91 protein-coding genes and 1 riboswitch (2 of these 92 cut by a window edge) are annotated in these 115,343 nt (G+C 45.1%); of the genes, 49 read left to right on the top strand and 42 right to left on the bottom strand.

All coding sequences use genetic code 11. From position 1 onward, the window contains the following. Positions 1-141 carry the 5' end (the start) of a GlxA family transcriptional regulator gene (locus tag AV939_RS00500; RefSeq protein ID WP_061996767.1) on the bottom strand. 927 nt of this gene lie to the left of the window's left edge, so 141 of the gene's 1,068 nt are visible here — the first part of the coding sequence; it begins with the start codon at positions 139-141; the stop codon falls past the left edge of the window. A gap of 364 nt (positions 142-505) precedes the next feature. After that, a complete protein-coding gene (locus tag AV939_RS00505) occupies positions 506-1,783 on the bottom strand; it encodes an aromatic ring-hydroxylating oxygenase subunit alpha (RefSeq protein WP_061996769.1) in 1,278 nt (425 codons plus the stop codon). A gap of 340 nt (positions 1,784-2,123) precedes the next feature. Between AV939_RS00505 and AV939_RS00515 the strand changes: the two genes are divergently transcribed. The 7 genes from AV939_RS00515 to purU all read left to right on the top strand — a co-directional run bounded on the left by AV939_RS00515 (position 2,124) and on the right by purU (position 11,131). Further along, entirely contained in the window at positions 2,124-3,221 is a 1,098-nt protein-coding gene (locus AV939_RS00515) for a hybrid-cluster NAD(P)-dependent oxidoreductase (RefSeq protein ID WP_057794904.1), read from the top strand. A gap of 355 nt (positions 3,222-3,576) precedes the next feature. After that, positions 3,577-4,830, top strand: a complete 1,254-nt coding sequence (gene glyA / locus AV939_RS00520; protein WP_061996773.1) for a serine hydroxymethyltransferase — start codon at positions 3,577-3,579, stop codon at positions 4,828-4,830. A gap of 96 nt (positions 4,831-4,926) precedes the next feature. Beyond that, positions 4,927-6,177, top strand: a complete 1,251-nt coding sequence (locus tag AV939_RS00525) for a sarcosine oxidase subunit beta family protein (protein WP_057794900.1) — start codon at positions 4,927-4,929, stop codon at positions 6,175-6,177. 17 nt (positions 6,178-6,194) lie between these two features. After that, entirely contained in the window at positions 6,195-6,488 is a 294-nt protein-coding gene (locus AV939_RS00530; RefSeq protein WP_057794898.1) for a sarcosine oxidase subunit delta, read from the top strand. Continuing rightward, positions 6,485-9,610, top strand: a complete 3,126-nt coding sequence (locus AV939_RS00535; protein ID WP_061996775.1) for a sarcosine oxidase subunit alpha — start codon at positions 6,485-6,487, stop codon at positions 9,608-9,610. Before AV939_RS00530 ends, AV939_RS00535 begins: the two co-directional genes overlap by 4 nt. Continuing rightward, the gene (locus AV939_RS00540) at positions 9,603-10,202 is read left to right on the top strand and encodes a sarcosine oxidase subunit gamma (RefSeq protein ID WP_061996777.1); all 600 of its coding nucleotides are present in this window, start codon (positions 9,603-9,605) and stop codon (positions 10,200-10,202) included. Before AV939_RS00535 ends, AV939_RS00540 begins: the two co-directional genes overlap by 8 nt. 38 nt (positions 10,203-10,240) lie before the next feature. After that, entirely contained in the window at positions 10,241-11,131 is an 891-nt protein-coding gene (gene purU / locus AV939_RS00545) for a formyltetrahydrofolate deformylase (RefSeq protein WP_061996779.1), read from the top strand. 36 nt (positions 11,132-11,167) lie between these two features. On the opposite strand, the gene AV939_RS00550 is transcribed toward purU, so the two are convergent. Continuing rightward, positions 11,168-12,514 carry an MFS transporter gene (locus AV939_RS00550; RefSeq protein WP_082746011.1) on the bottom strand — a complete coding sequence of 449 codons (1,347 nt, stop codon included), beginning with the start codon at positions 12,512-12,514 and terminating at the stop codon, positions 11,168-11,170. Positions 12,515-12,589: 75 nt separating this feature from the next. Beyond that, a complete protein-coding gene (locus tag AV939_RS00555; RefSeq protein ID WP_082604998.1) occupies positions 12,590-14,290 on the bottom strand; it encodes a BCCT family transporter in 1,701 nt (566 codons plus the stop codon). Between the two features lie 616 nt (positions 14,291-14,906). Between AV939_RS00555 and AV939_RS00560 the strand changes: the two genes are divergently transcribed. Then, complete coding sequence (locus AV939_RS00560) at positions 14,907-16,280, top strand: L-serine ammonia-lyase (protein WP_061996781.1); 1,374 nt, start codon at positions 14,907-14,909, stop codon at positions 16,278-16,280. Positions 16,281-16,387: 107 nt separating this feature from the next. Here the strand turns inward: AV939_RS00560 and AV939_RS00565 are convergent, their stop codons facing one another. The 3 genes from AV939_RS00565 to AV939_RS00575 form a co-directional block, all read right to left on the bottom strand. After that, complete coding sequence (locus tag AV939_RS00565; RefSeq protein ID WP_057794887.1) at positions 16,388-17,284, bottom strand: LysR substrate-binding domain-containing protein; 897 nt, start codon at positions 17,282-17,284, stop codon at positions 16,388-16,390. Between the two features lie 242 nt (positions 17,285-17,526). Further along, entirely contained in the window at positions 17,527-18,492 is a 966-nt protein-coding gene (locus AV939_RS00570) for an NAD(P)-dependent oxidoreductase (RefSeq protein WP_061996783.1), read from the bottom strand. A gap of 312 nt (positions 18,493-18,804) precedes the next feature. Then, positions 18,805-19,569 (bottom strand): IclR family transcriptional regulator, encoded by a 765-nt coding sequence (locus AV939_RS00575; protein WP_061996785.1) that lies wholly within the window; start codon positions 19,567-19,569, stop codon positions 18,805-18,807. 363 nt (positions 19,570-19,932) lie between these two features. Here AV939_RS00575 and aldA point away from each other — a divergent pair, with 363 nt between their 5' ends. The 8 genes from aldA to AV939_RS00615 all read left to right on the top strand — a co-directional run bounded on the left by aldA (position 19,933) and on the right by AV939_RS00615 (position 36,151). Beyond that, entirely contained in the window at positions 19,933-21,357 is a 1,425-nt protein-coding gene (gene aldA, locus AV939_RS00580) for an aldehyde dehydrogenase (RefSeq protein ID WP_057794881.1), read from the top strand. Positions 21,358-21,506: 149 nt separating this feature from the next. Next, positions 21,507-22,730 carry a mandelate racemase/muconate lactonizing enzyme family protein gene (locus AV939_RS00585; RefSeq protein WP_061996787.1) on the top strand — a complete coding sequence of 408 codons (1,224 nt, stop codon included), beginning with the start codon at positions 21,507-21,509 and terminating at the stop codon, positions 22,728-22,730. A gap of 6 nt (positions 22,731-22,736) precedes the next feature. Further along, entirely contained in the window at positions 22,737-24,365 is a 1,629-nt protein-coding gene (locus tag AV939_RS00590) for a GMC family oxidoreductase (protein WP_061996789.1), read from the top strand. 345 nt (positions 24,366-24,710) lie between these two features. Beyond that, entirely contained in the window at positions 24,711-26,240 is a 1,530-nt protein-coding gene (locus tag AV939_RS00595) for an aldehyde dehydrogenase (RefSeq protein WP_082746013.1), read from the top strand. A gap of 152 nt (positions 26,241-26,392) precedes the next feature. Then, the gene (locus AV939_RS00600; protein WP_057794874.1) at positions 26,393-28,921 is read left to right on the top strand and encodes a TonB-dependent receptor; all 2,529 of its coding nucleotides are present in this window, start codon (positions 26,393-26,395) and stop codon (positions 28,919-28,921) included. Between the two features lie 180 nt (positions 28,922-29,101). Further along, positions 29,102-31,150 carry a tetratricopeptide repeat-containing sulfotransferase family protein gene (locus AV939_RS00605; RefSeq protein WP_231751147.1) on the top strand — a complete coding sequence of 683 codons (2,049 nt, stop codon included), beginning with the start codon at positions 29,102-29,104 and terminating at the stop codon, positions 31,148-31,150. 101 nt (positions 31,151-31,251) lie between these two features. Then, the gene (locus tag AV939_RS00610; protein ID WP_061996791.1) at positions 31,252-33,837 is read left to right on the top strand and encodes a hybrid sensor histidine kinase/response regulator; all 2,586 of its coding nucleotides are present in this window, start codon (positions 31,252-31,254) and stop codon (positions 33,835-33,837) included. A 220-nt stretch (positions 33,838-34,057) separates the two neighbouring features. Further along, positions 34,058-36,151 carry a TonB-dependent siderophore receptor gene (locus tag AV939_RS00615; protein WP_061996793.1) on the top strand — a complete coding sequence of 698 codons (2,094 nt, stop codon included), beginning with the start codon at positions 34,058-34,060 and terminating at the stop codon, positions 36,149-36,151. A gap of 110 nt (positions 36,152-36,261) precedes the next feature. Here AV939_RS00615 and AV939_RS00620 read toward each other — a convergent pair whose 3' ends face one another. Continuing rightward, positions 36,262-37,143, bottom strand: a complete 882-nt coding sequence (locus AV939_RS00620) for a LysR family transcriptional regulator (protein ID WP_057794868.1) — start codon at positions 37,141-37,143, stop codon at positions 36,262-36,264. A 127-nt stretch (positions 37,144-37,270) separates the two neighbouring features. Between AV939_RS00620 and AV939_RS00625 the strand changes: the two genes are divergently transcribed. From AV939_RS00625 to AV939_RS00650, 6 genes are all read left to right on the top strand, one after another. Next, positions 37,271-38,770, top strand: coding sequence for a CoA-acylating methylmalonate-semialdehyde dehydrogenase (locus AV939_RS00625; RefSeq protein ID WP_061996795.1), 1,500 nt, complete (start codon positions 37,271-37,273; stop codon positions 38,768-38,770). 33 nt (positions 38,771-38,803) lie between these two features. Next, positions 38,804-39,685, top strand: a complete 882-nt coding sequence (gene mmsB, locus AV939_RS00630; protein ID WP_061996797.1) for a 3-hydroxyisobutyrate dehydrogenase — start codon at positions 38,804-38,806, stop codon at positions 39,683-39,685. 371 nt (positions 39,686-40,056) lie between these two features. After that, on the top strand, positions 40,057-41,121 hold the full coding sequence (locus tag AV939_RS00635) for an HlyD family secretion protein (RefSeq protein WP_231751148.1): 1,065 nt from the start codon (positions 40,057-40,059) through the stop codon (positions 41,119-41,121). Continuing rightward, complete coding sequence (gene rbbA, locus AV939_RS00640; RefSeq protein ID WP_061996799.1) at positions 41,118-43,925, top strand: ribosome-associated ATPase/putative transporter RbbA; 2,808 nt, start codon at positions 41,118-41,120, stop codon at positions 43,923-43,925. The genes AV939_RS00635 and rbbA overlap by 4 nt, the downstream gene beginning before the upstream one ends. Before the next feature lie 3 nt (positions 43,926-43,928). Then, positions 43,929-45,050 (top strand): ABC transporter permease, encoded by a 1,122-nt coding sequence (locus AV939_RS00645; RefSeq protein ID WP_061996801.1) that lies wholly within the window; start codon positions 43,929-43,931, stop codon positions 45,048-45,050. Between the two features lie 121 nt (positions 45,051-45,171). Continuing rightward, on the top strand, positions 45,172-45,702 hold the full coding sequence (locus AV939_RS00650) for a hypothetical protein (RefSeq protein WP_231751149.1): 531 nt from the start codon (positions 45,172-45,174) through the stop codon (positions 45,700-45,702). A gap of 93 nt (positions 45,703-45,795) precedes the next feature. Here AV939_RS00650 and AV939_RS00655 read toward each other — a convergent pair whose 3' ends face one another. Further along, entirely contained in the window at positions 45,796-47,031 is a 1,236-nt protein-coding gene (locus AV939_RS00655) for an acyl-CoA dehydrogenase family protein (RefSeq protein ID WP_061996803.1), read from the bottom strand. A 262-nt stretch (positions 47,032-47,293) separates the two neighbouring features. Here AV939_RS00655 and AV939_RS00660 point away from each other — a divergent pair, with 262 nt between their 5' ends. Both AV939_RS00660 and AV939_RS00665 read left to right on the top strand, forming a co-directional pair. Then, the gene (locus AV939_RS00660) at positions 47,294-48,199 is read left to right on the top strand and encodes a LysR family transcriptional regulator (protein WP_061996805.1); all 906 of its coding nucleotides are present in this window, start codon (positions 47,294-47,296) and stop codon (positions 48,197-48,199) included. A 126-nt stretch (positions 48,200-48,325) separates the two neighbouring features. Next, positions 48,326-49,087: an MBL fold metallo-hydrolase gene (locus tag AV939_RS00665; RefSeq protein ID WP_061998140.1), complete on the top strand. Its 762-nt coding sequence runs from the start codon at positions 48,326-48,328 to the stop codon at positions 49,085-49,087. Between the two features lie 144 nt (positions 49,088-49,231). Here the strand turns inward: AV939_RS00665 and AV939_RS00670 are convergent, their stop codons facing one another. Beyond that, positions 49,232-49,576 carry a carboxymuconolactone decarboxylase family protein gene (locus tag AV939_RS00670; RefSeq protein WP_057794854.1) on the bottom strand — a complete coding sequence of 115 codons (345 nt, stop codon included), beginning with the start codon at positions 49,574-49,576 and terminating at the stop codon, positions 49,232-49,234. Positions 49,577-49,802: 226 nt separating this feature from the next. Between AV939_RS00670 and AV939_RS00675 the strand changes: the two genes are divergently transcribed. Next, entirely contained in the window at positions 49,803-51,197 is a 1,395-nt protein-coding gene (locus tag AV939_RS00675) for a YcjX family protein (RefSeq protein ID WP_061996807.1), read from the top strand. Next, positions 51,190-52,164: a YcjF family protein gene (locus AV939_RS00680; protein WP_057794850.1), complete on the top strand. Its 975-nt coding sequence runs from the start codon at positions 51,190-51,192 to the stop codon at positions 52,162-52,164. The genes AV939_RS00675 and AV939_RS00680 overlap by 8 nt, the downstream gene beginning before the upstream one ends. A gap of 106 nt (positions 52,165-52,270) precedes the next feature. On the opposite strand, the gene AV939_RS00685 is transcribed toward AV939_RS00680, so the two are convergent. The 18 genes from AV939_RS00685 to AV939_RS00770 all read right to left on the bottom strand — a co-directional run bounded on the left by AV939_RS00685 (position 52,271) and on the right by AV939_RS00770 (position 73,581). Then, positions 52,271-53,497, bottom strand: a complete 1,227-nt coding sequence (locus tag AV939_RS00685) for a threonine/serine ThrE exporter family protein (RefSeq protein WP_057794847.1) — start codon at positions 53,495-53,497, stop codon at positions 52,271-52,273. Positions 53,498-53,696: 199 nt separating this feature from the next. Then, on the bottom strand, positions 53,697-54,797 hold the full coding sequence (locus AV939_RS00690; protein WP_061998141.1) for a YHYH protein: 1,101 nt from the start codon (positions 54,795-54,797) through the stop codon (positions 53,697-53,699). Positions 54,798-54,990: 193 nt separating this feature from the next. Next, a complete protein-coding gene (gene thiH, locus AV939_RS00695; protein WP_061996809.1) occupies positions 54,991-56,115 on the bottom strand; it encodes a 2-iminoacetate synthase ThiH in 1,125 nt (374 codons plus the stop codon). 6 nt (positions 56,116-56,121) lie between these two features. Further along, the gene (locus AV939_RS00700; RefSeq protein ID WP_061996811.1) at positions 56,122-56,889 is read right to left on the bottom strand and encodes a thiazole synthase; all 768 of its coding nucleotides are present in this window, start codon (positions 56,887-56,889) and stop codon (positions 56,122-56,124) included. Beyond that, entirely contained in the window at positions 56,890-57,099 is a 210-nt protein-coding gene (thiS, locus tag AV939_RS00705; RefSeq protein ID WP_061996813.1) for a sulfur carrier protein ThiS, read from the bottom strand. Continuing rightward, complete coding sequence (locus AV939_RS00710; RefSeq protein WP_061996815.1) at positions 57,087-57,851, bottom strand: HesA/MoeB/ThiF family protein; 765 nt, start codon at positions 57,849-57,851, stop codon at positions 57,087-57,089. The genes thiS and AV939_RS00710 overlap by 13 nt, the downstream gene beginning before the upstream one ends. Beyond that, a complete protein-coding gene (thiE, locus tag AV939_RS00715) occupies positions 57,844-59,475 on the bottom strand; it encodes a thiamine phosphate synthase (protein WP_231751150.1) in 1,632 nt (543 codons plus the stop codon). The genes AV939_RS00710 and thiE overlap by 8 nt, the downstream gene beginning before the upstream one ends. Next, positions 59,472-61,364 (bottom strand): phosphomethylpyrimidine synthase ThiC, encoded by a 1,893-nt coding sequence (gene thiC / locus AV939_RS00720; protein WP_057794836.1) that lies wholly within the window; start codon positions 61,362-61,364, stop codon positions 59,472-59,474. Before thiC ends, thiE begins: the two co-directional genes overlap by 4 nt. Positions 61,365-61,521: 157 nt before the next feature. Next, positions 61,522-61,635, bottom strand: a riboswitch (TPP riboswitch). A 562-nt stretch (positions 61,636-62,197) separates the two neighbouring features. Next, positions 62,198-64,513, bottom strand: coding sequence for a TonB-dependent receptor (locus AV939_RS00725; RefSeq protein ID WP_057794834.1), 2,316 nt, complete (start codon positions 64,511-64,513; stop codon positions 62,198-62,200). 399 nt (positions 64,514-64,912) lie between these two features. Then, positions 64,913-65,914 (bottom strand): TIGR03842 family LLM class F420-dependent oxidoreductase, encoded by a 1,002-nt coding sequence (locus AV939_RS00730; protein WP_057794832.1) that lies wholly within the window; start codon positions 65,912-65,914, stop codon positions 64,913-64,915. Between the two features lie 103 nt (positions 65,915-66,017). Then, positions 66,018-66,698, bottom strand: a complete 681-nt coding sequence (npdG, locus tag AV939_RS00735; RefSeq protein ID WP_057794830.1) for an NADPH-dependent F420 reductase — start codon at positions 66,696-66,698, stop codon at positions 66,018-66,020. Further along, complete coding sequence (gene cofE, locus AV939_RS00740; RefSeq protein ID WP_061996817.1) at positions 66,695-67,477, bottom strand: coenzyme F420-0:L-glutamate ligase; 783 nt, start codon at positions 67,475-67,477, stop codon at positions 66,695-66,697. The genes npdG and cofE overlap by 4 nt, the downstream gene beginning before the upstream one ends. A gap of 10 nt (positions 67,478-67,487) precedes the next feature. Next, on the bottom strand, positions 67,488-68,099 hold the full coding sequence (cofC, locus tag AV939_RS00745) for a 2-phospho-L-lactate guanylyltransferase (protein WP_156454611.1): 612 nt from the start codon (positions 68,097-68,099) through the stop codon (positions 67,488-67,490). Further along, positions 68,092-69,048, bottom strand: coding sequence for a 2-phospho-L-lactate transferase (gene cofD, locus AV939_RS00750; protein ID WP_061996819.1), 957 nt, complete (start codon positions 69,046-69,048; stop codon positions 68,092-68,094). The genes cofC and cofD overlap by 8 nt, the downstream gene beginning before the upstream one ends. Next, the gene (gene cofH, locus AV939_RS00755; RefSeq protein ID WP_061996821.1) at positions 69,045-70,397 is read right to left on the bottom strand and encodes a 5-amino-6-(D-ribitylamino)uracil--L-tyrosine 4-hydroxyphenyl transferase CofH; all 1,353 of its coding nucleotides are present in this window, start codon (positions 70,395-70,397) and stop codon (positions 69,045-69,047) included. Before cofH ends, cofD begins: the two co-directional genes overlap by 4 nt. Next, positions 70,390-71,547: a 7,8-didemethyl-8-hydroxy-5-deazariboflavin synthase CofG gene (gene cofG, locus AV939_RS00760; RefSeq protein WP_061996823.1), complete on the bottom strand. Its 1,158-nt coding sequence runs from the start codon at positions 71,545-71,547 to the stop codon at positions 70,390-70,392. Before cofG ends, cofH begins: the two co-directional genes overlap by 8 nt. A 329-nt stretch (positions 71,548-71,876) precedes the next feature. Further along, a complete protein-coding gene (locus AV939_RS00765) occupies positions 71,877-72,506 on the bottom strand; it encodes a TetR family transcriptional regulator C-terminal domain-containing protein (protein ID WP_061996825.1) in 630 nt (209 codons plus the stop codon). A gap of 145 nt (positions 72,507-72,651) precedes the next feature. Next, on the bottom strand, positions 72,652-73,581 hold the full coding sequence (locus tag AV939_RS00770) for a LysR family transcriptional regulator (protein WP_057794817.1): 930 nt from the start codon (positions 73,579-73,581) through the stop codon (positions 72,652-72,654). A 102-nt stretch (positions 73,582-73,683) separates the two neighbouring features. Between AV939_RS00770 and AV939_RS00775 the strand changes: the two genes are divergently transcribed. The 5 genes from AV939_RS00775 (at position 73,684) to hydA (ending at position 81,190) form a co-directional block, all read left to right on the top strand. Further along, complete coding sequence (locus AV939_RS00775) at positions 73,684-75,012, top strand: aspartate aminotransferase family protein (RefSeq protein ID WP_057794815.1); 1,329 nt, start codon at positions 73,684-73,686, stop codon at positions 75,010-75,012. Between the two features lie 45 nt (positions 75,013-75,057). Continuing rightward, complete coding sequence (locus tag AV939_RS00780) at positions 75,058-76,557, top strand: CoA-acylating methylmalonate-semialdehyde dehydrogenase (RefSeq protein ID WP_061996827.1); 1,500 nt, start codon at positions 75,058-75,060, stop codon at positions 76,555-76,557. Positions 76,558-76,953: 396 nt separating this feature from the next. Continuing rightward, positions 76,954-78,228 carry a Zn-dependent hydrolase gene (locus AV939_RS00785; RefSeq protein WP_061996829.1) on the top strand — a complete coding sequence of 425 codons (1,275 nt, stop codon included), beginning with the start codon at positions 76,954-76,956 and terminating at the stop codon, positions 78,226-78,228. Further along, positions 78,225-79,700, top strand: a complete 1,476-nt coding sequence (locus tag AV939_RS00790) for an NCS1 family nucleobase:cation symporter-1 (protein WP_061996831.1) — start codon at positions 78,225-78,227, stop codon at positions 79,698-79,700. Before AV939_RS00785 ends, AV939_RS00790 begins: the two co-directional genes overlap by 4 nt. Positions 79,701-79,723: 23 nt before the next feature. Then, on the top strand, positions 79,724-81,190 hold the full coding sequence (gene hydA, locus AV939_RS00795; RefSeq protein WP_057794807.1) for a dihydropyrimidinase: 1,467 nt from the start codon (positions 79,724-79,726) through the stop codon (positions 81,188-81,190). A gap of 101 nt (positions 81,191-81,291) precedes the next feature. On the opposite strand, the gene AV939_RS00800 is transcribed toward hydA, so the two are convergent. From AV939_RS00800 to hemC, 4 genes are read right to left on the bottom strand one after another with little or no spacing between them, the layout of a single operon-like run. Further along, entirely contained in the window at positions 81,292-82,464 is a 1,173-nt protein-coding gene (locus AV939_RS00800) for a heme biosynthesis HemY N-terminal domain-containing protein (RefSeq protein WP_061996833.1), read from the bottom strand. After that, a complete protein-coding gene (locus AV939_RS00805) occupies positions 82,461-83,666 on the bottom strand; it encodes a uroporphyrinogen-III C-methyltransferase (protein ID WP_061996835.1) in 1,206 nt (401 codons plus the stop codon). The genes AV939_RS00800 and AV939_RS00805 overlap by 4 nt, the downstream gene beginning before the upstream one ends. Next, positions 83,667-84,398, bottom strand: coding sequence for a uroporphyrinogen-III synthase (locus AV939_RS00810; RefSeq protein WP_061996837.1), 732 nt, complete (start codon positions 84,396-84,398; stop codon positions 83,667-83,669). A gap of 35 nt (positions 84,399-84,433) precedes the next feature. Next, positions 84,434-85,369 carry a hydroxymethylbilane synthase gene (gene hemC / locus AV939_RS00815; RefSeq protein ID WP_061996839.1) on the bottom strand — a complete coding sequence of 312 codons (936 nt, stop codon included), beginning with the start codon at positions 85,367-85,369 and terminating at the stop codon, positions 84,434-84,436. A 197-nt stretch (positions 85,370-85,566) separates the two neighbouring features. Between hemC and AV939_RS00820 the strand changes: the two genes are divergently transcribed. Continuing rightward, complete coding sequence (locus AV939_RS00820; protein WP_061996841.1) at positions 85,567-86,625, top strand: GGDEF domain-containing protein; 1,059 nt, start codon at positions 85,567-85,569, stop codon at positions 86,623-86,625. A gap of 112 nt (positions 86,626-86,737) precedes the next feature. Here AV939_RS00820 and AV939_RS00825 read toward each other — a convergent pair whose 3' ends face one another. After that, on the bottom strand, positions 86,738-87,409 hold the full coding sequence (locus tag AV939_RS00825; protein WP_061996843.1) for an alpha/beta hydrolase: 672 nt from the start codon (positions 87,407-87,409) through the stop codon (positions 86,738-86,740). Between the two features lie 195 nt (positions 87,410-87,604). Here AV939_RS00825 and gmk point away from each other — a divergent pair, with 195 nt between their 5' ends. The 13 genes from gmk (at position 87,605) to AV939_RS00895 (ending at position 101,716) form a co-directional block, all read left to right on the top strand. Then, positions 87,605-88,246 carry a guanylate kinase gene (gene gmk / locus AV939_RS00830; protein ID WP_057794793.1) on the top strand — a complete coding sequence of 214 codons (642 nt, stop codon included), beginning with the start codon at positions 87,605-87,607 and terminating at the stop codon, positions 88,244-88,246. Between the two features lie 107 nt (positions 88,247-88,353). Continuing rightward, on the top strand, positions 88,354-88,626 hold the full coding sequence (gene rpoZ, locus AV939_RS00835; RefSeq protein ID WP_057794791.1) for a DNA-directed RNA polymerase subunit omega: 273 nt from the start codon (positions 88,354-88,356) through the stop codon (positions 88,624-88,626). Positions 88,627-88,768: 142 nt separating this feature from the next. Beyond that, positions 88,769-90,877, top strand: coding sequence for a bifunctional GTP diphosphokinase/guanosine-3',5'-bis pyrophosphate 3'-pyrophosphohydrolase (gene spoT, locus AV939_RS00840; protein WP_061996845.1), 2,109 nt, complete (start codon positions 88,769-88,771; stop codon positions 90,875-90,877). Positions 90,878-90,903: 26 nt separating this feature from the next. Beyond that, positions 90,904-91,290 carry a RidA family protein gene (locus AV939_RS00845; RefSeq protein ID WP_057794787.1) on the top strand — a complete coding sequence of 129 codons (387 nt, stop codon included), beginning with the start codon at positions 90,904-90,906 and terminating at the stop codon, positions 91,288-91,290. 3 nt (positions 91,291-91,293) lie between these two features. Further along, the gene (gene trmH / locus AV939_RS00850; RefSeq protein WP_061996847.1) at positions 91,294-92,025 is read left to right on the top strand and encodes a tRNA (guanosine(18)-2'-O)-methyltransferase TrmH; all 732 of its coding nucleotides are present in this window, start codon (positions 91,294-91,296) and stop codon (positions 92,023-92,025) included. 145 nt (positions 92,026-92,170) lie between these two features. Then, entirely contained in the window at positions 92,171-94,243 is a 2,073-nt protein-coding gene (gene recG / locus AV939_RS00855) for an ATP-dependent DNA helicase RecG (protein ID WP_061996849.1), read from the top strand. Continuing rightward, positions 94,236-95,060, top strand: coding sequence for a class I SAM-dependent methyltransferase (locus tag AV939_RS00860; RefSeq protein ID WP_061998143.1), 825 nt, complete (start codon positions 94,236-94,238; stop codon positions 95,058-95,060). Before recG ends, AV939_RS00860 begins: the two co-directional genes overlap by 8 nt. Positions 95,061-95,069: 9 nt before the next feature. Further along, entirely contained in the window at positions 95,070-95,543 is a 474-nt protein-coding gene (locus AV939_RS00865) for a peroxiredoxin (protein WP_057794783.1), read from the top strand. Between the two features lie 405 nt (positions 95,544-95,948). Further along, positions 95,949-96,758 carry a hypothetical protein gene (locus tag AV939_RS00875; RefSeq protein ID WP_061996851.1) on the top strand — a complete coding sequence of 270 codons (810 nt, stop codon included), beginning with the start codon at positions 95,949-95,951 and terminating at the stop codon, positions 96,756-96,758. Positions 96,759-96,774: 16 nt separating this feature from the next. Continuing rightward, positions 96,775-97,809, top strand: a complete 1,035-nt coding sequence (locus AV939_RS00880; RefSeq protein WP_057794778.1) for an extracellular solute-binding protein — start codon at positions 96,775-96,777, stop codon at positions 97,807-97,809. Next, positions 97,806-99,326: an ABC transporter permease gene (locus AV939_RS00885; protein ID WP_082604994.1), complete on the top strand. Its 1,521-nt coding sequence runs from the start codon at positions 97,806-97,808 to the stop codon at positions 99,324-99,326. The genes AV939_RS00880 and AV939_RS00885 overlap by 4 nt, the downstream gene beginning before the upstream one ends. Further along, the gene (locus tag AV939_RS00890) at positions 99,326-100,339 is read left to right on the top strand and encodes an ABC transporter ATP-binding protein (protein ID WP_057794776.1); all 1,014 of its coding nucleotides are present in this window, start codon (positions 99,326-99,328) and stop codon (positions 100,337-100,339) included. The genes AV939_RS00885 and AV939_RS00890 overlap by 1 nt, the downstream gene beginning before the upstream one ends. A gap of 195 nt (positions 100,340-100,534) precedes the next feature. Continuing rightward, a complete protein-coding gene (locus AV939_RS00895; protein ID WP_061996853.1) occupies positions 100,535-101,716 on the top strand; it encodes an NAD(P)/FAD-dependent oxidoreductase in 1,182 nt (393 codons plus the stop codon). A 142-nt stretch (positions 101,717-101,858) separates the two neighbouring features. On the opposite strand, the gene AV939_RS00900 is transcribed toward AV939_RS00895, so the two are convergent. The 8 genes from AV939_RS00900 to AV939_RS00935 all read right to left on the bottom strand — a co-directional run bounded on the left by AV939_RS00900 (position 101,859) and on the right by AV939_RS00935 (position 110,982). Continuing rightward, positions 101,859-102,692: a mechanosensitive ion channel family protein gene (locus AV939_RS00900; RefSeq protein WP_057794772.1), complete on the bottom strand. Its 834-nt coding sequence runs from the start codon at positions 102,690-102,692 to the stop codon at positions 101,859-101,861. Positions 102,693-102,875: 183 nt separating this feature from the next. Then, the gene (locus tag AV939_RS00905; protein ID WP_061996855.1) at positions 102,876-103,475 is read right to left on the bottom strand and encodes a hypothetical protein; all 600 of its coding nucleotides are present in this window, start codon (positions 103,473-103,475) and stop codon (positions 102,876-102,878) included. 203 nt (positions 103,476-103,678) lie between these two features. Next, complete coding sequence (locus tag AV939_RS00910) at positions 103,679-105,799, bottom strand: TonB-dependent receptor (RefSeq protein ID WP_057794768.1); 2,121 nt, start codon at positions 105,797-105,799, stop codon at positions 103,679-103,681. Between the two features lie 129 nt (positions 105,800-105,928). Then, complete coding sequence (locus tag AV939_RS00915; RefSeq protein ID WP_231751151.1) at positions 105,929-106,336, bottom strand: group I truncated hemoglobin; 408 nt, start codon at positions 106,334-106,336, stop codon at positions 105,929-105,931. 70 nt (positions 106,337-106,406) lie between these two features. Continuing rightward, positions 106,407-107,360: a DUF3034 family protein gene (locus AV939_RS00920; protein WP_057794763.1), complete on the bottom strand. Its 954-nt coding sequence runs from the start codon at positions 107,358-107,360 to the stop codon at positions 106,407-106,409. 73 nt (positions 107,361-107,433) lie between these two features. Next, positions 107,434-109,365 (bottom strand): diguanylate cyclase, encoded by a 1,932-nt coding sequence (locus AV939_RS00925; RefSeq protein WP_138118153.1) that lies wholly within the window; start codon positions 109,363-109,365, stop codon positions 107,434-107,436. Between the two features lie 139 nt (positions 109,366-109,504). After that, positions 109,505-110,098 (bottom strand): class I SAM-dependent methyltransferase, encoded by a 594-nt coding sequence (locus AV939_RS00930; protein ID WP_057794758.1) that lies wholly within the window; start codon positions 110,096-110,098, stop codon positions 109,505-109,507. Continuing rightward, positions 110,095-110,982: an ArgP/LysG family DNA-binding transcriptional regulator gene (locus tag AV939_RS00935; protein ID WP_057794757.1), complete on the bottom strand. Its 888-nt coding sequence runs from the start codon at positions 110,980-110,982 to the stop codon at positions 110,095-110,097. Before AV939_RS00935 ends, AV939_RS00930 begins: the two co-directional genes overlap by 4 nt. Positions 110,983-111,131: 149 nt before the next feature. On the opposite strand from AV939_RS00935, the gene AV939_RS00940 reads away from it, so the two are divergent. Then, complete coding sequence (locus AV939_RS00940; RefSeq protein ID WP_057794755.1) at positions 111,132-111,734, top strand: LysE/ArgO family amino acid transporter; 603 nt, start codon at positions 111,132-111,134, stop codon at positions 111,732-111,734. Positions 111,735-111,789: 55 nt separating this feature from the next. Continuing rightward, the gene (locus AV939_RS00945) at positions 111,790-112,107 is read left to right on the top strand and encodes a DMT family transporter (RefSeq protein ID WP_057794753.1); all 318 of its coding nucleotides are present in this window, start codon (positions 111,790-111,792) and stop codon (positions 112,105-112,107) included. A gap of 97 nt (positions 112,108-112,204) precedes the next feature. Here the strand turns inward: AV939_RS00945 and AV939_RS00950 are convergent, their stop codons facing one another. Beyond that, complete coding sequence (locus AV939_RS00950) at positions 112,205-112,921, bottom strand: DUF1499 domain-containing protein (protein ID WP_057794751.1); 717 nt, start codon at positions 112,919-112,921, stop codon at positions 112,205-112,207. Between the two features lie 217 nt (positions 112,922-113,138). Here AV939_RS00950 and AV939_RS00955 point away from each other — a divergent pair, with 217 nt between their 5' ends. Together AV939_RS00955 and AV939_RS00960 are read left to right on the top strand one after the other, a co-directional pair. Next, a complete protein-coding gene (locus tag AV939_RS00955) occupies positions 113,139-113,822 on the top strand; it encodes a DNA-J related domain-containing protein (RefSeq protein WP_231701263.1) in 684 nt (227 codons plus the stop codon). A 429-nt stretch (positions 113,823-114,251) separates the two neighbouring features. Continuing rightward, positions 114,252-115,343, top strand: partial view of an efflux RND transporter periplasmic adaptor subunit gene (locus tag AV939_RS00960; RefSeq protein WP_057794747.1) — the 5' portion only. It continues 51 nt past the right edge of the window; only the first 1,092 of its 1,143 coding nucleotides appear in the window; it begins with the start codon at positions 114,252-114,254; the stop codon falls past the right edge of the window.

Raw genomic sequence — 115,343 nt, forward strand, 5'->3', positions numbered from 1 at the left:
TTTACCTGAAAGATGGTTTGCCATGCGCAAGGGTTCAATGGCAGACGTTAATGCCATCATGGTAAAATTGGGTAGTAATAAAAAGCCTATATGGCGAACACGTTCGCCTTTGCCTTCGTACTTTGTCTCTATCGGTCTCATTGCATTAGCCTCTAGCTTGCCATGTTTTTATTATTTTTAATGGGTCTATTTTTTGATTAAATTTTGATTCAAATAACCGTTTTATTAGCGATGAGGCTAGGTGACGATTATTGAATCACTACAGGCAAATGCAGTATAAAAATAACGACTTTATCTATTCTAATTGCGTCATTTTTATTCAAAAAACAAAGTTATTGATGTTTTATTACACATAACGAAAGTTTTTTCTACAACGAATGTGCACTCTCGTTAGTTTGTGTGTACAGGTTGATAAAATTAGTGTGGTGAAAGCTGGTTGATTTAGGCCTCTTAGCTTAACCCTCTTATTTTATATCTTTCAGTTGAGGCCTTTTGGTTAAAGCCCTTAACTGCGAGTTGTCGACGCCGCAATATTCACTTGCATGGTGTAACTAAACCAGTCGATAAAGTTAATTACCCCAAACTCATAAGTGGCAGAATAAGGCCCTGGTTGATAGGCTATTGAATTAATACCACGTTGGTTGTTTTCTACCAAACGTCTATCTTGTTTATTGGTTTCATCCCATACATAGGTGAGTCTTTCAGGGTCGTAATCTACACCTTCAACCGCGTCTTTATGTACCACCCACTTTGTGGTTACTTCGGTTTTACGTGGTCCAAGGGGTTTAACTTGAAAGGCAACAATATGGTCACTTTGCGCATGGTTCCACGAATTCGGCAGGTGCAAAATTCGCATTGAACCTAACTCTGGGTTTTTAATCCTTCCCATTAGTTTCTTTACCGCTAATTGGCCATCTACTGTCATTGCTAGCGAGCCCTCTTTTAACGGCATACGAACAATGCGGTTGCGCTTGGCGTACCCGTGAGAAACGTGCTTGTGAGGAATTCCTTCTGCGTCCCATAACGCCTGCTTCGATGCTACTAGAAACTTAAACTCATCGCTGGCTCTTGGATCTTCGGTATCATCCCACTCCAGCAACGAGCCTAAAAGCTCTGGATGCGAGCCGCTACAGTGATAGCACTCACGGTTGTTTTCTATCACTAGCTTCCAATTTGCCTCTTCTACTATGGTCTTTTCAACGGCCACTTTTGCATTTTCTAAATCGTAGGGTTCAAGGTAGTGGGCAAGATCTTCAAAGTAATCGTCAATATTGGTTGGGTTGTCACTAAGCGAGATATAAATGTACCCGCCCGCATTTCGACAATGCACAGGGTGTAAGCCGAATTTTGATTTATCAAAATCGTCACCCATGTCGGTGCCAGCGTACAGTAAATTACCATCTAGTTCGTACGTCCATTGATGGTACGAACATACCAGCTTGGCCGTTTTACCTTTTTCGGTTAAACACAATTTCGAACCACGATGGCGGCAAACATTATGAAATGCGCGTACTTCGCCGTTTTGATCGCGCACTATTGTGATAGAGCTATTACCAATTTGCTGAGTCATGAAATTACCTTTCTTAGGAATTTCGCAGCTAAGCCCTACAAACAACCATTCTTTTTGAAAGATTTGCTCCATTTCAATATCAAAGTTGGCTTGCTCGGTGTAGAAGGGCTGAGGAAGCGACAACGAGATAGGGTGCGCTTTTAAGCTATCCGCTATCGCTTGCTCTTTGGTACAAGGTATTGTCGAACTCGGTATAATATTTAGGTTTGCCATTCTATGTGTTTCCTTGCCCTGTATGGTTTCCAGCGTTTTTATATGGTTAAGCTGGTGAAGTGTTGGTTTTACAGAGCCTTTGTATGTTCGACATGTGCTCTACCTGAATTTTTTGATTTTGCAGCGCCTGAGTGATTAAAGCATTTCCAAAAACGACAAAACTAGCGTGCAATTCCGACCTGTCGCGTTTTTTCTTAACCCGTTTAATTTGCGCAAGCGAGTTTGGATTTTTACTGTTGGTGTTATTGGTTATAGGCTTGTCGTTTTTGAATAAGTGGGGCATTTCTTACTAGTAGATATTGAGCGCATATCCCGTTTAGTTTTATGGAATGTGTTCGCAATGAGCGAGAATTTTTTAACCGATGTAAATACGCAAAGTTGGGCCAATGGGCGCCATGAAGTGCAGTGCGTTAACGTTATCTATGAAACCATGGATGTGCGCACATTTTGCTTTAAGGCAAGCTCACCGGTTATGCATTTTTTCAAGCCGGGGCAGTTTGTTACCTTTGAATTGCAAATAAACGGTGAGCAAGTATTTCGTAGCTACACTATTTCGTCGTCACCCTCTGTGCCCTACAGCTTTTCCGTTACCATAAAACGCATACCTGGCGGCCAAGTATCTAACTGGATGCACGACAATTTAAAGCTTGGTGATCTACTCACTATTCACGGCCCCGTTGGTGCATTTAATTGCTTTGATATTGTCAGCGACAAAGTCTTATTGCTATCTGGCGGGGTAGGTATTACGCCTATTATGTCAATGACACGCTGGTGGTACGACACCAATGCTAACGTAGATATCACCTTTGTTCACAGTGCCAGAACACCTAGAGACATTATTTATTATCGCGAACTGAAATTAATGGACTCGCGCATTGATAACTTCAATTTAAATATCGTGTGCGAGCGTTACGAAAATGGTGAAAGTTGGAATGGTTATTATGGGTTTGTCGATCAGCGCCAACTAGAAATTATTGCCCCTGATTTTATGCAGCGAACTATTTTTTGCTGCGGACCGCCAGCCTACATGGATGCTATTAAAAAGCTGCTCACGGTAGTGGGTTTCAACATGGAAAATTACCATGAAGAAAGCTTTGGCTTGCCGCCTACCGAAGCCCATGAAGATGCGCAGCAGCAAGCTGACGACAATGCGAATATCGATATTGATACCGACGATTTATTACAGGTTGAATTTAGTAACAGCGGTAAATCAATCAAAATTCAACCCGATCAAACCGTGCATACCGCCGCGGCATTGGTGGGGCTGCATATTCCCAAAGGTTGCGGGCTAGGCATGTGCGGTACTTGTATGGTGAAGAAAACAGCTGGCGAAGTTGAAATGTCACACAACGGCGGTATTACCGATGAAGATGTGGAAGATGGCTATATTCTAAGCTGTTGCAGCATACCGAAAGGCGATGTGTCGATAGAGTATTAAGCGCCCTCATTCATATTTCCATACTGATTACTTTCCTATTAAAAATTCCGGCTAGCCCGGAATTTTTCGTTTTTATAACCCTTTTTTTACAAGCCTTTTTGATAAGCCAAATGGGTGAATTAAACCAAGTTTTTACGCCATGAAAAAATGTCGCTAATGGTGGCAATTGTGGCGTTAGCAGAACTATTAGCCAGTAAAACGAGGGCTAATATGCTGCACAAGAAGTCGAACTAAACAGCGAAAAGATTCACTTTGAATCAGCTAGATACAAAGCGCCTTCGTCCAAAAGTTAGTGTTATTACATTCACATTTATTTACGACAATGTTCGCTGCTGTCGGTGCTGAGGAAAGAAAAATGTTTTGCAAAGATGATCAGATTGCCGAGTACGATAATGAAGTTTGGCAAGCTGTGCTTGAAGAAGAAAAACGCCAACAGGATCATGTGGAACTGATTGCGTCTGAAAATTATACCAGCGCCCGGGTGATGCAGGCGCAAGGCACTCAGCTAACGAATAAATATGCTGAAGGTTACCCTGGTAAACGTTACTACGGCGGTTGCGAACATGTTGACGTAGTAGAGCAATTGGCTATCGATAGAGCGAAAGCGTTGTTTTCAGCTGATTACGCAAACGTGCAACCCCATTCTGGATCGCAAGCTAACGCCGCTGTATTTATGGCATTGCTCGAGCCAGGCGATACGGTATTAGGCATGAGCTTAGCGCACGGTGGGCACCTAACCCACGGTTCAAAGGTTAGCTTTTCAGGCAAAATTTATCATTCTGTGCAATACGGTTTAAATGAAGCTACTGGCGAAATCGACTACGACCAAGTAGCGGCGTTGGCGCACGAACACAAACCTAAAATGATTATCGCCGGTTTTTCGGCTTATTCTCGCGTAGTAGATTGGCAGCGTTTTCGCGATATTGCCGATGAAGTTGGCGCATGGTTCTTCGTTGATATGGCCCATGTGGCAGGCTTAGTAGCGGCGGGGCAGTACCCTAACCCAGTACCCATTGCCGATGTGGTCACCACCACTACCCATAAAACCCTTCGCGGCCCTCGTGGTGGGCTTATTTTGAGCAAACACAATGAAGCTTTAGAAAAGAAATTTAACTCGGCGGTTTTCCCTGGCGGCCAAGGTGGCCCGCTAATGCATGTTATTGCAGCCAAAGCCATTTCGTTTAAAGAAGCGATGGAAGCAGACTTTGTTGAATACCAACAGCAGGTTATCGACAACGCCCGTGCCATGGCCGATGTATTTAAAAAACGTACCTATAAAGTGGTGTCGGGCGGTACCGATAACCATTTATTTTTGCTCGATTTAATTGATAAAAGCATGACCGGTAAAGATGCTGATGCCGCCCTTGGTAAGGCAAATATTACGGTAAATAAGAACTCAGTGCCTAACGACCCTCAATCACCTTTTGTGACCAGCGGGCTACGTATAGGTACGCCAGCTATCACCACTAGAGGGTTTGGCATTCAACAGGTGACTGACCTAACCCATTGGATTTGCGATGTGTTAGACGACATTCACAACGAAGACATGATAGCCACCGTACGCGCTAACGTGTTGGCGCTGTGTGAAGCTCACCCGGTCTATCGATAACATCTTAGCCATTTTTACTATGACTAGCAGCCTACAGAAGTAGGGTTGGCATTAATAAACAGATATTGCTGCGCGCAATGAATGAAAGGTAGAACCATGCAAAAATACTCTGGGTTCGGACTGCTAAAGCATTCCTTGAGTCACCACGAAAACTGGCAGCGAGTATGGCGAAACCCAACGCCTAAAAAGCACTACGATGCCATTATTGTTGGCGGTGGTGGTCATGGTTTGGCCACGGCCTATTACATGGCAAAAGAGCATGGCATGACCAATATTGCTGTGGTTGAAAAAGGCTACCTTGGCGGCGGCAATACGGCGCGTAATACCACCATTATTCGTTCCAATTATTTGTGGGATGAAGCGGCGCATTTGTATGAACATTCATTGAAATTGTGGGAAGGCTTGGCCCAAGATTTAAACTACAACTTAATGTTCAGTCAGCGAGGAGTGCTTAACTTAGGTCACACATTACAAGACATGCGTGACATTGAGCGAAGAGTAAGTGCTAACCGACTTAACGGTATCGACTCTCAATTACTTAATGGTCAAGAAGTACAAGACCTAGTGCCAATTCTTGATTGTTCTAAAAACGCACGTTACCCCGTTATGGGAGCATCGTGGCAACCCCGTGGCGGCACAGCCCGTCATGATGCCGTGGCATGGGGCTATGCCCGCGCCGCAGATGCCCTAGGCGTAGACTTATTACAGCAAACCGAAGTAACCGGAATTCGTCGTAAAGACGGTGCAGTTTGTGGTGTAGAAACCAATCGTGGCTTCATTTCTACCGATAAAGTTGCCTGCGTAGCCGCAGGTAACTCGGGTACGCTAGCCAAAATGGTTGGCATGGAGCTGCCATTGGAGTCTCATCCTTTACAAGCCATGGTGTCTGAACCCATTAAACCCATACTCGACACGGTTGTTATGTCTAACCATGTACATGGTTACGTAAGCCAATCGGATAAAGGCGACTTAGTCATAGGCGCGGGAATCGATGGCTACTTGGGTTATGGGCAACGTGGCTCGTTTAATATTCTTGAACATACTATTTCTGCCATTATCGAAATGTTCCCTATTTTTAGCCGAGTAAGGCTTAATCGCGCATGGGGCGGCATTGTTGATACGTGCCCTGATGCCTGCCCGATTATTTCGAAAACCCATATTAAGGGGCTGTACTTTAATTGCGGTTGGGGCACCGGTGGGTTCAAAGCTACGCCGGGGTCGGGCCATGTTTTTGCACACACAGTGGCAAAAGATGATCCACACCCACTTGCCAAAGCCTTCGATGTGAACCGTTTTACATCGGGCAAACTAATTGACGAACACGGCGCTGCCGGTGTTGCGCACTAAGCCAGGGAGATTAAAACATGTTACATATCTACTGCCCTTATTGCGAAGAATATCGCGAAGAAGAAGAGTTTCATCCCCATGGTCAGGCCCACATTGTGCGCCCTTTAGCGCCAGAATCGTTAACCGATGAAGAATGGTCTCAGTATCTGTTCTTCCGCAAAAACCCACGTGGTTTACACCATGAAATGTGGGTGCATGCAACTGGGTGTCGAAAGTTCTTCAATATGACCCGACACACCGTGACCTACAAAATACTCGAAACTTACAAAATGGGGCAGCAGCCCAGTATTACTGCTGAGGACACACAATGAGCCAAGTAAACCGTCTTGAACAAGGTGGCCGCATTAATCGGTTTAAAACCTTAAATTTCACGTTTAATAACAAAACCTATCAGGGCTTTGAGGGCGATACACTCGCCTCTGCATTATTAGCCAATGGCGTTGATGTAGTCGGCAGAAGTTTCAAATATAGCCGCCCCAGAGGGATTATTACCGCTGATGCTCAAGAGCCCAATGCTATCTTTCAAATAGGCTCGAACGACGCTTCTACTATTCCCAATCCGCGGGCAACCCAAACCGAGCTGTATCAAAACCTTGTGTGCAACGCCACCAACGGTTGGCCCAATGTAGATTTCGATTTAATGGAAACGGTAGGTAAAGTAGGTGGCGCAGCTATGCCTCCGGGTTTTTACTACAAAACCTTTATGTTTCCTCAGTCTATGTGGATGTCGTATGAAAAAATTATTCGCAAAGGCGCTGGTTTAGGCAGTAGCCCATTACAACCCGACCCAGATACCTACGACAAAATGCATCATCATTGTGATGTGATGGTAGTGGGTGCTGGCCCAGCTGGTTTATCTGCGGCATTAGCTGCAGCGCAAGCAGGCTGCCGCGTTATTATTGCCGATGAACAAAACGAAATGGGTGGCAGCTTACTGTGCTCTACCCAATTGCTTGATGGAATGAGTGCATCTGCTTGGGTGGCCAATACCCTAAGTGAGTTAGAGCAAAATGAAAACGTTACGCTACTTCCACGCAGCACCGTATTCGGTTATTTCGACCATAACTTTTTAGGTATTAACGAGCGCCGTAGCGATCATATTGGTGAAACTGATAGCAATGGCACGCGTCAGCGGGTGCATAAAGTACGGGCTAAACAAGTTATTCTGGCCACGGGCGCGCACGAACGGCCATTGGTGTTTGGTAATAATGATGTGCCGGGTTGTATGTTGGCGTCTGCGGTTTCTACCTATATTAATCGTTATGCGGTAGTACCTGGCAATACATTGGCCTTAATGACCACCAACGACAATGCCTATAAAGCAGCAATAGCTTGGCATGACGCTGGTAAACAGGTGGCCTTAATAGCAGATACACGGCCTACCCCAGAAGCTGGTACTGAAGGCGATTTGGTAAAACAAGCCATTGAGCTTGGCATTAAGGTTTTATTCGGACACGCCATTATTAACGTAAAGGGCAGTAAGCGGGTTAAATCGGTGGAAGTGGCACCTATTAGCAGCAATGGGGAAAAGGTTGAGGGTGAAGTGGTGAGCTACACCTGCGATACCGTCGCCAGTTCTGGCGGTTGGAGCCCTGTACTGCATTTATCGTCGCACACTGGCAGCAAACCAGTATGGCGAGATGATATTCAAGGTTTTGTGCCAGGTAAAACCGAGCAAGCTCAGCTTATCTGTGGCGGCGTTAATGGCATATATTCGTTAGCACAAGTGTTGAATGATGGTATGCAGTGCGGCACTAAAGCATCACAAGCGGCAAACGGTGAGTTGGTGCTAGAGCCCTCAGCGGATCAAGAGCCTTCAGCGGGTCAAGAGCCTTCAGCGGGTAAAAAACCTTCAGCTGAACCAGCTCCCAAATTAAAGCTAGTAGAGCCAAGCAGTGCACCTGTTATTAATGAGCCAGTTGAAGCACCCCCCATGGCACTATTTCATATTCCGCATGTGAAACCTACTAGTCGTGCTCCAAAACAGTTTGTCGACTACCAAAACGACGTGACCGCCGCAGGTATCGAGCTTGCGAACCGCGAGGGCTTTGAGTCTATCGAGCATGTTAAGCGTTACACCGCGCTGGGATTTGGTACCGATCAAGGCAAGCTAGGTAACATTAATGGCATGGCCATTACTGCCAAGTCATTAGGTAAAACTATTCCTGAAACAGGCACCACTATTTTTCGGCCTATGTATACGCCGGTTACCTTTGGGGCACTGTCGGGCAGTGATGTTAAGCATCTATTCGACCCCGCTCGCTTTACCGCTATGCACAGCTGGCATTTAGCCAATGGCGCAGAGTTTGAAGATGTAGGTCAATGGAAGCGCCCATGGTATTTCCCTAAACCAGGGGAAAGTATGGAGCAAGCACTGCAACGTGAATGCTTGGCCACTCGCAACAGCGTAGGTATTTTAGATGCTTCAACCCTTGGCAAAATAGACATTCAAGGCAAAGACGCTCGAGAATTTTTAAACCGTGTTTATACCAACCCATGGAGCCAGTTAGCCGTAGGGAAATGTCGCTACGGGGTAATGTGTAAAGAAGACGGTATGGTATTTGATGACGGGGTTACCTCGTGTATTAACGACAACCGCTTCTTAATGACCACCACCACAGGCGGCGCGCCTGCTGTTTTAAGCTGGCTAGAACTATGGCATCAAACTGAATGGCCTGAATTAGAAGTGTACTTCAGCACGGTTACCGATCATTGGTCTACCATGACCATTTCGGGCCCTAATAGCCGTAAGGTGTTGGAAAAACTCACTGATGCTGATGTGAGCAACGAGGCCTTTCCATACATGGGCTGGATTGCCACAGAAGTGGCTGGTGTGAAGGCGCGTATCTTCCGTATATCGTTCACTGGTGAACTGTCTTTTGAAATAAATGTGCAAGCCAACCATGGGCTTCATACATGGGAAGCAGTAATGGAAGCCGGAGCGGAGTTCGAAATAACCCCATACGGCACGGAAACCATGCACATATTACGGGCTGAAAAAGGGTTTATTATAGTGGGGCAAGATACCGATGGCTCGGTAACGCCGCAAGATTTAGACATGAACTGGGTGGTAGGGAAAAAGAAAGAATTCAGTTACCTAGGTAAACGCTCGTGGACCCGAGAAGATAACCAGCGCAGCGATCGTAAACAATTTGTAGGGTTAAAACCCAAAGATAAGCACTTCGTATTACCCGAAGGCGCGCAGCTTGTGTTCGACCCCAACGAAAGTATTCCTATGACTATGGTGGGCCATGTTACCTCTAGCTATTACAGTGCGTGCTTAGGTCACTCTTTTGCACTGGCTGTTGTGAAAGGAGGTCTTGAGCGCATGGGGCAGTCTGTATTTGTCCCTCTGGCCGATGGCACCACAGTGGAAGCCGAGATATGCAGTTCCGTATTTTATGATGCCAAAGGAGACCGTCAAAATGTCTAATATCGTTAATGTACAGTCACCTTTGTACCATGCAGATTTTGAGTCTTTAGCCAGTGTAACTAACGAAGGCGGCGTATCTCTTCGTGAAGCTAAATTACTGGGGCACCTTAATTTACGAGGTAATAGCGACAGTCCAGAATTTAAAAACGGTGTAGAAAAAGCACTGGGGTTAACCTTACCGCTAACCCCATGTACGTCGGTAGAAAACGATGACGCTACTATTATGTGGTTATCGCCCGATGAGTGGCTAATTATTATTGAAGGCGGGAAGGAGGAAGCAATAGAAGCAGCCCTAAGAGAAAGCATCACTGGGCACTTTGCGGTGTCTGATATTAGTGGCGGGCAAACTATTCTTGAGCTTAGTGGGCCTGATTGTATCAAGGTATTAAAAAAATCAACGGGCTACGATTTCCACCTTAAGCAGTTCCCTGTTGGTAAGGTTATCGGTACCGCATTCGCTAAATCGTCAACTCATATTCGCCGCACAGGTGATTACAGTTTTCAGCTTATTGTACGCCGCAGCTTTGCCGACTACTTTTGGTTGTGGTTACAGCAAAGCAGCAAAGAATACGGCTTGCGTGTAACCCTCTAATTGGGTCTACATCTTTATATTTCGTGAAAGGAACCGTAATGGCGCTGCCTAGAAATACTCAACAACAAAACGCGCAAGCACAAATTATTACCGCCAGCTGTTCAAGTAAGTTAGGTACGGTCGATGTGGTCACCCGTTATTTGTATCAAAACGGCTTCTACATTACCGAAATTCACTCGTTTGACGACACTGAAAACGAACAGTTCTTTATTCGCATTGAATTTCGGCCAGACAACGGCGCGAACTTCGACAGGCAAGCCTTCTTTGAAGGTTTTAGCCCGCAAGCCGATAAGTTTTCGATGCAATGGCAGTTGGTCGCAAAGGCGTATAAACCTAAAATTGTGATCATGGTGTCGAAGCAAGATCATTGCTTAAATGATTTATTATACCGTTGGCGGGTGGGCAGTTTAGCGGTAGATATACAAGCTATAGTGTCTAATCACCCCGACTGCGAAAGCCTAGCAAAATGGCACAATATTCCTTACTACCACTTTCCTATTAGCAGCGAAACTAAGGCTGAACAAGAAGCCTTGGTTTGGGGAGTTATTCAGCAATACGATACGGATTTAGTGGTACTTGCACGGTATATGCAAGTGTTGTCGAACGACATGTGCGTGAAGCTAAAAGGCCGCGCGATTAATATTCACCACTCGTTGCTACCTGGCTTTAAAGGAGCCAAGCCTTATCATCAGGCTTATGAAAAAGGCATTAAATTGGTAGGTGCTACTGCCCATTATGTTAGCGATGAACTTGATGAAGGGCCTATTATTAGTCAAGGCGTGGAAACGGTAGATCATGGTTTCTTGCCGCAAGACCTAGCTGCAAAAGGGCGTGACGTAGAGTGCTTAACTCTGGCTCGCGCGGTACAAAATCACATTGAAAACCGCATATTTCTTTATGGGCAAAAAACCGTGGTGTTCACTAAGTAACGCCACGGCAGTATACGCGCATTTCTATGGTTTAGCCTAAGCATCTGGTTTTGGTTCATGCTCACCATAAGCGGCTGACGTAGAGTCCTGTTCTAGTCCAAAAGCGGGCGCGTATTCTGGCTCTGGCTCTGAAACTGGCTCAACAACTGAAGCTTTTTCAGAATCAACAGGCTCTTCTTCATCAATACCCACTTCTATAACTTCATGGGTCGTTTTGCTTACACTTACGAAAGGCATGAAGTGCTCACGGTCTACCTTGTGGAATTTAATTCGGTATACCGTCCAGCAAGCCAAAATGAAGAAGGCGAGGGCGGATACAATAAACAAAGCATGTTGGGTGTATTTAATTAACGAAGACACCACTATTGGCCCAAATACACTGCCTAAGCTATTCATCATTAACACACCGCTCCCAATCTCAATCACCGATAGGTCGGTGTTATCATTTGCGTGGGCTAAGCACAGTGCATAAAGCGGAAAGACTAAACCGCCGAATAAAAACATGGTGATGAATATAAACGAGGGGCCTTCAAAAAAGGGCTGCACAGCAATAACACATATAATGAACCCAACAACAGCTAGACCAGCAATGACTAGGCGTCGGTCGATAAAGTCAGATAATCGACCTAATGGGTATTGCAACGCGGCCCCTCCTAACAGGGTAACGGCCATAAAAATACCCACTTGCCCTGCATCAAGGCCATTGCTATCTGCGGCCACAGGCCCTAATGCCCAAAAGCCGCCTGTCACAAAGCCGCCTAAGAAGGCTCCTACCATGGCAATTTGTGAAACCGACATAATACGTTTAAAACTAAATTTTATATCAGGAATAGGATTTGGTGCTGTTCGTGAGGTTAACCCAATAGGTAATATGCCTAGTACTAATAGTGCCGCGGCCAGCATGAATAGCCTTTCAAAGCCAATATCGAAGCCGACCAACACTTGCCCTACACAGATGGCGAATAACGTAATAACCGCATATATTGATAGAATACTGCCGCGATGATCAGAGCTAGTTTTCTCGTTAAGCCAGCTTTCAATTACCATGTAGATACCCGCCATCGACCATCCCATCAGCAATCGCGCTATCAACCAAGATTCAAAATGGTTCACCATGCCAATGAACAGCATAGAGGCAGTAGTCAGGGCAATTAACACAGTAAACACTCTGATATGACCTACCCTAGCTACAAGCTTTGGCACACTTAAACACCCAAATACAAAGCCAAGAAAATAGCTAGAACCGATATAGCCTATGGTAGAGGGCGCCCAATCTAGACTTACAGCATACAAAGGTACTAGGGTATATTGTAGACCGTGGCCTATCAGTAAAATGGCCGCAGAAAGCAGCAACGAAAACATAGATTGAAGTAAAACGCGCATAACTCTACTCAATGTAAGAGGCGCTAGTAGGGTAGTTTACTAACGCCATGCCTGTAACTGGTTAATTGGAAAAGGTTAAAAGCCTTCAGGGGGGTCTATATTCCTGTGGTTTTTTGCTGGCTTCGGTTCCAGCATATTGCCACGAGCTACGCGGTATATCAGCACAAATAATGAAGCGTTTACGCAAATAATGATAAACATGGCAGGCAGGCCGCCTAAATTCGACATCATTTTAATGCCGTCAATACTGGCAAAGCTCACCATTACCCATGCGATAACGCCAATACTAATACCCCACACGAATTTAAGCATTAACAATGAGCCCGAGTTTGCACTCGCATCTTCGGTGGTATCTGTGGCGCATTCAACACTAGCAGCTGTCTCTGGTTCATCGGAATCTGTAGAGCACAAGTTACTCATGGTGTCGGTGTTGGAGTCGGCGGCGGTAACGTAAGAAATAAACGTGATACAAATGAATATAGTCGCCACGATAGCGCTAATTGGCAGGTTATCAAATAGCGAGTAAATAGCGCCTTCAGCCCCGCTGGTATCCATAGCTTGGCGAATGCCGCCATTTAATTCTTGGTCAAAAAACAAGGTGCTGCCAGAAAACGTAGACATCCATATCATGGCGAATAAGGCAGGAAGTACTAAGTTCACCACAATGAACTGCCTAACGGTGTAACCACGGGCAATTCTTCCTAAAAATAACGCTACCACGGGGGCCCATGCGTACCAATTTGCCCAATAAAACACTATCCATAACTTCGGCCAGTCGTCGTTCGGTCCGGTGTAAGTATTTAGGCTTCGGGCAAAAAAGTTAGTGCCATAGTCAATTAACCCTTCAATACCTAACGAAAATACATAGCTGGTGGGGCCGAATAAAAGTACAAATATACAAGCAACGATAAAGATTTTAGCGTTCAGATTAGATAGCTTAGCAATACCTTTTTGTAACCCACTTACCGCAGATGCCACGAAGGTAATAACAATGGCGGCACACACTAATGCCATCACGGTTTTCGTATTGGGCAGCCCTAATACTGACTCTAACCCGCCGCTTAACATCAACACTCCTGTGCCTAACGAAGATGCCATACCGGCAACTAACGCAAACAGCGCAATCGCATCGATAACCTTGCCTGTCGCTGGGGTGATGAGCTTGCCTAAAAAAGGCCTTAGTGACGAGCCAAGAGAAAAGGGCATTTGTAAGTTGTAAAAACACAGGGCAAATACCAATGCTGGCAAGCAGTAAATAGCATAGGGGGTGAACGTCCAATGCATAAACATGGTGGCCATGGTAAATACCGCTGCGGCTTCACTTTGCGCTTCAATATTGAGTGACACGGGCGGTTCATAGAAATGGAACATGGGCTCTGCCGCACTCCAAAACAAAATGCCGGTGGCCAATGTGGTACATAAAGTAATAGAAAACCACTGCCATTTAGAGAGCAATGGAGTAGCACGGCTACCACCAATTCTAATTTTGCCTAACGGGGAGAAAAAAGTAGCGATAAGTGAGAGCAGCAAACACAGCGTAGAAAAGCTAAATAACCATGCGAAGGTATCTAATATCCAATCATTGATGTTGGTAACCACACGTAAGAAATGTGCTAAATCAATAAAACTGAAAACCATGGCGGCGAGAAGGAGCAAAAAGGGAGGCCAAAATACGCTGTGTTTAATATCGTTTTTAAAATCGAAGCGTAGCCATGCAGGGGGCTTTTTAGCTAGGGCTTTTTTTGCATTTAATGCTTTAGCTGCATTATGAGACATTTTTTACCTTCTTTTGCTTATTGTTTGCTGTACGAAGCAGCGTTTTAAATTTTTAAGGTAAAGCCAAGATTTGGTGAATGTAAATTGTAAATGACAATCACGGCGTGAATGTGTTTTTTTGCCCAGTTTTTGTTCTCACCAAACTTCTTGTCGATTGCGAAAAGTGAACAAACCTTGTTCGGTTATTGCTTATTAATGATGCCATTGTTGTAGTTAAAAAATGGCAGAGAGTATGTTCACTATTATTCTTGAATAGCGCTCTTCGTGCCAGATTAGCATTCAAGGGTGTTGATATTTTGATTATAACGACTCATAACTTTCTAAATACGTCGCTGCAAGTTTAAAAATTATTTCCTTTGATTATCTGGTTATAAAAATTAATTTTTAAGCTTGTAAATCATTTAGCATTTTTTAATTAGATCTGAGTTTTTCTCTGGCTTTACCAATTTTCACGTTTTTTTAGTTTGGAATTAATACAAACCAATTTTTAGTATATAGAAATAAAATTCGTATGTCTTATATGAACCGGTAAATGTCTTGATTGGAAAAGTGAAACATATCTACAGTGCTTTAATAGACGGCTATTCAGGGTAAAAATTAATTTAACGAGTAAGCCATGATCAGCGTCTTCGATATGTTCAGTATTGGTATAGGGCCGTCAAGTTCTCATACCGTTGGGCCCATGCGCGCTGGCATCGCCTTTTGTGAACAGCTGAAGTACCTTCAGTTGTTTGAGCTGGTTGATGAAGTGCGTGTAGAGTTGTTTGGATCGCTAGGGCAAACGGGTAAAGGGCATGGCACGGGAAAGGCGGTTATATTAGGCCTTCAAGGTTTTACCCCAGAGTCTATTGAGATAGAAAGTGTCGAGCGCAATTTGGCTGATGTTGCACATCAACAATGGCTAAAATTGCATGGCCAGCGACAGGTTATTTTTAAGCGTGAAAACGCTATTGTATTTCATCGCCGCAAAACACTGCCCCTTCATGCAAACGGTTTAACCTTCCATGGGCTTCAAGGGCAACGCATAGTCGCTAGCCAAAGTTACTATTCCATTGGTGGCGGGTTTATATTGCGGGATGAAGACTTCCATCAAGAAAAGGCAGCAGCGGTCCAACAAGACGATAAAAGCGTACCTTACCCTTTTTCCTCAGCGTCTGAATTACTGCGTTTATGTAAAGAGCACGGGTTATGTATTAGTTCTCTGATGTTGGCAAATGAAAGCGCAGTGTGTAGTAACGATGAAGTTAAACAGAAGCTATGGCATCTGTGGCAGGTTATGCAAACCTGTGTATCTAATGGTATTGCCAACGAGGGAATTCTACCAGGAGGCTTAAAAGTCACACGGCGTGCCCCTAAGTTATTCCGCCGACTTCAAAATGAACGTACCACCGATCCTATGCAGGCAATGGACTGGGTTAACTTATTTGCATTGGCTGTAAATGAAGAGAATGCGGCGGGCGGCCGAGTGGTTACTGCACCTACTAATGGTGCGGCAGGCATTATTCCTGCCGTACTGCATTACTATGAAAAGTTTGTTCGCCCGGTAGATGAAGATATTGCGGTACGGTACTTACTGACGGCAGCGGCGATTGGTATTTTATACAAGAAGAATGCGTCTATTTCTGGGGCTGAAGTAGGTTGCCAAGGTGAAGTGGGTGTGGCTTGCTCTATGGCCGCTGGGGCGTTAACCGAGATACTTGGGGGCACGGTAAGCGAAGTTGAGAATGCGGCTGAAATTGGCATGGAGCACAATTTAGGGCTAACGTGCGACCCTGTAGGTGGCTTAGTGCAAGTGCCTTGTATAGAAAGAAACGCGATGGGAGCGGTAAAAGCAATTAATGCCTCTCGACTGGCGCTTCGGGGCAACGGCGATCAAAAAGTCTCCCTCGATAAAGTGATTAAAACCATGCTTGAAACCGGCAACGATATGAAATCAAAATACAAGGAAACCGCTCGCGGAGGCTTAGCGGTCAATATTATAGAATGTTGATATAAATGCGTGGGTGATTGAGTTCACAAGCCTGTAATGCAAAAAGCATTGAAAAGCTGAAGAATGTTAGATAGTGCCCTCTGCAAATAAGACATTCAGGTCGTACACTATACTTGGGAGGTGATTTTTAGCATCCAGTCAAAGAAGTGTTTAACATCAGGTTTGTCTTTGTCTTCCTTGCGACAAATAATACCCCAGCTTCCAGAAAACGTGGTTTCATGCTCACAGGGCTTTACCAATCGACCCATGCGTAAATCATCGTCTATAAAGGGCCCATTCACCAACGCCACTCCTTCATTATTAATGGCCATTTCAAGGGCAACAGCTTTTGTATCTACCACCATATAAGGTGTAATAACATTGGGTGTAAGATTGGCGCTCTCAAACCACCGCTTCCAATAATCTACTTCGGTTTCTACAGACAGTAGAGGTAAATCTAATAAATCTTCGGGTGTTAATTTACCATCGTATTTTTCAAGCAAGGTTGGGCTACACACCGCGTATACACGGGAGTCGAAAATGGGCTCCCAATGATACCGGTCTGAAGGCGCGGTATCGCAATACACTATGCCTACATCTGAAGATTCTTCGTCGAATTCCCATTTCGAAGCATACGTATCAAGTTGAACATTTACCGTGGGGTGTTCATCGTGAAAAGCGGGTAATCGGCGAGCCAGCCAGCGTATAGATAGAGTGACATAAGTTTGTACTCGCAGTGGCGCGTGCTCTACCGCTTTTTTAACCGTTGCCACACCTAAAGCAAGTTGCTCAAGTGCTTCTAGAACATAGGGGTAAAACAACTTTCCTTCATCGCTAAGAATGACATTTCTGCCGTCGCGATTAAATAGTTTTACTCCTAAGTGCTCTTCTAAGTTTTTGATTTGATGGCTAATCGCTGGATGCGTTAAATTTAACTCTTCCGCCGCTGCGCGGTGGCTCAGCCTGCGTGCAGCGGCCTCAAAACCGCTTATGGTACTGAGTGGCGGAAGTAACCGACGTTCCATTTAGAGACCTTAATCATTGAAAAATTATCACAACATAACTACCAAACAATGGCGTAAAATCCAACTAATAACTACAGATAGACCCGCGAAAGTAGTTGTTTTCACATCTAAACGCATAAGCTTAAAGGCATTAACCTTAAGCCAATAAGATGAAGGCAACCCGTTCAGGTTGCCTTCTAGTAAAGATGCTGCCTAGTGCAATGTTTTCTTAGTTAAGCATGCGATAAATGGAAATAATGGCTTTAGTAATCGCCTCTTAGTGGCACCACAACTTCGTAGCCTTTTTCTTCTGGCTCGTCGTCAACCATAAACGCCGGAAAGCCTTTACCAAGTACTTTAACGTCGCAAGCATCTTCCATTCGGCGAATGATATTAGGCGAATATTCACGAGGGCCGTAGCGCTCTTCACCATCTTTAAATATATCTACCATTAAAGGTGCAAGCTCTAAAGGTATGCCTGCGCGCTTTGCCACTTCGTCAAACAGGCCAACATCTTTGGATACCAAATCCATAGTAAAGCCAATATCACGGCTACCGTTAAGTATTACCTGAGATTCAGTTTCGTGAACGAACGAATTACCCGATGACGCTTTAATGGCTTCATAGGCTACGTTCATGTCCATCCCCATCACTTTAGAAACCGTCAATGCCTCTGACAATGCAGCAAGGTGCACTGTGCAAAGGTAGTTAGTCACTACTTTTAGGGTTGATGCAGAACCAAGCGCGCCAGTGTGAAGCACACGTCTGCCCATAATGGTCAAAATAGGTAGAACGGTATCGAACGCTTCACGGTCGCAGCCTGCAAAAATAGAGATGTTGCCCGTATCGGCACGATGGCAACCCCCAGATACTGGGCAATCGACAGGCATGGCACCTTTTTCTTTTACCAAGGCGCCAATGCGGCGAACTTCAGCTTCATCGGTTGTACTCATTTCTAGCCAAATCTTACCAGGACTAATACCTGCCAACACGCCGTCTTCGGCTTCCATAACGTGAGAACATGCGGCTGGAGAAGGCAAGCATGTGAATATAACATCACACTTTTCAGCTATCTCTTTTGCTGAGTCGGCAGACTTGGCACCACGTGCAACAAAGTCTGCGACGAATTCTGGATTTAAATCTCTAACGGTAAGGTCGCAGCCGTTACGTATTAAGCTTCCTGCTAATTTGCCACCCACATTACCTAATCCGATGAATCCTATCTTCATGTGTTTACCTTTTTATTATATTGCGGTGTGCCATTGCAAAGCACAGCTGTTGGCCTGTTGAAGTTCGTATAACTTCAAGAAAACCGATAGTTATATAAAAATGGATTAGGTAAAAATGATTAATTTTGGGTGTATGGTTAATTTTTCTAACCAATCATATTTTGGTTATTCGAGGCCTTGCTGACCTGGAGTGAGGCAAAAGTGAGACAAGAGCAAAGCAAGATCTTAGCAAGGGCGAAATAGGAATAAAGCGGTATGCCTTTGCACCGTGACAATCTTAATGAATAGCCATTTAGGGGGACCGCTATCGCTCTAAACGATGTGGGCAGACAATTGACGAGCGGCTTGAACTAGATTTTTTGAATAGTCTCGAGCACTTTGTTTACTTAAAAAGTCAGCGCTTATCACTACACTTATTGCCGCAATAGGCTCGTTTCTTAAATTCAATACTGGCGCGGCAATGCAGCAATAATGGCTACCGTTTTCTCGCTGAGTCACCGCATACCCCAAGCGTTTAGCCCGTGCTAACTCCTCGTGTATCTTTGGCAACTGGTTGCTGATACTAGGGTCGTGCTTTTGCTCTACATCAAAGTAGTTTTTTTGTAGTACTGGAGATTGCATAGACAAGATGGCTACCCCAGATGCAGAGCAATGCATGGCAGTGGTTTGCCCTAAATGGAAGGTTAAAGGGCCGCTCAGTGAAGAGTCTACCTTTGCTACTGTTACCACCCGATTACCTACTGGGGAATACAAAAAGATAGATTTATGAATTTCGTTTTTTAAAATTTCAGCCACGGGATAGAAGAACGGGATGATGCTTTGTTTGTTGTAAATCGTAGAGGCAATTTGAAAGATTTTAGAGCCAATGCAGTAGGCTTTTTTACGATTTGGATCTAGGGCAATCATCTGATGCTCTAACAACGCGTTAATAATACGGTGCCCACTGGCCGGCGGCATGTCTAGCTGAGAGCAAATTTCAGAAAGGGTTAAGGGGTATGACGATGTAGCAATTAAATTCATCATTAAAATAGAGGCATCTACAGCCGGCGCTTTTGATTTTGCTTTTAACGTTTCCATCGACCATTTGCCGCTATTTTATATATAAAAAAATAATCTTACGTTATCTGGTGTAGTAAGGCCAGCAGGTAGGTAAGGCAAATCTAAGATTAGCTTAAGATAGAACTCGGCTAGATGTAAGTAAATAAAGCCCTCTAGGCCACAAAATTAGGTGGGGGCAATCAAAAGCAACGGCTAGTTGGCTATTTCAATGTATGAAATAAACAGAAGTTTAATACTTTATGCATTAATTTGACTTCAAAAAATAAAGAATACACCGCTAATTTTTCCATATATGGAATCAATATTCTAAATATAATAAAAGTTTGACTTGAAATTTTAACCCTGCTTACAATGGATTAACTAAGATTTAAGGCCTGCCCAATGAGAATCGAAAAGAACTTTATTAACAATGAATTTGTTAGCTCTACTCAAAATTCATTAATAGACGTTTATGATCCTGCAACTGAAGTGCTTATTGCTCAGGTTCCAGCGGCAAGCCCAGAAGAAGCTGCATCGGCAATTGAAAGTGCTACAGAAGCACAGCGCGCATGGCGAAAGCTTACCAGCATAGAACGTGGTGGTTACTTACAGAAGTTGGCTGACACCCTGGTATTACGCAAAGATGATATTGGTGCTGCGCTGGCTGAAGAGTCAGGAAAGAGCCTAGAAGACGCGACCAACGAAGCTGTGTATGCCGCTGATATAACTCGTTATCATGCTGAATGGGCGCGCCGTATCGAGGGTGAAATTATTCCCAGCGATACTCCAGATGAAAACCTGTTATTGCAACGAGAAGCTATTGGCGTTGTGGTGGCATTAATCCCGTTTAACTACCCTGTTTACACATTTCTTCGCAAAATTGCACCGGCTCTTATTACCGGAAATACGGTGGTAGTTAGGCCCAGTAACAACACGCCTTGTTCAGCATTTGCCATTGCCAAAGTTATTCAAGAAGCGGGCATTCCTAAGGGTGTAGTGAACGTACTTACCATGACCCACGCTACGGCGGAATTGGTGTGTACACACCCTAAAGTAGGCATGATTACCCTTACGGGAAGCGTTGGCGCTGGGCGCAAGGTTCTAGAGTACTCGCAAGTTAATATTGCTAAATCGTCGTTGGAACTAGGCGGAAAAACCCCCGCGATTGTTGAGCCAGATGCCGACTTAGAAAAAGCGGCAAGAGAAATCGTTGGTTCTAAAAATACCAACTGCGGCCAGCTTTGTACTGCGGTAGAGCGGGCTTACGTACACGAAGATATCTACGATGAATTTGTAGCCTTGCTGCATAAGAACATGAAAAGCCAACAGTTTGGTAGCCGTGTAGACAACCCTGGTTTCATGGGGCCATTAGTTAACGGCAATGCGCGATTGAACATTCATCAAATGGTGGAAAGAGCGATTGATGATGGGGCTAACCTAGAGCTTGGTGGTTTCATTCCTGAAGGCAAAGGCTATTTCTATCCGCCGACCTTACTGACTAATTGCCGCCAAGATATGGAAATCGTTCAAGAAGAGATATTTGGACCTGTATTACCTGTTTTGAAATATTCAAATGTAGATGAAGCACTGGCGTTAGCTAACGATCACCAGTTCGGTTTGGCGTCAGTGATTTACACCGAAAACTATCGTACCGCAATGAAAGTGGCGAACGAAATGGAAGCCGGTGAAGTGTACATCAACCGTACTCCTTCCGACCCTTATCAAGGCTTTCACGCCGGGTGGAAACGCTCAGGTTTAGGCGGCGATGATGGTAAGCATGGCATGCTGGAATACACGCAAACTCGCTTAGTTGTTCTTAAATACTAGTTTTGAATCAATAGTTTATTCAACCCAAATACGTTAGTGCTCGTTCGATAAAAGTTTGCGCTTATACATCAGTTTTGCTGGCAACAATGCCAAACTGCTACACAATTTAAAAACTCGCACCATGGTGCGGGTTAAAAAAAGGTAAAACCATGAAAGTTGTTTCTTGTGAATCTTATGTCGTTGCTACGCCGCCTCCTCACGTTGGGGGTATGTACTGGATTTTTGTTTCACTTAGAACCGACTGTGGTATTGAAGGTATTGGTGAGGTTTACGCCGCTACCTTTCACCCTAGTGTAATGACTCATGCAATTGAAGATGTGTTCGATCGCTACCTAAAAGGTTTCGACCCCCATCATGTAGAGCGCTTTTTTCGTGCAGCGTATTCTAGCGGCTTCACACAGCGCCCCGACTTAAGCATGATGGGCGTGGTCAGCGGGTTAGAAATGGCGTGCTGGGATATTATCGGTAAGGCAGCAGGCAAGCCTGTTTACGAACTTATTGGCGGAAAAATTCACGATAAACTTCGTACTTATACCTACCTTTACCCTGAAAATGAAGACGGCGATTACGATTACGACAATCTTGAGCTGGCGGTTGAATGTGCCGAAAAAAATATGGAGCAAGGTTTCACTGCATTGAAGTTTGACCCCGTAGGGCCTTATGGGAATTACTGTGGTCATCAACTGTCTTTAGAAGCTATTGATAAAGCCGCTACTTTCTGCGAGCGAATTCGCAAAACTGTGGGTAATAAGTGCGACTTACTGATGGGTACCCATGGTCAAATGACGCCAGCAGGGGCTATTCGTTTAGCCAAACGCCTCGAACCGTTCGATCCTTTGTGGTTTGAGGAGCCTGTTCCTCCTGGTCAAGCATCGGCCATGGCCGAAGTGGCCAAAAATACCAGCATTCCAGTGGCTACCGGCGAGCGCTTAACCACGAAATACGAGTTCTTCGATTTACTTAAGCATGGCGCTGCGTCTATTTTGCAAATGAATTTGGGCCGAGTAGGCGGCATTCTAGAGGCTAAGAAGATAGCCAGTATTGCAGAAGTACATTACGCCCAAATAGCCCCCCATTTATACAATGGCCCAGTTGGTGCGGCTGCTAGTGTGCAGCTTGCCACTGCTACGCCAAACTTCCTTATTCAAGAAAGCATTATGACGTGGGACGGTTTTCATGCCGACGTTCTACAACAAAAAATTGAATGGAAAGACGGCTACATAATTCCGTCTACCAAGCCTGGCTTGGGTGTTGAGTTAAATATGGATGTGGTGAAAGCACATTCGCCCTACACAGGCAAAGCACTACATTTATCCATGGATGCCAAGCCCTACGATGTGAAAGAACAGTCTAATCAAGACTGGAAACGGTAGGCGCATATGAGTATCTCTGAGTACGACTTTATCATTACCGGTGCAGGGTCAGCAGGATGTATTCTTGCTGATAGGCTCAGTGAGTCTGGTGACTATTCCGTACTCTTAATTGAAGCTGGGGGGAAAAACCGCTTACCTTGGATTAAGTTGCCTATTGGTTTTGCGAAAACCTATTATCACCCCACCTACAATTATATGTATTACAGTGAAGAAGAGCCGAACATGGCGGGGCGTAAAATGTATGCCCCACGTGGTAAAGGGCAAGGCGGCTCGGGCTCCATCAATGCAATGATATATGTACGGGGGCAAGCCTCAGACTTCGATGCGTGGGCACAAGCTGGCAACGAAGGCTGGTCGTATGCCGATGTATTACCTTATTTTAAAAAGCTAGAGCGACACCCCTTAGGCGACACCGAACACCATTCTGGCAGTGGAAAGGTGGGTATTACTCAAATGAAAAAAGGGGCACATCCTTTTTGTAGTCATTATTTGAAAGGCGCTGAACAGCTTGGCTTCACATTAAATGACGACTTTAATGGTGCCCAGTTTGAAGGGATAGGTATTTACGATGCCAATATCTACAAAGGCTTTCGCCATTGCAGTAACTCGGCGCACCTCAAGCCTGCACTAAAGCGCCCTAACTTGCATGTATTGCGCGATACGGTGGTCGAAAAAGTCTTATTCAATGAAGACAACCATGCTTATGGTGTACAAGTAAATACCGCGGGTGTTAAGCAAACCCTTAAGGCGAAAAGAGAAATTGTGCTGTCAGCTGGCGCAGTAGACTCGCCAAAATTACTTCAGCTTTCAGGGGTTGGAGATACTCGCTTACTCGATAAGTATGGTATTCCTGTTGTCACTCATTCTCCTGCTGTAGGCCAAAACCTTCAAGATCACTTATGTGTTAGTTACTACTTCAAAGCAAAAGTAAAAACATTGAACGACGATTTGGGGTCGTTGTTCGGGCAAGCTAAAGCGGCGTTACAGTATGTATTTACACGTAGCGGGCCTTTATCGATAAGCGTTAACCAAGGTGGAGGCTTTGTAAAAGGGTCAGATACCGAAACGCTGCCTAATCTTCAGTTGTACTTCAACCCCATGTCATATCAAATTCCGGCCGACCCTAATGCTAAGTTAGCGCCGGACCCTTATTCAGGGTTTTTAGTCGCGTTTAATTCTTGCCGACCAAGCAGTAAAGGCACGGTAGAGTTGTCATCGAACAATCCCAGCGATAAGCCATTTATCCGCCCCAATTATTTATCCACCGAGAAAGACATAGAAGAAGTGCGTCAAGGGAGCCGACTCATCAGGCGCTTAATGCAAGCTCCCGCGTTAAAAGCGGTTACCGCAGAAGAAGTAAAACCGGGTGATGCTGTTAATGATGACGATAGCATGCTGCAGTACTTTAGAGAGCAAGGCGGTTCGATTTACCACCTATGCGGAACCTGTGCCATGGGACCTGAGCAAAGTAATGCAGTCGTAGATGCAAGACTGAAAGTTCATGGTGTTACCGGCCTTCGTGTTGTAGATGCTTCCATTTTTCCAAATATCACGTCGGGCAACATCAACGCACCAGTAATGATGGTGGCTGAAAAAGGCGCCGATTTAATTTTAGAAGACCAAATAAATCACTAGTTTTGGCTTATTACATTTTTCATGAAAAGTAAATTTAAGCTTGGCTTAGTTTTCTATAAACGACCAAAAAGTGATTATTACGTCAAAGATATTTTAATTTCTAATTAGTGTTAACTTTTTCAATTTAATTCTATTCACTTGTTGTGTTGAAAATTAATAAAAATGGCAGTGATATTAAAGGTGGTCGCGTCAATATTTCCATTTATATGTGAAATTTTTTAACCGACTTGCGCATAGGTTAGAAATTTTAATGAATAATCAAATAATGCTCAATTGTGCCTTTGTCATATTTAGATTTATGATTGATGAATAAATGAGCAAAAAAGTATCAAGAGGTTTTTATACATGCCATCCACGTTGTTGAATAAATCAGATCCTGCGAACTTTTCACTCGAAGATTGGGTAAGTATTGCAGAAGATTTGGAAATACAATCTGACTTATTCATAAATGGTAATTATGTTTCTGCAAAAGGTGGCGAAACCTTTGATTCCATTAATCCGGCAAATGGCGAAGTTAACGCTAAGGTTGCATCAGCAAGTGATGCAGATGTCGATGCAGCCGTAAGTTCTTGTAAAGCGGCTTGGGATGATGGGCGCTGGAGACACATGCCTCCTCGTGAGCGGATGAATGTTCTTTTACGATTGGCTGACCTGGTAGATGAACATGCGGGCGAACTCGCATTACTAGACAGTTTAGACATGGGTAAGCCCATTACCGATTGCTTAACTATTGATATACCCGAAGTGTCAGTGTCACTACGATTCTTTGCTGAGTGTATTGATAAGGTAAGTGGTTCGGTCACCAACACCGAAAATAATGCATTGCATATGATTCAGCACGAACCACTAGGCATAGTGGGGGCCATTTCGGCATGGAATTACCCGTTACTGATGGCTATTTGGAAAGTGGCACCTGCGTTAGCTGCAGGTAACTGCGTTGTATTGAAGCCTTCAGAACAAGCTCCACTGAGTTGCACGCGATTAGCTCAACTGTTTATCGAAGCTGGCGGGCCTGTAGGCGTTTTTAATGTAGTCAATGGTTATGGCCATATTGCCGGTAAGGCATTAGCACTGCATATGGATGTAGCCAAAATAAGTTTTACAGGGTCTACCGCGGTTGGCAAAAAGCTAATGATGTACTCCGGTGAATCAAATTTGAAACGTGTGGCATTAGAAACGGGTGGTAAAAGCCCGCAAATATTCATGCCAGACCTCGCTGACTTAGATCAGGCTGTAGATATTGCCATCGCTGGCATCTACGACAACGTAGGCCAGGTATGTAACGCAGGCTCTCGATTACTGGTTCACAAAGACATTCACGATGCCTTTGTGGAAAAATTTATTGAGAAGAGCCGTGAAGTATACCAACCGGGTAATCCATTAGATCCAGCTACGAGTTTGGGCCCCATGGTTTCACTGCAGCAACGCCAAGGCGTATTAGAAAAAATTGAAGCAGGTAGTAAAGAAGGCGCAAAACTGGCGTTTGGCGGAGAAGTGCCTTCAGGCTTAGAGCATGGCGCCTATATACAGCCAGCACTATTTACCCAAGTTACGTCTGATATGTCTATTGCTCAAGAAGAAATTTTCGGCCCTGTTGTGGCGTTAATTCCCTTCGATGACGAAGCGCAAGCACTAAAGATTGCGAACGATTCTAAATATGGATTGGCGGCGGGCTTGTGGACTTCTGACTTAAATACCGCGCACAGAATGACAAAGTCGATTGAAGCCGGTGTGATTTGGGTGAACTGCTTTGGTGACGGAGACATGACACAGCCGTTTGGTGGTTATAAACAGTCGGGTAACTCTAGAGATAAGTCCCTTGAGTGTTTCACTGCCTACACCCAAAGTAAATCGACCTGGATAAACCTAGCTTAAAAGCAACCGTAAACTAATTCAAATAACCAAGAAGTAAGGCATTAAAGCCCAAGCATTAAAGCCCAAGCAGTAAAGCCCAAGCAGTAAAAAGGTACCCTAAGTAACAACATAACGAGCGTGTAAGAGAATTATAATAAAAATTGGAGATATTCATGAAAATGTTAAGAAAGACGAAAGTCAATTATGCAGTATGTATAGCGATGGCGGCTGCTGTAGATGTTCCTCTAGCGTTTGCGGATATTCAAGAAACACAGCAAGCAACTGAACAAGTTGCTGAGGAAACACAACCCACTAAAAAGCCCAAACGGGCAGCTATTGAGCTTATTGAAGTAACGGCAACCCGCCGGGCTCAAAGTATTCAAAGTGTACCTATTTCAGTTACCGCACTGAGTGAAAGGGCCCTTAAAGAAAACAACATTTCTAAGTTCGATGATTATATAGAAATGATCCCTAGCGCAAGCATGGGTGGACGTGGTCCGGGTCAGTCTGACGTTTATATTCGCGGATTAGCATTAGGCCATAATGGTATTACCGGTACTGAGTTTACCCCAGCACCAACAGTAGGCTTATACCTAGATGACATGCCAATTAGTGCAACAGGGCGTAACCTAGATGTTTACGTCACTGACGTTGAACGTTTGGAAGTTCTGGCTGGTCCACAGGGCACTTTATTCGGTGCGAGTGCGCAAGCAGGTGCATTGCGCATTATTACAAACAAGCCGGATTCTGGCGGCTTTGATGCAGGTTTCGAACTCGATTATTCACAAACCAAAGGCGGCGATGACAGCACTTCGATTGAAGGCTTTGTCAATATTCCTATCATTGAAGATGAGTTGGCGGTACGTATTACTGCATACAATGATAAGCAAGGTGGCTATATTGACAACGTCTACAGCACGTTCACGCTAGACCCAACTATAAACCCTAACGCAAACCCAGACTTTTTTAATAATGGTGATGTTGAGCAAGGCTTAAAAGACCAATGGGTAGACGCCACCTATACCGAAATAGATAACGAAGAGTTTGTTGAAGACGATTTCAACGACAGCGAATATATTGGGGTTCGTTTCGGCGTTAGCTGGGAACCAACAACTGATTTCAGTATCTTGTTACAACACACCCATCAAGACTTAGACGTTGATGGCGTATTTGATTACGATCCAACATTAGGCGAAATGAACGTTGCACGCTTCGATGATGACAGGCTGGAAGATAGCTTTGACTTAACCTCTTGGACTATCGAGAAGCAGTTAGAATACGTAGACATTGTTTATACCGGTGGTTATTTAGATCGTGATATCTATCAAACCGTTGACTACATTGGTTACAACAACAGTGGTGCATTTGCCGCCGATTATTACACCTGTACTTACACCGAAGTAAGACAGTGTTTAGATCCAAGCAAGCGCTTTGTAGGTCAGGTAACTAACGAACGTTTAACGCATGAAATTCGTTTCAGCTCGCCTTATGATAAGCCGGTGCGTGGTGTGCTTGGCTTGTTCTATGACGATCAAACTATTACCCACGATGGTGAGTATGATTACGCCGCTGCACCAGAGCTTGGTTTCTTCCAAAATAGACCAAACGTAGGCTCTACGGCGAACAACCCTGACTTTAGAGAACCAGGTGTTACCTTCATTAACGACTTAACACGTGAAGAACAGCAAACGGCTATTTTTGGTGAACTAGCGTGGGATATTACCGATAAACTTACCGCCACAGCTGGTTTACGTTATTACGAACTAGAAGCGACCTTCTTAGGTTCATCTGCCTTTGCCAACACTAGCGTGTTTGGCGCGACAGAAGACTTCCCTGACTACGGCCGTAACTATGATGTTAGCTTGGCTGATATCTCGCCGCTAAAACAAGATGGCACCATTACTAAATTCACGTTGGACTATCAGTTCAGTAAAGATATTTTGGTTTACGCTACGTACTCAGAAGGTTACCGCGCAGGTGGATTCAACCGACTGTCTGGCCCGGCAATTAACACCAATAACCTACCTGAGTTCGAAGACTTCGTGGTACCAGATACCTACGAAAGTGATGAAGTGGTTAACATGGAGCTGGGTTGGAAAACCACGTTTAACAACGGTAACCTGAAGATTAATGGTGCAATTTACAAAATTGATTGGGACAACATCCAAGTCGCCATTCTTGATAGTGCCAACATCTTACAGTTAACCTTTACTGACAACGTGGCTGACGCAGAAATTCTAGGTATAGAACTTGATGCAGCATGGACTGCAACCGACAACTTAACCCTATTCGCCGCTGTGTCTAACAACCATTCTGAAATTACCGATTTAGTCAGTGGTATTTCGTTTACATTGGCACCAGAGGGTAGCGAATTAGCATTGTCGCCCGAGCTTAACTACAGCTTGCGTGGACGATATGATTGGACGGTGAAAAACGTAGATGCTTACGGTCAAGTCACCCTTCAATATACTGACGAGAGCTATAGCTCCATGTATATTGATGCCCGTGAAAAGCAAGACAGCTACACATTAGTTAATGCTTCAGTAGGTGCAAACTTTGATGAGTGGGGAGTTGAACTATACGTTGATAACCTTACTGATGAAATTGCAGAAAAGTACATTAACACCATCGATGATATAAGACGGGTAACCACCAATCGCCCTCGTACCATTGGTATGCGTGTGTCTTATGCGTTTAACTAATGTAAATAGCTAGACAACACGTATCAAGAAGCGGCTTACCCATAGCCGCTTTTTGTTTATAAATGTAAGTCATGTATGCTAAATCTGTGTTTGTCTAAATAGGCAACTGCCAGTCTTTATAGGTAGCTTGGCATTTTAGTTAAGATTAGTGTAATAAGTGATTGAGCTGGAGTAACGTATATGGGTGTTTCTGAACCCACAAATTCTGAAGGTAAAACCAAGCAGTTTAGTAATGTTAGTAGCATGAGTGATAGCATCACTGAAGCCAAATTGTTGCTGCAAAAAAAGCAATTTTCAAACGCACTAGCCATTACCTCAAACCTACTCACTCGTTATCCAGACAACATTGAAGCGCTGTATTTAACGGCGGTATGTCAGCGTTACTTACAACAGCCCCAGCAAGCATTAGCTACACTGAATACACTTAAAAGCTACCATCCAAATTACGCGAGGGCCTATCAAGAAGAAGGCCACAACTACCGGCTGAGTAATAGCCAAGCCGCTATTAGTGCGTATGAAAAAGCAGTACAACTGAATGCCGCACTGATTGCGAGTTGGAAAAATTTAAACGAGCTATATCGCGCAGAGGGCCAAATATGGTCTGCGGATCATGCCCAAAATCAAGTGGATTATTGGTCTGGTATGCCACAAGCGTTGGTGAGCGTAAGTAGTTTAATCAACGAAGATAACGTGGTTAAAGCGGAAGAAATATGTCGCTTTTTCCTTAAAACACAGCCTAAACATACCGAAGCGATGCGCTTGCTTGCTGCTATTGGTGTGAAACATAAAGTGTTAGACGACGCCGAGTTTTTGCTTGAAAGCTGTTTGCACTTCGACCCTGAGTTTCATCAAGCACGATTAGATTACGTCAATGTTTTGCATAAAAGACAACGCTACGAAAAAGCCTTAGAGCAAGCACTACTTTTGCGCAGTAAGTCACCAAATGATGTGCGCTATCAAATGGCCGTAGCGAATGAAAGCCAAGCCGTAGGCGAGTTTAATCAAGCTATTCATATTTATCGTGAAATACTCAATCAGCTACCAGATAATTCAGGTGTACTCATTATGTTGGGGCACGCGTACAAAACGGTAGGGGAAACCGACAATGCCGTTGCCGCTTATCAAAAAGCGGGTGCGTGCCAAGAGAATTTTGGCGATGCATTTTGGAGCCTAGCGAATCTTAAAACATACAGCTTTAGCGCCGATGAAATTACGACTATGCAAGCTCGTGAGCAAGCGTCCGATACCCCCTTTGAAGATAGATTTCATTTAAGCTTTGCGTTAGGGAAAGCATTTGAAGATGCTGGCGATTACTCACAAGCCTTTTCCTATTATGCCAAAGGGAATGCGCTTAAAAAGCAGCAGTTGGGCTATCAAGCTGCGCGGGTAGATGCTGAATGTAAGGCACAGATAGAAGTATGTACGCCCGCGCTGTTTTCGCAACACGCACCTCCTTCGAACACGCCGAACCCCCCGAGCATACAAACGAGCCAGGCAACGCCAATTTTTATAGTGGGCCTGCCCCGTGCTGGTTCTACCTTGTTAGAACAAATATTGTCTTCCCATTCTATGGTTGATGGCACCATGGAATTGCCTAACATAATGTCACTTTCTCATCGATTAAATGGCCGTGGCGGTATTGATAAGCCAAAGCGTTACCCGCAAGTTCTCGCTGAACTTTCTGCAGAGCAGTTAGGCAAATTTGGCGAAGAATTTATTAGAGATACAGAAGTTTATCGCCAAGGAGCTCCTTTCTTTATAGATAAAATGCCAAATAACTTTAGGCATATAGGGCTTATTCATCTCATTTTACCGAATGCGATAATTATTGATGCGCGACGAGACCCTATGTCATGCGGGTTTAGTATCTTTAAGCAGTTGTTTGCGGAAGGACAGGAATTTAGCTACAACCTTGAAGATATTGGAAAGTACTACAATAATTATGTTGAGCTTATGGCGCACTGGAACACGACGCTACCAGGTAAAATTTTAAAGATGCAATATGAAGACATAGTCACCGATTTTGAAGAACAAGTACGTAAATTGCTTGATTTTTGCGGGCTACCCTTTGAAGAGAGTTGTTTAAATTTTTACAAAACCAAACGCTCAGTAAGAACCGCTAGTGCTGAGCAGGTTCGCCAGCCTATTTATCAAAGCGGAATGCAGCAATGGAAGCATTTTGAATCAGATTTAGGGCCATTAAGTACTTTGGTGTCAGCATTAACGTAGCCATTAATAGCCAAAGCTAGCTTATTTGCGGCACGGTACGACTTAGGTGTTATACTTTAGTATAATGCTATAGCCGTTGCAGTAACCCGAAAGGATGCATTGTGGTCAATAAAGTCTCCAAATCAGCACTCTTTATTTCTATTTTCTGCGTATTATTTATAGGTATCTTGGCGGTATTAGCCAATATCTTGTGGATAGAAACTAAGCGGTTTAGTCATGACGCTATCAGCCAACAATTCGATGTCCTGCATCAAAATTTTCAGAGCGAAATAAACCACGTCATATTGGATGCGCGTTCAATCGCTATTCAAGAAAGTAAAAGTACCCTTATTGTTGATTCACTCGTTGAAGGCGATGCTAAGCGGTACCTTACTGCACATTGGTCAGCACTGTTCGATGCGTACCCAAGTTTACAGCAAATTCGTTATATTGCGCTTGATGGTAATGAACAACTGCGCGCTGAAAAATCAGCCGAAAGCCTGATTTGGCGAGACACCAAAGACCTGCAAAACAAAGCTGATCGGTATTATTTTATTGAAGCCGTTGAGTCACCTAAAGACTATTACATATCGCCCTTAGATTTAAACAAGGAGCGGGGAATAATAGAGCTCCCTTATCGCCCAACTATCAGAAGTGTTGCTAAATACCGCGTTGATGGAGAAGTTTTAGGGTTAGTTGTATTGAATTTTGATTTGCGTGAATTGTTTTCACGCCTAAAAGCGCTGCAATCCACAAGCGCGCATTGGCTAATAAACCCTGATGGATTCTTTTTATCTTCACCGAATAACTCAGCGTGGGGCTGGCTGCTCGACAGGCCTAAAAACCAAGTAAGTATGCAGTTTCCAGGTTTTGAAAAACGCTTTAATGGCAGCGAAGATGATACCCCAGACGGCAATTTTACGAGCCGATTCAAACACGGCATTATTCCTATTGGTAAAAGAAATACTGACGATACAGACATTGAAGATGCTTACTACTGGTTAGTCATGGAAAAGCCCACTGAGGCCGTGGCGTATTTGGAGCGAACCAAGCACTTTTTTATTTTCGGCTTTGTTGCCGCAGCTTTGTTTTTAATAGGTTTGGCGTACTTATTGATACGACTGCTTAATCAATTGAGCTTGGAAAAAGAGCTTGCCATAAAGGCAAAAAATAAAGCCAATAATGCCGAGAAATCCAAAGCCGATTTTCTTGCCAGAATGTCACATGAAATTCGAACCCCTATGAATGGTGTATATGGCCTACTTCAAATCACGTTGGGTGAGCGTAACTACAAAAAAATCAACGATAATATAGAGCAAGCTATCACAAGCTTTTCTTTATTAAGCCGAATTATTGATGACGTGCTCGATTTTTCTAAAATTGAAGCTGGGAAACTCGATATGGTTGAGGCACCGTTTCGTTTAGATAGTTTGCTTAATCAAGTTGGCAAAATGATGGGCCGTGCTGCTTACGGTAAACACATTGAACTATGGATTGATGTTGATCCTAAATGCCCTAAACATGTTGTGGGCGATGCGGTTAGGCTCAATCAAATTATCAGTAACTTAATTAGCAACGCCATTAAGTTTACCTCTCGCGGGGAAGTAAACTTAAGCGTTGAACTATTAGGCGAAAACGAAGACACCGTTCAGTTAGGATTTGAGGTTCAAGATACGGGTATTGGCATGACTGAAAAGCAAGCCAATCAAGTATTTGGGGCGTTTACTCAAGCTAGCCGCGATACCAATACTAAGTTCGGCGGTACAGGGCTGGGGCTAAGTATAGCGAAGCAACTTGTTGAAATGATGCACGGAAAAATTGGTGTGGTGAGCCAGCAGGGTAAAGGCAGTAAATTCCATTTCAATGTGTTGCTTAAAAAAGCTTCGGCAGCGCAAGCAGAAAGCTTAAGTGAGCAAGATGTCGTGTCTTATCAGGCGATAGTGCTTACGCAAAATGTGAACGTAGAAACTGGCATTCAGCGCCAATGTTCTGTTCTTGGATGGCCGTCCTATGTCGCGAAAAGTGTTGAAGACTTAATGTCTCATAAAGTGTCGAATAGCCTACCTAGGGTAGTTATCATTGATGAAGCAATCTTGAGCGTTATAAGTAAAGAAGCATTGGCAGATTGGCAGCAAGAACAAAAAGAAATTACCCATTTAGTTGTGGTTTCACACAACACAGAAAGCTTTGATAAAAATAGCTTGGTGTTATTCGATGACCTCTTATACAAGCCATTCACGCCTTCTACGTTGTACGACACGGTTATTTCGTGTAATCAATCTACCGATGAATTAGCGCAAAAGCCTGTGGTTGAAGATGATGAAAAGCTGTTGGCTAAAAGGTTAGTGCTGGTGGTAGAGGATAACCCCATTAATCAGCAAGTTGCGGGCGCAATGCTTAAAAGCGCAGGGGCTATTGTTAAATTTGCCGAGAACGGACAAGAGTGTTTAGATCTTCTCCTAAGTGGGTTTAAACCTCACTTAATATTGATGGACATGCAAATGCCAATTATGGGCGGCGTAGAAGCCGCAGAGCACATTCGCGCAAATGCTACCTGGGACAATATACCTATTCTGGCTATGACAGCTAACGCCATGGAAGCTGACAGAAAGCGTTGTATCGATGCCGGTATGCAAGGGCATATTGTTAAGCCCGTGGTGAAACAAGATCTTATCACGCAGGTGAAGTTGAGGCTTACCGACAACTAGTATTTTCACTATCCAGCAAAGGCCGATGGCGCTAGCTTCTTCGGCCTACTCAATTACCTCATTTATATTTTGAATACGTCACAATGCCGATCATTTTTACTTAAAGATCGCGCATTGTGATAATTATGTAAATGCTAATAATTATCATTTGCGATCCATCTCTACTTACGTATAATCCTCTGCGACTAAAAACTAAACCAAAATCACTGTAGAGAACACAATGAAACTGACCACGCTCTTTGCGCTTACCCCCATCGCGCTTGCTTTTTCGATTAACGCTCAAGAAATTCAACCAGACACAGCAACTGTAGAAGAGTCTCAGGTAGAGAAAATTCACATTGTTGGTGTACGTCAAAACCGCGTAAGTCGCGGGGCAACTGGCTTGACAATGGAGCTAAGCGAAACGCCTCAGTCAATTAGCCTTATCTCTGAAGAGTTGATGCAGTCGTTTGGTGCCTACAATGTTAACGATGCACTTAAACTTGCGCCGGGTATTAACGTAGAAGAGTGGGAAACGAACCGAACGAACTACACCGCCCGTGGTTTTGAAATTAAAAATACGCAAATTGATGGCGTAGGTTTACCTAACGATTGGGGTATTGTAACGGGCGCACTTGAAGCTTACGGCTATGAAAAAATTGAAGTTATTCGTGGTGCGAACGGCTTACTAACCGGTGTTGGGAATGCATCTGGTACATTAAACTATGTACGCAAGCGCCCCACCAATGAAGAAGGCGGTGAAGTCACAGTGAGCGCAGGATCGTTTGATTTTAAACGCTTGCAGGCTGATTACTCTACTTTGCTAACCGAAGATGGCCGTTGGGCTGCACGTTTTGTAGGTGCTATAGAAGATAAAGAGTCTTACTTGGATGGCCTAGAGAACGATCGCACCTTTTTATATGGCGTAGTAGATGGGCAACTTACCGATAACGCCACCATTACCTTGGGCTACTCTTACCAAGACGCTAACACGGATGGAAACAATTGGGGCGGGTTAGTATTTAATTACACCGACGGCACACAAGCCGAGTGGGATGTTAGTGATACCACAGCGCAAGAGTGGGCAATGTGGGACACTGAAAACACCAACGCCTTCGTTGAATTCGATTATATTTTCGATAACGACTGGCAAGTAAAAGTAAGCTACAACTACCGTGGCTACGAAGAACAAGATAAGTTGTTTTACGCTTACGGTGCTATCGATAAAGACACGGGCTTAGGCTTAGTAGGCTGGCCGGGTCGTTATGATTCAGACATAGACTCAAACTTAATAGAAGCGCGTACTTTTGGTACTTTCGAGCTTTTCGGTCGCCAGCATGAAGTGAATGTTGGTGTAAGCCATGCCTCAAGCAGCGACACCATGTATCAGTACGGTTTCGACTATGCCAATACGCCTGCCTACGGCGCAACCCCAGCGTTCCCGTATGCATTTGATGCCATTGCTGAGCCTGACTGGTTTGACGCGGTACTTTATTCTGACATTGAACAAGATCTTACCCGCTACTTTGGCTCTACAAAAATTAGCCTAACCGATGAATTGTTCGTTATTGCGGGCTTCAATGCGATTGATTTTGAGCGCAGTGGTAACAATGCGGGCACCACTATCGACAACGGAGAAAGTGAAGCCAGCCCTTACATTGGGGCGACCTACGCGGTAACCGAAAACATCAATACCTATGTAAGCTATTCAGATGTGTATCAGCCGCAAGAGCAATATGATTTATCTGGCCAATACTTAGCACCCACTAAAGGTAAAAACTTTGAAGCTGGTGTTAAAGCTCAGTGGTTGGACGATACCTTAATGACCACATTTGCTTATTTCACTGCTGAACAAGATGACTTAGCCTCTTTTGCAGGAATTAACCCTGAAAATGGTCAGTACTACTATGAAGGAGTGTCGGTTGAGTCTGAAGGTTTTGAAGTAGAAGTCGTTGGACAAATTACCGATGCCTTACGTGTTCAAGCATCGTATACCGCAATTGATGTAGAAGATGAAGCAGGCAACGACGCAAACCTGTGGGCTCCACGTGATGTAGTGACATTCCAATTAGGTTACGAACTGCCGGCAGTACCAGAACTAACGGTTGGTTTAGGCGGAAGATGGCAGTCTGAAATCAGCAATACTGACTACAACGTAGAGCAAGACAGCTACTTCTTAGCAAATGCCTATGCGACCTACGCGGTAACCAACGACCTTACCTTGCGTGCAAACATCAATAATATCTTTGACGAAAAATACATTACCAGCCTACACACCATAGGCTTTTATGGTGCACCAGTGAATGGTTCAGTGAGCCTGACTTACGCATTCTAAAATGTATAAAATAAGACACTAAAAAGCGCCCAAGGGCGCTTTTTTTATATATGTTGACCCGCCCTAAATAACGTTGGCGTTAGCATTAGCTCGATAACCCTGTGACTAACTCAGAATATATCAGCGTGTTTTTGCACGGTATCGTTCAACCAATCTAAAAATACATTTACTCTGGCTAAGTGCCTTACATCGCGATGGGTTGCTAGCCAAAAGGTGCGGGTAATGTTTATTTTATCTTGCAGTACCGGTTGTAGCTCATGGGCATTTTTGGCAATAAAATGAGGCAGAATGCCTACACCCGCTTTGTTTCGTAGCATTTGAAATTGCGCATTAATACTGGTGCTTTTAAGGGCGTGAAGCGGCGAAAGTAGCGATTCTTCAATGAAGTTAAGTTGGGGTGCATAAATTAAATCGGGCACATAACTGACCAAATTGAAGGGGCTTAGCTGCTCGATAGAACTAGGGGCGCCATGCTCTGCTACCAGGTCTTCGTGCATGTACAAATTTAAACGGTAGTCGGTAAGTCTTTTAGTGTACAACAGGCCTTTCGTGGGTTTTTCTAGCAAAATGGCAATATCGGCTTCCCGTTTATTGATATTTAAAAAGCCACTGTTTGCCACTAACTCCACACAAATAGCGGGGTAGCGCTGCTTAAATTCAGCCAACGCTGGGGCCAACACCCAAGAACCAAACCCTTCAGATGCACTGACCCTCACCGTGCCGGAAAGCTCCTGACGCTCGTCGGTTAAATCATTTTTCGCTTCTAAAATGTGTCTTTCTGCATGTTCAATATAGTGCACTAAGCGCTTACCGTGATCGGTAAGTAAATAGCCTTTGTTACTTAGCTCAAACAAGTTGCAATTAAGGGCTGTCTCCAGCCTTTTTACACGGCGAATGAGCGTAGTTGCATCAAGATGTAAGTTTCTGGCAGCAATGCTAATTTTTCCATTTCTGGCAAGGCCAAGAAACAGTCTTAAGTCATCCCAATTCACGTGATTACCTTTTTGACTTGCTGCAAAAATGCAGCACTGTGCTGTAACTATATTGACTTGCAGTTTTTAACGCAAGGTTTCAAGATTGTAAATAATATGTTTTATTTTTTAGTTGTCGAGGTAGGCCATGAGAACCATAACGCACTTTATTGAAGGCAAAGATTATATTGCTGAAGGCGAGCGTCACGCCGATGTATTCGCCCCTAACACGGGTAAGGTTCAAGCCCACGTTACGCTGGCTACCGTGGAAACGGTAAACCACGCTGTTGAAGTAGCCCAAAAAGCCCAGCGCGAATGGGCCGCCACAAACCCTCAACGCCGCGCACGTGTCATGTTTGAATTTAAACGCCTTGTTGAGCAAGACAAAGACAGGCTTGCCCAGTTGCTATCAAGCGAACACGGTAAAGTGCTATCTGATGCCCAAGGCGATATTCAACGAGGACTAGAGGTTATTGAGTTTGCGTGCGGTATTCCTCATGCGCAAAAAGGGGAGTACACCGATAGCGCAGGGCCGAGTATTGATGTGTATTCCATGCGCCAGCCATTAGGTGTGGTTGCGGGGATAACGCCGTTTAATTTCCCAGCAATGATACCCATGTGGATGTTCGGCGTAGCCATTGCCTGCGGGAATGCCTTTATTTTAAAACCTTCAGAGCGGGATCCGTCGGTACCTGTTGAATTAGCCAAGCTCATGCTACAAGCAGGGTTGCCTAAAGGCGTATTGAACGTGGTACATGGTGACAAAGTAGCGGTTGATGCGCTGCTTGACCATCAAGAGGTAAAAGCGGTCAGCTTTGTGGGCTCATCTGACATTGCCAATTATGTTTATGAACGTGGTGCTCGAGCTGGCAAACGTATTCAAGCCATGGGCGGCGCCAAAAACCACGGCATTGTGATGCCAGATGCTGATTTAGATCAGGTGGTGGCTGACTTAGTGGGCGCAGCGTATGGGTCTGCGGGCGAGCGATGCATGGCATTGCCTGTGGTAGTGCCAGTAGGTGAAGGCACCGCAGAAAAGCTTATCGACAAACTTATTCCAGCCATTAAAGCTATTAAAGTAAGCCATTCAGAAGATAAGTCGGCGCACTACGGCCCTGTGGTAACGGCTACCCATAAGTCACGTATTGAAGAATATATTGAACTTGCCATATCGGAAGGTGCGAATCTTATTTACGACGGCCGCACGTCGCAAATACCCGAGCACACCAATGGCTATTTCATTGGGCCCACATTGTTCGACAATGTAACGGCAGATATGCGCTCTTATCAGGAAGAAATCTTCGGGCCAGTACTACAAGTTGTGCGCGCCACAGACTTTAACCATGCGGTATCGTTGGCGAGCGATCATCAATACGGTAATGGCGTGGCCATTTACACCCGAAACGGCCATGCCGCCAGAGAGTTTGCACAACGGGTGAACGTGGGCATGGTAGGTATTAATGTGCCAATTCCCGTCCCTGTTGCCTATCACACCTTCGGTGGTTGGAAGCGTTCAGCCTTTGGCGATACCAATCAGCACGGCATGGAAGGGGTGAAATTCTGGACCAAAGTGAAAACGGTTACTCAGCGGTGGCCTGATGGTTCTGATACTAACGACAATGCGTTTGTTATTCCTACTATGGAATAAGCTGTGTCCATCGACATAAATCTGGAGTGAATAATGACTAAAAATATTGCGTTTATTGGCCTAGGCAATATGGGCTCGGGCATGGCTAAAAACCTAGTGAAAAATGGGTTCAGCGTATTGGCGTTTGATTTAAGCAATGAAGCTATGGTCATGGCAAAAGAGAATGGCTGCGAATTAGCTGAATCTGCCAAGCAAGCCGTAGAACGCTGTGATGCGGTGGTGACAATGTTACCTGCAGGCAAGCACGTTAAGAGTATATACGAAGGCACTGTGTTGCCTAACGCAAAAACCGGTACTTTGCTATTAGATTGCTCGACCATAGATGTGGCGACTGCCAAGGACGTGGGTGGCATGGCAAAAGCGCAGGGCTTGCTTATGGTAGACGCGCCAGTGTCTGGAGGCACTAAAGCTGCTGGCGACGGCACTCTTACTTTTATGGTGGGTGGCGAAAGCGCGGCCTTCGAACAGGCAGAAAAAGTGCTTTCAGCCATGGGTAAGAAAATTATTCATGCGGGGGAGTGTGGGGCAGGACAATCTGCGAAAATTTGCAATAATATGCTGCTAGGTGCCAGCATGATTGCAACCTGTGAAGCATTTCAGCTAGCAGAAAAGCTAAATTTAGATCCGCAGGTGTTTTTCGATATTGCGTCGAATGCGTCGGGTCAAACATGGTCGATGACCAGCTACTGCCCAGTAAAAGGGGTAGGGCCAGTTAGCCCTGCAGATAATGATTTTGCCGGTGGTTTTGCCGCCGCGCTTATGTTGAAAGACTTAACCTTAGCCATGCAGGGCGCTGAGTCTGTGGGAGCAAAAGTGCCTATGGGAGAAAGAGCCGCCGAGTTGTATCGTGACTATTGTGAAAAAGCGCAAGAAAACGGTGGGCTGGATTTTTCTTCTATTATCAAAACCCTTTAGCCCAACGCCTTAAATCAAGGGTTTTAGCTAAAAAGCTTTGTTTAAAACTAAGTTATTCAAGGTGTAAAAATGTGAGGCTGACTCTCATTTTTGCACCGTTCTCAGGTTCTATAATCTCTTACTTTCCATACAGCTACCCTCACTCACGCTTGTGAACAATGCCAGTGTTAAAAACGCCAACCTACTACTCGATCAACACTGACTTTTGTTGATTTAGAACAAAGATGCTTCTTTCCCAATAGGTAAAATGAGTAGTTCATCTAGTAAGCCAAATAATTGATTAAATCACGGGGGCAGCTTATGCGTTCCCCACACCGTGAAACTACTCGCGCTTTTCAGGCAGCGAGATTCATTACACAGGAAGCGTTGCCGTGAAGACAGTGAAGAAGACCCCCTTCGTTTTAGTTTTTTTGTTGATTGTATTATTGGTGCTTGGTTATAACGCCTTCTTCGGTGGTGCAGAGCAAGAAGATGTGGTGTCGAGTAATGGTCGAATTGAAGCGATTGAAATTGGTATTGCTGCTAAGGTAGCGGGAAGAGTGGAAGCCATTTATGTGGATGAAGGTGAGCAAGTAGAAGCAGGAATACTAGTCGCCAAGCTTGATACCACGACTATTCAAGGCCAACTTCGTCAAGCCAATGCACAGCGCGTGCAGGCGCAAAGTGCAGTAGCCGCAGCGCACATGGCCATTGCGCAGCGTGAGAGTGAAAAGGTTGCCTTACAGGCAGCGTTGCTTCAAACCGAAGCCGAGCTGAAAGCGGCAGAAGCCCACGCTAAACGCACCGATGAGCTTTCAAAAACTGGTGCTGTGTCGAAACAATTGGCGGAAGATAACCAAACTACGGTAGAAAGTGCAAAGGCGGCAGTAAATGCCGCGGCGGCCAGGCTTGCAGCGGCAGACGCCACCATTGAAGCCTCTAAATCTCAGCATTTATCAGCCCAAGCGGCGGTAACGGCAAGCGATGCTACCATCGCGCAAATTGAATCTGAAATAGATGATATGTTATTAAAAGCGCCGCGCAACGGGCGTATTCAATACCGTGTTGTGCAACCTGGTGAAGTAGTGGCCGCGGGTGGACGTGTGCTAAGCCTTGTAGATTTAACCAATGTTTATATGACATTTTACTTGCCTGCTACTCAAGTAGGGCGACTCTCTATTGGCTCTGAAGCACGTATTGTTTTAGATGCCGCATCTGATATTTCTATTCCTGCCAGTATTTCTTACGTGGCAGATGTCGCGCAGTTTACGCCCCGTTCAGTGGAAACCGAAAGTGAGCGAGAAAAGTTAATGTTCCGAGTAAAAGCGCAAATTCCTAAAGACTTACTACAAAAACATATCGAAAAGGTAAAAACAGGCTTGCCTGGCGTGGTATGGGTTAAGCTTGATGATAACGCAACGTGGCCAAGTGATGTGCCTGAGTTGGTTGCGCTATGACAGACGTCATTACCTGTGAAGGTCTGACGGTTCATTACAAATCAACTACCGCTATCGCAGATATATCACTTCGAATTCCCCGTGGTGCAACAGTTGGTTTTATTGGGCCTGATGGCGTAGGTAAATCTACTCTTTTATCGTTAATTGCGGGCGAGCGTATATTGCAGCAAGGTACGCTTAATGTGCTGAATGGCGATATGCGTGAGCGGGCTCACCGAGAAGCCATTTGTGCGGATATTGCTTATATGCCTCAGGGCTTGGGCAAGAATCTATACCCTACTTTGTCGGTGGAAGAAAACTTACAGTTTTTCGCCAAGCTATTTGGGCATGGGCGCGCCGAGCGCCGCAAACGTATCGATAATTTAACTAAGCGTACTGGGCTGTTTCCTTTTTTATCTCGCCCTGCGGGCAAGCTATCTGGCGGCATGAAGCAAAAGTTGGGCTTATGCTGTGCCCTTATTCACGACCCTAAATTACTGATTTTAGATGAGCCTACTACCGGCGTAGACCCCTTAGCGCGCAGCCAATTTTGGCGTTTAATTGCAGATATTCGAAAAGGTGGGGCTGATAGAGAGCAATCTGATTTAACCGTGCTGGTTGCTACTGCGTATATGGATGAAGCGCAGCAATTTGAACACCTCATCGCCATGAATGACGGCCAGGTACTCGCGACAGGTACGCCGCAAGAGCTGCTGGCGAAAACTCAAACCGACAATCTAGAGTCGGCATTTATTGCGTTGCTGCCCGAATCGATAAGACGCAAACACCTGCCCGTTGTTATTACCTCCATAGATGAAAGTGCTCACGCGCCTATTGCCATAGAGGCGAAAAGTCTCACCATGAAGTTTGGTGATTTTACTGCGGTTGATAACGTCAGTTTCTCTATTCGAAAAGGCGAGATATTTGGCTTTTTGGGTTCGAATGGTTGCGGTAAATCTACCACCATGAAAATGCTGACTGGCCTTCTGCCACAAACTTCTGGCGAAGCATGGATGTTAGGCTGCGTATTAGATCCGAACGACATTGCCACGCGATACCGCGTGGGCTATATGTCGCAAAGCTTTTCCTTGTATACCGAGCTTACCGTTGAACAAAATTTGGTACTACATGCGCGGCTATTTACACAGGCTAATACTCAAGATAACAAGCAGCGTGAGGCTCGCGTACAAGAGATGCTTGAGCGCTTTTCACTTCGTCATCACAAAGATGCGTTGCCCGCATCGTTACCGTTAGGGTTGCGTCAACGGTTGTCGTTGGCGGTGGCCATGGTACACAAACCTGAAGTACTGATTCTAGATGAACCCACATCGGGGGTAGACCCCATCGCGAGGGATAATTTCTGGCGTTTGCTCATCACCTTGGCCAGAGAAGATGGTGTGACTATCTTTATTTCCACACACTTTATGAACGAAGCGGCAAGATGCGATCGCATTTCGCTTATGCACACTGGCAAAGTGCTAGTAACTGATTCACCTGAGGCTATTGTGGCCCGTAAGCAAGCTGCTAGCTTGGAAGAAGCGTTTATCGACTATTTAGAAGCCGCGCAGCCAAGTAAAGACATTGCCCAAAGTGAAGAGGCTAGCTTAAAGAAAGGTGTTTCTGCAGCGAGACAAGAAGCCAGTCCAGAAAAAGAAAATACCAGCGCAGTGCCTGCGGCTACGAAACAAAAAAGCCGCTATAAACAGTCGCTACAACGTTTAATGAGTTACGCCACTCGAGAGACGTTGGAGCTAATGCGAGATCCTATCCGGCTAACTATGGCATTTTTAGGCTCTATCGTGTTGATGATGGTGATTGGCTACGGTATTACCATGGATGTAGAAGACCTTCAGTACGCGGTGTTTGACCGCGATAGGTCTGCTATTAGTGAGCAATACACCAATAGCCTTGCGGGTTCACGGTATTTTGTTACCCAGCCTGATATCACCAGCTATGAAGATATGGATAGGCGAATGAAAAGTGGCGAGCTGTCACTTGCCATTGAGATACCGCCTGATTTCGGTCAAAAGCTACACAAAGGTGAAAATGTACAAATTGCCGCGTGGATAGATGGTTCTATGCCCTCTAGAGCTGAGACCATTGAAGGCTATGTTGAAGGTATCCACTTAACCTGGTTGTTAGAACAAGCCTCTCAAATGAGCACTACCACTTCTACCTCACTTATCGACGTGCAGTCTCGCTATTTGTATAACCCTGATATTAAAAGCCTGGTGGCCATTGTACCTGCGGTTATTCCAATGTTATTGCTGATGATCCCGGCATTACTTACATCATTAGCCGTGGTGCGAGAAAAAGAACTCGGCTCAATTATTAATTTGTATGTCACCCCAGTATCAAAGCTTGAATTTTTGCTTGGCAAACAAGTGCCCTATATTCTCACTTCATTTGTAAGCTTCATTTTATTGGTGCTAATGGCGGTGTACTTTTTCAATGTACCCCTAAAAGGCGATGTATTCGCGTTTGCCATAATCGCGTTACTGTTTGTCACCTTTTCTACCAGTTTTGGCTTGTTGGCGTCAGTTTTTACCAATAGCCAAATTGCCGCCATACTGCTTACTACCATAGGCACCATGGTGCCCGCGGTTCAATTTGCGGGCATGATCACGCCGGTTTCAGCACTAGAGGGCGCAGGAAAAATTATTGGTGAGATGCATCCCATTAGTTACTTTTTATTAGCCAGTCGAGGCATTTTCAGTAAAGGGTTGGGCTTTGGTTCATTAGATTTTGCGGTATATGCCATCGCTATCAGCATTCCTATTACCTTGTGGTTGTCAGTGGTGCTACTTAAGAAGCAGGAGCGCTAAGTCATGAAACTTAACAATGTATTGCATCTTAGTGTAAAAGAATTGTGGAGCTTATGGCGCGACCCTGTGATGTTGGTGCTCATTTTCTATGTGTTCACCTTAAACATTTACACGGCGGCCACAGCAGTACCTGAGTCTTTGCATAACGCGCCGATTGCGTTTGTGGATCATGACCGTTCGCAGCTTTCTCATCGGGTGATAGACGGCTTTGTGCCTCCCTATTTTTTAACCCCCGTCATTATTTCTGAACAAGACGTTACCCCCAGCTTAGATACGGGTAAGTACACCTTTGTCGTGACGATACCTCCTGAATTTGAAAAAGACGTAATGAAGGGTTCAGTGCCTGATGTGCAAGTTAACGTAGATGCTACCCGCATTAGCCAGGCGTTTACCGGTAACGGCTATATTACTGAAATTATCGGCGAAGAGGTGGCCGCTTATGTGGCGGGGTATAAGTCAGAAACCAGTTATACCGTAGATTTAATCATGCGCGCGCGGTTTAACCCTGCCTTAGAAAGTTTCTGGTTTGGTTCAGTGATGGAGCTCATTAATGCGGTGACAATGATTGCGATTATTTTATCGGGCGCGGCGCTTATTCGAGAAAAAGAGCGGGGTACAATAGAGCATTTATTGGCAATGCCAGTATCAAGCAGTGAAATAATGTTATCGAAAATTGCCGCAACATTGTTGATGGTGTGGCTTGCTACACTCATGTCGGTGTATTTGGTCATTCAATACGTACTGGGCGTTCCTATTAATGGCGATGTGTGGTTATTTATGCTGGCGGTGGCTATTCACCTATTTGCGGTGAGCAGTTTAGGTATATTCATGGCTACTATTGCACGCTCTATGCCGCAGTTTGGGCTTTTACTCATTCTTGTATTATTGCCGCTTCAGTTATTATCTGGCGGAGTAACAGCAAGAGAAAGTATGCCTGAACTAATTCAAAACATTATGCTTATTGCCCCTAATACTCACTTTGTTATGGCATCACAAGGTGTGCTGTACAGAGGGGCAGGGCTAAGTGTGGTGTACCCCCAACTTATTGCGCTAACTGTCATTGGGGGGGTATTTTATTATATTGCTCTGCGCCGCTTCAAAAGCACCGTGGGTAGCATGGCGTAAAAAAGAAGGTGTAGCTAAGAAAGCGTGGAGCACAGGCTGCAGTAAGTATGTAGGATGCCATTTTTTTGCCTAAATATTGTTCATGTGCTAGGTTAAGTTTACCACATCAATAAAGGAATACATGATGAAGTCATACACCACTTTCGCTATATCTAGCACCCCCGTTAAGTACCTAACAGGTTTATTCACAGTCGTTACCTTACTGTTTAGTAGTGCAGTATTTGCGCAGCACGATAAAACTCGAAAGTATGAGCAGTTTGAAATACTTGGCCAAAAAACAAAGCCCCAATTACAGCGTGAATTTGATAAAGCTAAATTTGATTTCTTGGATATGTATCATGAAATAAATGAAGTAGCGAAGTTTGACGTGCTATGTTCTTACCATCGCCCTCTAGGCAGTAAAATTGCCAAAAAAACCTGTGAGCCTCGGTATGTTAGAACTGCGCGAGCAATGTATATACAAGCGTCTATGGGCACAGAAATTGAATTGAGTCGATTGCCTAGCGACGATATGATTCGCTTTTTAACTAAGCAAACCCGCGAAGAAAGCTATGAACATGTAGCGGCGTTAGTTATGACAAACCCTGAGTTGAACAAAAGTTTTGCCAAACTTGAGTTTCTTCATAGCCGTTTAAATGAAGACAGAGAGTAGCGTACACACTATTCGTTTGAACACCTAATACTGAAGAGTGAATTAGAAAAAAAGGCCTACTTAGAAAAGTAGGCCTTTTTTTTGTTTACCCGCTCAAGGCTGTTCTACCTGCTGATACTTTCTAAGCTCTATACGCGACACCATGCCTTTATGTACTTCATCAGGGCCATCGGCTAATCGAAGTGCGCGAGCGCCTGCGGCAAATCTTGCTAATGGGAAGTCGCTACACATGCCTGCACCGCCGTGAATTTGTAGTGCCATGTCTACTACCGATTGCAGCATGTTAGGCACCACCACTTTAATGGCAGATATTTCTGTCATGGCGTGCTTCACGCCAAGGTTGTCTATCTTCCATGCGGCATGAAGGGTTAATAGTCTGGCTTGCTCTATGGCCATACGTGCTTCAGCAACACGCTCTAAATTACCGCCTAAGCGAATAATGGGCTTACCAAACGCGACCCGTTCGTGGCCACGTTTAAGGGCAAGCTCTAGTGATTTTTCAGCCATGCCGATGGCGCGCATACAGTGGTGAATTCGGCCAGGGCCTAAACGGCCTTGAGCAATTGCAAAGCCTTTACCTAAACCCATCACTAGGTTTTCTTTACTTACCCGTACATTATCAAAATGCATTTCACCATGACCATAAGGGGCATCGTAATCGCCATACGCATCTAGCATACGGGTTATGGTAATTCCTGGTGTATCTAGTGGCACAATCACCATGCTATGGCGGCTGTGTTTGTCATTTTCTGGGTTAGATAAGCCCATGAATATGGTAAACGCTGCATTAGGATGGCCTAAACCAGTAGACCACCATTTTTTACCGTTGATCACTACATCATCGCCATCTTCAATAATGGTTGCTGCCATATTGGTGGCGTCAGACGATGCTACGTCAGGCTCTGTCATACCAAACACGGAACGTATTTCGCCTGCTAGTAACGGCGTAAGCCACTTGGCTTTTTGGGCTTCGTTACCAAAGTGATAAAGCACTTCCATGTTGCCTGTATCTGGCGCGTTACAGTTGAATATCTCAGGGGCGAAAAGAAATCTGCCCATACGCTCAGCCATGGGCGCATATTCAAGGGTAGTTAACCCTTTGCCAAGCTCAGCATCGGGTAAAAACAAATTGGCTAACCCTGCCTCGCGCGCTTTTCGTTTTAGTGCCTCGGTGCCAGGGTGTAGCTTCCATTTCTTCCAATCACTGTGGTGATTCTCTTTATGATGAAAATCATAAACTTCATTTTCAATGGGCTCGATATGTTCAGCAATAAATGCATCAAGTTTTTCGAGTAGGGCGTTTGTTTTATCGTTATGCGAAAAATCCATGACTATCCTCGGGTGCTTAACAAATGGCGATTAGGTTAAAAAGCAGTGGGCAATAAATTTGATAGCTATAGAGTAGTTTAGTTACTAGAATGAATGAAATGAAATGTAGTCCGACAGTGTTGTGAATTGCATTCATGAAGCATTGCTCTTACAAACCAGTCTCAAAACCAGTGCCAATGCCGGTATTGAAGCTGGTTTTAAGAGTTGGTTTGCTAAGTAGCGTGTGAACCGAGCGTTTCAGGCACCATAGGAATAAGTCTTTATGCAAGATAATCGACAATTCGAAAAGCTCGACTTAAATTTACTGAAAGTGTTTGAGGCCTTGTGGCAGCAGCGTAACATGACCCATGCAGCTGAATCGCTACATATCACCCCATCAGCGGTTAGCCATGCAATGCGAAGGTTTCGCGAAATTCTTGGCGACCCACTATTTGTTCGTGAAAAAAATCACATGCTGCCTACTGCCGCCTGCGAACGTTTAGCACCTCAAATTCTAGAAGCGCTAGCCAATATTCGCCGTGCATTAAGTGAATTTACGGCCTTTAATCCAGCTCACAGCCATCAGCGCTTTGTTATTGCTATGCAGGAATCGCTAGAACTCAGTGTTCTCCCTGCACTATTGGCAAAACTTGAAGTGCATGCACCTAATGTTGAAATTGTGAGTGCGCGATTAAATCGTGACACTATGGTGGCCGACTTAAGCAATCGCAATTTACATCTAGTGGTAGACATAGGGCGGCCAATTTCGCCGCCGGTTGAACATTGTTTGCTAACCCGTGACAACTACGCTGTACTAATGAATACACAGCATGATTTACGTAACAGCCTATGTGCAGAGGCTTACCTTAATGCCCGTCATATTACAGTGTCGAATAGAATTAAAGGGGCATCGGTAGAAGAGATTGCCCTGCAGCAACTTGGCGTAAGTCGCCCTTCACTATGGCGTTGTCAAAATTATAGAGCAGCGGCAGAGGTTACCGCGAACACCAACGCACTGTTAACCTTACCAGGCTCCATTGCCAGCGCCCTTGCTGACGAAAGCTTAAGTATCGCGGCACTGCCATTCGACCTACCTGCATTAGAAACACATCTGTACTGGCATCAGCATCAAGAGGGCGAGCCAGGATTAATGTGGCTAAAGGCGCTAGTATTACAGTTATTTGCATGAACTGGTTGTTGCGTGTAATGTTTGCTAGTATTTCAGTATAAATTATTGGCTTGCTGCGCTATAAAACATGCCACATTTGAAGCGCACGTATCAATGATGACAGCGTTTAACGCCTTGAGAATCTATATGAAGATCCACACCATTTCTGGCTACATTCAACACATCTACCTAGCAGAGCACGACCATGGCTTACTGCTATTAGATGGCTGTAGCCGCGCAGATGTTGAAACGGTGAGCCGGTTTATCACTGATACCTTGCATCGGCCGTTAAGCGACTTAAAATTAATTGTGGTCACACATATGCACCCCGATCATGCTGGTGGGGCGGTTCGACTAAAAGCGTTAACCGAGGCGCCTATTGCAGCGCACCCAAAAGCAAAAAGTTGGTATGCAGGTTTAATGGGCAGAGCAGCTCACGCCATTGATTTGGGCCTGACATGGTGGGTGGCAAACCGTATAGGCAAGCAGCGAGAGTCTATTTGGTATAACCCTGTATTGTGTGCTGATATTCTGTTGGAAGATAATCAAAATCTGCCCTTATTTAACGAGTGGAAAGTGCTTTACTCACCTGGTCACACTGATCACGATATAAGCATTATGCACGAACCCACCCGACAAGCTTACGTTGCCGATTTATTGGTGAAGGTAAAAGGTGAGTTAGTACCACCTTACCCCTTGTGTCATCCGAATCAGTACCGTAAGTCGTTACAACGCATCGCACAGTCGTCTATAGAAACGATTTTCTGTGCCCATGTGGCACCGGTGCAGTTGGTTGATATTCCCTTTGACCACGTTATCGAGAATGCGCCAACCCTGCCAAAAAATCACTGGCATTCAGCCAAAAATCGCATTAACAGAAAGCTGTTCGGCAAAACCGCTCAGCACTAGTGGGTTCAGTAAAAGTGCATATTGCAAAAGTGCGAAAGCGGCTGTATGTAAGAGCGCTATAGCGGTAGCCGCTTTAATACAAAGCCTTTTAAAGACAAAGCCTCCTAATGACAAAGCCAGCACGCTCTCTTCAGTTAACGTGTATTACCCTTGGGTAAATTGCTCGTAGGCTAACATGGCATCAGCGGCATACATTAATGATGGGCCGCCACCCATATAAATGGCCATGCCTAGGGTTTCTTCTAACTCTTCTTTGGTTACGTTTAAATCGACCAGTGCTTTTACGTGAAAGCCAATGCAGCCGTCACACCGCGTTGAAATACCAATGGCTAATGCAATTAGCTCTTTGGTTTTTTTATCTAGGGCGCCGTCTTGAGTTGCTGCTTTCGCCATAGCTGAAAAACCTTGCATGGTGTCGGGTATGCCAGCTCGAAGAGACTTCATGTTATCTGAAATGCGTTTAGTTATATCAGGGTACGACTTGCTCATTTGATGATCCTTTTTACTATTAACGTTAAAGACTAAGCACAAAGTAAACAAATTATTATATGCATATTATCTTATGTATCAGTGCGTCATATAGTCGTCAACTTAGATTAAGGTAAATTTCGGAAGTTGTAACAAAACGTGCAATATGCTTGTCTTACATCAATTAATGACCACATTATGTAAAGGCACGTATGGTTAAGTGCAACTAAAAGGAAACGGGTGGCTCATGCAAAACAGTTTGTCTTCTTTACTTGATAAGATGCGCTTAGCCGCGTCAGCATCAGGGGAAACCCTGTCTGATATTTTCAGTAAAGAAACCCATAGATTTACCATTACCGGCTTAAGCCGAAGCGGAAAATCTATGTTGTTCACCAGCTTAATGACCATGCTGAAAAGTCGCAGCGAAGAAGGTTATGCTTGTATGCCTTTGTTGCGATATCTTCCGCCTTCACAGGTAGAATTCATGCGGATTGAACCCATAGACGGGTACAAGCCTTTCCCTCTCAAAGAGAACATGGATGCGCTGGCATCAGGTCGGTGGCCTGAGGCTACCGAAGAAGCTTATGGGTTTAAGCTTGTTGTGCGGTTAACACAAACCATGAGTATTAAGCGCCACCTTTTGCCCCACACCGATATTGTTTTTGAATTTATCGACTATCCAGGGGAGTGGATAACCGATATTCCTATGCTAGGTAAAACCTACGCTCAGTGGTCTGATTCTGCATGGGCGCAATTAAGTAGCGGGCCTCAGCAGCATTTTGCTAATGAGTGGAAAACGGTGGTTAACGCCTTTGACTTCGAACAACTGCCCACACAAGAGAACATTAACGCGCTCGTGAGTGCCTATCGACATTATTTAGTGGTGGCGAAAAAAAATGGAATATCCTTGCTACAACCCGGCAGCTTCTTATTAGATTCGAGTGATTTTGACTGGCAGCAGTTAGGCTTTGCGCCGTTACCATCAAGTATTACCAGCGATGTATCTCATCCTTGGTATAAGGTATTTGATGCGCATTTTACGAGGTTTCAAAAAGACTGGTTAACGCCGTTAAAACAGTCTGTATTTCGGGAAACCGACAAACAAATTATTTTGGTCGATTTATTCGAGGGGTTAAATCACAGCCGCCAGCATTTGTATCAATTAAAAGAAACGCTTAGTCATTTGGCCGACACCTTTGTGTATGGCCAAACAGGGTGGTTTGCCCGTAATGTTATGCGCAAAGAAGCCATTGGCCGAGTGGCTTTTGTAGCCACAAAAGCGGATTTAATCCCGGTGTCTGAGCGCGAAAACTTGTTATCGTTACTCAAGCAGGTCACCGAAGGTGCAAGAGCTCGGTTTGTTGATAAGCCTATTAAGTTTGAGCATTTTTTAGTATCGGCAATACAAGTCACGGATGAAGGCAGCTCGCCAAATGCATTGCGTTATCAAGATGCCGAGAATGGTTATGTAGAAGCGGCATTTGAACCGATACCGGCTTCACTTAAAGCCATGGAAGCAGATGCACATTTTCCAGTATTGAACACCCAAGTGCCGCAAGACTATATGGCGCGAATACTATCCGGCAGAGGGTTGGACAGACTACTGCAATTCTTATTGGCCGAAGGAGTTTCCAATGAATAAACAAGACTCGATGAGCGAACAAAGCTCGATGGATGAACAAAGCTCGATGTATAAAGATACCGAGAAACTAGCAAGTGCAACTCCGCCAGCCTATCGCCCCAAAGTAGTAAAGCAGCGTATTGATGTTACGCCCCCGGATACGGCGATGCCCGCAAAAACTGAAACCAACGAATGGCAAATGGACAGCGCAAAAGCGCGTATTTCTACTGGCGGATTAACCTTGGGGCTAGGTGTACTTTCCATTATTGGCTTCTTTGTTTTCGATGCCTACACCACGCTTACGGCAAGCGTAGCTGAGCATCCCATTGCTAGCACTGCTTTGGCCGTACTACTTAGTGGTTTTGTGGCCTGTTTCAGTTATTTGAGCTTTCGAGAATGGCGAGGTTATAAGCAAATCAATAAGGCCATTGATGATGGGCAAACTATCGCTTCGTTAACCGGTGAAGATAGCATTGAGACCGTCGACAAAGTACTCAAACGCCATGGTAGCCGTTTTACATCATCGTCTTATGCTGCGCACTGTTTCGCTATTTACCAAAAGCAGCTGCACAATGATATGTCTGCCAAAGAGCGGCTGGGGCTGTATCACGATACGGTATTAAACGCGGTGCAGCAAAAAGCGCAGAAAGTGCTAAACAAAGAGTCGATAACCGCAGGAAGCTTGGCATTTATTAGCCCTAATAATTTAATTCAAACCTTTGCAGTCATGTGGATAAGCTTTCGTACCATTAGGCGTATGGCCAAAATTTATGGCCTTCGACCCGGCACCATAGGCAATTGGAAACTACTCGGCGTACTTGCCCAAAATATTGCCGCACAGGGGGTATTCGACTTGGCTACCGATGAAGTAGCCAATCAAATTGGCGGTTCGTTAAGTGCAAAATTTATGGAGAATTCCGCTGAAGCCGTCGCCGCAGGGGCGCTTAACGTGCGTTTAGGAAAGGCATTAATGAAGCTATTAAAATAGGGCGAATAACAGCGTTATTCATAACGCTGTTATTTCCCAAGTGATACCTTTTACAAGCATGAATACGTGACGAAAAGTCGATGTATCTTGCTAAGCTACCCCCGCACTACAGGGCTTTTTTAGTTGGCATTACAACGTTAGCAAATATAAGCCCTGCTACTAGCGACATAAAAATCAAGAACACTTCCTGACCTAAATGATCAGCTTGTACAAAGTCTTGCCCCGAAATAAACGAGTTTAACCCAATATAGGTTTTAGACCCCGGTACCAATACAATCAACCCATGCATAGCCACAATGGTAGCAGGCTGATTTGCAATGCGGGTAAACGCATTGGCAAAGAGACCTAGCGCGAAGGCTCCCACGAAAGCCCCTAAACCTTGGCTCATATAGTCAGAGCTCCACGCCGTGGCACTGTATGCAATAAAGGCTGCCGCCATTGCCCACGGAATATGTTTAACCCTTGTGCGAAATATAGCCACTAGCGCTAAACATAACAAAAATACTGATAACCACGTTGCCCAATAAGGCAAAGACTCGGCAGGTTGATACACATTCTCGCCAAATAAGCTAAAGCCTGCAGATACGCCTAAAAAAGCACCGAAGTAAAGCTTAAACAACTGCATTACCGCGTCCATGGTGCGAGCGGTGCCCGATACCATATTGCGTGATGAAAGCTCGGCAAGCCCCATGGTAAGGGCAAGGCCAGGAACAAATACAATTACCGAGGAAAGTACGATAAGAGGGATATTAATACCTGGGTCGATATAAGTACCAATAGCACAAGTTAATAAGGCGGCAATAAAGGCTGTAGCCGGTTCAAGCATTAAGTTAACCCGCTTAGAGCGCTGGGACCAAAGTGTCCACACATAGGCGAGTAAGCCTAACAACCCTGACCAACCAATCTCTGCCCAACTTGCACCCATTAGCATGGCAAAGGCACTGGTAGCCATACCATAAGCGCCACCAGTCAGCCATTTTCCATATGGGCTTCCCATAGCATCTATTTCGTCTAAGCGCTTATCAGCCTCGGCAAGCGTTAAATCACCACTGAGTAATGAACTTGCTAGTTCGTCGGTAAGTGATAACGCATTCATGTCTAAGTCGCCTGGCAGTAGGCGAGATGCATGGTTGTATTCGTCTTCGTGCCTGTCACTCCAAATAACAAAAGTTAATGAAGTTGGGGTAGAAATGAATGAGGCGTGCACGCCCAAGTAGCTAGCTACTTCTAATAAGTAAGCTTCTAGTCGAAAAGCAGGTGTACCGTACTTATGCAGCATTTTGCCAAGCTTTACAATAAATCTCCGAATTTGAATAAATTCTACAGTGTCCAACGACTTGTCCTACTTGGGGGCTATATTTCTAAAAAACTAAGAGTGCATTCACCGCTAAGCACGGCAGCGCGAAACGCCAAGCCTGTTATTTAACATTTAAAAAGGTTTGGCTAAAATTTGCGCGGATTGTAGAGGCAAAATAGATATAACGCAAAAAACATTTATTATTTATTCACGTTAGAAAATCTAATCCATCTTCTTAAGATGGTTTGGGTGGCGGTGGACGATTTCCTGGCGGTCCACGTCGCACATCGCAATGCATACTGTCACCTTCAATAGCGCAACCTGAAGGTGCACTGAAGCAGGCTAAAATTTGGTTACTTCCAGCATCTCCCGCATGGTAGTGGTAACCAATTCCTTCTTGTCCACCAACACCACTTCCATCGATAGCATGCCCACCACAGTCATCAAGATCATCAGGCACTAACCCATCAGGGTGTTTGCGTTCAAAAATAGTAAAACCGTCTAGTGCCACACCTAACATTTTTCCGTGGGTAGAAAGCGCAGTATCAATAGATGAGCACTCGGTAATTGCATGGTAATGGTACCCAACATGCGGGTTAACATGGCCACCGCAGTCATCAAAAGGTGCCAGAGTGTAGGCGCCTAATATGGCATCAACCGGTGCCGGCGCATCCATCTTTACACCGTTAAATGCAAGGCCGACACCACCATGAGGGTCGAATTGGGTAATACGTGAGGCTTTTTCAGGGTAGGCGGGAATGAGGTACTTTTGTGGTTCAACATCTTCTGCGTATTCAGCTTGGCATTCAACGCAGTAGTTCTGATATTTGGGGTCGACATCGGGTCGCGCAGCTGCAAGGCAAGCATCTTTGCTGTCAGTGACTTTAATTTCGCCAGTTTCAGGGTTAAATAGCTGCCAATTGTCGTCACTATAGAAGGTGGCTAGGTTTTCGATAAAATTGCCATCTGCATCGTATACTTCGTTATCATTTAACCAAATACCCGCGTCTTCAGCGGTATCGCTAATATTACGTGGGCACCAAGGGCCTTTGTCGTGGCCAACATCAATTTCACTATTTATGGGCATAGTAACGATGTAACAGCTAGTTTCGGTTCCATCGCTTAATGTACATTCTACAAGACTGTCACTAACTATAACGTCATCAGTAAAGTAGTTGGTAATGGTTGGGAGTGAAGCGGTTGTACTTTGTTTTCTTGCTTCATTTTGGGCGTGGACATGGGCTTCTGAATTGGAATGATCGCCGCAGGCGGTGAGTGTACCAAGGGTTAATACCCCTGCGATCAACGCTAATCTTCTTACATTGATATTCTTCATTGCCATCCTTTTTCCACTGTTAAAACAAAGCTGCTTAGTAATAGTAGCTTACAAAGGGCTTTTTGGATTAACACTCAGAAACAATAAACGTTTACTCATCGCTTAACTAGCATGATGGGAAAGTGTTATAGCTATATCCAGCGACTAGAAATAGGCGAACGCCAGTGGTTAGAAAAAGAGATATACAAAATGGCTAGCTAAAAGCCATCCAGTCTTTCCATACGGGCTCCAATCCTTTCGCTTCAATAGCCGCGGCTACCAAATTTACGGGGCGAGTATCATCTATATCAAACTGGTTAAGCGCTTCTGACGGCGCACTGTAACCGCCTGGTTGAGTTTGTGACCCTGCTGACATCGAGGTAATACCTAATGGCAACACACCATCGCGAAATCGCGCCGATTCACGGGTAGATAGGGACAATTCGGCTTGTGGGTTAAACAAACGGTGAGCGCATATCAATTGCAATAGTTGTGTTTCGTTAGGAAACTGCTGGGTTAATAAATTAGCTGAATCGTTAGTGTTGCCTTCACATTGTCGTAACCTGGGGAAAGAAATCGCCACTCGACTTCGCCAGTAATGTTGCTGAATTAGTTGGCCGTGAAGGGCTGTCATCACACTATCGGTGCGCCAATCACCTAGCCCTAATAAGGCACCTATGCCTATTTTATCGATACCTGCCGCGCCAATACGATCGCTAGCCTGCAAACGCCATAAGAAATCCTGCTTTTTACCTCTTGTATGGTATCGGGCGTAAGCTTGAGGGTTATAGGTCTCTTGGTAAACCAGTACCGCATCCACCCCTAACGACTTTAAGGTTTCGTAGTCTTTTTGTGGCAACGGCTGTACTTCCATCATTACATTGCTCACTTTAGCCTTGATTGTAGGTAACACTTCACTAAAATAAGGCATGCCTACCTTTTGTTCGTGCTCCCCTGTTACCAGCAATACTTGTGAAAACCCCATATCGGTAATGGCGGCTATTTCTCTTTCTATTTGGCTCAGGTTTAGCACCGTGCGTTTTATTTTGTTACTCATGGTGAAGCCGCAGTAGGTACATTCGTTCGCACACAAGTTGGCAAGGTATAGCGGCACAAATAACCCCATGGTATTGCCAAATCGTGCGCGGGTTAGCATTTTAGATTGCGTAGCCATCTCTTCTACATAAGGTGTGGCGGCAGGTGATATCAACGCCATGAAATCATCTAAATTTCGACTTGTTTTAACCAACGCTTGTTCTACGTGCTTGCTGGTTTTGCTTTGGATAGAAAGGGTTATATTCGATAAGTCTTGCGACATGAGTGTGCTTGCTATACGCATGACTAACTACTCCTGCACCAAAAACTGTGTTAAGGGGCTAGAAGGCTTGGCATTTTGCTGTGTGTTGGGCATGCCCGCTTCGTAGGCTTTGCGGCCTATTTCAACGGCCTTAGAAAAAGCACTGGCCATGGCAACGGGGTTGCCTGCGGTAGCAATGGCTGTATTGACTAATACGGCATCAGCGCCCATCTCCATTGCCGCCATGGCTTCGCTAGGTTTGCCAATACCCGCATCAACAATAACGGGCACATTCGCTTGCTCAATAATAATGCGCAAAAAAGGCGCCGTTTGTAACCCTTGGTTGGTGCCAATAGGCGCGCCTAATGGCATAACTGCAGCGCAGCCCACTTCTTCTAATCGCCGACAAAGCACAGGGTCAGCATGGCAATACGGTAGTACATTGAACCCCTTTTTCACCAATGCTTCGGCAGCCTGTAAGGTTTCGATAGGGTCAGGTAAAAGGTGCTGCTGGTCAGGGTGAATCTCTAACTTTATCCATGGGGAACCTAGTACTTCGTAGGCTAACTCAGCGGCAAAAATGGCTTCTTGTGCATTTTTTGCTCCGGAAGTATTTGGCAATAGCGTAACGTCTAATTCTTTCAACAGTGCTAAGGAATTATCGTGTTCAATGTGCGCTGAAAGCCGTTTCATGGCTAGCGTCACCATGGTGCTTTTGGCACTTTTCACACTGCGTTTCATTATGCTAGGCGAGCTAAATTTACCTGTGCCCATTAATAGGCGTGATGAAAATGTCTGGTTAGCTAAGGTAAGCATTTACCCTCCTGCTACAAGCGTGAAAACGTCAAGCTTGTCGTTATGTTGTAAGTGGCTGTCACCCCAAAGAGGCTTGGCTAAAATACTGCCGTTTTTAGCCACAGCAGTGCCGTCTTGGCTTACGCCTTGGGCTGTTAGAAATGCTAACACCGACGTATTTGGTGCACAGTTAGCCTGCTCACCATTTAATGAAATATTTATGTGTGACATTGGCATACCTCGCAGTGTTTATAAGGCGGAAGTGAGAAAGATTGAAACTGTGCGGAGGCCACATTCATGATGGTGTATTGCCCCCACGCAATGTTTACCTTGGGGTTGGCCATATACAGCAGGGCTTGGGTAGCTTGATAGCACGCGGCCATACCTACCACCGGGCCTAAAATCCCTTGGCTGATACAGTCTTCTTGTACTTTGGTTTGGGCAAGCAAGCATGCATAGCAACCATGGTTGTTTTCATTCAACTGCAGGTTTAACGCTTGCCAGCTGTACTGGCTGGCGGCGGCAATAAAAAGTGCTGTGCGCTGGTTAACGCAAGCAGCATTAATGGCTTTTCGGGTAGTGATGTTGTCGCTGCAATCAAGCACGCAATGGGCACCGGATATCAATGAGACTAAGTTACTGCTATTTGCTTGAACCTCGGCCAGTTCAATTTGGGTGTTTGGGTTTACAAGGCGCAATTGGGCATAGCTAGCTTGGGTTTTGTGCTGGCCGATATGTTCTTGGTTGAACAGCACTTGCCGATGAATGTTACTTTTATCCACAGTGTCGTTATCTACCAGCAATACTTTGCCAATACCTGCACCTACCAAATAACGTGCAACCAAGGAGCCCAGCCCACCTAGCCCGATGATAACCGCGTAAGCTTGTTTAAGGCGCGCTTGCCCTTTTTCGTCAATGTCATCTAGCATCAACTGGCGACTATAGCGGCTGATGTCGTCGCTAGATAAGTGCACACTATTCATGGTTAAGTCCGTGTTGAACCGAAGTGCTAACTTTGTCGGTGTCATCATCAATGATATCGCTAATTACCTCGCCACCACTCATCTGTTGTCGCAGGTTGTGATATGCCGCCGCGGGATCCTTTGCTTGCGTAATAGCACGTACTACTGCAATACCCGATACACCAGTACTGGCTACCGGATTAATTCGCGCCAAGTTAATACCGCCAATGGCCACTGTTGGCGTATCTCCACAAAGACGAACGTAACGTGAAAGGCGATCGAGTCCTTGAGGTTTCGATGGCATATCTTTGGTGGTGGTGGGAAATATATGGCCAAGTGCAATGTATGAGGGGTTTAGCCATTTTATACGTTGAAGTTCACAGTAACCGTGGGTTGAAATGCCCAATCTAAGTCCTGCACGCGAGATGGCGTGTAAGTTGGCTGTTTCGAGATCTTCTTGGCCTAAGTGCACGCCGTAAGCACCATGCTTGATGGCTAGCTCCCAGTCATCATTAATAAATAACTGACAGGGCGTGTTTTTTACCATCTCAACAGCCTTAGCAATTTGTAAAGACTTATCATCTTGAGTGCCAAACTTTATTCGTAATTGAATAATCACGGCGCCTGCCTCTACTAGCGCTTCCAATTGCGATATATCGTTCAGTACTGGGTAAACCCCTAACGAAGTGTCGGTTAATCTAGGGAAATGCATTGGGGTTTGACGCCGGATTGGGTCGCTTTCACCAAAGCGAACGGAAGGGTAGTGTACCGGTGTTAATGGAAAACCAACCAATCCTGCGCAATGTATATGATCGGCAGAACAGACGGAATTGGTAGAAAGCAAGGATGCGTTGCGCACTTTATGCAGGTAAGCATTAGCGAGCGTTAGCGCATCTTGAATATCATAGTCGCTTGCCACAAAACCAGCTAATGCACTGGCAAACATGCAGCCTGTACCTCTAAGGTTCCCCATGTTGTCTCGGGGTTGCTGAAAAATTCGAACCGCATGCGTAGACACAAAAGTATCAATGGCTGTACTTTGCCAATGCGCGTGGCCGCCTTTCACGTATACCGCCTTAGCGCCACGGGCGATAAGCACCTTTGCCGCTGCTAACAGTGATTTTTCACAGTGCACAGGCCAGCCTGATAACTGGGATAGCTCTTTCACGTTAGGGGTTACAATATCCACAGCCGCAATAAGCGCATCAACACTTTGTTGGCTAAGTTCACTTAATACACCTCCTGAAGAACTCACCAACACCGGATCCCAAACAACAAAACAACTTGTGCTTTTATATTGTTTTATTTTTGTCACATGCTCACACAAGAACAGGGCTTGTGGTGTGTTTGCAATTGCGCCAATTTTTATTGCCTTAGGGGGAAGTTCGATTTCTAGCGCTTGCCATTGTGCATTGAGCGTTTCGATACTCAATGCCGATGCACTTCGCATTGTTGAATGAGACTGGTTAGCGACTTGTGTGGTTAATACGCATGCATGCACACTTATATCAGCAAGTGTGATGGCGTCGCGGGTAATACCCGCGCCTCCACTTGTATCTATGCCACCAATAACCCACGCAACAGGCTCTTCGCTCATGGCTTGTGTCGCAGCTTTAAGTGTGTCTTGTGTTGAAGCTTCGCTCACGGTAGCTGTACCTTGGTATCGGCACCGTGATATAGCGCGGCGCCAGATTCGTTAAAGGCGGTAGCCATGTCTTGCATGCCTTTTTCCTGATTAGCTTTGGCTACATCTCGCACTTCTTGAGAAATTTTCATAGAGCAAAATTTGGGGCCACACATAGAACAAAAATGTGCCACTTTACCTGAGGCCTTGGGTAGGGTTTCATCGTGATAGGCTCGGGCGGTATGAGGGTCCAATGCTAGGTTAAACTGGTCTTCCCAACGAAACTCAAAGCGAGCTTTCGACATGGCATTATCGCGAATTTGTGCACCAGGGTGACCTTTGGCTAAGTCGGCCGCGTGTGCCGCAATTTTGTAGGTAATTAGCCCTTGCTTAACGTCTTCTTTGTTTGGTAAGCCCAAATGTTCTTTAGGGGTAACGTAACAAAGCATGGCGCAGCCATACCACCCAATCATGGCGGCACCAATGCCTGAGGTAAAGTGGTCGTAACCTGGCGCAATATCGGTAGTTAACGGGCCTAACGTGTAAAAAGGCGCTTCATGACAATGGGTTAGTTGCTCTTCCATGTTGGCTTTAATCATATGCATTGGCACATGTCCTGGGCCTTCAATCATAACCTGAACATCGTATTCCCAGGCTATTTTAGTGAGCTCACCCAAGGTGCGAAGTTCAGAAAATTGTGCCTCATCGTTTGCATCGGCTACGCTGCCTGGGCGTAATCCGTCACCTAAAGAAAGCGATACATCATAAGCGGCACAAATTTCACAAATATCGCGGAATCGTTCGTACAAAAAGCTCTGTTTGTGATGACTTAAACACCACTTGGCCATAATAGAGCCGCCGCGCGACACAATGCCCGTTACTCGATTTGCGGTAAGTGGCACGTATTCAAGCAATACGCCTGCGTGAATGGTGAAGTAATCTACCCCTTGTTCGGCTTGCTCGATAAGGGTGTCTTTAAACAACTCCCAGGTAAGATCTTCAGCCACGCCATTTACTTTCTCGAGGGCTTGGTAGATGGGCACAGTACCTAAAGGGATTGGGCTGTTTCGAAGCAGCCATTCACGGGTTTCGTGAATGTTACGGCCGGTGGATAAATCCATAATGGTATCGGCGCCCCAGCGTGTAGACCACACCAGCTTTTCCACTTCCTCTTCAATAGACGAGGTTACCGCTGAATTCCCAATGTTGGCGTTAATCTTTACTAAAAAGTTGCGGCCAATAATCATGGGTTCTAGTTCAGGGTGGTTTATATTCGCAGGAATAATCGCGCGACCTGCTGCCACTTCTTGGCGAACAAACTCAGGGGTAATGTTCGAAGGCAGGTTGGCCCCGAAGTGTTCGCCTTTGTGTTGCTGACTTAGCGGGCTGTCTTTTAATGCATCACGCCCCATGTTTTCCCGAATAGCAATGTATTCCATCTCGGGCGTGATAATGCCTTGGCGAGCGTAATGCAGCTGTGTCACGTTTTTACCTTCTAGGGCTTTACGTGGTTTTAGCGTTCGGGTGAAGCGAAAATCTTCGGTGACAATATCTTGCTCACGCTGTTTCGCAAAGCGTGACGATACGCCTTCAAGTTCGTATGTATTTTCACGTGCTTTAATCCAGTTGCCTCGTAGCGGCGCTAACCCTTTTTGCACGTCAATGGTCACGTCTGGATCGCCGTAAGGGCCGGACGTATCGTAAACCCCAATGGGTGGGTTACTTTCAAATATGGGGTTTTCTTCGGTGCCGCCTATTAAGCTGTCGTGCTGATGAATCAGTCGCATGGCAACGTTAATATCGTCGCGGCTGCCTGTCTCGTAATGACGAGTAGAATTAGGGTAGGCTTCACCAGCCAATTGATTAATAAAGTTTTGCGCCTGTTGGCGCTGTTCGCGTCGAGTCGACATAGCATTTTCGCCTGTTAGTTTAGGTTATAAAATGCTTGTCAGGAGTGGAGGAGAGAATACAAAGGGCGCAAAAGCATGACCGGTACTACAGGCAAAATCCCGCAGGATAAATTCTTGCCATACTACATGGTTTCACTTTTACAATTTACGACTTACCACTTTGTACTTTCTTGTTCCCTTCGCAGGTATTAGCCTGATCAGGTTCAACGGATCCCGCTTTCGCGGTCTCAGCTCACTGGATTAATTCAGTTGAGCACTCCGACAAGTAACTATATTCAGTATAAAGCGAAAGAAATTTAAATATCAAGCCTTGATTTGGCGTGGTAGGGGGATGGTGTGTTCCTTATAACAAAACTTGAAATTTTAGAGAGGGTTGAGAGGTGTGGGGCCTCTACTGGCAGCATCCATGCTGCAGAAGATTTCTAAGGTGAACGCACTAACACTCTTGTTCAAGGTGGAATTTGGCGGTGAGAGGGCCTGTCTACAGCTTCCATGCTGTAGAAGGTTTCTGAGGAACACACCATCCCCCCTTATAACAAAACTTGAAATTTTAAAGAGGGTTGAGAGGTGAGGGGGCCTCTGCTGGCAGCATTCTGCTGCAGAAGATTTATAAAGTGAACGCACTAATACTTTAGCGCGAATGATATGTATTTGGTGGGGGTTGGCTTGCTCTCGTTAAAGCTTTACACGGGCAACGAGAAGGTAGAATGGGGTAAGTTTGATTAAACTAAATTCACGTAAATAAAAGATAAAAAGACCCCAAAAGGGGCCTTTGCTTACAGGATGTTCGTTGAGCGGTTTTATATCTGTATCCGCAGCTAACCTTTCATAGATTAGAAATTACGTCTTACGGTTACGCCGTAAGTGCGTGGTTTCGCATAAGAGATTTGTGATGTACCGTAGAAACCTGATACGTCAAAACCAATTAATTCGTGATCTGAATCGGTAAGGTTATCTACGTAAGCGGCTACGCTCCATAAATCTTCTTTGTCAGTCCAGGTAATGCGTGCATCAGCTTTGAAATGGCTTTCAATGGTATGCGCCGTAAAGTTTCTCGCGTTGTGGAAAGATTCAGACTGGTATGAACCACTGATTAGCGCTGCAATACTGCCGCTGTCTATATCCCATGTGTAGCGCACTAAACCAGATGATTGCCATTCAGGTGTATACGGCGGGGTAGTGTCTACAAATACGCCTGAAGCCACCTCTAAGTCTTCAACAACGGCATCGGTGTAAGACACGCCGAACATGATGTCTAACGCATCAATAGGGTTTAATAGTAGTTCAACTTCAGCACCGGTAAATTGCGCGTCTTCGTTGAAAACCACACCGGCATTGTTTACCCATGAAAACGACTGATAGTCAGTATAATCATAGTAGAAAATACTACTGTTTAACTGTGCTTTGCCGTCCATTAGGGTTAGCTTCGCGCCCGCTTCATAGGCAAGAAGTACTTCAGCGTCGTAGGTGCTAAAACTGCCGCCTAAAGGCGCGTTGAAGTTACCGGCTTTTACGCCTCGGTTAATACCGGCATATAACAGGGTGTCTGAGTTTGGTTTATAGTCTAACTGTAGCTTTGCAGACCACATGGTTTCATCGTTATCCATGGCTACATCTACTAATGGATCAAGGCTGTAATCTACTTCAATATCACGGTCTACCAAGTTGGCATTTTGGCGTAGCTGGCCGTCCATCGACTTATTTTCACGTACTAATCGTAAGCCCGATACCAGTACTAGTTCGTCGGTTAAATCGTAGTCGATTTGCCCAAATACTGAGTATGAATCGGTATCGATAGTGGCTAATGTGTTTTGTTCTTCACCGGCCAAATAGCCGCCTGTTGGGCTTGCGGCTAGACCTTGTAAGTAGTCGGTTTCAATGCTTAAGTAATAGAAACCTGCTACCCATTTACTGTTCATGGTGTTGCCGCTTACTCGCAACTCTTCACTGAACTGGGTAATGTCGCCATCTGACTGGAAAATTAATTCTGGTGAGGCGGTTTGATCTGAATCTAGGCCGATAACGCGAGTAAAGTTCTTCCAGTCGGTCACCGAGGTAAAAGTGAAGTCGTCAAAATCATATTCGTAAGTTGCTGCTAGGCCGCGAGACTTAATTTTGTTTTGATCTTCAAAGGCGAAGTCTTTATTTACTTTTTCGCCGCTTCCATCAGGGTCGATATTACCGTTAAAGTCACCGCCTTGAACTGGGCGCAGTGGGTCGCCGTTAAAGTTACCATCTACACAAGCGCCAGCTTGAATAGTGTCACAACCTAGTGGATCGTCAGCGGCATAAATAACATCAATAACATTGCCAGCAGCGTCTTTTACTTCTGTGGTATTAACCACTTGATAAGGGCCTTCACTTTTGGTCGTATCTGCCCAGTTTGCACTAACTAATAGGTTTGAATTAGCGCTTAAATCAAAGTTTAACTGAGCACGGAATGCCTTGGTATCGTCGTTGTAACCGTCTTCACCGCCGCCAATGCTGCCCGCACGAGTATCTGGCGCGGCTTCATCTTCATACACGTTCTCAAGGATGTTGCCCATCTTGTTTGCCATCACCGAGATACGGCCAGATACTTTGTCGCTTAGTGCGCCCGATACCGCACCTTCAAACCGTTTTTGTTCGAAGCTAGCAAAGGTGAGTTCAGCGTAACCTTCCACTTCTTCGGTAGGCTTCGCTGTAATGGTATTTACCATACCGCCAGTGGCGTTCCGGCCAAAAAGGGTGCCCTGTGGGCCTTTCAAAATCTCAACACGGGCGATATCGAATAAACCAAATGTTTGCGCTTGTGTACTGGCTAAGTACCCGCCATCTACGTATACCGCCACCGGAGCTTCAGCAATGTCTGCGTAATCGTTTTGTACCACACCACGAATATTAAAGATGGCGCGTTGACCACCAATATCACCAGCTAGGGAAACACCTGGCGTAAATGCAATTAGGTCGGTGCTGCTTTCAAAACCCAATGACTCCATTTGCTCGCCACTGAATGCCGTTACCGCAATACTTACGTCGTTTATGTATTGCTCACGCTTTTGCGAAGTAACCGTAATTTTTTCAAGTACCACCGAATCTGCTGCTGCAGTGTAGGAAGATTGAAGCGCCAATCCTATTGCTAAAGCGCATAGCGTCTGTTTCGATTTCATGATGTGTTCCCTTCTTGTTGTTGTTACATCTACAAACTACATAGAAGTATTTTTTGTTTTTTATTTGATTAACTTTTGTTCTAACGAAACTAAAGGGGTTTTACCAAGGGGTAAATATTCATGTGTCGAAGTCATGTTTCATGTTTATGAAACTAAGTGGCACTTACTTTCCTGAATTTACAATATATTAACAATGAGGCGGTATTGGCCAATTCGAACGGATTGTTGTTAAATTAATGATTTTTAAGAATAAAGTAGGGTTTTTGGGGCGTTAAAGCTGTTTTGGGGTAAAGGGTTTATTGATATGGGTATAAGAAAACGCGATAGCGTAGGGCTAAGTTACGCGCAAATTAAATGACAATAATTTACGTGAAACTCGCCCTAGGCTAGCCATCAAATTTAGCGGAAAGCAGGGATAACTTCTTTGCCGTAACGAGTGATAATATTTTCTTCATCACCGTTATCTAAATAGATATTAAATTGCGTGGTTCCAGCGTTTTTAAGCGCCTGAATTTTAGTAATGTGATCTTCAGCTTCACCTAACACACAGAAGCTTTTGACGATGTCGTCAGTAATAAAGTCTAGGTAGGGGTTATCGCTTTGACCATGCTTCGAGTAATCGTAGCCACGACGTTGTTCAATATAATCGGTTAAGCTTTTTGGTACTAAGCCTGAATCTGTACCGTATTTTTCAACAATATCGGCCACGTGATTACCTACCATGGCAGGGAACCACTTGGTTTTTTCAATACAGGTTTCCATGTCACCAAAGTAAGCAGGTGCAGCGGCTTGAACTTTGAAGTTGCTCATGTCGCGCTCAACTTTGTTCCCGGCATCTTGGCACTGTTGACCAAACCATTGCACCAAATCTGGGTCGCCAATTTGAAGAATGACACCATCGCCATGTTCACCGGCTACTGCTAAGGCTTTCGGACCATAAGCGCCCACCCAAACTGGCAGTTCATAGCCTGTAGCCCACGGGAATTTAACCGGCTTTTCGCACTCGCCGTACATCACTTCTTCACCGCGCACCATGGCTTTCACTTTATGAGTGAATTCGGTTAAGCGAGCAAGGTTCGCAGGCTTTTTACCCATTACACGCATAGAAGAATCACCACGACCTAAACCAATGTCGAAACGGCCATTACTTTGCAGTGCCAAACTGGCGTATAAGCTTGCCGCTACAGACCAGTCACGTACGTTAGGGTTGGTCACACACGGGCCAAAGCGCATTTTGGTGGTGTGCTCCATACACATGGCCATTGCCACGAACGACTCGCGCCAAAGGATGTGTGAATCGTAAAACCAGCAATAATCGAAGCCGGCTTCTTCAGCCATTTTTACTAATTTACGGGCACGATCTGGGCTAACAAAGCCTTTAAATGTGATACCGAATTCCATGAGTTTTTCCTCTGTTTCTTTATATTTTGTTTAATGCGTGTTTTTGCTTAATTTATTTAGTAGCTAATCACTAGCGGCTTACGTTGTTTTTGACCTGCCCGTATTAATGATCCGGTGGGCAAATACGAATGCCTGCATGACTAAATGGCACTGCTTTGGATATGTTTAAGCGAATTAAAATAGGGGTAATGGCTTCAATACAACGGGCACTTTCAGCTAGGCCAGCGTTGTAACTTTGAACGCCTAAGTTATCTAGTAATGCTATTACTTTGTTTTTCGCTTCAAGCTGATTACCGCACACCAAAATGTCGCAGTTAATGCTTTGCTCAAGATTGTTAAGGGTGACAGCTGATACATTATGCAGCGCGCCGACTACGGCATAGTCATCGCCTAATAATGCTTGAGCAGATTCTGTGGCTGAACCTTCTGGTGGCATAGCAACCGCTTTGGGGTTGTTTTCAGCCAACGGCACGACAATGTCGATAACAATTTTGTCGCGAAGTAATGGGCGAATTTGATCTAAGGTCGCGTGATGTGCTGCCCAGGGTACTGAAATAATCACGAATTCATCTGCTGCCGATGTGGCTGCAATAGTGTCTGTGCCACTGATGGTGCCAGTAGTGGCAGTACTTGCCGCAGCAATGGATTCTTGTAGTGCTTTAGCTTTTTCTGCTGCCCGTTCGCCGTCTCGCGAACCAATAACTACGTCTATTCCCGCTAGGGCGAAGCGTTTCGCTAGCCCCGAACCTTGCGGGCCAGTGCCGCCTAAAATAGCAATCTTCATGCGAATAAATCCTCTTGGGTTGGTCTTAACAGGTCTGAGGCTTTACTGTCTGGGTTGCTTTCCCATTCAAGCCCTTTAAATAAAATAACGGGGCACTTACCTTGTTTACTCATCAGCAAACCAGAGGCTGCAGCAAGTTCATCGGCAAGGGCAGGCGCTGTAACTTTTAGGGGGCGACCCCACGCATCACATTCACCATAAAGTGGGTTTAGTGCAGGCACATTCGCTACGCCAATGGCCACGTTGGTTTGGCCTAAACGCCATGGGCGGCCAAAAGTATCGCTTATCACCACCCCAATACTGTGCTCTGGTGCGCCGTAATATTTGCATAAGCTTTCGGCAATAATGCGTGCGCTGGTATCAGGGTCTTTAGGTAATAAAATCAGTTCGCCTGGATTATCGGTATTCGATTCATCCACCGCGGCATTGGCACTTATATGGCCTAATCTGTGCTCGGTAATAATAATCCCCTCATTGGCAGCAGGGTGTTTATGCACTTTTACTAAGCGAGTAGATTCAGACAGAATCACAGTAACTTTACGAGGGTCTTTATTCACCTTTTCAGCCACGTCGATGGCTTCTTCGGTAGGGGTAATATCGTCAACATGGCAAACCGCGCCTTCCGCTTTCGATATGATTTTTTGTGCGATAACCAGTACATCGCCTTCACATAACACCTGTCGCTGTGCGGTAAGCTTTTCAATTATCAATCCCACAAGGTTGTCGCCTTCGCGAATATCCGGTAAGCCTTCTATGGTATTGATGGTAAGTGCTCGCATACTTTAAACCTCAAGCAATCAAGGAGTCGACAACGTCATTCACATGACGAAGATCGTCTGGATGGTCGATGTCTTGACTTAAATATTTAGGCTGAACGGTCACGCACTTTAAGCCTTTTTCAATGGCCGCTTGGTGATGCTCATAAGAAGATGATTTGCCAAATGCAAAATCAATGGCGTTAGGGGGCGTAGTGCATAGTGCGTTAGTGCCGCCATCATATGCACTGCCAATAACCACTGATGTATCGCCTGAGGCCAATGATGCAATAGAACTCAGCTCTTTTTCTTCTAACCGAGCAATATCAGCAGGCAGAATAAGTTGATGGCTAAACCCTTGTGACATACTCCATTCGGTGGCTTGAGTTAAGGCTGTGTTTAAGTTGCTGCCTTTGGTCTCAAATATTACTTTGCAGCCTAAGCTGGTGGCTAAATCGGCGATGTATAGCGACGGCGTTACTACCAGTTTCTGCCATTGTGGAAATGAACCGTTTAACGACATAACGGTTTTCTTGAACAACTTAATGGCTAACGCTTTACGTACGCTGGCAGGCAAATGTGGTGACAAACGCTGCTTGCTGAACGCAGGATCTTTCATGGGGATAACAACGCATAGTTTATGCACAAGGCACCTCCGATTGATAAGTGGTGGCCGCCGAAATAACTTCTTCCATTAGTGCTAGTTTTTCTTGATCTGATTTCATTAAGGTTGAAGTGCAATAAGCGTGCAACCCAAAACTTTCGATAACGTTTGTTTCGCCTTCATCTTGATTATCAATGACCAATACATCGCTAATATCTTGGTAAAATTCAGCAATGCCTTTGTTACCGGGTGTATAGCTCATTTGTTGTAGTAGCTTTTCAGCAGGGCCTTTTATGGCCTTGCCACCAATTAGCGGCGAAACCGCAATTTTGGTGGCGTTGCTTGCTGATAGCGCATCGCGCAATTGGGGTATAGCTAGCATGGGGGCAATGCTAAGTAATGGGTTGCTAGGGGCAAATACGATAATGTCAGCAGCGCTAATGGCCGCCAACACTTCAGGAGTAGCAGAAGCAAGATGTGCCCCTTCGTACGCAATATTGGTTACGTTAGCTTCGCAGCGTTGGTGTACAAAGTAAGTCTGAAAATCCACCCAGCCGTTTTCAGTTTCAAGACGAGTTTGCAGAGTATCGTCGGTAGCTGGCAGCAAAGGTATGGTAATACCTAATCGGGTGGTAATTTGGCGAGTAATCGCCGTCATAGTCATGCCTTCGGCCCGCTTAGCGCTTCTGAAAATATGGGTGGCAATATCCATATCTCCCAAATGCATCCATGTGCTTGAACCAAATTGAGCAAGCCGAGAAAGAATGCGGCAGCTGTCGTTTTTAAGCCCCCAACCAGTAACTGGATTCACTTCGTTCGCTAATGTGTAGGTAAGCGTATCTAAGTCAGGCGACACCCATAAATTATGGAATTCGTCGTCATCACCTACGTTGCCAATAATGGATAGGTTATCTTTGTAAGCCGACTGATACAGGCCCTTCGCAGCTTTTGCACCGCCTACGCCACCGGCGAGTAACACAATGTTTTTCATGCGCTTACCTTCACGGGAATGTGAGATGACGTGTTAAATGGGCTAAAGACTGTTTTGTCTTTTTGTGGGGCTGCTGGGCTAGCAGTTTCTGAGCCCACAAGCGCCGCTTGGTGAGCAGGCTTTTTGTCACGGCCGTACGGGGTAATTACGTCGTACAAAGTATTACGTTGATGGGCGCTTAGCCCAGCGCGCTGAATAAAGTTCACCATATCCCGAGGGACAATTTCTTGACCGTGGCTAGCACCTGCTGCACGAGAAATACTCTCGTTCATTAGGGTGCCTCCTAAATCGTTAGCCCCTGCACGAAGCACTTTCGACGCCATATCTGGCCCCATTTTCACCCATGAGGCTTGAATGTTATCGATGTAACCTTGCAACACTAACCGAGCAATGGCGTGCATTTTGAAATGCTCATCGGCAGTAGGGCCAGTTCTTACTTCGCTAGGGTTATTTTTATAAAGGGGGCTGTCGTTATGTATAAAGCCTAACGGAACAAATTCAGTAAAGCCGCCAGTACGAGCTTGCATGTCGCGCAATAAAATAAGGTGAGCGGCCCAGTGTGATGGCCCATCTATGTGCCCATACATAATGGTAGATGTTGTCGGTAAACCAACGTTGTGCGCGGTTTCTATGATTTTAAGCCAGTTTTCGGTGCTAAGTTTGTTTTTAGTTAGTTTGCGTCTTACTTCAGTATCTAGAATTTCAGCTGCCGTACCAGGCATTGATGCTAAGCCGCGTTGTTTTAAGTCGGTTAATAAATCTGTGTAGCTTTTGCGGCCTTTCATTGCGCCATACCAAATTTCAAAAGGCGAATAGGCATGAATGTGAATATCGGGCACGGTAGATGACACCGTATCGAGTAAGTCGCCATAAAAACTGGCGGGTAAGTCAGGGTGAAGGCCACCTTGAACACAAATTTCAGTTGCGCCCCGAGCGTGGGCTTCTTTGGCCCTAGCGGCCACTTGATGAGGGGCCAAAAACTCTGCATCGCCGGCGTTTTTATTCACCCCGAAATTACAAAACTGACAGCCCATATGGCATACATTGGTGAAATTTATATTACGAGTTATAACAAACGACCCGTCATTACCGGTACGCAGTTCGCGCACAATGTCGGCGGTGTGCAATAGGGCATCGGTTTCCGGCCCATGGCAATAAAACAAGGCTTCCGCTTCTTCGTGATTAAGCATTTTGCCTTCTAAAGCTCGCTGTAAGATATGGGCAATAGCAGGGCGAAGATGGCTTAGCTTAGTTTGAATAGGTGTATCGCTGTAGGGCAAGGTGAAGTCGCCTGCTGGCGTTAAGTCGCAAGGTGAAACCGAGGTGATATTTTGCAGTATGTTACCCATGAGCAACTCCTTGAAAAGTGGTGTTATCGATACATTGCTCTACGGCAAGACCGTCGTTGCGCCAAGCCGGCATAGCTTGATGGAGCGCCTTAGTAACGTAACGTTCGCCTGCTTGTAGGTACTTCGGATATACGGTTAAACGTTCTTGCAATGCATAGCCTTGTTGCTCGCATGCATTTGCTAATTCTGTAATTTGCGGCCAGCTACGTTCGGGGTTAATAAAGTCTTTCGTTAACGGTGAAATACCGCCCCAATCGTTAATGCCTGCAGCAATGTAATGAGGGTATTCTTGGGCTAAATTCGGCGGCGCTTGCAGAGAAATTGCTGGGTCTAAAATTAACCGAGCCATGGCCAGAGTGCGGCGCATATCATCAAGGGTAGGCTCTGGCGCATTGGCCATAGCGGTACCTGCTTTCGCTCGAAAGTTTTGAACGATGACTTCTTGAATATGGCCATATTCTTGGTACAGGGTGTTAATGGCCATTAAGCTATCAACACGCTCTTCCCAGGTTTCACCAATGCCAATAAGAATGCCGGTGGTGAAGGGGATATCTAGCTTTCCTGCGTCTTCCAACGTCTTTAAGCGTATACCTGGTACCTTGTCTGGACAGGCATAGTGGGGTTGGCCCTTTTTCATTAAACGGTCGCTGGTGCATTCGAGCATCATCCCCATGCTGCCGCTTACATTTTTTAGCTGTTTCAGTTCGTTAAAGGTTAACGTTCCCGCATTCACATGGGGGATCATTAAACTTTTATCCAGCACCATTTCACACACTTCGGTTAGGTAATCCACCATGCTGGTATGGCCCAATGTGGCCAACCAATCTTTCGCGTAGCGATAACGCTTCTCGGGTTTTTCGCCCAAGCTGAACAAGGCCTCTTTACACCCTTGCGCTTGGCCTTTTAATACAGAAGCCAACACCTGATTTGGGTTTAAAATATTGGCTTGGCCTGAGTCTGGGTGTTTTACAAACGTGCAATAACCACAGGTATCACGACACATGTTAGTCAGCGGAATAAATATCTTTCGTGAGTACGTCAGGGTATTAGGCCAGTGCGTATCGCGAACGCCTGCAGCCTGTTCGCAAAGTGCATCAAGCTGTGCACCTGTAGCATGTTCAAGGGCAATGGCGTGTTGGCGCGATAGCATAATAGGCGTCTCCTGCAAGTAAGGTTAATGCACTAAATATTCAATTTAGGCTGTTGCTTTTTTAATCTTTACCATGGTTTTTACCAAATGGTAAAGAGATTATTTGCAGGTTTTTTTGGTGCGAAGTGTGTCTCAAAATAGAGCAAGTTGGGTGTGCTGGCAGGGTATTTAATAGGTTTTATTGATAGGGTTTTTATGATTAAAGTTGTTTTATTACAGTTGCTTATGTTTGTTCTTTGACGGTGGTGGAATAGGGCGAGTAGAAAGTAAAAGGCGCGCTTTTACGATGAAGCGCGCCAAAAAAAGTAGGGTAAATAAAATTTTATGCACTAGTGTTGTGCATCTAGGGCGCTTAAAACGAAATTGCATAAAAATTCAGTGGCTTCGTTAAAATCATCTTGCTCTAACGCGGGTTTACCTAGCAACAACTGAATTTGCGTAGAGAAGTCGGCATAGGTTTGCGTGGCAGCCCATATGGTAAAAAACAGATGTTTGGGATCGACTGGGCGAATGTGGCCATCGGCTATCCAGCGCTCGATAATTTTTACGTCTCGCTCAAACGCAGGCTTTAAGTTTTCTATCAAATAGGTTTTAAGTACCGGTGCGCCGTTTATGATTTCATGGGCGAATACTTTCGAACCATTGGGGTAATCACGAGATAATTCTATTTTTTGCTGAATGTACTGCCTAATTGTGCTGGCTGGAGATGCCTCAGGGTCATCGTTGAACTGCATTTTCTCAAGCCATAAATCAATCATGTTTTCGAGTACGGCTTGGTACAACTTATCTTTTCCTGGAAAGTAATACAAAATGAGTTGTTTAGAGAGGCCGGCTTGTTGCGCCACTGCATCCATTGAAGAGCCAGCAAACCCTTTTTGTGCAAATACTTCTTCTGCGGCGCGCAGAATTCCGGCCTCTGTTTTTGCACGATTGGCCTGCGTCTTTGTAGGTTTTGTCATTTTTATGTCCTGTTACCGCTTCCATGTGGCGTTGTGTAAAGTTGCCACTTGTTGTTCTTGTTTGTTTTCTTAACCGCTTTCTTTAACCATTTTAAGGTGCTCATGTAACAGAGCCTCAAAGTCTTAGAAATGGGTAGTCACTGTGCTAAATAGCAATGGGTTCTTCCTTCCCATGTTCTTTGGCAAGCGCTTCTAAAAAGAGCTCTACCAAGCGGGTGGGCTTAGGTGACTTACGATAAATGGCCGCGAATTCACAATGATAGGCGAAATTATTGGGCTCGATAGCCCGCATCTGGCCTTTTTTTACGAAAGACTCTGCATAATGATCAGGCAAGAAGCCTAAATAACAGCCCGAAGAAATCAGTGTGGCAATACCTTCTTGATCGTTCGCAACCGCCATTTTGTTAAGCCCCAGAGACATACTTTTGTCCATATTTGGGCTGTGAAAGCTTAGCCCCGCATACTTGGCGTCGCAAATCTCTTCACGGGAAATATCCCCTAGTTCTATGTAAAAAGGGTGCTTGCGTCCGCAATACAAATGCATCTGCTCACCAAACAAGGGTAAGTAATTTAGGCTTGAGGAAGAGCGATGGGTAGGAATAATGCCAATATGATAGCGCCCATCCAATATACCTTGCTCAATCGTATTAACCGGCACCACATGAATTTCTACATTCACATTAGGCGCCTGCTGCTGATAGGTGTATATGGCTTCATTCACTTTACATGCATCGTTCGACACGGTTTTATCAAACATGGCTACCACCACATTGCCCTGCAAATGCCGATGCATGTCGTTTACTTCGTTTCTAAAGTCTTGCAACGACAACAACAAACGCTGTGTAGATTCATAAATACGCTTTCCTTCTTCGGTAAGCGAAAAGCCCCCACGGCCTCGATGACAAAGCACCATACCTAATCGGGTTTCTAAATCTTTCAAATGTCGGCTAATGGTAGAACGCCCAATATTGAGTTCAAGCTCGGCAGCAGAAAGGCCGCCAGCCTGTGCCACCACTATGAATACTCTCAATAAGCGAATGTCTGTATCTGATAGGTTTCCAAGAATTGCGCGCATAGTTTCATATTTATGAAAGTAAGATTCGAATATTTATAATTTATCGAACTTATGCGGCTGGGTAAAGTAGACCAAGTGAACAAATACCATAGGAAAACAATTATGACCCAGTGGGCTTCCAAGCTATCACAACCGCAAATGGATGCGTTGTGGATGCCTTACACTGCAAATCGCCAGTTTAAAGCATCGCCTAAAATGATTACCGGTGCACAGGGCAATTACCTCATTGATGACAATGGTCGTAAAATCTTCGATGGATTATCTGGGTTATGGACATGCGGCGCAGGGCACAATCGCCCTGAAATTGCCGAAGCAGTCGCTAAACAGTTAACAACACTAGATTATGCACCCGCCTTTCAGTACGGTCACAATTTGGCGTTTGAGCTAGCTGACAGGCTAGCCAACATGGCGCCGGCTGATATCAATAAAGTGTTTTTCACTAACTCAGGTTCTGAAGCGGCTGATACGTCAACCAAAATAGCCCGTGCTTATTGGCGCCAGCAAGGTCAGCCTACTAAAACTCGCATCATCGGCCGAGCGAAAGGCTACCACGGTGCAAGCTGGGGCGGCATTAGTTTTGGCGGCATTGGCGCAAACCGCAAAATGTGGGGGCCAGCCATGGAGTCTGATCACCTTTCACATACCTTGCTGCCGAATAATCAATTCTGTAAAGGCGCACCGAACTACGGTGAAGAGCTTGCTGATGAGCTTATCGAAATGGTGGCATTACATGATGCGTCGAATATTGCGGCGGTGATTGTTGAGCCAATGAGTGGTTCTGCAGGGGTTATTGTTCCGCCAAAAGCCTATTTACGCCGCTTACGTGAATTGTGTAACCAGCACGATATTCTGCTTATTTTCGATGAAGTAATTACCGGCTTTGGTCGCACAGGTAGCTTATTCGGGGCCGATGCGTTTGATGTAGTGCCCGATATGATTAACGTGGCCAAGCAAATCACCAATGGCGCCGTTCCTATGGGCGCGGTACTGGCTCGTGAATTTATTTACGACACCGTAGTTAACGCAGGCGGTGCCGATTACAACATTGAATTACCACACGGTTACACCTATTCAGGCCACCCTGTTGCTTGCGCGGCCGCCATGGCTGCCCTTGATATTTTAGAACAAGAAAACCTCGTCAGCCGCGTTGCCGAACTTAGCCCTTACTTTGAAGAAGCGGTGCATAGCTTAAAAGGCATGCCATTCGTTAGTGATATTCGAAACTTCGGCTTTGCCGCAGGCTTCAGCATTGAAAGCTACCCAGGCGAACCGGCTCGACGCCCTTATGAAATCGCTGACGCCATGTGGAAGAAGGGGTTTTACGTACGCTACGGCGGCGACACTATTCAGTTAGGCCTTCCGTTTACCACTGAAAAAACGGAAATCGACACCTTAATTAACGCGATGCAAGACACGTTAATGGGCAAATAGCCCTTTACCGTCTTGGTCCACTTACGCAAAAAAAGAGATACAGATATGACTTCATTGGTAGGACACTTTATTCATGGCGAACACGTAGCGCCGCAAGATGGAAATTTGATTGATATTCACAACCCTTCTACTGGCGCTGTGTGCGGAAAAGTAGAAATGGCCTCGGCTGCTTTGGTGCAAAAAGCGATAGATTCAGCAAAAACGGCGTACCCAGCATGGCGTGCTACGCCACCAGCAAAACGTGCACAAGTGATGTTTCGTTTAAAAGTATTGCTAGAGCAACACAGCGATAAAATTTGTGAATTAATCAGTGAAGAGCATGGCAAAGTGCTACACGATGCGAAAGGTGAATTACAACGCGGTATTGAAAACGTTGAGTTTGCTTGTGGCATGCCTCAATTACTTAAAGGCGAACACAGCAAAGATGTGGGCCCAGGTATAGACGCTTGGAGTGAATTCCAGCCGCTAGGTGTAGTGACAGGTATTACGCCGTTTAACTTTCCGGCCATGGTGCCTTTATGGATGTGGCCCAGCGCTATCATGTGTGGCAACACCTTTGTGTTGAAACCATCCGAAAAAGACCCTTCCAGCGCGCTGTACATAGCAGCCCTAGCGGCAGAAGCCGGTTTACCACCGGGTGTACTTAACGTGGTAAACGGCGACAAGTCAGCCGTTGACCAACTGTTAGAAGACCCGACAATTCAAGCGGTAAGCTTTGTAGGTTCAACCCCTGTTGCCGAAGCTATTTATCAAAAAGCCAGTGCCAACGGAAAGCGTTGCCAAGCTTTAGGTGGTGCGAAAAACCACGCCATTGTTATGCCAGATGCTGATGTAGATAACGTAGTGAATGCACTAATGGGCGCTGCGTTTGGATCATGTGGCGAACGCTGTATGGCGTTATCTGTCGTGCTTGCAGTAGGTGATGAAATGGGCGATACCCTGCGCGACAGATTGTCAGCGCAAATTGAAACGTTAAAAGTGGGCGCGGGTAACGACAATAGCAATGACATGGGGCCGTTAATCAGCGCTCAACATTTCGATACAGTGAGTGGGTTCATCGACTCTGGTGTTAGCCAAGAAGCTGATTTGGTCAGTGATGGTAGAAAGCTCAGTGTAGAAGGTTTTGAAGATGGCTATTTCTTAGGGGCTACTTTGTTCGACAAAGTAAAACCTCACATGGAAATTTACCAAAAAGAGATCTTTGGCCCCGTGCTTGTGATGTTACGTGTCCCCGATATGCAAACGGCACTTGAGCTAATTAACGAGCACGAATATGGAAATGGTACCTGTATCTTCACCCGTGACGGCGAAGCCGCACGCTTCTTTATCGATCAGGTTCAAGTGGGCATGGTGGGTGTGAACGTACCGTTACCTGTGCCTGTGTCTTACCACAGTTTTGGTGGGTGGAAGCGCTCATTGTTTGGCGATTTACATGCGTATGGCCCAGATTCAGTGCGTTTCTACACGCGCAGAAAAGCCATTACACAACGCTGGCCGTCAACGAACTTGCGTGAAGGCAGTCAATTTTCTTTCCCAAGTAACTAGTATCTCAACCAACAAAGTTCGCTAAGACAGCGAACTTTGTTGGTCATTAAAAACCGGTGCAACGCTCTCTGGCACAGGCGCTGGCATAAATGTTGAAAGTCCAAAATATAAGAATTTACCATTCGGTCAATTTTTACAGTGTTATTGGCATTAATTAAGCGCCTAAAAATAGAACAGCGCATTAGACAAAAGAATAATCACGCCCTTTGCTTTAGGCGTCTCAGCAATAGTAGCGATACATAATAAACAGTGAACAATCAGCATAAAAATAGAGAAAACATTTATTTACCGTTTGGTAAATAAAGTTATCAAGATTGCACTCTTATAGTACGTTCGTTGAGCTAACTTGGGGCAAAGTGTTAATAGGAATAACCTTCCACCTGCGAGGACAAAACAATGGATAAGCTTAGAATTAACGGTCAAAGATTATGGGACAGCCTGATGGAAATGGGCGAGATTGGCGGCACTGAAAAAGGCGGTTGCAATCGCTTAGCCGGCACTGATCTAGACAAGCAAGCTCGAGACTTGTTTTGCGCATGGTGTGAAGCCACCGGATGTGAAATTAGCGTAGATAAGTTCGGTAATATTTTTGCTAAACGCCCGGGCATCAATAACGAACTTCCTTCAGTGGCGACCGGCAGTCACTTAGATACTCAGCCTACTGGCGGAAAGTTCGACGGCGTATTCGGTGTATTATCCGGCGTTGAAGTACTTCGAACCCTACATGAAAACAACATTACTACCCCAACCCCAATTGAAGTCAGCGTTTGGACGAACGAAGAAGGCTCTCGCTTTCAGCCCGCCATGCAAGGCTCTGGTGTTTACGTTGGGCGCTTCGACTTACAAGAAGAATTAGATAAAACCGACGTGAACGGTTTGCGTTTAGGCGATGAACTCGCGCGCATAGGCTACTTAGGTGAAGAAGAATTAGGAAGCCGCAACATAGGCGCATTCTTTGAAGCCCATATCGAGCAAGGCCCTATATTAGAAGATGAAGAAAAACGCATTGGTGTAGTACGTTTAGGCCAAGGTATTCGCTGGTATAACGTAGAAATACAAGGGCAAGAATCTCATTCTGGCACCACGCCAATGCACTTACGCAAAGATGCCATGGTAGCCACAGGTAAAATTGTGGCAGAAATCGAGTCGTTAGCTAATCGTTATGATAACGGCCTTGGAACAGTAGGTTTCATGCAGGTATATCCTAACTCACGTAATACTATTCCAGGAAACGTGAAGTTCAGTGCCGATTTACGCAACCCTAACCCAGATGTGTTGGCCACTATGCATGAAGAGTTTGTGGCTTACTGTGACTCAGTAGCCAAAGAGCGTAACTTAGAAATTACCGTGGATAACTTCTGGTACTTTGCGCCAGTAGAATTTAATGCCTCGGACGATGTAAAAGCAGCCACTGAAAACTTAGGATATTCGCACATGGATATCTACGCGGGTGCTGGTCACGATGCCTGTTACATGGCCGACCTAGTTCCAGCGGGCATGATTTTCACTCCATGTGAAAATGGCATTAGCCACAACGAAATTGAATACTCTAGCCCAGAGCAATGTGCAGATGGTGCAAACGTATTGCTTCATACCATGTTAACCGCCAGCAAGCGTATTGCTGAAGCCGCCGGTGCTTCAATTACTGAAGATGAAGGGGCAAGCGTATGAGTTCAGAAATTAGTGAGGTCACACTCAGTAAATCGGTGACCGAGAGTGATTATTTTAACGAAGACTTAGCGCCGACTAAAATGTCGGAGCGTACTTGGGGTACGGGTAATATCGCCGCACTTTGGGTGGGGATGGCGGTTTGTGTGCCTACCTATACCCTAGGCGGAGTATTAACCACGTACTTTGGTCTGTCGGTCATTGAAGCCTTGTTCACTATTTTGTTGGCGAACATAGTGGTGCTAATTCCGCTTACGTTAAATGCATTTCCAGGGACTAAGTTCGGTATACCTTTTCCGGTGGTACTGCGCTCGTCATTTGGCATTGTAGGCTCTAACATTCCCTGTTTGATTCGGGGGTTTGTCGCCTGCGGCTGGTTTGGCATTCAAACCATGTTTGGCGGCCTGGCCATACATTTGTTTTTATCCTCTATTTCAGACGGCTGGGCACAGCTTGGCGGTCTAGGGGAAGTAATAGGCTTTTTTGCTTTTGGTGCATTAAACGTGTTTATCGTTATTAAAGGGTCAGAGTCAATTAAATGGCTAGAAACCTTAGCAGCTCCCTTGCTATTAATCGTAGGTGCCGGGCTAATCTGGTGGGCAAGCGACAAAGTATCGGTAACCGATGTACTTGCTACTCCTGCCAGTCGTCCCGAAGATGCAGGCTTCTTTAGCTACTTCTTTGCAGGGCTAACTGCCATGGTCGGGTTTTGGGCAACATTGTCGCTGAATATTCCTGATTTCAGCCGTTATGCTAAAAGCCAAAAAGCTCAAGTTACTGGGCAAATCATTGGCTTGCCGCTCACCATGTTCATGTTTGCCGCCCTTGGTGTGTTACTGACTTCAGCCTCTACCACACTGGTAGGTGAAACCGTATCAGATCCCGTTACCTTAATAGGTCATATTGATAGCCCATTTTTTGTGGCCATTGCCATGCTACTTATTATTGTGGCTACCTTATCTACTAACACCGCTGCAAACGTAGTATCGCCTACCAACGACTTTCAAAATATTGCTCCTAAGTACATTAACCACACCCGTGGGGTATTGCTAACTGGCATAGTTGGCGTGTTATTAATGAGTTGGGAGCTATTGAAAAAAGCTGGGCTTATTGAATCTGATGTAAGCGTAGATAGCTTGTACTCAAATTGGCTACTTGGCTATTCAAGCTTACTAGGCCCTATTGCGGGCATTATGATTGTTGATTACTTCCTGATTAGAAAACAAGAGCTAGATGTAGCGGCGCTTTACACCAGCAGTGCTGCCTACCCGAAAGTGAATTGGGCCGGTTTTGTTGCCTTTTTAATTCCAGTAGGTATTACCCTGCTAGCCATAACCGCAGATGTACTAACGTGGTTCTATAGCTACGGTTGGTTTACCGGTTCTATTTCGGGCGCCATCATTTATTACTTTGCTGCAGGCAAGCTAGTTAACACCGTGAACACGAACGTTGGTGAACTAGCAAAAGCTTCATAAATTAAAGCGAACAGGACACAAAAATGGCCATATTATTACGCGGTGGTACCGTAGTTACCCACGAAATGACTTACAAAGCTGATGTACTTTGCGAAGACGGCAAAATTACTAAAATTGGCGAAGACCTTTCAGTAAATGATGTTTCTGTAGAAGGCACTGATGTAGAAATTGTTGATGTATCTGAAAAGCTAATCATGCCGGGTGGCATCGACCCGCATACCCATATGCAACTGCCATTTATGGGCACGGTAGCCGCCGATGACTTTGCTTCTGGTACAGCCGCCGCCCTTGCTGGTGGCACCACGACGATTATCGATTTCGTTATTCCAAGCCCAGGTCAGCCTCTGATGGAAGCGTATCAGCAATGGCGCGATTGGTCTGAAAAATCTATGTCCAACTACACCTTTCATGTGGCAATAACGTGGTGGGATGACAGTGTTCATAAAGACATGGAAACCCTTGCTACCGAATACGGTATTAATAGCTTTAAACACTTTATGGCGTACAAAAACGCCATTATGGCCACCGATGATATTTTGGTATCAAGCTTTACTCGTTGCATGGAGCTAGGTGCTATTGCCACGGTTCATGCTGAAAATGGCGAATTGGTGTACCACTTACAACAGCAATTAATGGATAAAGGGATCACTGGGCCAGAAGCCCATCCGCTATCTCGACCGCCCATGGTTGAAGGCGAAGCGGCTTACCGTGCTATTAGTATTGCTGAAACCCTAGGCGCACCTTTGTATTTAGTGCATTGCTCGGTAGAAGAGTCGGTTGATGCGATTCGTTATGCGCAGCAGCGCGGGCACCACGTTTATGGTGAAGTCTTAGCTGGGCATTTAACAGTAGATGATAGTGTGTATCAAGATGTAAGTTGGGAGCGTGCAGCAGCCCATGTTATGAGCCCGCCGTTTCGTCCTAAAAAGCATCAAGACGTACTATGGAAAGCCTTACAAGCGGGCACGTTACAAACCACCGCTACCGACCACTGCGCTTTTTGTAATGAACAAAAAGCCATGGGTAAAGACAACTTCACTCAAATTCCAAACGGCACTGCCGGGGTAGAAGAACGCTTGGCAGTATTATGGGAAAAAGGCGTTAACGGCGGCAAAATTACCCCTAACGAGTTTGTGGCAGTGACGTCTACCAATGCGGCTAAAATCTTCAATATGTATCCTGCCAAAGGCGCGGTACGGGAAGGCTCCGATGCCGATTTAGTGATATGGGATCCGAAAGGCACAAAAGTGATTTCTGCTGAAACCCATATGTCGAATATTGAAACCAATATTTTCGAAGGTATGGAAATTACAGGTGTGCCCGTTATGACCATTTGTAACGGTAATATCGCGTGGCAAAATGGCGAGTTATTAGCAAAGGCGGGCGATGGTAAATACGTAATGCGCCCCACTTACGCACCGTTTTACCAGTCGCTGCAACGGCGTAAAGCCTTAGCCGAACCTAAAGCGGTAGACCGCACATCAGCGTAAAACGCAGCGTATAGCGTAAATTAAAAAAGAAAAAGGCCAGTCAATTGAAATGACTGGCCTTTCTTTTATCTTCTTTTAAATTAAAAGTGAACAGCGTAAAGCTACACCAGCTGTTGACCTTCCTTATAATATTGCAACGCCGTGGTGCTATCGTGTCTACGCTCACTAATGGCTGACAGCAATAACAGGTCATCTTTGTTCGATTCCATCTTCACGGCTTTTAATAACACTTTCTCCGCTAGAATGTCGTCACCAGCGTTAAACGCGACTCTTCCCAGCGTTGAATATAACTCAACATTTTCGCTGTCTTGTTTAATCCAGCTTTCCAGCAACCGCAGTGAGGGGGCAGCATTCGGAATGTTCAACTGGGTGAAATAGGGAAATAGAGCAGGGTGCGGGCCACGTTTTTGCCACTCTACTAGCAGCGTTTGTGCTTCGGCATGCATGCCTTGTTCAAGCAATTGTTGAATATAAGCCGCGCGATAAGCATCGTCTTGCTTAATTTTACGAGGTAATCCTTCCCAGTGGGTTTTAAGCTCAGCAGCGCCGTTCTTACTGGCAATTTCAGCTAGCTTACCCTTGGCAATTCTCTGTGACCATGCGGTATAATCTTCTTTTGGTAACGCCTTGCGCCAACCACTTAGCTTTTCTTGCAAGATTTGCCATTGACCTTGTTCTGCCATTATCGACGCTTTTAGCTTTATTACTTGCGGATTGTTGGCTTCTTCTTCATCTAAGTTGTCTAGCTTTTCAAGCGCCTCGGTATACTTACCTTCTGTAATATCAATACGTGCCATCACTATAGTGGCAGCAACTTTGGCACTGTCATACTCTGACGCTTGCAGTAAGAAGTAACGGGCTTTTTGTGGGTCATTTTGGCTTTGAGCCACTTGCGCAGCAGCCAAGTAATTTACCCCTTCAAAATCGCCATTGGTGGTTTGGCTTAACGCCTTGTGAGCACTTTTTAAATCGCCCGCCGCTAATGACTGCAAGCCTTGGTAAAAAGCACGCTTACGTTTACGTTCACCTAATGCACCAAACCAGCGGTGAGAACCCGTTACTAGGCTTAACGTCCATAACACCAACTTAGAGATGATATACCAGCTGATAATGGCGCAAATAATGATAATGCAAAAACCAATTAGGCTGGTTTCTATCGCGGTATTACCTAACGAAATGAGTACATAGCCTTTGTCGCCCAAAATCATAGGGCCAACAATAAGCGCAACAATAAATGCGGCCAGTACCGCAAGGGCAATGACTAACCATTTCATAATGCGTTAGCTCCCTGACTGAATGCTTGTTTTACACGAGACTCCAATAACTGCTCTAGCGGCTTTTGTGAAACTAACTGGCTAGGGATTGGTTGTGAAATGTCGGTATCAACAAGGTTATCAAGTGCTGAGATAAAACCAGTAACCTGACTCTTTTCAACATCATAATGCTCTTCAAGCATGGTTTTAGCGTAAAGCAAAGATTGCTCATACAAACCTGAGTCTGCTTTAAGAGCAGCAGACTGAGCATGCATCAACTGCAAGCGAAGCTGTTCTTTCACTAAAAACTGGGCTTGTAATGACATTACCGGTTCAACCGGGCCTTCTAAACTTTTCACTGTTAAAAAGCCATCAACAATGGAGTGCCACACTTTCGCTAGGTTCTCTTTCCAGTCGTCTGCCGATTCAGATAGCTCATTGCTATCAGCATCTGCCTCTACTGGCTTTTCAAAAGTATCTAACGGTAATTTGTCAATTTGCGCCAGCATGCCGGTAAGGGCAAGAGCCACCGAACTTTGAGATACAGGGTTCATTTGTTGAAGGGTTTGAATGTCTTCAGCAAGCTTGGCGCGAACCGGTAATACGGAAGGATCTGCTAGTGATTTTAAACGCTTATCGGCGTTTACTAACAATAAGGTTGCTGTGCGTACATCGTTTTCTAACCACAACTTTCTACCCGCCATGCGAACTAAATAATCAGCCTCGGCTATAAGCCAATCGGCAGGGCGTTGACCTTCCATGCTATTAAGTTGCTGTTGTGTGGCTTCGGCTTGTTGCACTAAGGCACTATTTTGTTGCTGCAATGAATCTACAGCGTCTTTTAGTTCACCGTTCTGCATGTTGAGCATACGCAACGTGTCTGCTGTTTGCTTACGATCGGAAAGCATGTCGTTAACTTGCGCGGTATTTGCCTGTTGAGCTTTAGCAAGGGAATCGCTGCTGCCTTGTTGTTGCATGTAGTACCAATACCCAGCACCAATAATGCCTAGTACTAAAAGGAAAATAACAATAACCACAAACCATAGAAGCTTGGTTCCCGATGATTTTTTCGCTTTTTTCGGCGTGTCTTTAGACGTACCTTTAGGTGAGACGGTATCTGTGCTTGATGCGGTGCTCGCTGACGTCGCTTCTGATGTCGTACTAGATGATTCCACGCTTACCAATTCCCCATTTTGAGGGTCCTTCTCATTCTTGTCAGACATTTAATACTCCCAATTTTCCTTTACCCAGGCAATTAATGCCTGATCGGTGGCGCGGTTGCACACCGAAACGCGTGCTATCCCAAGATTACGTAAACTCGTTGCAACTCGTTCACTTACCGTTAACCAGGGCAACGCTAATAATTGCATACTATGGCTAGAAATAAGCTGTTTTGCCATATTCTCGCTTGTAGCGATAATGCCGCTAACATCGCCAATTTTCCAGACTTTTGTGTAAATTGGGTTTGTAAGTGGCTCTCTTTTATATACACAAAACTCAGTAACCGATATACCTCTGCCGCCTAAAACATGAGCCAGCGTATCCCTGCCACCTTCACCCTTAATAATAACGACTTGTGTACAGTTTGCCTCATTAAGTTGCTGCATGACCAGTATACCTTCGGATGTATGTAGCGAAGGTGTAACAATTTTGAAAGGTAAATTCGCGCTGTGTAGCGCATTGGCTGTGGCATCGCCTACCGCAATTAACGTAGTAGGCGCAGATAACAACGAGACATGGTTGAGTGCATCAAGCGTCGCTGGCACGGCATAAATGCTGGTGACAATAATGCTATTGACGCCGGGCGAGCTCAACAAAAACTGTTGGAGCTCGTTTGCCTTGCTGGGGATGCTTTGAATATCTGATGTAGCAACCCCTACGGCATTAATACCCGCCTGCTCGAAAGCATCTGCACTTGCCTGTAATTTAGGAAGAGGGCGGGTAATCAGCAGCATAAGTTAGTAATAGTATAAGTTAGCAACAACATATATTAGTTATACAATGCGCTAAGAATATCTCCAGCGCCTTGTTCGAGCAGTGCCTCGGCGACTTCTACGCCTATGCTCTTTGCATTTTTTGTAGGGCCTGTGGCAGAAGCAAATAATAAGGTTGAGCCATCAGGCTGTCCCACCATACCGGTTAAGGTTATGCTGTCGCCATCAAGGGTAGCAAAACTGCCGATAGGAACTTGGCAGCCGCCTTCCAAACGTTCGTTCATCGCGCGCTCTGCGCTCACTCGGGTTTGGGTTTCACCGTGGTTCAGCGCTTGAAGTAACGCAATAAGTTCGGCATCGTCATTGCGACACTCAATACCTACAGCCCCTTGCCCTACGGCGGGAAGCGATACCGAAGCCGGCAAACCGGTTTTAATCCGTTCTTCCATGCCCAAACGGATAAGGCCAGCAGAGGCAAGAATGATGGCATCGTATTCGCCTGCATCGAGTTTAGCGAGGCGGGTATTTACATTACCGCGCAAATCTTTAATTTTTAGGTCGGGACGATGCTTACGAATTTGGCATTGGCGGCGAAGACTAGAGGTTCCAACCACAGCACCTTCTGGCAATGCATCTAAATCATCAAAATGGTTTGATACAAAGGCATCAAACGGATTCTCACGTTCGCAAATGGCGTGAAGCCCAAATCCTTCGGGGAATTCAACGGGTACATCCTTCATTGAATGCACCGCAATATCGGCTCTTCCTTCTAGCATGGCAACTTCAAGTTCTTTGATAAACAAGCCCTTACCACCAATTTTTGCCAGCGGCGTATCAAGAATTCGATCACCTTGAGTGCTCATAGGAACCAGCTCAACGACAATTGAATCATGGTGTTCTAACAGTTTCGCTTTCACGTACTCTGCTTGCCATAGCGCTAGTGCGCTTTTGCGAGTGGCGATACGAATTGTTCTCTTAGGTGCTGCTTGCATTATTAATATCCTGTCTAGGGCCTCGTCTAAGGCATAGAACCCAAAGCAATCACATGGCTTTTGCTTAAGGCTTTCGTTCGACTAATAAGTACATTGTACTTAAATCTTGAACTTGCGCACAGGTTTACGGTTGCGAAATTGTGCGTAGAGTGACTATGCTTATTGCAATCATAATATATGGATAAGCCTCCAGTTATATGGATAGTTCCTCATTAAGCCAATTTCTCGAAAATACACATTTAAATGGCGCTGAAGCGAAACGTCGCCGCTTAACGCTGTATTTCATTTCGTATATCGGTGGCACTATTATGGCTGTGCTTGCGGTTAAAAATTTAGCCCGAGGCGATGACTTTCTCGCATTTTGGTTAGGCTTTTTTTCCTTCTCAGTATTTGCTAATGCAGGGTTATCGCACATTTTTAAAAACAATAATATTTTTTACTATATAGCGGGATTGATTGTTGTGATTATGGTGGCGGTAATTACCTTTACAGGAGGCTATCATAATACCGGGTTGCACTTTGTCTACCCGCTCATTTTGATACAAATTATTATAGTGCGTTTTAGGGCGGCTATGTTTTACGTCACTGGTACGGTAGGTGTGGTGGCGCTTATCGTTTATCACCAAGAATCTATTCCCGCGAACTATCGAGCAGAGGACGTATCTCGCTTCCTAATAGCGCTTGGTTGTTTCATTACAGTGGCTTTTATTTCTGAATACTTTTGGCATAAAAGTAGAAAGGAGATGTTGACCGATAATCTAGAGAAGCGACGCCAAGCTAATTCTGACCCACTAACCAAAGTACCGAACAGGCGATTTTTAGAGTCGGTTTACTTTGAGCGAGCAATGAAAAACCCTGCTGATTACTTTCCCTTAAGTGTTGTTGTAGTGGATATCGATTACTTTAAAAAAATAAACGATAACTATGGGCATGATGTGGGAGACAGGGTCTTAATTCACATTGCTACGTTGATGAAAAATGCAATTAGAGCTACCGATGTTGTGTCACGCACAGGGGGGGAGGAATTTTTAATTCTTTACCCCAAAACAACCTTGAGTATGGCCGTAAAGCTGGCTGAAAAAATTCGTCTTGAGATTGAAAGCTCGCCATTCATAGAGGGAGACATTCATCACCCGATCACAGCCAGTTTTGGGGTGGCAACAGCATTAACTGACGCCAATATTAATGCCACGGTTAAGTTGGCTGACGAGCACCTTTACGAAGCGAAAGGTGCGGGTAGGAACCGCGTCATGTAGCGCTATCCCAGAAAGCTACCAAAGCAGCCATTAGATAGAGCTATAAAAGCGAAGCGATTAAGCCCAAAGCCTTTGGTAAAAGTGCCTAGTAAAAGACCTTAGCTCAAAAAGACTAAGCAAGTACCTTTTGTAGCCAAGCTGAAATATCGTTTAACTCTTGCATGCACACATTGTGTTGCATGGTGTAGGTTTGCCAAGTGGCGTTAAAACCATTCTCGGTTAACGTCTTATATGCCGCATTACCCATAAAAATGGGCACGACTTCATCTTGATCGCCATGGGCCATCATAATGGGGATGTCACGATTGATCTCAGTCGCTTCATTGGCTAATAAGTTTGGCTCGCACATATAAGTGGAAAGTGCCAATACACCGGCAAGTTTGTGTGTGAAACGAGGCGCCAAATGAAGTGCAATTACGCCACCTTGAGAGAACCCTGCTAACACAATGCGGTGTGTAGGAATGCCTTTATCTACCTGTTCTTGGATAAGGGCTTCTACTTGACTCGCCGACTCAAGTACACCAGTTAAATCTGCGCGGCTATTGAAATCGAGTGATTTGATGTCGTACCACGCACGCATACGCATGCCACCGTTAATGGTAACGGGGCGTTCTGGCGCGTGGGGGAAAATAAATTTCACTGACATGCTATCAGGTAGCTTTAGCTCAGGTACGATAGGCGCGAAGCCATGACCAGAATCGCCTAAACCATGAAGCCAGATCACGCAGGCATTTGGAGTAGAGCTGGGTTTTTGTTCAACGTACGGCAAAAGTTCTTGCGCCATGTTTGTGTGTTCCTACTTCTTGTATTTTCCTAAAACAGCACGGGTATTAAACGCGCTGTAAACTCATCACACTGTTTGAAGTGTTGGCGCAGGCATCGAGAGTGTGTTTAAACGATTGCTACTACGGCTTAACGGTTCAATATGCTATCATTGCTCCACGAAATCACCATATTTTAAAATATATTTAATACTTTCATGGCATCATTACTCGGTAATTTATTTATACTTGCAGCGCCCTCAGGCGCAGGAAAATCCAGCCTTATAAAGGCGTTAATGGAAAAGTACGCGTCTAATAGCAACAATGCAATGGAAGTGTCAGTGTCCCACACCACGCGTAAACCTAGACCGGGTGAGGTTGATGGGCAGCATTACCACTACGTAAGCCGAGAGCAATTTGAAGCGCTGATTGAACAAGGTGTTTTTTTTGAGTGGGCAGAAGTGTTCGGAAACTATTATGGCACTTCTCGGGTAACCATTGAGCAAACGTTGCATCGTGGCATCGATGTTTTTTTAGATATCGACTGGCAAGGTGCGCGTCAGGTACAAAAGCTCATGCCAGATACCTGCGGTATTTTCATATTGCCCCCTTCAATCGAAGTGTTAGAGCAGCGTTTAACCAATCGTGGGCAAGACAGCGATGAAGTGATTGCCGGTAGAATGAAAGAAGCGGTGGCAGAAATGTCCCACTTTAGTGAGTTTAGTCACGTTATTGTTAACGACGATTTCGCCACTGCGCTTAACGATTTAGAAGCGATTGTGATTTCACAGCGTTTACGAACAATGAAACAACAAATGCGCTATCAGCCTTTATTGGACGAATTGCTCGGATCTGCTTAATATATTGTTTTAAATTCAAACAAACCGCTAGGATCGTGCCCTACAAGGGTGTATACTACGCGGCCGCTTTTTGAATTACTTGATCAACCTAATTTTCGGAGAAATACATGGCCCGCGTAACAGTTGAAGATGCCGTAGATAAAATTGGTAACCGCTTTGATTTGGTTTTGGTAGCTGCTCGTCGTGCTCGCCAAATTGCCACCGAAGGTAAAACTCCAATGGTTGATGTGCAAAACGATAAGCCTACTGTAACTGCACTTCGTGAAATCGAAGAAGGTTTGGTAACTGCTAGCACACTAGAGCAAGACGATTTACGTGATCAGGAACAACAAGAACACGCTGAGTTTTCTTCAGTAGCAAATATTCTTTCTGATCAATAGTTACACCATAAGGGTAACTATTGTATGTTTAGGCGCCAGTGCTTTGAAAAAAGCACTGGCGCTTTGCTTTTTGGGTATTGGCTAAAGGCTCAATTCTACGTATTCTTAAGGTTGTAACGTTAATCAGGAGTCGCACTGGTCCGTGTATTTGTTTGAAGGCTTAAAACAGAAAGTAATAAAGTACTTGCCTGCTGACCGAGTTCAGCTGGTACAAGAGGCGTTTGTGTTGGCGCAAGAAGCCCACGATGGACAAATGCGCTCAAGTGGCGACCCTTATATTACGCACCCTGTTGCTGTTGCCAGTATTCTGGCCGACATGCATTTAGACCATGAAACCCTCATGGCAGCCTTGCTACACGACGTGATTGAAGACACTCATTACAGCCAAGAAGATCTTGCTGGCGCTTTCGGTGAAACCGTTGCTGAGTTGGTGGAAGGGGTCAGTAAGCTAGATAAAATTGCATTTAGCAGTAAGCAAGAAGCACAGGCTGAAAACTTCCGTAAAATGATGATGGCCATGGTGCAAGACATTCGGGTTATTCTGATTAAGCTAGCTGACCGTACCCACAATATGCGTACACTAGGTTCACTTCGCCCTGATAAGCGCCGCCGTATAGCTCTAGAAACCCTTGAAATTTATGCGCCTATTGCCCATCGCTTAGGTATTCACGATATTAAAAATGAGCTAGAAGACCTAGGTTTTCTTGCCATGTATCCCATGCGTCACCGCGCGCTTAAATCGGCGGTTCGCCAAGCCCGTGGTAACCGTAAAGAAATTATCGAAAATATTCGTGAAGAACTCAGCACTCGTTTAGCGGCTTATAAAATTGAGTCGGACGTACTTGGCCGCGAAAAGCACCTGTACTCTATTTACCGTAAAATGCGTAACAAAGAGCTAATGTTCAACGAAGTGATGGACATTTATGCGTTTCGTATTGTGGTCGACTCGGTAGATAATTGTTACCGCTCGTTAGGGGCTATGCATAGCTTGTATAAGCCGATTGAAAACCGTTTTAAAGATTACATTGCCATTCCACGTACCAATGGCTATCAATCATTGCACACCTCGCTTATTGGCCCCCATGGTATTCCGGTAGAAATTCAAATTCGTACCCAAGAAATGGATCAGATGGCAGATAAAGGGGTTGCTGCGCACTGGCTTTATAAAGAGCCTGGCGACAACGGCACTACTGCGCAATTAAGAGCGCGTAAGTGGATGCAATCGTTACTTGAGCTTCAACAGTCTGCCAGTTCATCCTTCGAATTTATTGAATCGGTTAAAACAGATTTATTCCCAGAAGAAATTTACGTATTTACTCCAGATGGCCGCATTATTGAACTGCCTATGGGCGCTACAGCCGTAGATTTCGCGTATGCAGTGCATTCAGATATTGGTAATACCTGTGTAGGTGTGCGGGTAGAGCGCAGAAACTACAGCCTAAGTAAGCCATTACAAAATGGTCAAACCGTAGAAATTATTACCTCGCCTAAAGCTAAACCCAATGCTAATTGGCTAAACTTTGTAGTCAGTGCTCGCGCACGCACTCGTATTCGCCAATATTTGCGTAAACAGCACTCTCAAGAAGCGGTAAACATGGGTAACCGCTTACTGCGCCATGCCTTAGGTGAAGTGAAGCTGGACGATATTCCAGAGGCCGATATTGAACGGGTAGTGGCTGAAACTAAGCACGACGACTTTGATTCTTTACTTATCGATATAGGCTTGGGTAACGAGCTAAGCGCTATTGTTGCCCGCAGATTGCTAGGTGAAAACACAGACTTACCAGAGAAGAAAGGTAACGTAGCTATTCGTGGTACCGAAGGCCTATTGGTGCATTATGCCCGTTGTTGTCACCCTATTCCTGACGATGAAATTGTGGCGGTGTTAAGCCCAGGTCGTGGTATGACGATTCACCAAATTGGTTGCAACAACATTCGTAAGCTTTCAAAAGAAGAGCCTCAGCGCGTATTACCAATGCGTTGGGACGATGAACCTCAAGGTGAATTTAAAGCCTCGCTGCGAATTGAACTGTTTAATCATCAGGGGACCCTTGCTACCCTAACGAACACAATTTCTGGTTGCGATTCCAATATTATTGGACTGCAAACAGAAGAAAAAGAGAGTAATATCTACTTTATCGACATCGAAATTACCACGCAAAATCGCGTACATTTGGCAAGAGTGATGAAAAAAATCCGCACCATGCCAGAGGTTCAGAAAGTGTCACGTCATAGTCAGTCCAGACACTAACTTTTTAAAAATTTTTAGGATCCATTATGTCTAAGTCTATTATTCAGACCGATAAGGCACCTGCCGCTATTGGTACTTACAGTCAAGCAGTTAAGGCTGGCACTACGGTCTATCTTTCAGGCCAAATTCCTTTGGTTGCAGAAACCATGGAAATGGTGTCAGAAGACTTCGCTGAACAAGCGGTACAGGTTTTTGAAAACTTAAAAGCCGTGTGTGATGCCGCTGGTGGCACCACCAACGACTTGGTAAAAGTGAACATCTTTCTTATCGATTTAGGTCACTTTGCTACGGTTAATGAAATTATGAGCCGTTACTTCAACAAGCCATACCCGGCTCGTGCTGCAGTACAAGTTTCTGCATTGCCTAAAGGCGCACAAATTGAAATCGACGGCGTGATGGAATTGCCGGAGTAAGCAATGTCGCCCGAGCGCTACCTTCGCATTCGTAGTGCGTTGGCAAAAAGGCAAACCGACCTTACGGTTTGCCTTGAAAATGTACACAAACCCCATAATGTATCGGCGGTAGTTCGTACCTGTGATGCCATTGGTATTCACCGTGTTCACACCGTGTGGGAAGAGAAATATCAGTTTCGTGGCGACACCGCCATGGGCAGCCAGCAATGGGTTCGCCAAACTAATCACGACAGTTTAGGTAATGCTATAGGTGCGCTAAAGCAGCAGGGTATGCAGGTATTAGTCACTCACTTATCTGATACTGCGGTGGGCTTTCGTGAAGTTGATTACACCAAACCTACCGCGATTATTTTTGGGCAGGAACGTTACGGTGCTACCGATGAAGCCATTGCCATGGCCGATCAGGATATCATCATCCCTATGGCAGGCATGGTGCAGTCGTTGAATGTGTCTGTAGCGGCAGCACTTGTGCTTTATGAAGCGCAGCGCCAACGTGAACTGGCAGGCATGTATGATGTTGAGCATTTACCGGAAGAAGAATGTCAAAAACTCTTGTTTGAAAGGGGTTACCCAAGGCTGTGCGCCTTAAGTAAAACGAAGGGGGTTCCATACCCTGCGATTGATGATATTGGCCGCATTGATGCACCAGCAAGTTGGTGGAAGCAAATGCAGCTAACGCCTGAAGCGTTACACGCCCTATCTGACAATGACGAGACACTGTCTACGCGCGCCTAGCCTGCTCATACTTATAGTACCTGTCATACTGGTCTTAAACCATACTCGCCAAGCTTCTCGCAATCTATTACACTTCGTTTCTAATAAATGATTGCTTTCATTACCCTAATGAAATCATACGCTTGTTTTAAGGAATGTCGGTCAAATGCAAACTCTTGCCACCACGCCCATCACCGCCCTAAAAGGGGTAGGCGCTAAAGTGGCCGAAAAGCTGGCTAAAATTGGCTTATTTACCTTACAAGACGTGCTGTTTCACCTGCCGCTACGTTATGAAGACAGAACTCGGATTTACAGTGTGGCCGAGTGCCGCCCGTTTACCCATGTTAGTGTACAGGGCGAAGTAAAAAGCGCCGACATTCAATACGGCAAAAAACGCATGTTAGTGGTGAAGCTAAGCGATGGCACAGGCACTATTACTTTACGCTTTTTTCACTTTGGGGCAGTACAACGCACGATGATGACGCCGGGCAATGTTATTCGTTGCTTTGGTGAAGTTCGCACCGGTAAGTGGGGCATTGAAATGATGCACCCTGAATTCAAACTCATTGATGAAGACGCGCCGCTTGAAGCAGAATCTCTAACACCTGTTTACCCCACCACCGAAGGGGTAAAGCAACTTACCTTGCGAAATTTAACCGACCAAGCCCTTAAAATGTTAGATAAAGGCGCACTGGCCGACTTACTGCCTGAAGGCATGTACAGCGACCAGATAAGCCTAAACGAAGCATTACATGCAGTGCATCGGCCAGCCCCCGATACCGATGTGCACGAAATGGAAGAAGGGCTTCATCCTGCTCAGTACCGGTTAATTCTAGAAGAGCTTTTGTCACACCATTTAAGTGTACTCAAAGTACGTAAGCTTTCAGATGCACAGCCCGGTATTAACATAAAGGTAGACAAACCTCTTATCGAAAAGATGTTGGCGCAGCTGCCATTTTCACCCACAGGGGCACAACAGCGGGTTGTGGCTGATATTCAGCAAGACATGCAACACCCCAGGCCTATGATGCGCTTAGTACAAGGCGACGTGGGCTCAGGGAAAACCTTAGTAGCAGCTCTAGCTGCGCTATCCGCTATTGGCGCAGGTCATCAAGTAGCATTAATGGCGCCTACCGAATTGCTTGCCGAACAACATGCGAACAACTTTCGCGAATGGTTTGCACCGCTGGGCATAGAAATCGGGTGGTTAGCCGGTAAGCTTAAAGGCAAAGCCCGCACCGAAGTATTGTCGCGGCTTGAAAGTGGCGACGTGCAAATGTTGGTAGGCACCCATGCTATATTTCAAGAAAGCGTGACATACCAACAACTCGCCTTGGTGATTGTGGATGAACAACACCGATTTGGTGTGCATCAGCGCCTTGCGCTTCGCGATAAAGGTGAACAACAAGGGCGATACCCTCACCAGTTAATTATGACAGCAACCCCTATACCTAGAACGCTGGCCATGACCGCCTATGCCGACCTAGACACATCTATTATTGATGAACTACCCCCAGGGCGAACCCCAGTAACCACGGTGGTGTTACCTGACTCACGTCGAGCCGATGTGATTGAGCGAGTTCGCACGGCGTGCAAAGCAAATGGCAGGCAAGCCTACTGGGTTTGTACCCTTATTGATGAGTCGGAAGTATTGGAATGCCAAGCGGCTGAAGATGCTGCGGTTATTCTTCGCACCGCATTACCTGAACTTAACGTAGGTTTAGTGCATGGACGCTTGAAGCCTGCTGAAAAACTACAAGTCATGGCCGATTTTAAAGCTGGTGAGCTCGATTTGTTAGTCGCCACCACGGTAATTGAAGTAGGGGTAGATGTTCCTAACGCTAGTATTATGATTATTGAGAACCCTGAACGGTTAGGTTTAGCCCAATTGCATCAGCTTCGAGGCCGAGTAGGGCGTGGCGCAGTAGAAAGCCAATGTGTACTCATGTACCAAAGCCCCTTGTCTAAAACGGCAACTCAGCGATTAAGCGTACTGCGTGAGTCTAATGATGGGTTTTATATTGCGCAGCGAGACTTGGAAATTCGTGGCCCAGGGGAGTTTATGGGTACTCGTCAAACCGGCATGGCAGAGCTTAAAATTGCTGATTTAGTGAGAGACGCCGCGCTTATTCCCAAAGTACAAGAAATTGCGTATACCTTATGGGAACAATATCCTTCCCACGCACAAGCGATTATCAACCGCTGGATAGGGCATAAGGAGCAATATGGCCATGCTTAGTACTCTGCCTCTAGTGATTGCTAGCACCGAAATTGATGCGAATTTTGAAAGCGACAAAGCCCTCGCCCTGACTATCAGTGGAAACTGGGGTTTTCCTATTGATGAAAAACCTGTTGAAGGTTTTTACTTGCAGGTTAACGACAATGTACTTGGGCTTGCAGATGCAAACGAAAAGAAAACCCTGCCTGTTGTGGTAGATTTTGCTTCTCCTGCCAGTTTATATCGCAAAGCCCATGGCGGTGGCAGAAAAGAACCTATCGTGAAAGCCATCGGGTTTAAAGGCAATACGCTTAAAAGTACTGATTTTAAAAATACTGATCTCAAAAGTTCAGGGCCATGGCATGTAGTAGACGCTACGCCGGGTTTAGGAAGAGATGCTTTTGTGTTGATAAGCGTAGGCTGCAAGGTCACTATGATTGAGCGTTCGCCAATTGTAGCGGCGTTGCTTGAAGATGGTATTCGACGTTTAAAAACTGCCTACCCAGAGCTTGCAGATCGATTCGCACTACAACATGGAAATAGTGCCAATGTAATGCAATACTGGAATGGTGAGAACGTAGATGCGATTTACTTAGACCCTATGTTTCCGCACAAAAAGAAATCAGCCTTGGTGAAGAAGGAAATGCGATTGTTTCAACAATTGCTTGGGCACGACCCCGACGCCGACGCCTTACTCGCGCCCGCGTTGGCATTAGCGTCGTCTAGAGTAGTGGTGAAACGGCCTAACAGCGCAGCAGTGTTAGCCGGAAACAATCCATCAATGGCAATAGAAAGTAAAAAACATAGATTCGATGTGTATTTACGTCAAAAATCCTAGGAGAGCAGCATGATAGAAGTAGGTAGCACCTTGCCAGAGGTGGATTTCAGCCTTTTAGTAAATGGTGAGATGACAAACCCCGGCACTGCCGAGCTTTTTAACGACAAGCGTGTAGTAATGTTTGCAGTGCCTGGCGCATTTACGCCAACCTGCTCTCAAGCACATTTACCAGGCTATGTCGCATTGGCAGACAAAATCAAAGCAAAAGGCGTAGACACGGTTATTTGCTTATCGGTAAACGATGCATTTGTAATGGATGCATGGGGTAAGATGAACAACGCTGAAGAGATTATGATGCTGGCAGATGGCAACGGTCACTTCACTAAGCAAATTGGCTTAGACATGAATACCAGTGACTTTGGTGGCCTGCGTTCTATGCGTTACGCCATGTTAGTTGAAGACTGCGTAGTGAAAAAAATCAGTGTAGAAGATCCAGGTCGCTTTGAAGTAAGTGATGCTGAAAGCATGCTAAAAAGCTTGTAACAGTAAGTGTAGTAGTTAGCACTAAACCTATCGAAAGGCTTGAGCATAATGTGAAGTGATGCTCAGGCCTTTTTTTGATCGCAAAATTTACCAACCACGCTCAGTTTGCCAGCCTAAGTTAGTCAACGTCATAAAAATATCAATAGCTTTTTACGATTGCTTCGCATCAATAAAGTTGATCGCATCGTGTCGTTAAAATGTAATATAACTATGCTGTAAACAGCCAGTAAATGGCGGTTATACGATGAATTGCTTAACGCTACTTTCACTGAAAACACCGTGGTTACTGACTTTAAAGCCAATTTGGTAATGCGAAAGTATGACATAATCATACGTCGAGTTACCTTTACTTAATTAATGATAATAAGTATCATTTGCATAATTAAAAGCGTACTAGGAAAAATGATGACAACAACACTTAAGAAGCTAAGTGCCTCGGTATTAGTATTAGCAGTGACCTTTTCATTCGGCACAAGCAGCGCCTTTGCAAATGGTGTGATCAGCGAACATGTAAACAACCTTCAGGCTCATATTGGTGAGTACACGGAAGAAGTACACTGGTTAGAAGAAAAATTCGGCAGTGTTGTAGATGCTTACGAAAAAGACAGCAAGAACGTAGACACAGACGCACTCATTGAATATTGGGAAGAAGTCGATTTTCATTCTGCTATCGAAACCCAGTACGTGCCTGTTTACGCATCTATCTGGCAAGGTATCTATGGCATTAAAATGGGTATCGAAAACGGTAAATCAGTAGAAGATGTTCGCGCAGAGCAAACCAAACTTAATCAAGCCTTGTGGCAAGCGTTAGGCGCAGTTAAACTTGCGTCACAGTATCAAAAGCAGGGTTTGGTTGCCAAAGTACAAACCACTGAAGTTGAACCAACTACAGCGCCTGAAGTTATCGACGATATTAAAAAGCGTTTAGATCGCGTGGTGGCTAAGTCGGCAGAGCAACTAACTGAAGTTGCCACTACATTGGTTCACGATACTTACTTACAGCGTTTTGAAGGGGTAGAAGGGGCGTTAATTGAATTAGACGCTGACCTAGTTGAAGACTTAGAGAAAGACTTCAACGTAACCCTTCCACAAGCAATTACTGGCGGTAAAGGTGTAGAAGCGGTGCGTGGCGTAGTGGAAACTATGCAAACGAAATTAGATCGCGCTCGTTCCTTGTTAGTAGAAGCAGAAAAAAGTCGTAAAGACGTTTTCTAAGGAATAGTTTTTTCAAATGCAACGTAGAACATTTTTACAAGGTTTAGCCGCCGCAGGTGCGTTAGGTAGTTTACCTATCAGCAGTTTGAGCTTTGCCAACACTATCGCAAGTGTGTCGGTAGAATCACTGCCTAAGTTGGAAGGTGATCTCACCCTTTATTTGGGGCGTGGTGAAGGTGGTTTGTATGAAAATGTGCTCGATGCCATTAAAAAACGAAATCCAAAGCTTAACTTAAAAATTAGGCGCGGCGCTTCAGCCGCGTTAGCTAACACCCTTGCTGCGGAAGCAAAAGCTGGGGTGAAACGCGCCGATTTATTTTGGGCAGTAGATACCGGTAGCATCGGCATGGTAACCGACTCAGGTTTAGCTAAGCCGTTACCTACCGACTTAACCACCCAATTGAAAGACGGTTTCCAGTATCCTAGTTGGACACCGGTTACCGGCCGTATTCGTACGTTGCCGTATAACACAGAACGTGTAACACCTGACCAAATTCCCGATAGCGTAATGGCCTTAGCCGATAGTGATTTAGCACTAGGCTGGGCACCTGCGTATGCATCGTTCCAGTCATTTGTTACCGCTATGCGCATTTTAGAAGGCGAAAAGGCTACGGCCGATTGGCTTAAAGGCGTTAATAGCAAAGCGAAAAAATACGCAGGCGAACTTGGCGTAGTGATGGGCGTTGAACGAGGCGAAGTGGATATGGGCTTTGCAAACCATTACTACACACTGCGTTTAAAGGCCGGTAAGCCAAACGCGAATGTTGCTCTTGCCTATACGCAAAACGATGCAGGCTGCTTAGTGAATGCCTCTGGTATTGTGGCGTTAAGCGAGGGTGATTTACCTGTGAACTTCATTCGCTATTTACTTAGCCGTGAAGTGCAAGGTTATTTGGCAAGCGAAGCGTATGAAATTCCGCTGGTACAGGGGGTAACACCACCGCAAGGTTTACCTGCATTATCTGAAATATCACCGCCGGATATGGATCTTCGAAAACTAGCAGATTTACGCCCTACGCTTAACCTTATGCGAAAAGTCGGGGTGCTGTGAGCAACTGGCCAAAGTCGTACCCGCTGGCTCTAATTATCGCGTTAATGGCATTGTTGCCAGTAGGCGTTTTATTTTCGTTAGCATCAGATAGCGCAGAAATCTTCGACACCCACAATTTGCGCGTACTCGGGAATACCGTATCTCTTATGGTGTTAACCATTATTGGCTCGGTGCTAATAGGCGTGCCGTTAGCGCTGTTTACTGCCTATGTTCAAATGCCCTTCAAGCGGTTTTGGTTAATTTTATTAGCCGCGCCCTTAGCTTTACCCAGTTATATTGGCGCCTTTGCCATGTACTTTTCATTTGGTCGTGGCGGCGAAATAGAAAACGTTTTAGGTATTTCCACTCCCAGTATTGATGGCCTATGGGGTTCAGCGCTGGTTATGTCGTTGTACACCTATCCTTTTGTGATGATGACCACACGGGCATCGTTACTAAGCCTTGATGCCAGCCTAATAAACGCGGCTCGCACCCTTGGCGTATCTTTATACACCAGCTTATGGCGTGTGGTATTGCCCCGCGTCGCGACCAGTATTGCTGCCGGTGCCTTATTAGCTGCACTTTACGCTCTGTCTGATTTCGGTACGCCTGCCATCATGGGGTTAGACACGTTCACTCGGGTTATATTTGTTGAATACAATGCCTTTGGCTTAAGCCAAGCTGCCATGCTGAGCTTGCAGCTAATGGTGATTGTAGGATTAATCTTATTTATAGAAAGTCGAATTAGCGGCGCTAAAGAACGCCCCGGTAGGCATTTAAGTCTATGGCCAGCACGTTGGCAGTGTAACCTTATGTTACTAGCTGCAATGCCTATATTATTGCTGGCAATTGTATTGCCTCTAGCGGTATTTACCCTGTGGTTAATACGGGAAGGGACCGGTGGGTTTGAATTCAGCTATGCATGGAATTCGGCTTATGCTTCATTCTTGGCGGCGATTGTGGCGGTTATTCTAGCCATACCCGTTGCCCAAGCGGCTATTGCAGGCAAAGCCGGCCGTTTAATGGAACGCATTACTTATTTTGGTTTCGGCGTACCCGGTATCGTAATGGGTACCGCGTTGGTTTATGTCGGACTTCAGTTGCCCTACCTATATCAAACTTTGGGTTTGTTGGTAATGGCGTATGTACTGCGGTTTATCCCCCTCGCTGTGGGCAGTGTGCGTAGTACCGCAGAAAATTTAGATACTGGATTAGTGAAAGCGGCGCGAGTATTAGGTGCAAGCCCTCGTGAAGCATTTATGCGCATTACCTTGCCACTTACCCTAAGAGGCATGATAGCCGGTGCCGCGCTGGTGTTTTTAGAAGCCATGCGAGAACTACCTGCCACTCTAATGTTAGGGCCCACAGGGTTTGAAACTCTAGCCACCTACATGTGGCGAGTATACGAAGCAGGTTATTTTGGCCGCGCAGCTGTTCCAGGTTTATTGCTGGTATTGCTATCAGGCTTTGGATTAATATTAATGCTTTCTGGCGAACGCCGCGCCCAGTTTACCGTTTCCGAGGATGAACGTAGTTAATGCTTAAAGTTAGTGAGTTGTCAGTTGATTATGGTGCTACCCGTGTAGTGAATAAGCTAAACCTAGCATTAGGTTCAGACGAAATTCTTATGCTGGTGGGTCCAACAGGCTGCGGTAAAACCACTATTTTACAGGCATTAGCTGGACTTATTCCTATTTCAGAAGGGCAAATGACCTTAGGGAATTGGACCGCCACACCTAAGAAAACTGTTCCCCCTGAAAAACGTAATGTGGGTATGGTGTTTCAAGATTTCGCCCTGTTTCCCCATTTAACCGTTCAGCAAAATGTCTGCTTTCGATTAAAAGACACTAAACTTGCCGATCACTGGTTGAAGCTTCTCGGTCTTGAAAATTTTCGTGATGCCAAGCCTGCTCGCTTATCCGGTGGTCAGAAACAACGAGTTGCGCTAGCCCGCACCTTGGCACACGAACCCGCTTTCGTGTTGCTAGATGAACCGCTTTCAAACCTAGATGCCGCCTTAAAAGACAGCCTTCGTTGGGAAATACGTGATGCCCTTAAAACCGCCGGTGTACCTGCTATTTGGGTAACTCACGACCAAGAAGAAGCGTTAAGCGTAGGTGATAGAGTCGGTATTTTAAACAAAGGTGTACTAGAGCAACTTGCTACCCCAGAAGCTTGTTATTCAGAGCCTGCTAGCCGATTTGTGGCCCGCTTTATGGGTGAAGCTAGCTTCGTTCCCGGTACTTTCACGAACGATACTGTCACCACGGAAATTGGCACAGTGCCCGGTACCTCAGTAGATGGTGCTACCGGCAAAGTGGATTTGTTGGTGCGCCCCGATGATTTAAGTTTAAGTGCGCAGCATGAATCACCCAATGGCACCGTAGATTGGGTGCGTTACGAAGGCGAAAGCCGCCTATATGCCGTAACCCTAGACAGTGGCAGCCAATTGAAAGTACGAGTAAGCCACGAAAACGCTATCAAACCTGGTGCTAGAGCACACATGGCGCTAATTACTACGCACCCATTAGCGGTGTTTGCGCAAGCATAAGTCTTCGCACTTAAAGATTAAAAACCCCTAACTACCAATACCCTATGCCAGTGGTTTAAAATTAAACTGCTGGCACACATTGTAGCCCCCCAGCAATTACGTATAATTCAGCTCTTTTTTGCCCTAATGCCTTACTTTTTTCGTGTTTGGCTAAGCAAAAGTTTAAGTCAGGTATAGCAATTAAAGGTGAGTAGTGTGAAACAGCGTGATGTAATCGTAATTGGTGCTGGTGCAGCTGGGCTGTTTTGTGCAGCGCAAGCCGGTGCCCGTGGGCGCAGTGTAGAAGTGCTCGATCACGCCAAAAAGGTGGGCCGCAAGATACTTATGTCAGGAGGCGGACGCTGCAACTTCACCAATATGTACGCTGGGCCTGAAAACTTCTTATCGCAAAACCCGCACTTTTGTAAGTCGGCCCTAAGCCGATACACCCAATGGGACTTTATTGGATTGGTTGCCGAGCACGGCATTGCATACCACGAGAAAACCCTAGGCCAGTTATTTTGCGACGACAGCGCGAAAGATATTGTCGAGCTTCTGCTAAAAGAGTGCGACAAAGCTGGTGTAACCATTACCCCTCGCTGTGAAATACTAAGCGTTGAGAAAACCGAAACAGGTTACACGCTCAATACCTCTATGGGTGAATACCAGTGTGAGTCACTCGTTATTGCCACCGGCGGCTTGAGCATGCCGAAGCTAGGCGCCACACCGTTTGGCTACAAAGTGGCAGAGCAGTTTGGCTTGAGCGTGCTGCCCACCCGAGCGGCACTAGTACCTTTTACTCTGCAAGATAAAGACAAAGACGTACTAGCAGAACTAAGTGGCATTGCCATAGATGTAAATGCAGAATGTAACGACACCTCATTCCGTGAAGCCATGCTATTTACCCACCGGGGCTTAAGTGGCCCAGCCATGTTACAAATATCAAGCTACTGGGAAGCTGGCGATGCGCTAAGCATAAATACGCTGCCTACCGAAGATGCGCAGGCGCTTATCAACACCGCTCGCACCGACACCCCAGATGCCTTACTGGCAACCTGTTTAAACAAGGTGTTCCCTAAACGCATGGTACAAAGCTTTATTGAATACCATCAATGGCGCAACGTGCCGGTGAAGCAACTAAGCCACAGTGAATGCGAGGCTATTGCCAATACGCTAGAAAACTGGCAAATAAAACCCAACGGCACCGAGGGTTACAGAACCGCTGAAGTTACCATAGGTGGTGTAAACACCGACGAGTTATCGTCTAAAACCATGATGGCTAAGAATGTAGAAGGTTTGTATTTTATAGGCGAAGTGGTAGACGTAACCGGCTGGCTAGGCGGCTTTAATTTCCAGTGGGCCTGGAGCAGCGGCTGGGCAGCAGGGCAGGTGGTATAGTTATGAATCAAGTCATAAATTAAGTCATAAATTAAGTCAAAATGCGCATACTAAAAAGCGACTGTTCAGTAACATTGAACAGTCACTTTTAGCTATTTTTACATAGCTGCTTTTGTGCTTACCTGTGTCACATCAAAACTAGTTACTGGTTAGTTTCGTTAACCAAAATAACTTTACGATGTGGGAATGGAATTTCAATGTTCGCCTCATCAAGCCCTTTCTTAATTTGCTCAGGCACTGAGTAACGAATATCGAAGTAGTGCTGACCTTCACAGAAAGGACGCACAATGAAGTCTACCGAACTGTTGTTTAAGGTTTCAACTTCAACAAACGGTGCTGGCTCTTTAAGTACATGCGGGTGTTCAGCAAGTACTTTATCGATAACGGCGCGAGCTGCATCGATACTTTCACCATAAGCGACACCAAAGGTCATATCTACACCGCGAATTTCATGGTGTGAGTGGTTGGTAATTTGCTCGCCCCAAATTTGGCTATTTGGAATGATAATGTGTTGGTTATCGAAAGTTTGCAAAATAGTCGTGAACATATCTATTTCGGTGACTTTCCCAAACTTGCCTGCTGCTTCTACAAAGTCATCTACTTTGTATGGGCGGAAGATAAGAAGCATAACGCCAGCGGCTAAGTTAGACAGTGTGCCTTGTAGCGCTAGGCCTACGGCAAGCCCGGCTGCGCCCAGTAATGCAATGATAGAAGCGGTTTGTACACCAAAGCGGTTAAGTACGGCTATGCCCACAAACGCTAAGATGGTATAGCGTATTACGCTGCCAAAAAACTTAAATAGGGTGTCGTCTAATTGGGGGTATCGACCGGCTAGTGCAACCATGCCCTTATAGGCTTTGCCTGCTACCCACATGCCTATAATTAATATAAGTAACGCAAGTAGTATATTGGTGGCCCACGCTAGTGCGCCAGGGAGATACTGATCAACATCAAGTGATGCAATAAATTCTTCCATGTTAAAATTCCTCATAACGATGATTATTCTTTAATGATTCGTAAGGGTGCTTCAAGCCGCTATGTTATAGGCCATAATCAACATTAAAGGTATTCATCAATAGTATGAAGAGGTGAAAGTAAAGCAGTGAAATAAGCAATTTTTCCACTGCTTTATTTATATTAATCAGATGATTAAGGGTTTTTAAAAGGAATAGCGAACAAAGGCGGCAAACACTTCAGAATCGGAGAATTTGGTATATTCACCGCCAACTGCTATTGAATCCCAAAAGTATTGCGTGCCTAATTTATAGGCTTTTTGATCAGAACCTTCATCCCACTTCTGCCATTCTAATCCGCCATATATTTCCAGATTGTTTGTGATCATATGTCGAATATTGGCTTCACCGGTAAAGTACTCGGTGCCTGCAGAAACGGCATTGTCACTGTCGTTTATTTTAATATCAATTTCACCATAGCCAATTTTACCGTCTAGTACTGTGCGGTTCGAGAAATGGTGAATGTAGCCAAGTGCTACTTTCCAGCGATCCACATCCATGTTTACCCCTTGGGTTTTGTCATCAGCCATAAAGTAGGTGGCTTCGCCAAAGAAGTTCATGCCAAATTCTTTACTTGCCTTGAACTCTAAGCCTTTCGGGGTAAACATATCTATATCAGCAAATTCCGTTTGCACTAATGAAACCTGCGCAAAGTCGTAGGAGGGGGCATTATTAATAGGTTTATCAGCCGCAAATACAGCACTGGCTGCTAAAAAACAGGTTGGAGCGATAAGTAGTTTATACATTGAATATCCTTATTAGGTTGGGAGAACTAATAAGAAGAATAGGGGATGTGAGATGAACGAAAAATGAACGCTAAGTTAATCAATATTCAGGTAAAAAGAAGACGTTTTTACCTATGCTGAATAGTGAAAAATTTGTTTGTATGCTGCGCAAAGTACTTTATAAATGATGTATTACAACAAGCACTTTGCGCGGCATTATCAAACTAGTACTTAATCCCAAAGGTAAGCCTAACGGTTCTTGGTTCTACGGGGTGGTAGTGTAAGTCTTCTACCCCTTCTTCTGGCTCGCCAGGTAAACGAGAGGCGTAGTAATAATCGATGTCGTGTGCATCGTTATCAAGCAGGTTCAATACCTCTAAACCCACTTGCCAATCGCTATGTTGATAAGCAACTTGGGTGTTTAACAAAAAGGTTGAAGGCGGTTCAATAACATCAAAGCTATCTACTGTGCGTGAACTTAAGTACCTTGCACGCAAGGTATAACTGAAGCCTTTTTGATTGCTTCGCTGGTACCACGTAGCACCCGCACTGACTACTACAGGTACTGTGCCGTCTATATGATCCCCTTCACCATCAACGGTATCGCTAAAGCGTGCCTTGGTGTATGCCGCTTCTACATCGGCAGTAAGGTGATGACTTAACCAGTAATAAGCGCTTAGCTCCACCCCGTAACGTTTAGAGGGGCGGCTTGCTTCGGTAAAGCCCGCATCACCTACGTATACTAACTCACTGTCTAATTCTAACTGCCAAAGCGCAGCTGAAATATTGTACGTTTTGTCGTCAGTCCAGTTAATGCCGGTTTCGTAACCTAGTGAGCGAACCAATAACGGTGCGGGCTCTACGGCTTCACCTGTGACCGGGTCTTGAGTAATGGTAGTCCCTCGAGCATCGTTCGAATGATAACCCTGGCCTATGTTGGCAAAGGTGGTAACCGTGTCGGTAACGCGATATTTCAGGCCCGCTTTTAGGCTAAACATACCATCGCTTTCGCTACCGCTGTTTTCACTTTGGCCGTCTACCTCTACGTCAAAGTAGTCGTAACGTCCACCTAGTGATAGAGACAGTGCATCTGAGAGCATTATTGTTGACTGGACGAAGGCAGCGTAAGAACTACTTTCTATCGCATCTTCACGAATGATACCTTCGCCATTAGTACCTATACGCTGCAAGTCTTGTGTGCGATACAACCCTACATTATCGATATCGTCATATCGCCATTGCCCACCCAAGGTAATACTGCTTCCTTCGACAACGGTAAATGGAGTAGAAAGAGGAAGTGTTGTAGATAATTCACCCCCATAGATTTTTCTATCATCAGCTTGTTCGAATTGATCTCCCATATCTGGGTTATCTAAGAAATAGGTGAAGTTAGAGAAAAGGGTAAGGTCGGTATCGATAGCATAAAGCGATGCATTTATCGTGTCGCTGCTGTATTGCGCTGACAAACTGTATCGCGACGAATCACCGCCTACTTGAGTATCAATCGAGCCTAATCGGTCTATTAGGCCGCTTTCAATAGCTCTAGCAGGGACTTGGTCGGCGCTATTCCAATTGTTTTCATAAGCCATGCCGCTAATGGCTAATTCACCATCAAATAAAGGCACTATATAACGTAAATTAGCGTTCTTTTTCTTTACGTCTTCGTTAATGTCTGTCCATGGGCCGTCATAGGTTTGGTATTCCAAAGCGGCAATAGCCGTCCCTTTACCAATACTGGCTGAATTTAGGGTTACGGCACGGCGATAGTTGTCTTCACCTAAGGTTACAAACAGTTGGTTACTTTCAAGGCTATCTTTAGAACTAAAATACGCGCCGCCAGCGCTAGAGAAATCGCCAATGTTGGCGTAGTAGGTGCCTTTAAAATAGCTTAAGTTGTCTACCATTTCAGGAATTACAAAATTAAGATCTGAGTAACCCTGTCCGTGGCCATGGCTTCGCATATTTACTGGCATGCCATCTACACTGACTGCGAAGTCGGTACCATGGTCTAAATTAAAGCCCCGTAAAAAGTACTGATTCGCTTTACCTGAACCACTGTGCTGGGTCACCATCATGCCTGGAATAAACTCTAGCATTTCGCCTGTGCGAAGCATGGGGCGCTCGACTAATGTATCGCCCGATACCCAACCTTGAGAGGCTGAAACAAATTGCCCACTTTGTGTTTGCGTGCTGCCTTGAATGCGTATGCGTTCAATATCTGGTTCTGGTACCGCGTCGGGATCGTCTAGTGCGTAACTAACGGGTATGAAAAGTGTTGATGACAATGCAAGCGCAATGGAAACGGAAGAGAAACGTAAAGGCAATTGAGCACAGCGTAAATACATGAAAAGTTGTCTTTTTTGATGGTGATATTAACCTTACGCGTAAGATAACGTATTGGACGCAGCTTTTTTATTCGTAAGAGTTAATATTTAGATTTTATAAGACAACTGTCTTGGGCACCTTCTCACTAATTACAGATAAATAGTTTCATATTTAATCGGGGCTAATTTTTGCAGTATTTGATTTTCTTGCTGATAAGTCAGCCCTACATCTCGCATAGCGCCCTGAACGTACTCCACCAGAATATAAAATTCTCGTTCTTTAATATTTAAATCTTTGTGGGTCTCTAACATGGCTTTGCCTTCGTAAACACAAGGGCCGCCAATAAGCTCGCAAGTTTGTGATACCAGTTGTTTGCGTAAATGACTTTTAGGCACGCCATTAAAATAATGCCCTATAACAGGGTCTTTATAAATTCGATTAATAGCAACACCAAACACAGTGTTAAGGGTTTTACTGCCACCTATTTCATCGTACAGACTAGCAGAAGTTTGGCTTGCCGTTAGCGTAGAAGTGCACCCGCTTATACCTCCTAACATACTTAAAAGTAACGCGATTGCGGCTGTCGTTATTCTTTTTTTCTGTAAATAGCTACTCATCATCACCAACTTAAAAATTTGCAGTGGCAGTTAGATAGAAGCCTGTCGAACTAGGCTGCATAGGCAAGTTGCCCAAATCTACATAAGCTGCGGTGAGGGAAAATGACTTATTGGGAAAGTAAGCAATGAAGGCGTCGGTTACCGTATCCTCTTCAGCTAACCCGCCTAGGCGATTGGTTTGAGTTCTAAACTCAACGCCGATTACGGTTGAAGGGCTAGTTAGCAGCGCTAAGGAGCCTTCCCATTCCACTTTATAACTATCGTCATTCTCACTAGCAAAACCAAGTAAGCCAAAGGTGTTAGCTTTGGTATAGCGGGCAGTTAAATTGGTCAATAAGTTAAAGCCGTTAATGTGGCCTAAATAAAGTTTGGTGGCAGAAACAAAAAAGTCAGTACCGCTATCATCTTTAGCGCCCAGTATGCGTGCTACACCTTGATTGGGAAGTGGGCCGCTGCCATCAGGCAATAGAAGGGTGGTATCAAAATCTCGGTGCTTTTTATATTGGGCACCAACAGCCACTTGGGGCATCCAAGAACGTTGAGTAAATACACCATCACCCAACACTTTCACTTTTGCAGACACAATATCCATGTCGATACGGGTAGATTGGGCGGCGCTAATTGCTCCATCGGTGAGTAAACTGAAGACATTGCTAGTAATACCAGATGAAATATCCAAGCTTTGGCGCTGCACACTTAATTCTATGCGGTCGTAAATGCCTAAGCTGGCACCAAAGGTGGTTAAGGTGTAGTCGTTTAAATGTAGGTATTGAACGTTGGCGGTGCCGTTAATTTCTTCTTTACTGCCATAGCCGCTAATAAAGGCCCAAGGGGTGATACCACCACCAGCGGTACCTTCAAACCCGGTAATGCCGCCCGTTGCAGTTAGGCGAGAGCCCGTGTTTGCACAGCTGAAAAATGAAATTAAACAAAAGCCTAGGCAAAACAATATCGCTTTGATCATAAAGTCCCTTTCTTGAAGGTTACCTAAATAATAGGTCAGTTTTGCCAGAAATAAAGCCTTGCACGCGTTTTTCCTAAGCTGCAACCGTGAAGCGATTTTTGCCAGCACGCTTAGATTGGTATAGCGCTGTGTCGGCAGACTCCATTAGTGATTTTACGTCTAAAGCAATAAACTTATTTTGATCATGATAAGCCACGCCCAAACTAGCCGTTACACTAAAATCTGCGCCTTCTTTCGTGATAAAACGGTGACTTCTAATATTCTCGAGAATTCGTTTGGCTATTTCTTTAGCTTGTAACAGTGTGGTGCGGGGAAGGGCAATAATAAACTCGTCTCCCCCAATACGTGCAATAACGTCATTAGTACGTAGCGTATTTGCTGCAGTTTGCGCCACGGTTTTAATGACTTCGTCGCCCACGTGATGACCAAGGTTGTCGTTAATGTGTTTGAAGTTGTCTATGTCGAAAGAAATGAGTGCCAATCCAACATGGTTGGGGTTCAGCTTAACCAAGTTATTTTCAAAGTAATCAAAGAAATAACGCCGATTGTGCAGGCCAGTAAGCTCGTCTCGAATAGATAACGCCAGTAGTTTTTTTGCGTTTTTATTTTGGAAAATCACAAAAATAAGCAATAAGGCAAATATTAATGCTACTCCTGATAGCATCATATTTTTCTGTCGTACTTTCAGCGATTGCTCCCTTGCCGTTACCGCTTGCAGTTGGGTTTGTTGTTTTAATAGGGCTATTTCTTTGTCTTTACGCTCGGCCTCCATCGTAGCCTGTACTTGTGTGACATATTCTGAATTGTTTAATCGCTGCAATTCAAGAAAGTCTTTGTAATACATATGAATATATTCAAAAGCTTGCTCGAAGCGATTATCTTTAAATGCCACTAAACCTGCAATGTAATCAAGCTCTAAATGCCACTGCGTATTGTGTAATGCTTCTATGCCGTTAAAGATAGTACGTGCTTTCGATAAATCTTGTTTAGCTGCAGACAAGTTATCAAGGGTCAAATTGCATAGGGCGCGCTTTTTGTATAGTTCTGCGTTGTAATCAATGGGCCCCGATAAGCTCAATGCATCATCAATAGCACCAATAGCAAGGTTACACTCTCCTTTTTCTGCCATCGTCATGGCGCGGCCATAATGCAAATAGAAATTTTCGCTGTGATTGTCAGTAAAGCTGAGTGCTATTTCGTAACGGTTAAAATAGGAAAGTGCATCATCCCAACTCTCTAGTTTCCGGTTCACCATAGCTAAACCCAACAAGGTACTGGCAACATGGGGTTGGTAGCCAATTGACTCGAAGAAGGTAAGAGCACCTTCGTAATACTCAATGGCTTTTGTGTAATTCCCCAAATAGTTATAGGTGTCGCCTAAGCTCTCTTCTAATAACCCATTAAAAAAGGGGTTGTTTAAAGTGACAAGGTTTTTATAAGCATCTTGCAGTATGAGGGTGGCGCGGTAGTAGTCCCCTGAAAGTGCAAACCCATAACCTAATTCTCTAATAGCGAGCACATAAATAGTACTGTTAGTGTTTTCTTTGGCGACTTCAACTGCATACTTTAAAGTGTCGATAGCGCCTGAAATATTGCCTGTTTGGTGCATCCGACTCCCTTGTAAATAAAGCCACAGCGCATGCTGCTCGTTGGTCATTACATTGGCGAGCGGTGCAACAGTAACTAGGGTGGCATCCATTTCTTTGTATAGGGTTAATACATTTTCGGACTGTGCTTTTCGTAGCAGTAACCAAACTCGGCCTTCATTGCTGAAGTCATTTGCTTGCGCGAGTGTGACTAATTTGCGGTAGGTTTGCTGAGGATGCAGAAAAATGGACTCTTCAAAATCACGTAATGCATTCTCGCTAATTGCACCTGGTGTAGTGTCAGAAGCAGCTGTGGCTTCAGTCTCAGGGATTGCAGACACAGAAAAAGAAAGGCTAAACAGCATCCCCAATGCGGCGAAAAGTATTAAGAAACAGGTACGTCTATTTACTACAGCCAAAAAAAGCCCTCCGGATGGCTACAACTTTGCTTAATTAACTGTGCTTGAATAACGTTGCTGGGATTTATGTTGCTTATTTAACCTGCAATCGAGCACTAGGTTAGTATGAAAAGTGTTCGGAGTGAAGCGACATTTCTGCTTATTTTGTAAAGATCAATGTTTGCCAACTCACCCCTTGACGGTGCAATTTGTCACTAGAGGCGATGTTATGCATTAAGGTTAAGCCGCAAGATTTTGCGAACTCGATGGTGTCACTTACATTCACCGGATTAGCTACCCGTTCGTCATCAAATTCGCCGTGTCGTAAAGTAATTACTAAATGTCCTTCGGCAAAAAGCAATTGGCTACATCGTTGCAAGCTTTGCTGTTGCTGAACGTGGGTTAGATGCATCCAAACGGCACTAATTAAAATTAACCCGTAGTGTTGTTTTTTTTGTGATGTCAGTAAGGGCAGGGTATCTTTAATCCACGTTACCGACTCTCCTGTAAAGGCCATGCCCGATTGCATTAACGCGCTTGCAGGCTCAATAGCAGTAACGTGATTTCCCATATTGGCCAAGGCTTTCGCGTCTCTGCCTGCCCCCGCACCTATGTCTAATATAGTGGTATGGGTTGGCGATGGTATATGTGACAACCATTCACCATGTACATCCTCAAATGCAACGCTAGTATATTGTGAAGCAAGCTTTGAAGCATGCTGGTGGTAATACGCGATGTGTTTATTGTACTTCATGGTGTTAGCTGTTCTTTTGATATGTGTTTAACCATTTGGCTAAAATCGCCAAGGGCACTTGATGCCTGTTCTGTCCAATGCCAAAACAAAGGCACACCTAATTGTTTGCTAGGAAATAGCGAGATGAGCTGGCCCGATTCAACTTCTTGTTTAACTTGTAAGGTTGGCAATAACGCCCACGCTACGCCTTCTATGGCCATTTTTGCAAATCCATGAGACGACGGATACCAATGACATGTGGTTAGGGACGGTGCGAAGTCTAAACACTCTCGCTGATAATCGGTGAGTAGGGTGGCATCAAATTCGTCATAAAGTAAGCCCGGTGTGCCCATTACCCGCTCAGGGCTTACGTCATTTTTAAGGTAACGTTTTATAAAGCTGGGTGATGCATAGAGTTGATAATTCATGGTTCCCAGCCTAGCTGACTGCCCGCCGGTAATGGGAGTGCCAGTTTGGCTAATGCAGGCCATGACTTTACCTTGCTGCAATAGGGTGCGGGTTTGGGTTTGATCAGCATTATAGATATGTACGGGGTTAGAACGTATCTCGCTGAAGCTTGCCATCACCTCAGTAAACCATGTAGCTAGCACATCGTTGTTTACTGCCACACTCAGTGGCGAAGCACTGTCCGCCGCCCCGCTGCGTGTGGTTAGTTGCTCTTCTAATACACTCACTTTTTGCACGTGGGACAAGAGTTGTTCGCCAAGTGGCGTGGCTTTCAACGGTTTCATTCGTACCAAAACCGGCCCGCCCACTTGTTGTTCTAGTCGCTTTATCTTTTGCGAAACTGCCGACTGAGTCAGGTTGAGTGCTTGTGCACCGCGCTCAAAACTACCGTAGCGTAGTACTTCGCGAAAACTGTGTAGGGCGGCGTAATCAAGCATGATGGAGGCTGGTTCTCTAATTAACTAAGTGCTCTTGATTGTATTAATTAAATTAATAACAAAGAAAAATTATTAATTTAATTTAGTCTAAAAGAGTAGCTAAAATCAACGCCTCTTATTCAATCATTTCAATTTTTGAGGTTTAGTTCATGTTTGCGGCAGCGTTGAGTGGTTTTGTGATGGGCGGCACCCTAATAATTGCCGTTGGTGCACAAAATAGCTTTTTAATCGAACAGTCTTTAAAGCGTCAATGGACAGGGTTGTTCGTACTGCTGTTTATCGTGAGCGATGCCATTTCCATTAGCTTAGGAGCAATGGGGTTCGGGCTGCTGTTACAAGAATATCCGTTGTTGGTATCAGTAACTAAATGGGCCGGCGTTGTGTTTCTTCTATGGTTTGCGTTTAACAAGCTTAAAGCTTCTATGGCTGATGATGCACTTGTGCTTGAAATGTCGAAGAAGCAAACGTCATTCAAGCGAGCCTTTCTTATTGCCATGGCGGTGACGTGGTTGAATCCTCATTTTTACTTAGATACGCTGTTGTTGATGGGAAATCTAGCTAGCCAGTGGCAACTGAATAAATGGTGGTTTGTCTTCGGTGCAATTTGGGCATCTATCGTATGGTTTGTGGGACTAAGTACCCTAACCGCTAAATTCGCGCACCATATGCAGCGCCCGTCATTTTGGCGTTGGTTCAACCGCTTAAACGCAGCAGTATTAGGGGCGGTAAGTATTCAATTGGCTAGCTTGTAGTACAAGGCCAGTAGTTAAAGCGATTGGTGAAAGGCTGAGGGTAAAAGGAGATAAAATGAGCTGGGTTTATTTGATTGTGGCTGGCTTATTAGAAATAGGTTGGCCGGTGGGTTTGAAGCTGTCTCAAGAGGCTGAAACCCGCGTGATGGGGATATTGTTAGCGATAGGGTTTATGGCGGCCAGTGGTTTTTGTTTATGGATGGCGCAAAAAAATATTCCCATAGGTACCGCATATGCTGTGTGGACAGGCATAGGCGCAGCAGGAACGTTTTTAGTTGGGGTCGTGTTTTATGGCGATCCTACTTCTATCGCGCGCTATTTTGGCGCAGCCCTTATCGTGGCAGGCGTAGTGGTATTGAAATTAGCTCACTAAGCTCACTAAGCTCACTATCAGAATGTCGGGTATAAAAAAGCTCAGGTAGTACCTGAGCTTTTTTGTGTATAGCCTAACGGTAACGATTAGTTAGCGTCTAGTTAGGGTTTAGTTGGGCGCGAAGTGCAGTTAAAAAGGTATCGATGCGCTCGGCGTTTTTACCTAAATCGCTTCTACCAACCCGAGACTTACTACGAATATCTACCAGGGTGTTATCGTCTTTAGCTTTAAGGCGAATAACCACATCATCTTTGAATCCAAACCACTGGGTGGTGTCAGTCGCTTCTAATGTATAGGGCAATGCGCCATCGGCAACACGCTCCCAGCCTAGTGCGTCAATAGTACGCTCGCTAGCGGCAAAGACTTCATCAATACTTTGCGCCAATAATTGGGTTCTAATTTCAGGGTAAGCATCGATTTGCTGACGCGTTACCTCACCACCTTCGTAAGTAATAGGATTTGGTGCATTTTCACGCAGCGGTGCAATAGCCACAAACGCCGGAGGATTGGTCACATCGGTAGTAATATCGTGAATAGGCGGTACGGTACTGGCTTTGCCCATCATGCTTACTGGCATGGCGACGGCAATTAACGCTAATACAGCAAAAACAAATGTACTTCCCCAGCTGACGCTTTTACGTTTTATTAGTACTTGTAGAATAATAAGTATAATGGCTGCGCCACCCACATATACGCCATAGCGCAGCGAGGTAAATGCGGTACCTAAATCGACGCCTGCGTATTGATATAGCGGGCCTGGTAGTACCACCATTAAAAATCCGATAATGCTGGTCAATGCAATAAGTGCTTTCAAGTGAGCTCCTAATTATTATTGTTGCTTTGAATAACATAACTTTAACAGCCATTTGGCTATTTTGGTTCAAATTTTCCACTAAATTTGTGGGAGAGGTTTTTTGATATATTACAAAAATCATATAGAGCAGTGAAATTACAAAGGTACCAGAAGCCCAAGTGCGCTTTTAGGTAAGGGGAATTAAGCATCCTCTGCTATGCTATAGGCTGATACAAACATGAGGTTTACCATGGGGAATGCCCAAGAGATACCTTCTTTTAACGTAACAAATGCGCAAAAAGTGGAGTTGTTGTTAGACATACTTTCCACTAAAAAAGCAGAGTTTGAGGAAGGGATGACAGAGTACGCGCTAATTTCTCAACTTAAGTCACCTCCTTATCAGTTGTTCAATGACAATGCGCTGCGCGATCCCCTCGCTTTGTTCAATACGCACTTTATCTTGTTTCATGCCCTATATTTACTAAGAAACCTTTGGCGTGATGCCCTGGTAGGCGAGCTAGATATTCATACTACCCGTATAGTGCTATTGCCCTTGAAATCGAGTGCTCAAAGCAACGGTGAGAGTAACACCACAACATTGGGTAAAAGCGATTCACTTGCTGACTACTACCTGAACTGGCAAAACTTAACCAGTACTGGCGAAGCCGATGTAGAAGCTTTATTGAATAGTTTTTGGCAGCGAATGACGGGGGCCGACCCCGTTTTTGATTCAAAAGAAAGTATTGAGCAATGTCACACTTTACTCAATTTAGACGAATCTGTATCCATCACATTAGCGATACTTAAGAGGCATTACCGAAAGCAGTTGGCAACAGTGCACCCAGACAAAGGGGGAAGCCATGAAGCAGCGCAGAATGTAATTTCGGCGTACCAAACTTTATTGCGGTATTACGGGCTCTGATGCTAAAAGTTGAATGAGAAGCGAGTTTTACTCCCTTAGTTTACCGTTGCAGTATAAAAATACTGCAACTGACCGACAAGATTTGCATCTTCGACTCCCTTTACTTTTAATCTTTAGTATATGCGCACACAATGCAAATATTGTGTCAGGTATGCCATGAATATAGGTCTGTCATTATTCGTGCTGGCAGGAGAGTAACCCCTTCGTCACAGTAATTTGCTACTTTGCTAAGTTACTGCAATGTCGCGCTGCATTTGAAGTTTACGATCTCATTAGTCCAGTTGGATGTGATCGGGCTGAGTAATGCCAAGGTATTTATAACTCGGCGCATGGAAGCTACCTAAAATAATATTGGTTCAAAATTTAAGTTTATGGGTTAAACGTTCTCGTTTGCCGGTAACCGTTAGTTTTTAAATTCGAGAAATTATTATGAAACGCGTTTTTTATGTCATCACTACCCTAGCTTTGTTGGTAGGTGCGATTGGGTGTTCGTCTGAGTCTGAACAGGCGGGTGCAGGGCAGCAAGCTATGCCGCCACAATCTGTGTCTGTGCTTACGATTGCTCGCCAATCGGTAACCCATGAAATGATCCTTCCAGGAAGGGTAACGCCGTCTCGGCAATCGCAAGTACGTCCACAGGTCGATGGGGTGATTACAGAGCGTTTATTTGAAGAAGGTGCACAGGTTGAAAAAGGCCAGCAGCTATATCAAATTGATGATGCGCGCTACCGTGCTCAGTTAAATAGCACCATCGCTGATGTTAAAAGCGCCGAAGCGAATTTGAAAACGTTAGAAGCGAAAGCTCGTCGCTACGACGACCTGATTAAAAAAAATGCGATTAGTCGCCAAGAATACGACGATGTTATTGCGCAAAAAGAACAAGCACAAGCGGCAATTATTGTTGCTGAAGCAGCGGTAGATTTAGCGCGAGTTAACTTAGGCTACACCAAAGTGTATGCGCCAATTAGCGGCCGTATCAGTCGCTCATTTGTAACCGAAGGTACGCTAGCGACTACCAACCAGACGCAACAACTTGCCACTATCACGCAATTAAACCCTATCTTTATTGATATGCAGGAGTCGGGTCGCGCTATTTTAACCCTTCGCCAAGCTATGCAAAAGCAGGGCTCTATGCCTGTTGAGCTAACACTTGATGAAGCCACAGGTAAAAAATATGAACACACAGGTAGCGTGAAGTTTTCAGAAGTTACCGTAGATGAAAGTACTGGTTCAGTTGCCCTTCGCGCCGAAATGCCAAATCCAGATGGCTTGTTGTTACCAGGTTTATTCGTGAAAGGCCATGTTATTACCGGTACAGAACAAGCGTTATTGGTGCCTCAGCGCGCCACTATGCGTCAACAAGATGGTTCGTTATCGGTATATGTAGTCAACAGCAATGACGAAGTAGAAGTTCGCGCACTAAAAACTAGCGATATCTACAAAGACCAATACATTGCCACTTCGGGTATTAAAGAAGGCGATAGACTTATTGTTTCTGGTTACCAAAAAGTGAAACCTGGC

It is taken from the genome of Alteromonas sp. Mac1 (assembly GCF_001562125.1).
GTDB lineage: Bacteria > Pseudomonadota > Gammaproteobacteria > Enterobacterales > Alteromonadaceae > Alteromonas > Alteromonas stellipolaris.

Excerpts from the sequence above, each read along its gene's own strand:
- AV939_RS00505 (WP_061996769.1), bottom strand. The coding sequence starts at position 1,783 with ATGGCAAACCTAAATATTATACCGAGTTCGACAATACCTTGTACCAAA.
- AV939_RS00515 (WP_057794904.1), top strand. The coding sequence starts at position 2,124 with ATGAGCGAGAATTTTTTAACCGATGTAAATACGCAAAGTTGGGCCAAT.
- glyA (WP_061996773.1), top strand. The coding sequence starts at position 3,577 with ATGTTTTGCAAAGATGATCAGATTGCCGAGTACGATAATGAAGTTTGG.
- AV939_RS00525 (WP_057794900.1), top strand. The coding sequence starts at position 4,927 with ATGCAAAAATACTCTGGGTTCGGACTGCTAAAGCATTCCTTGAGTCAC.
- AV939_RS00530 (WP_057794898.1), top strand. The coding sequence starts at position 6,195 with ATGTTACATATCTACTGCCCTTATTGCGAAGAATATCGCGAAGAAGAA.
- AV939_RS00535 (WP_061996775.1), top strand. The coding sequence starts at position 6,485 with ATGAGCCAAGTAAACCGTCTTGAACAAGGTGGCCGCATTAATCGGTTT.
- AV939_RS00540 (WP_061996777.1), top strand. The coding sequence starts at position 9,603 with ATGTCTAATATCGTTAATGTACAGTCACCTTTGTACCATGCAGATTTT.
- purU (WP_061996779.1), top strand. The coding sequence starts at position 10,241 with ATGGCGCTGCCTAGAAATACTCAACAACAAAACGCGCAAGCACAAATT.
- AV939_RS00550 (WP_082746011.1), bottom strand. The coding sequence starts at position 12,514 with ATGCGCGTTTTACTTCAATCTATGTTTTCGTTGCTGCTTTCTGCGGCC.
- AV939_RS00555 (WP_082604998.1), bottom strand. The coding sequence starts at position 14,290 with ATGTCTCATAATGCAGCTAAAGCATTAAATGCAAAAAAAGCCCTAGCT.
- AV939_RS00560 (WP_061996781.1), top strand. The coding sequence starts at position 14,907 with ATGATCAGCGTCTTCGATATGTTCAGTATTGGTATAGGGCCGTCAAGT.
- AV939_RS00565 (WP_057794887.1), bottom strand. The coding sequence starts at position 17,284 with ATGGAACGTCGGTTACTTCCGCCACTCAGTACCATAAGCGGTTTTGAG.
- AV939_RS00570 (WP_061996783.1), bottom strand. The coding sequence starts at position 18,492 with ATGAAGATAGGATTCATCGGATTAGGTAATGTGGGTGGCAAATTAGCA.
- AV939_RS00575 (WP_061996785.1), bottom strand. The coding sequence starts at position 19,569 with ATGGAAACGTTAAAAGCAAAATCAAAAGCGCCGGCTGTAGATGCCTCT.
- aldA (WP_057794881.1), top strand. The coding sequence starts at position 19,933 with ATGAGAATCGAAAAGAACTTTATTAACAATGAATTTGTTAGCTCTACT.
- AV939_RS00585 (WP_061996787.1), top strand. The coding sequence starts at position 21,507 with ATGAAAGTTGTTTCTTGTGAATCTTATGTCGTTGCTACGCCGCCTCCT.
- AV939_RS00590 (WP_061996789.1), top strand. The coding sequence starts at position 22,737 with ATGAGTATCTCTGAGTACGACTTTATCATTACCGGTGCAGGGTCAGCA.
- AV939_RS00595 (WP_082746013.1), top strand. The coding sequence starts at position 24,711 with ATGCCATCCACGTTGTTGAATAAATCAGATCCTGCGAACTTTTCACTC.
- AV939_RS00600 (WP_057794874.1), top strand. The coding sequence starts at position 26,393 with ATGAAAATGTTAAGAAAGACGAAAGTCAATTATGCAGTATGTATAGCG.
- AV939_RS00605 (WP_231751147.1), top strand. The coding sequence starts at position 29,102 with ATGGGTGTTTCTGAACCCACAAATTCTGAAGGTAAAACCAAGCAGTTT.
- AV939_RS00615 (WP_061996793.1), top strand. The coding sequence starts at position 34,058 with ATGAAACTGACCACGCTCTTTGCGCTTACCCCCATCGCGCTTGCTTTT.
- AV939_RS00625 (WP_061996795.1), top strand. The coding sequence starts at position 37,271 with ATGAGAACCATAACGCACTTTATTGAAGGCAAAGATTATATTGCTGAA.
- mmsB (WP_061996797.1), top strand. The coding sequence starts at position 38,804 with ATGACTAAAAATATTGCGTTTATTGGCCTAGGCAATATGGGCTCGGGC.
- rbbA (WP_061996799.1), top strand. The coding sequence starts at position 41,118 with ATGACAGACGTCATTACCTGTGAAGGTCTGACGGTTCATTACAAATCA.
- AV939_RS00645 (WP_061996801.1), top strand. The coding sequence starts at position 43,929 with ATGAAACTTAACAATGTATTGCATCTTAGTGTAAAAGAATTGTGGAGC.
- AV939_RS00650 (WP_231751149.1), top strand. The coding sequence starts at position 45,172 with ATGATGAAGTCATACACCACTTTCGCTATATCTAGCACCCCCGTTAAG.
- AV939_RS00655 (WP_061996803.1), bottom strand. The coding sequence starts at position 47,031 with ATGGATTTTTCGCATAACGATAAAACAAACGCCCTACTCGAAAAACTT.
- AV939_RS00660 (WP_061996805.1), top strand. The coding sequence starts at position 47,294 with ATGCAAGATAATCGACAATTCGAAAAGCTCGACTTAAATTTACTGAAA.
- AV939_RS00665 (WP_061998140.1), top strand. The coding sequence starts at position 48,326 with ATGAAGATCCACACCATTTCTGGCTACATTCAACACATCTACCTAGCA.
- AV939_RS00670 (WP_057794854.1), bottom strand. The coding sequence starts at position 49,576 with ATGAGCAAGTCGTACCCTGATATAACTAAACGCATTTCAGATAACATG.
- AV939_RS00675 (WP_061996807.1), top strand. The coding sequence starts at position 49,803 with ATGCAAAACAGTTTGTCTTCTTTACTTGATAAGATGCGCTTAGCCGCG.
- AV939_RS00680 (WP_057794850.1), top strand. The coding sequence starts at position 51,190 with ATGAATAAACAAGACTCGATGAGCGAACAAAGCTCGATGGATGAACAA.
- AV939_RS00690 (WP_061998141.1), bottom strand. The coding sequence starts at position 54,797 with ATGAAGAATATCAATGTAAGAAGATTAGCGTTGATCGCAGGGGTATTA.
- thiH (WP_061996809.1), bottom strand. The coding sequence starts at position 56,115 with ATGCGTATAGCAAGCACACTCATGTCGCAAGACTTATCGAATATAACC.
- AV939_RS00700 (WP_061996811.1), bottom strand. The coding sequence starts at position 56,889 with ATGCTTACCTTAGCTAACCAGACATTTTCATCACGCCTATTAATGGGC.
- thiS (WP_061996813.1), bottom strand. The coding sequence starts at position 57,099 with ATGTCACACATAAATATTTCATTAAATGGTGAGCAGGCTAACTGTGCA.
- AV939_RS00710 (WP_061996815.1), bottom strand. The coding sequence starts at position 57,851 with ATGAATAGTGTGCACTTATCTAGCGACGACATCAGCCGCTATAGTCGC.
- thiC (WP_057794836.1), bottom strand. The coding sequence starts at position 61,364 with ATGTCGACTCGACGCGAACAGCGCCAACAGGCGCAAAACTTTATTAAT.
- AV939_RS00725 (WP_057794834.1), bottom strand. The coding sequence starts at position 64,513 with ATGAAATCGAAACAGACGCTATGCGCTTTAGCAATAGGATTGGCGCTT.
- AV939_RS00730 (WP_057794832.1), bottom strand. The coding sequence starts at position 65,914 with ATGGAATTCGGTATCACATTTAAAGGCTTTGTTAGCCCAGATCGTGCC.
- npdG (WP_057794830.1), bottom strand. The coding sequence starts at position 66,698 with ATGAAGATTGCTATTTTAGGCGGCACTGGCCCGCAAGGTTCGGGGCTA.
- cofE (WP_061996817.1), bottom strand. The coding sequence starts at position 67,477 with ATGCGAGCACTTACCATCAATACCATAGAAGGCTTACCGGATATTCGC.
- cofD (WP_061996819.1), bottom strand. The coding sequence starts at position 69,048 with ATGAAAAACATTGTGTTACTCGCCGGTGGCGTAGGCGGTGCAAAAGCT.
- cofH (WP_061996821.1), bottom strand. The coding sequence starts at position 70,397 with ATGGGTAACATACTGCAAAATATCACCTCGGTTTCACCTTGCGACTTA.
- cofG (WP_061996823.1), bottom strand. The coding sequence starts at position 71,547 with ATGCTATCGCGCCAACACGCCATTGCCCTTGAACATGCTACAGGTGCA.
- AV939_RS00765 (WP_061996825.1), bottom strand. The coding sequence starts at position 72,506 with ATGACAAAACCTACAAAGACGCAGGCCAATCGTGCAAAAACAGAGGCC.
- AV939_RS00770 (WP_057794817.1), bottom strand. The coding sequence starts at position 73,581 with ATGCGCGCAATTCTTGGAAACCTATCAGATACAGACATTCGCTTATTG.
- AV939_RS00775 (WP_057794815.1), top strand. The coding sequence starts at position 73,684 with ATGACCCAGTGGGCTTCCAAGCTATCACAACCGCAAATGGATGCGTTG.
- AV939_RS00780 (WP_061996827.1), top strand. The coding sequence starts at position 75,058 with ATGACTTCATTGGTAGGACACTTTATTCATGGCGAACACGTAGCGCCG.
- AV939_RS00785 (WP_061996829.1), top strand. The coding sequence starts at position 76,954 with ATGGATAAGCTTAGAATTAACGGTCAAAGATTATGGGACAGCCTGATG.
- AV939_RS00790 (WP_061996831.1), top strand. The coding sequence starts at position 78,225 with ATGAGTTCAGAAATTAGTGAGGTCACACTCAGTAAATCGGTGACCGAG.
- hydA (WP_057794807.1), top strand. The coding sequence starts at position 79,724 with ATGGCCATATTATTACGCGGTGGTACCGTAGTTACCCACGAAATGACT.
- AV939_RS00800 (WP_061996833.1), bottom strand. The coding sequence starts at position 82,464 with ATGAAATGGTTAGTCATTGCCCTTGCGGTACTGGCCGCATTTATTGTT.
- AV939_RS00805 (WP_061996835.1), bottom strand. The coding sequence starts at position 83,666 with ATGTCTGACAAGAATGAGAAGGACCCTCAAAATGGGGAATTGGTAAGC.
- AV939_RS00810 (WP_061996837.1), bottom strand. The coding sequence starts at position 84,398 with ATGCTGCTGATTACCCGCCCTCTTCCTAAATTACAGGCAAGTGCAGAT.
- hemC (WP_061996839.1), bottom strand. The coding sequence starts at position 85,369 with ATGCAAGCAGCACCTAAGAGAACAATTCGTATCGCCACTCGCAAAAGC.
- AV939_RS00820 (WP_061996841.1), top strand. The coding sequence starts at position 85,567 with ATGGATAGTTCCTCATTAAGCCAATTTCTCGAAAATACACATTTAAAT.
- AV939_RS00825 (WP_061996843.1), bottom strand. The coding sequence starts at position 87,409 with ATGGCGCAAGAACTTTTGCCGTACGTTGAACAAAAACCCAGCTCTACT.
- gmk (WP_057794793.1), top strand. The coding sequence starts at position 87,605 with ATGGCATCATTACTCGGTAATTTATTTATACTTGCAGCGCCCTCAGGC.
- rpoZ (WP_057794791.1), top strand. The coding sequence starts at position 88,354 with ATGGCCCGCGTAACAGTTGAAGATGCCGTAGATAAAATTGGTAACCGC.
- AV939_RS00845 (WP_057794787.1), top strand. The coding sequence starts at position 90,904 with ATGTCTAAGTCTATTATTCAGACCGATAAGGCACCTGCCGCTATTGGT.
- trmH (WP_061996847.1), top strand. The coding sequence starts at position 91,294 with ATGTCGCCCGAGCGCTACCTTCGCATTCGTAGTGCGTTGGCAAAAAGG.
- recG (WP_061996849.1), top strand. The coding sequence starts at position 92,171 with ATGCAAACTCTTGCCACCACGCCCATCACCGCCCTAAAAGGGGTAGGC.
- AV939_RS00860 (WP_061998143.1), top strand. The coding sequence starts at position 94,236 with ATGCTTAGTACTCTGCCTCTAGTGATTGCTAGCACCGAAATTGATGCG.
- AV939_RS00865 (WP_057794783.1), top strand. The coding sequence starts at position 95,070 with ATGATAGAAGTAGGTAGCACCTTGCCAGAGGTGGATTTCAGCCTTTTA.
- AV939_RS00875 (WP_061996851.1), top strand. The coding sequence starts at position 95,949 with ATGACAACAACACTTAAGAAGCTAAGTGCCTCGGTATTAGTATTAGCA.
- AV939_RS00880 (WP_057794778.1), top strand. The coding sequence starts at position 96,775 with ATGCAACGTAGAACATTTTTACAAGGTTTAGCCGCCGCAGGTGCGTTA.
- AV939_RS00890 (WP_057794776.1), top strand. The coding sequence starts at position 99,326 with ATGCTTAAAGTTAGTGAGTTGTCAGTTGATTATGGTGCTACCCGTGTA.
- AV939_RS00900 (WP_057794772.1), bottom strand. The coding sequence starts at position 102,692 with ATGGAAGAATTTATTGCATCACTTGATGTTGATCAGTATCTCCCTGGC.
- AV939_RS00905 (WP_061996855.1), bottom strand. The coding sequence starts at position 103,475 with ATGTATAAACTACTTATCGCTCCAACCTGTTTTTTAGCAGCCAGTGCT.
- AV939_RS00910 (WP_057794768.1), bottom strand. The coding sequence starts at position 105,799 with ATGTATTTACGCTGTGCTCAATTGCCTTTACGTTTCTCTTCCGTTTCC.
- AV939_RS00915 (WP_231751151.1), bottom strand. The coding sequence starts at position 106,336 with ATGTTAGGAGGTATAAGCGGGTGCACTTCTACGCTAACGGCAAGCCAA.
- AV939_RS00920 (WP_057794763.1), bottom strand. The coding sequence starts at position 107,360 with ATGATCAAAGCGATATTGTTTTGCCTAGGCTTTTGTTTAATTTCATTT.
- AV939_RS00930 (WP_057794758.1), bottom strand. The coding sequence starts at position 110,098 with ATGAAGTACAATAAACACATCGCGTATTACCACCAGCATGCTTCAAAG.
- AV939_RS00935 (WP_057794757.1), bottom strand. The coding sequence starts at position 110,982 with ATGCTTGATTACGCCGCCCTACACAGTTTTCGCGAAGTACTACGCTAC.
- AV939_RS00940 (WP_057794755.1), top strand. The coding sequence starts at position 111,132 with ATGTTTGCGGCAGCGTTGAGTGGTTTTGTGATGGGCGGCACCCTAATA.
- AV939_RS00945 (WP_057794753.1), top strand. The coding sequence starts at position 111,790 with ATGAGCTGGGTTTATTTGATTGTGGCTGGCTTATTAGAAATAGGTTGG.
- AV939_RS00955 (WP_231701263.1), top strand. The coding sequence starts at position 113,139 with ATGAGGTTTACCATGGGGAATGCCCAAGAGATACCTTCTTTTAACGTA.